The sequence below is a fragment of the Paenibacillus sp. RC67 genome, assembly GCF_030020805.1.
Classification (GTDB): Bacteria; Bacillota; Bacilli; order Paenibacillales; family NBRC-103111; genus Paenibacillus_S.
The window spans coordinates 6,455,461-6,570,803 of the sequence record NZ_CP125098.1 but is presented as its reverse complement, the minus strand read 5'-3'; the positions used below and the strand labels follow the sequence as shown (position 1 = coordinate 6,570,803).

At 46.6% G+C, this 115,343-nt stretch carries 91 protein-coding genes, 3 pseudogenes and 1 riboswitch (1 of these 95 running past the window's edge); of the genes and pseudogenes, 55 read left to right on the top strand and 39 right to left on the bottom strand.

Annotated elements, in window-relative coordinates; translation table 11 throughout:
- Positions 1 to 115: 115 nt before the first annotated feature.
- Together QMA13_RS29750 and QMA13_RS29745 are read right to left on the bottom strand one after the other, a co-directional pair.
- Complete coding sequence (locus QMA13_RS29750; protein ID WP_282937266.1) at positions 116 to 4,723, bottom strand: X2-like carbohydrate binding domain-containing protein; 4,608 nt, start codon at positions 4,721 to 4,723, stop codon at positions 116 to 118.
- Between the two features lie 237 nt (positions 4,724 to 4,960).
- Complete coding sequence (locus QMA13_RS29745) at positions 4,961 to 5,413, bottom strand: hypothetical protein (RefSeq protein WP_282937265.1); 453 nt, start codon at positions 5,411 to 5,413, stop codon at positions 4,961 to 4,963.
- A 246-nt stretch (positions 5,414 to 5,659) separates the two neighbouring features.
- On the opposite strand from QMA13_RS29745, the gene QMA13_RS29740 reads away from it, so the two are divergent.
- The 3 genes from QMA13_RS29740 to QMA13_RS29730 all read left to right on the top strand — a co-directional run bounded on the left by QMA13_RS29740 (position 5,660) and on the right by QMA13_RS29730 (position 8,234).
- Positions 5,660 to 6,538, top strand: a complete 879-nt coding sequence (locus tag QMA13_RS29740; protein WP_282937264.1) for an arylamine N-acetyltransferase family protein — start codon at positions 5,660 to 5,662, stop codon at positions 6,536 to 6,538.
- Between the two features lie 484 nt (positions 6,539 to 7,022).
- Complete coding sequence (locus tag QMA13_RS29735; RefSeq protein WP_282937263.1) at positions 7,023 to 7,289, top strand: CD3324 family protein; 267 nt, start codon at positions 7,023 to 7,025, stop codon at positions 7,287 to 7,289.
- A gap of 150 nt (positions 7,290 to 7,439) precedes the next feature.
- Positions 7,440 to 8,234, top strand: coding sequence for a class I SAM-dependent methyltransferase (locus tag QMA13_RS29730; RefSeq protein WP_282937262.1), 795 nt, complete (start codon positions 7,440 to 7,442; stop codon positions 8,232 to 8,234).
- Positions 8,235 to 8,343: 109 nt separating this feature from the next.
- Here the strand turns inward: QMA13_RS29730 and QMA13_RS29725 are convergent, their stop codons facing one another.
- Positions 8,344 to 8,925, bottom strand: coding sequence for a TetR/AcrR family transcriptional regulator (locus QMA13_RS29725; RefSeq protein WP_282937261.1), 582 nt, complete (start codon positions 8,923 to 8,925; stop codon positions 8,344 to 8,346).
- A 193-nt stretch (positions 8,926 to 9,118) separates the two neighbouring features.
- Here QMA13_RS29725 and QMA13_RS29720 point away from each other — a divergent pair, with 193 nt between their 5' ends.
- Positions 9,119 to 10,402, top strand: a complete 1,284-nt coding sequence (locus QMA13_RS29720) for an MFS transporter (protein WP_282937260.1) — start codon at positions 9,119 to 9,121, stop codon at positions 10,400 to 10,402.
- On the opposite strand, the gene QMA13_RS29715 is transcribed toward QMA13_RS29720, so the two are convergent.
- Positions 10,386 to 10,544, bottom strand: a complete 159-nt coding sequence (locus QMA13_RS29715; RefSeq protein WP_282937259.1) for a hypothetical protein — start codon at positions 10,542 to 10,544, stop codon at positions 10,386 to 10,388. The two genes, QMA13_RS29720 and QMA13_RS29715, sit on opposite strands and share 17 nt — an antisense overlap.
- Positions 10,545 to 10,779: 235 nt before the next feature.
- Here QMA13_RS29715 and QMA13_RS29710 point away from each other — a divergent pair, with 235 nt between their 5' ends.
- Both QMA13_RS29710 and QMA13_RS29705 read left to right on the top strand, forming a co-directional pair.
- Positions 10,780 to 11,508 (top strand): class I SAM-dependent methyltransferase, encoded by a 729-nt coding sequence (locus QMA13_RS29710; RefSeq protein WP_282937258.1) that lies wholly within the window; start codon positions 10,780 to 10,782, stop codon positions 11,506 to 11,508.
- 130 nt (positions 11,509 to 11,638) lie between these two features.
- Entirely contained in the window at positions 11,639 to 12,127 is a 489-nt protein-coding gene (locus QMA13_RS29705) for a hypothetical protein (RefSeq protein WP_282937257.1), read from the top strand.
- A gap of 70 nt (positions 12,128 to 12,197) precedes the next feature.
- Here the strand turns inward: QMA13_RS29705 and cls are convergent, their stop codons facing one another.
- Positions 12,198 to 13,646 carry a cardiolipin synthase gene (gene cls, locus QMA13_RS29700; RefSeq protein WP_282937256.1) on the bottom strand — a complete coding sequence of 483 codons (1,449 nt, stop codon included), beginning with the start codon at positions 13,644 to 13,646 and terminating at the stop codon, positions 12,198 to 12,200.
- 378 nt (positions 13,647 to 14,024) lie between these two features.
- Between cls and QMA13_RS29695 the strand changes: the two genes are divergently transcribed.
- Positions 14,025 to 14,549 (top strand): GrpB family protein, encoded by a 525-nt coding sequence (locus tag QMA13_RS29695; RefSeq protein ID WP_282937255.1) that lies wholly within the window; start codon positions 14,025 to 14,027, stop codon positions 14,547 to 14,549.
- On the opposite strand, the gene QMA13_RS29690 is transcribed toward QMA13_RS29695, so the two are convergent.
- Positions 14,535 to 15,077 carry an NUDIX hydrolase gene (locus QMA13_RS29690; RefSeq protein ID WP_282937254.1) on the bottom strand — a complete coding sequence of 181 codons (543 nt, stop codon included), beginning with the start codon at positions 15,075 to 15,077 and terminating at the stop codon, positions 14,535 to 14,537. The two genes, QMA13_RS29695 and QMA13_RS29690, sit on opposite strands and share 15 nt — an antisense overlap.
- A 625-nt stretch (positions 15,078 to 15,702) precedes the next feature.
- On the opposite strand from QMA13_RS29690, the gene QMA13_RS29685 reads away from it, so the two are divergent.
- The 4 genes from QMA13_RS29685 to QMA13_RS29670 all read left to right on the top strand — a co-directional run bounded on the left by QMA13_RS29685 (position 15,703) and on the right by QMA13_RS29670 (position 20,402).
- Positions 15,703 to 16,440, top strand: a complete 738-nt coding sequence (locus QMA13_RS29685; RefSeq protein WP_282937253.1) for a hypothetical protein — start codon at positions 15,703 to 15,705, stop codon at positions 16,438 to 16,440.
- Between the two features lie 12 nt (positions 16,441 to 16,452).
- On the top strand, positions 16,453 to 18,141 hold the full coding sequence (locus QMA13_RS29680; RefSeq protein WP_282937252.1) for a vWA domain-containing protein: 1,689 nt from the start codon (positions 16,453 to 16,455) through the stop codon (positions 18,139 to 18,141).
- A 21-nt stretch (positions 18,142 to 18,162) separates the two neighbouring features.
- Positions 18,163 to 19,302 carry a toxic anion resistance protein gene (locus QMA13_RS29675; protein ID WP_282937251.1) on the top strand — a complete coding sequence of 380 codons (1,140 nt, stop codon included), beginning with the start codon at positions 18,163 to 18,165 and terminating at the stop codon, positions 19,300 to 19,302.
- Between the two features lie 239 nt (positions 19,303 to 19,541).
- Positions 19,542 to 20,402: a putative RNA methyltransferase gene (locus QMA13_RS29670; RefSeq protein ID WP_282937250.1), complete on the top strand. Its 861-nt coding sequence runs from the start codon at positions 19,542 to 19,544 to the stop codon at positions 20,400 to 20,402.
- Positions 20,403 to 20,951: 549 nt separating this feature from the next.
- Here QMA13_RS29670 and QMA13_RS29665 read toward each other — a convergent pair.
- Together QMA13_RS29665 and QMA13_RS29660 are read right to left on the bottom strand one after the other, a co-directional pair.
- Positions 20,952 to 21,467: an SRPBCC domain-containing protein gene (locus QMA13_RS29665; protein ID WP_282937249.1), complete on the bottom strand. Its 516-nt coding sequence runs from the start codon at positions 21,465 to 21,467 to the stop codon at positions 20,952 to 20,954.
- 30 nt (positions 21,468 to 21,497) lie between these two features.
- Entirely contained in the window at positions 21,498 to 21,842 is a 345-nt protein-coding gene (locus QMA13_RS29660; protein WP_282937248.1) for an ArsR/SmtB family transcription factor, read from the bottom strand.
- Positions 21,843 to 22,082: 240 nt separating this feature from the next.
- Between QMA13_RS29660 and QMA13_RS29655 the strand changes: the two genes are divergently transcribed.
- Entirely contained in the window at positions 22,083 to 22,391 is a 309-nt protein-coding gene (locus tag QMA13_RS29655; RefSeq protein WP_282937247.1) for a hypothetical protein, read from the top strand.
- Between the two features lie 347 nt (positions 22,392 to 22,738).
- Here QMA13_RS29655 and pepT read toward each other — a convergent pair whose 3' ends face one another.
- A complete protein-coding gene (pepT, locus tag QMA13_RS29650) occupies positions 22,739 to 23,971 on the bottom strand; it encodes a peptidase T (protein ID WP_282937246.1) in 1,233 nt (410 codons plus the stop codon).
- Between the two features lie 340 nt (positions 23,972 to 24,311).
- Between pepT and QMA13_RS29645 the strand changes: the two genes are divergently transcribed.
- Positions 24,312 to 30,494, top strand: a complete 6,183-nt coding sequence (locus tag QMA13_RS29645; RefSeq protein WP_282937245.1) for an S-layer homology domain-containing protein — start codon at positions 24,312 to 24,314, stop codon at positions 30,492 to 30,494.
- Between the two features lie 109 nt (positions 30,495 to 30,603).
- On the opposite strand, the gene QMA13_RS29640 is transcribed toward QMA13_RS29645, so the two are convergent.
- Together QMA13_RS29640 and QMA13_RS29635 are read right to left on the bottom strand one after the other, a co-directional pair.
- A complete protein-coding gene (locus QMA13_RS29640; protein ID WP_282937244.1) occupies positions 30,604 to 31,185 on the bottom strand; it encodes a type 1 glutamine amidotransferase family protein in 582 nt (193 codons plus the stop codon).
- Positions 31,186 to 31,299: 114 nt separating this feature from the next.
- On the bottom strand, positions 31,300 to 32,196 hold the full coding sequence (locus QMA13_RS29635; protein WP_282937243.1) for a LysR family transcriptional regulator: 897 nt from the start codon (positions 32,194 to 32,196) through the stop codon (positions 31,300 to 31,302).
- A gap of 137 nt (positions 32,197 to 32,333) precedes the next feature.
- Between QMA13_RS29635 and QMA13_RS29630 the strand changes: the two genes are divergently transcribed.
- Together QMA13_RS29630 and QMA13_RS29625 are read left to right on the top strand one after the other, a co-directional pair.
- Positions 32,334 to 32,774 carry a GNAT family N-acetyltransferase gene (locus QMA13_RS29630; RefSeq protein ID WP_282937242.1) on the top strand — a complete coding sequence of 147 codons (441 nt, stop codon included), beginning with the start codon at positions 32,334 to 32,336 and terminating at the stop codon, positions 32,772 to 32,774.
- Between the two features lie 201 nt (positions 32,775 to 32,975).
- Complete coding sequence (locus QMA13_RS29625; RefSeq protein ID WP_282937241.1) at positions 32,976 to 34,403, top strand: MATE family efflux transporter; 1,428 nt, start codon at positions 32,976 to 32,978, stop codon at positions 34,401 to 34,403.
- 85 nt (positions 34,404 to 34,488) lie between these two features.
- Here the strand turns inward: QMA13_RS29625 and QMA13_RS29620 are convergent, their stop codons facing one another.
- Positions 34,489 to 34,803, bottom strand: coding sequence for a DMT family transporter (locus QMA13_RS29620; protein WP_282937240.1), 315 nt, complete (start codon positions 34,801 to 34,803; stop codon positions 34,489 to 34,491).
- Between the two features lie 2 nt (positions 34,804 to 34,805).
- Positions 34,806 to 35,144, bottom strand: a complete 339-nt coding sequence (locus QMA13_RS29615; protein ID WP_282937239.1) for a DMT family transporter — start codon at positions 35,142 to 35,144, stop codon at positions 34,806 to 34,808.
- Positions 35,145 to 35,237: 93 nt separating this feature from the next.
- Positions 35,238 to 35,344, bottom strand: a riboswitch (guanidine-I (ykkC/yxkD leader).
- 140 nt (positions 35,345 to 35,484) lie between these two features.
- Here QMA13_RS29615 and QMA13_RS29610 point away from each other — a divergent pair.
- On the top strand, positions 35,485 to 36,264 hold the full coding sequence (locus QMA13_RS29610) for a Cof-type HAD-IIB family hydrolase (RefSeq protein WP_282937238.1): 780 nt from the start codon (positions 35,485 to 35,487) through the stop codon (positions 36,262 to 36,264).
- Between the two features lie 337 nt (positions 36,265 to 36,601).
- Positions 36,602 to 37,906, top strand: coding sequence for an RNA polymerase factor sigma-54 (gene rpoN, locus QMA13_RS29605; RefSeq protein ID WP_282937237.1), 1,305 nt, complete (start codon positions 36,602 to 36,604; stop codon positions 37,904 to 37,906).
- A 239-nt stretch (positions 37,907 to 38,145) separates the two neighbouring features.
- On the opposite strand, the gene QMA13_RS29600 is transcribed toward rpoN, so the two are convergent.
- Positions 38,146 to 38,325: a small acid-soluble spore protein H gene (locus QMA13_RS29600; protein ID WP_282937236.1), complete on the bottom strand. Its 180-nt coding sequence runs from the start codon at positions 38,323 to 38,325 to the stop codon at positions 38,146 to 38,148.
- Between the two features lie 323 nt (positions 38,326 to 38,648).
- On the opposite strand from QMA13_RS29600, the gene QMA13_RS29595 reads away from it, so the two are divergent.
- Positions 38,649 to 39,890, top strand: coding sequence for an MFS transporter (locus QMA13_RS29595; protein WP_282937235.1), 1,242 nt, complete (start codon positions 38,649 to 38,651; stop codon positions 39,888 to 39,890).
- A 137-nt stretch (positions 39,891 to 40,027) separates the two neighbouring features.
- On the opposite strand, the gene QMA13_RS29590 is transcribed toward QMA13_RS29595, so the two are convergent.
- Both QMA13_RS29590 and QMA13_RS29585 read right to left on the bottom strand, forming a co-directional pair.
- Positions 40,028 to 40,258: a hypothetical protein gene (locus QMA13_RS29590; protein WP_282937234.1), complete on the bottom strand. Its 231-nt coding sequence runs from the start codon at positions 40,256 to 40,258 to the stop codon at positions 40,028 to 40,030.
- A gap of 141 nt (positions 40,259 to 40,399) precedes the next feature.
- Complete coding sequence (locus QMA13_RS29585; RefSeq protein WP_282937233.1) at positions 40,400 to 41,491, bottom strand: ParM/StbA family protein; 1,092 nt, start codon at positions 41,489 to 41,491, stop codon at positions 40,400 to 40,402.
- A 196-nt stretch (positions 41,492 to 41,687) separates the two neighbouring features.
- Here QMA13_RS29585 and QMA13_RS29580 point away from each other — a divergent pair, with 196 nt between their 5' ends.
- Positions 41,688 to 42,650 carry a M23 family metallopeptidase gene (locus QMA13_RS29580; protein WP_282937232.1) on the top strand — a complete coding sequence of 321 codons (963 nt, stop codon included), beginning with the start codon at positions 41,688 to 41,690 and terminating at the stop codon, positions 42,648 to 42,650.
- 34 nt (positions 42,651 to 42,684) lie between these two features.
- Entirely contained in the window at positions 42,685 to 43,143 is a 459-nt protein-coding gene (locus tag QMA13_RS29575; protein ID WP_282937231.1) for a bactofilin family protein, read from the top strand.
- A gap of 130 nt (positions 43,144 to 43,273) precedes the next feature.
- On the opposite strand, the gene QMA13_RS29570 is transcribed toward QMA13_RS29575, so the two are convergent.
- Entirely contained in the window at positions 43,274 to 43,429 is a 156-nt protein-coding gene (locus tag QMA13_RS29570) for a DUF1540 domain-containing protein (protein WP_081824420.1), read from the bottom strand.
- Between the two features lie 176 nt (positions 43,430 to 43,605).
- On the opposite strand from QMA13_RS29570, the pseudogene QMA13_RS29565 reads away from it, so the two are divergent.
- Positions 43,606 to 43,902: pseudogene (locus QMA13_RS29565) on the top strand (putative quinol monooxygenase).
- Positions 43,903 to 43,962: 60 nt separating this feature from the next.
- On the opposite strand, the gene QMA13_RS29560 reads toward QMA13_RS29565, so the two are convergent.
- The 3 genes from QMA13_RS29560 to QMA13_RS29550 form a co-directional block, all read right to left on the bottom strand.
- Positions 43,963 to 44,847, bottom strand: a complete 885-nt coding sequence (locus QMA13_RS29560; protein WP_282937230.1) for a class I SAM-dependent methyltransferase — start codon at positions 44,845 to 44,847, stop codon at positions 43,963 to 43,965.
- A gap of 329 nt (positions 44,848 to 45,176) precedes the next feature.
- Positions 45,177 to 45,359 (bottom strand): hypothetical protein, encoded by a 183-nt coding sequence (locus QMA13_RS29555; protein ID WP_282937229.1) that lies wholly within the window; start codon positions 45,357 to 45,359, stop codon positions 45,177 to 45,179.
- A 23-nt stretch (positions 45,360 to 45,382) separates the two neighbouring features.
- Positions 45,383 to 45,559 (bottom strand): hypothetical protein, encoded by a 177-nt coding sequence (locus QMA13_RS29550; RefSeq protein ID WP_282937228.1) that lies wholly within the window; start codon positions 45,557 to 45,559, stop codon positions 45,383 to 45,385.
- Between the two features lie 381 nt (positions 45,560 to 45,940).
- Between QMA13_RS29550 and QMA13_RS29545 the strand changes: the two genes are divergently transcribed.
- The 11 genes from QMA13_RS29545 (at position 45,941) to QMA13_RS29495 (ending at position 59,607) form a co-directional block, all read left to right on the top strand.
- Positions 45,941 to 47,632: an alkaline phosphatase gene (locus QMA13_RS29545; protein ID WP_481858256.1), complete on the top strand. Its 1,692-nt coding sequence runs from the start codon at positions 45,941 to 45,943 to the stop codon at positions 47,630 to 47,632.
- Positions 47,633 to 47,779: 147 nt separating this feature from the next.
- Positions 47,780 to 48,514, top strand: a complete 735-nt coding sequence (locus tag QMA13_RS29540) for an ABC transporter ATP-binding protein (protein ID WP_282937227.1) — start codon at positions 47,780 to 47,782, stop codon at positions 48,512 to 48,514.
- Positions 48,486 to 49,706 (top strand): ABC transporter permease, encoded by a 1,221-nt coding sequence (locus QMA13_RS29535; protein WP_282937226.1) that lies wholly within the window; start codon positions 48,486 to 48,488, stop codon positions 49,704 to 49,706. The genes QMA13_RS29540 and QMA13_RS29535 overlap by 29 nt, the downstream gene beginning before the upstream one ends.
- A gap of 495 nt (positions 49,707 to 50,201) precedes the next feature.
- Positions 50,202 to 50,774: a hypothetical protein gene (locus QMA13_RS29530; RefSeq protein ID WP_282937225.1), complete on the top strand. Its 573-nt coding sequence runs from the start codon at positions 50,202 to 50,204 to the stop codon at positions 50,772 to 50,774.
- A 192-nt stretch (positions 50,775 to 50,966) separates the two neighbouring features.
- Positions 50,967 to 52,073: a putative 2-aminoethylphosphonate ABC transporter substrate-binding protein gene (locus QMA13_RS29525; RefSeq protein WP_282937224.1), complete on the top strand. Its 1,107-nt coding sequence runs from the start codon at positions 50,967 to 50,969 to the stop codon at positions 52,071 to 52,073.
- A 96-nt stretch (positions 52,074 to 52,169) separates the two neighbouring features.
- A complete protein-coding gene (locus QMA13_RS29520; protein ID WP_282937223.1) occupies positions 52,170 to 53,876 on the top strand; it encodes a methyl-accepting chemotaxis protein in 1,707 nt (568 codons plus the stop codon).
- Positions 53,877 to 54,023: 147 nt separating this feature from the next.
- Positions 54,024 to 55,064 carry a putative 2-aminoethylphosphonate ABC transporter ATP-binding protein gene (locus QMA13_RS29515; protein WP_282937222.1) on the top strand — a complete coding sequence of 347 codons (1,041 nt, stop codon included), beginning with the start codon at positions 54,024 to 54,026 and terminating at the stop codon, positions 55,062 to 55,064.
- A gap of 13 nt (positions 55,065 to 55,077) precedes the next feature.
- Positions 55,078 to 56,787: a putative 2-aminoethylphosphonate ABC transporter permease subunit gene (locus QMA13_RS29510; RefSeq protein WP_282937221.1), complete on the top strand. Its 1,710-nt coding sequence runs from the start codon at positions 55,078 to 55,080 to the stop codon at positions 56,785 to 56,787.
- Positions 56,788 to 56,808: 21 nt separating this feature from the next.
- Positions 56,809 to 57,609, top strand: coding sequence for a phosphonoacetaldehyde hydrolase (gene phnX / locus QMA13_RS29505; protein ID WP_282937220.1), 801 nt, complete (start codon positions 56,809 to 56,811; stop codon positions 57,607 to 57,609).
- Positions 57,609 to 58,718, top strand: a complete 1,110-nt coding sequence (gene phnW, locus QMA13_RS29500; RefSeq protein WP_282937219.1) for a 2-aminoethylphosphonate--pyruvate transaminase — start codon at positions 57,609 to 57,611, stop codon at positions 58,716 to 58,718. The genes phnX and phnW overlap by 1 nt, the downstream gene beginning before the upstream one ends.
- Positions 58,719 to 58,821: 103 nt before the next feature.
- Entirely contained in the window at positions 58,822 to 59,607 is a 786-nt protein-coding gene (locus QMA13_RS29495; protein ID WP_282937218.1) for a DeoR/GlpR family DNA-binding transcription regulator, read from the top strand.
- A 249-nt stretch (positions 59,608 to 59,856) separates the two neighbouring features.
- Here the strand turns inward: QMA13_RS29495 and QMA13_RS29490 are convergent, their stop codons facing one another.
- Entirely contained in the window at positions 59,857 to 60,849 is a 993-nt protein-coding gene (locus QMA13_RS29490; RefSeq protein ID WP_282937217.1) for a helveticin J family class III bacteriocin, read from the bottom strand.
- Positions 60,850 to 61,308: 459 nt separating this feature from the next.
- Between QMA13_RS29490 and QMA13_RS29485 the strand changes: the two genes are divergently transcribed.
- The gene (locus tag QMA13_RS29485) at positions 61,309 to 62,664 is read left to right on the top strand and encodes a TrkH family potassium uptake protein (RefSeq protein ID WP_282937216.1); all 1,356 of its coding nucleotides are present in this window, start codon (positions 61,309 to 61,311) and stop codon (positions 62,662 to 62,664) included.
- 55 nt (positions 62,665 to 62,719) lie between these two features.
- Here QMA13_RS29485 and QMA13_RS29480 read toward each other — a convergent pair whose 3' ends face one another.
- Positions 62,720 to 62,884, bottom strand: coding sequence for an aspartyl-phosphate phosphatase Spo0E family protein (locus QMA13_RS29480; RefSeq protein ID WP_282937215.1), 165 nt, complete (start codon positions 62,882 to 62,884; stop codon positions 62,720 to 62,722).
- A 271-nt stretch (positions 62,885 to 63,155) separates the two neighbouring features.
- Here QMA13_RS29480 and QMA13_RS29475 point away from each other — a divergent pair, with 271 nt between their 5' ends.
- Positions 63,156 to 64,532, top strand: a complete 1,377-nt coding sequence (locus tag QMA13_RS29475; RefSeq protein WP_282937214.1) for an ABC transporter substrate-binding protein — start codon at positions 63,156 to 63,158, stop codon at positions 64,530 to 64,532.
- Between the two features lie 75 nt (positions 64,533 to 64,607).
- Here QMA13_RS29475 and QMA13_RS29470 read toward each other — a convergent pair whose 3' ends face one another.
- From QMA13_RS29470 to QMA13_RS29460, 3 genes are all read right to left on the bottom strand, one after another.
- Positions 64,608 to 65,597 carry an ABC transporter permease gene (locus QMA13_RS29470; RefSeq protein ID WP_282937213.1) on the bottom strand — a complete coding sequence of 330 codons (990 nt, stop codon included), beginning with the start codon at positions 65,595 to 65,597 and terminating at the stop codon, positions 64,608 to 64,610.
- On the bottom strand, positions 65,594 to 67,111 hold the full coding sequence (locus QMA13_RS29465; RefSeq protein ID WP_282937212.1) for a sugar ABC transporter ATP-binding protein: 1,518 nt from the start codon (positions 67,109 to 67,111) through the stop codon (positions 65,594 to 65,596). Before QMA13_RS29465 ends, QMA13_RS29470 begins: the two co-directional genes overlap by 4 nt.
- An 80-nt stretch (positions 67,112 to 67,191) precedes the next feature.
- Complete coding sequence (locus QMA13_RS29460; RefSeq protein WP_282937211.1) at positions 67,192 to 68,283, bottom strand: sugar ABC transporter substrate-binding protein; 1,092 nt, start codon at positions 68,281 to 68,283, stop codon at positions 67,192 to 67,194.
- A 553-nt stretch (positions 68,284 to 68,836) separates the two neighbouring features.
- On the opposite strand from QMA13_RS29460, the gene QMA13_RS29455 reads away from it, so the two are divergent.
- The 6 genes from QMA13_RS29455 to QMA13_RS29430 all read left to right on the top strand — a co-directional run bounded on the left by QMA13_RS29455 (position 68,837) and on the right by QMA13_RS29430 (position 77,257).
- A complete protein-coding gene (locus tag QMA13_RS29455) occupies positions 68,837 to 71,215 on the top strand; it encodes a helix-turn-helix domain-containing protein (RefSeq protein ID WP_282937210.1) in 2,379 nt (792 codons plus the stop codon).
- A 213-nt stretch (positions 71,216 to 71,428) separates the two neighbouring features.
- A complete protein-coding gene (locus QMA13_RS29450; protein ID WP_282937209.1) occupies positions 71,429 to 73,075 on the top strand; it encodes a type 2 periplasmic-binding domain-containing protein in 1,647 nt (548 codons plus the stop codon).
- A gap of 125 nt (positions 73,076 to 73,200) precedes the next feature.
- The gene (locus tag QMA13_RS29445) at positions 73,201 to 74,163 is read left to right on the top strand and encodes an ABC transporter permease (RefSeq protein ID WP_481858049.1); all 963 of its coding nucleotides are present in this window, start codon (positions 73,201 to 73,203) and stop codon (positions 74,161 to 74,163) included.
- Positions 74,164 to 74,175: 12 nt separating this feature from the next.
- Complete coding sequence (locus QMA13_RS29440; protein WP_282937208.1) at positions 74,176 to 75,057, top strand: carbohydrate ABC transporter permease; 882 nt, start codon at positions 74,176 to 74,178, stop codon at positions 75,055 to 75,057.
- Between the two features lie 264 nt (positions 75,058 to 75,321).
- Positions 75,322 to 76,302 carry an S-layer homology domain-containing protein gene (locus QMA13_RS29435; RefSeq protein WP_282937207.1) on the top strand — a complete coding sequence of 327 codons (981 nt, stop codon included), beginning with the start codon at positions 75,322 to 75,324 and terminating at the stop codon, positions 76,300 to 76,302.
- A 160-nt stretch (positions 76,303 to 76,462) separates the two neighbouring features.
- Positions 76,463 to 77,257: an alpha/beta fold hydrolase gene (locus tag QMA13_RS29430; RefSeq protein WP_282937206.1), complete on the top strand. Its 795-nt coding sequence runs from the start codon at positions 76,463 to 76,465 to the stop codon at positions 77,255 to 77,257.
- Positions 77,258 to 77,700: 443 nt separating this feature from the next.
- Here QMA13_RS29430 and QMA13_RS29425 read toward each other — a convergent pair whose 3' ends face one another.
- Complete coding sequence (locus QMA13_RS29425) at positions 77,701 to 78,375, bottom strand: hypothetical protein (RefSeq protein WP_282937205.1); 675 nt, start codon at positions 78,373 to 78,375, stop codon at positions 77,701 to 77,703.
- 342 nt (positions 78,376 to 78,717) lie between these two features.
- Here QMA13_RS29425 and QMA13_RS29420 point away from each other — a divergent pair, with 342 nt between their 5' ends.
- The 7 genes and pseudogenes from QMA13_RS29420 to QMA13_RS29390 all read left to right on the top strand — a co-directional run bounded on the left by QMA13_RS29420 (position 78,718) and on the right by QMA13_RS29390 (position 89,347).
- The gene (locus QMA13_RS29420; protein WP_282937204.1) at positions 78,718 to 80,217 is read left to right on the top strand and encodes an oligosaccharide flippase family protein; all 1,500 of its coding nucleotides are present in this window, start codon (positions 78,718 to 78,720) and stop codon (positions 80,215 to 80,217) included.
- Positions 80,218 to 80,573: 356 nt separating this feature from the next.
- Positions 80,574 to 81,167: pseudogene (locus QMA13_RS29415) on the top strand (3-keto-alpha-glucoside-1,2-lyase-like domain-containing protein); the annotation flags it as partial.
- 93 nt (positions 81,168 to 81,260) lie between these two features.
- Positions 81,261 to 82,430: pseudogene (locus QMA13_RS29410) on the top strand (right-handed parallel beta-helix repeat-containing protein); the annotation flags it as partial.
- A gap of 154 nt (positions 82,431 to 82,584) precedes the next feature.
- Positions 82,585 to 85,761 (top strand): glycosyltransferase family 39 protein, encoded by a 3,177-nt coding sequence (locus QMA13_RS29405; RefSeq protein WP_282937203.1) that lies wholly within the window; start codon positions 82,585 to 82,587, stop codon positions 85,759 to 85,761.
- 50 nt (positions 85,762 to 85,811) lie between these two features.
- Complete coding sequence (locus QMA13_RS29400; RefSeq protein WP_282937202.1) at positions 85,812 to 86,813, top strand: glycosyltransferase family 2 protein; 1,002 nt, start codon at positions 85,812 to 85,814, stop codon at positions 86,811 to 86,813.
- Positions 86,797 to 87,219: a GtrA family protein gene (locus tag QMA13_RS29395; protein WP_282937201.1), complete on the top strand. Its 423-nt coding sequence runs from the start codon at positions 86,797 to 86,799 to the stop codon at positions 87,217 to 87,219. The genes QMA13_RS29400 and QMA13_RS29395 overlap by 17 nt, the downstream gene beginning before the upstream one ends.
- Before the next feature lie 88 nt (positions 87,220 to 87,307).
- Positions 87,308 to 89,347, top strand: coding sequence for a pectate lyase family protein (locus tag QMA13_RS29390; protein ID WP_481858048.1), 2,040 nt, complete (start codon positions 87,308 to 87,310; stop codon positions 89,345 to 89,347).
- Between the two features lie 76 nt (positions 89,348 to 89,423).
- Here QMA13_RS29390 and QMA13_RS29385 read toward each other — a convergent pair whose 3' ends face one another.
- The 7 genes from QMA13_RS29385 to QMA13_RS29355 all read right to left on the bottom strand — a co-directional run bounded on the left by QMA13_RS29385 (position 89,424) and on the right by QMA13_RS29355 (position 98,444).
- The gene (locus QMA13_RS29385; RefSeq protein ID WP_282937200.1) at positions 89,424 to 90,266 is read right to left on the bottom strand and encodes a hypothetical protein; all 843 of its coding nucleotides are present in this window, start codon (positions 90,264 to 90,266) and stop codon (positions 89,424 to 89,426) included.
- A gap of 97 nt (positions 90,267 to 90,363) precedes the next feature.
- Complete coding sequence (locus tag QMA13_RS29380) at positions 90,364 to 90,978, bottom strand: nitrite/sulfite reductase domain-containing protein (RefSeq protein ID WP_282937199.1); 615 nt, start codon at positions 90,976 to 90,978, stop codon at positions 90,364 to 90,366.
- A 102-nt stretch (positions 90,979 to 91,080) separates the two neighbouring features.
- Positions 91,081 to 93,501, bottom strand: coding sequence for a heavy metal translocating P-type ATPase (locus QMA13_RS29375; protein ID WP_282937198.1), 2,421 nt, complete (start codon positions 93,499 to 93,501; stop codon positions 91,081 to 91,083).
- A 75-nt stretch (positions 93,502 to 93,576) separates the two neighbouring features.
- Positions 93,577 to 93,780 carry a cation transporter gene (locus QMA13_RS29370; RefSeq protein WP_481858047.1) on the bottom strand — a complete coding sequence of 68 codons (204 nt, stop codon included), beginning with the start codon at positions 93,778 to 93,780 and terminating at the stop codon, positions 93,577 to 93,579.
- A gap of 168 nt (positions 93,781 to 93,948) precedes the next feature.
- Positions 93,949 to 95,187, bottom strand: coding sequence for a lysophospholipid transporter LplT (lplT, locus tag QMA13_RS29365; protein ID WP_282937197.1), 1,239 nt, complete (start codon positions 95,185 to 95,187; stop codon positions 93,949 to 93,951).
- Positions 95,132 to 97,315 (bottom strand): AMP-binding protein, encoded by a 2,184-nt coding sequence (locus tag QMA13_RS29360; protein WP_282937196.1) that lies wholly within the window; start codon positions 97,313 to 97,315, stop codon positions 95,132 to 95,134. The genes lplT and QMA13_RS29360 overlap by 56 nt, the downstream gene beginning before the upstream one ends.
- Before the next feature lie 202 nt (positions 97,316 to 97,517).
- Entirely contained in the window at positions 97,518 to 98,444 is a 927-nt protein-coding gene (locus QMA13_RS29355; protein ID WP_282937195.1) for a S66 peptidase family protein, read from the bottom strand.
- 200 nt (positions 98,445 to 98,644) lie between these two features.
- Between QMA13_RS29355 and QMA13_RS29350 the strand changes: the two genes are divergently transcribed.
- Entirely contained in the window at positions 98,645 to 99,931 is a 1,287-nt protein-coding gene (locus QMA13_RS29350; RefSeq protein WP_282937194.1) for a LysM peptidoglycan-binding domain-containing protein, read from the top strand.
- 173 nt (positions 99,932 to 100,104) lie between these two features.
- Here the strand turns inward: QMA13_RS29350 and QMA13_RS29345 are convergent, their stop codons facing one another.
- Both QMA13_RS29345 and QMA13_RS29340 read right to left on the bottom strand, forming a co-directional pair.
- Positions 100,105 to 100,587: a hypothetical protein gene (locus tag QMA13_RS29345; RefSeq protein ID WP_282937193.1), complete on the bottom strand. Its 483-nt coding sequence runs from the start codon at positions 100,585 to 100,587 to the stop codon at positions 100,105 to 100,107.
- A 106-nt stretch (positions 100,588 to 100,693) separates the two neighbouring features.
- Positions 100,694 to 101,524 carry a helix-turn-helix domain-containing protein gene (locus QMA13_RS29340; protein ID WP_282937192.1) on the bottom strand — a complete coding sequence of 277 codons (831 nt, stop codon included), beginning with the start codon at positions 101,522 to 101,524 and terminating at the stop codon, positions 100,694 to 100,696.
- 149 nt (positions 101,525 to 101,673) lie between these two features.
- On the opposite strand from QMA13_RS29340, the gene QMA13_RS29335 reads away from it, so the two are divergent.
- From QMA13_RS29335 to QMA13_RS29315, 5 genes are all read left to right on the top strand, one after another.
- On the top strand, positions 101,674 to 102,690 hold the full coding sequence (locus QMA13_RS29335) for a Gfo/Idh/MocA family protein (RefSeq protein WP_282937191.1): 1,017 nt from the start codon (positions 101,674 to 101,676) through the stop codon (positions 102,688 to 102,690).
- A gap of 218 nt (positions 102,691 to 102,908) precedes the next feature.
- Complete coding sequence (locus tag QMA13_RS29330; RefSeq protein ID WP_282937190.1) at positions 102,909 to 103,826, top strand: PP2C family protein-serine/threonine phosphatase; 918 nt, start codon at positions 102,909 to 102,911, stop codon at positions 103,824 to 103,826.
- Positions 103,807 to 104,304 carry an ATP-binding protein gene (locus tag QMA13_RS29325; protein WP_282937189.1) on the top strand — a complete coding sequence of 166 codons (498 nt, stop codon included), beginning with the start codon at positions 103,807 to 103,809 and terminating at the stop codon, positions 104,302 to 104,304. Before QMA13_RS29330 ends, QMA13_RS29325 begins: the two co-directional genes overlap by 20 nt.
- The gene (locus QMA13_RS29320; RefSeq protein WP_282937188.1) at positions 104,267 to 104,674 is read left to right on the top strand and encodes an STAS domain-containing protein; all 408 of its coding nucleotides are present in this window, start codon (positions 104,267 to 104,269) and stop codon (positions 104,672 to 104,674) included. Before QMA13_RS29325 ends, QMA13_RS29320 begins: the two co-directional genes overlap by 38 nt.
- 1 nt (position 104,675) lies before the next feature.
- Positions 104,676 to 105,317, top strand: a complete 642-nt coding sequence (locus QMA13_RS29315) for a hypothetical protein (protein WP_282937187.1) — start codon at positions 104,676 to 104,678, stop codon at positions 105,315 to 105,317.
- Between the two features lie 28 nt (positions 105,318 to 105,345).
- Here QMA13_RS29315 and QMA13_RS29310 read toward each other — a convergent pair whose 3' ends face one another.
- The 4 genes from QMA13_RS29310 to QMA13_RS29295 are packed head-to-tail and all read right to left on the bottom strand — an operon-like array spanning position 105,346 to position 108,557.
- A complete protein-coding gene (locus tag QMA13_RS29310) occupies positions 105,346 to 105,531 on the bottom strand; it encodes a hypothetical protein (protein ID WP_282937186.1) in 186 nt (61 codons plus the stop codon).
- Positions 105,503 to 106,585: an alpha/beta hydrolase gene (locus QMA13_RS29305; RefSeq protein ID WP_282937185.1), complete on the bottom strand. Its 1,083-nt coding sequence runs from the start codon at positions 106,583 to 106,585 to the stop codon at positions 105,503 to 105,505. Before QMA13_RS29305 ends, QMA13_RS29310 begins: the two co-directional genes overlap by 29 nt.
- Positions 106,586 to 106,629: 44 nt before the next feature.
- Positions 106,630 to 107,811 (bottom strand): ABC transporter permease, encoded by a 1,182-nt coding sequence (locus QMA13_RS29300; protein ID WP_282937184.1) that lies wholly within the window; start codon positions 107,809 to 107,811, stop codon positions 106,630 to 106,632.
- Positions 107,811 to 108,557, bottom strand: a complete 747-nt coding sequence (locus QMA13_RS29295; protein ID WP_282937183.1) for an ABC transporter ATP-binding protein — start codon at positions 108,555 to 108,557, stop codon at positions 107,811 to 107,813. Before QMA13_RS29295 ends, QMA13_RS29300 begins: the two co-directional genes overlap by 1 nt.
- 199 nt (positions 108,558 to 108,756) lie before the next feature.
- On the opposite strand from QMA13_RS29295, the gene QMA13_RS29290 reads away from it, so the two are divergent.
- The gene (locus tag QMA13_RS29290) at positions 108,757 to 114,909 is read left to right on the top strand and encodes a fibronectin type III domain-containing protein (protein ID WP_282937182.1); all 6,153 of its coding nucleotides are present in this window, start codon (positions 108,757 to 108,759) and stop codon (positions 114,907 to 114,909) included.
- 44 nt (positions 114,910 to 114,953) lie between these two features.
- Positions 114,954 to 115,343 carry the 5' portion of a DNA-binding protein gene (locus QMA13_RS29285; RefSeq protein ID WP_481858045.1) on the top strand. Its footprint extends 1,200 nt past the window's final position, so the window shows 390 of its 1,590 coding nt (coding positions 1-390); the start codon lies at positions 114,954 to 114,956; its stop codon lies beyond the right edge, outside the window.

Genomic DNA, 115,343 nt, shown 5'->3' with positions numbered 1-115,343 from the left:
GGATTTCAAAGGCGGACGTAAACTCCTCCGAGGCATACCCCACTTACCTATATAGCATATTTCTCGGAAATACAGGTTTCTCCACAGATCAAAGGAGCCCAGAGGCTCCTTTTTATTATTTATCCTTATCTTTGTCAGCTTGATTCTTGTCTTTAATCTTTTCCTCTTTATCTTTCACTTTATCTTTATCTTTATTTTTGTCTTTGTCTTTGTCTTTCTTATCCTTATCCTTTGCGTCCTTATTACCCTGTGATTTCGTGACGTTAATCGTCAATACCGGAGCTGTGCCCGTATCGAAATGGAAGGTTAATTGGGTTTGTCCTAACGGAAGTTTGTTCAAAAATCTTTTTTTGATCTTTACGGTATTGCCTATTAATTTATAATCGGACTTTTGCTTCAGCACCGAAGAGCCGTTCGTAATAGAGAGCAAATGACCAGCATTCGCTGGAATCGATACTTCTAATTTGGTTCCTTTTTTGTTCCCTTTATCGTAATCCACCTTTATGGGTGAGATCACAGGAGAAGTATCCACAATCGTTAAAGTCAGCTGCGGGTCGGTCCCATAATCAAAATCAAAGGAAAATGAGCTTACACCCGTATTCAAACTGGATAGAAATTGTTTTTTGATGACAACCTGATCCTCCGAAACGGTATAATCTCTATCCCGAACTAAAGGAGTGGAATCTTTAAACACGTTGAGCAGGGTATTTCCATTAGTTATCATCTGGATAGCGATATCCGTCTGCTTGCTGCTATTTTTATCAAAAGTGGCAAGCTCAGTTGTAATAATTGAGTCTGCAGGAGTGATCGTAACCGTGAACGATTTCTCAGCATGATCTCTTACATTGTCAGCTTTCAAAGTAAATGTGTAGCTTCCCGCTTTGCCTGGAACGCCATATACCTGACCATACACGTTGCCGCTGACGTTATCCGTAAAAGATCGTAGTGAAAGGCCAGGAGGCAGCATTCCGCTGCTGATCGACCATGTCACGATAGGAGATAGATTAGATGCAATGGTTGAGTCAGGATAGGGCTGTGATACTTTACCTGATGGCAGGCTGGTGGTCGTAATCTGCAGCGAATCGATCATATACACGTTGACATTAGCTGTGGTCCCATCGCTGAAATGAAAAATAATAGGATAAGGCTCTGGTCTAACGTCCAAGCCCTTTAAATAATTATCTGAAATGGTGTACATATAGTTGAACAATGGGTCGACAGCATAATCTTGATCCAGTACCAACGGAGTCGTTCCATTGGTGATTGCTGTAACGCTTGGTCCGCTTGGAGAGACGGTTACATCCAAAGCGCTTTGTCTGCCCTCGTGCGCATCAAATAAGGCTTCCGTTGTTATTAATGGTTTATACACAGGAACCGTAAATGATTTGATGGCGGATACGGTACCATTCGTTGCTTGAAGGGTGAAGCTGTAAATGCCAGGTATCGTCGGGCTACCGGATAAACTTCCGTAAACATTGCCGGTTACGCTATCCGCCTGATTCGAAAGGGTAAGGCCTGGCGGCAATGCTCCCCTATAGACCGACCAGGTTACGGAAGGTGACAGATTGGACGTAAGAAGCTTATTTCCATAGTTGTTGTTAACCGTGCCCGATGGCAAACCTCCTTTAATGGCGGGAGGAACCAATGTCACTACCAGCTTAGGCCGATTGGTTGCGGTTGTATTTTCTTTGGTCCCGTATTCTACATTCGCTGTAGCATTGTCCGTATTGGATAATATTTTAAACGATATTTTTCCGTTGCCGAGAACTTTATTCAAGACCTGCGGCGTGATATCAATCTCTATGGCTTGACCTCCGGATAATGGACCCGCGAAAGTTTTAATTGGGGAATACGTGAAGCCGGTAACGGTATTATTCCATGTGATTTGGTTCTCGTCCCAAGTATCATTGTTAAGTAATCCAAGGGTTTGAATGCTTGGTGTAGCGCCAACCTTAACGGTTGTTAACAGCAGCTTCGCACTCTGAATTTGCGCCCCTTGATCCAAATAATTTTTAATATTATTATTACCGGGATTGTTTAGAGGGAAGCGCACGAAAGCCATTCTCGTGTTGCCCCCGGCATTATTGGTATCATTCTTCACGATCATTGTTGTAGCTGTTCCAAAGTTTTTACTTCCATTGGTTGATCCCGGCTGAACGTAAGTGTCCGCCTCAGCATCTAGCGTTAGGGTTGTATAGCTTTCCTGCTGCGGAGGCTGCGGCACAGGGTTCGACGACAAATCGTAAAGAATCAGATTATCAAATTCCGCATCCGTATAAGAAGTCCCGAGTGCGATCTTCCCTGAAGCTAGCCCGGTGTCCGTCCCGGTAAGCTGAAGCTTACCATTGATATACACAGAAATCGTATGTCCTAGAACGATCATCCTTACCGTGTAGGTTGTACCTGCTGTAATGGGATACTCTGTCGAAGCCAATAGATCGCTTGCGCCCAATACTTTTCTTCTCAGCTCTAATTTATTGCTGTTTTTTAGCTGGACAAAATACATATTATTGGCGTCTGTATACCTCGCCGCGATCGTTACGGCACGGTCGTTACCGTTGAAGGACAGCGGCTTCACTTTCACTTCCAGATCAACATCCGTAAGCAGAGGCGAACCTGACGAAGAGAGTGCATTAGAAGCGGACGCATTAGATTGTCTATAGGTATAAGTACCGTCAACAGCTGGAGCCCAAGATCCTGAGACCGGTGTCCATGACTCCACATTTCCGCTTTCAAAATCATCAATGTACCAAGGTGTACCGGATGGCTTAGGAAGCGGTGCGGGATTTTTAGGAGCGGCACTAGGAATTACGATCGGCATGTTCACAGGCTGCGGTTCCGGCAGAGCCGTACCTGTTTCCGTCACAGTCCAGTCTGCAAAATTATACGTTAAGCCATAGCCATTGTACTGAAGATTCAACACAGGACTGCCGACATCCTGATGCGCCCATGGCATATCGATCATCGGGTACGCCGAATAATTAACAGGTACACCATTCAGTTTATTTTGACCGACATAGGTCGCAGCATGTGGACGATAAGTCAGATCAAGCGTATAGCCGTAGATGGACTTATAGGTAAGTCTAGGGTTGACTGCATCGATAGCACTGGCATCAATTGAAGCTTTTGACAGGATATCGTTCTTGAAAGCCTCCAGCTCGGAGTCTACATTGCCCGTAGCATAAGGCGTCAGTTCTGTTGTTTCCAGTATCCATCCGTTCTTTAGCTGGTCGCTCCAGACGATATCGTAATCGATAGGCTGGGTATCCCATGTAAAAGATTTGATCGGTTTAAATGCAAACATCATGCTCCCCGTATGGCGAAAAATCCAACCGTCGGATTCAATTCTTTTTACAATGGAGCCGGATTTGGAAAAAGGAACATACATCGTAGAAAAACCATAATTCGGGTCGGAAACGTTATAGACACCGATGAGGGTCCGCTCATGCTGCATCACCTGTTGAAAGGGGTTTTCCCCATATCCTAACACGTTCGGATATTTATCCGACGGCCGGAAGCGGTTGTCCTGCATAGGCACGAAAGTACTAAACGGTTTATCCGAAACCCATTTGAGCGTTGTGCGCCGTCCTTCTTTATAAATATAATCGTATGGGTTCGCTGTAAAATCGTACTGGCTGGCCAATCCGTAATTGGATGAATGATAAGTGTATCGTCTAACATCCCGTCCGTCTTCCAGCATGCTTTCTTTTTTCACTATAGGTGTACTGCGGTCGTTGGCCATATAGTATAGAATGTTCGGCATGGTGTATTTGCCCTTATAAGCGATAAAGAAAGTATGGTAGGCCATCGTTTCTGCAGCATTAATTCCTCTTCTACCGCCAAAATAAAGCCAACCCGCAGCGGCAGTTGCTTCCGGTGCATCTGGGCTCGTGACGGTACCCGATAAGTTCTTGGCACGATCCGACGTTCCTGTCAGGTAGCCTTGATTCCAGTCTCCTGCAAGGCTTGTCATCATCCAGTCGACAACCATAGAAGCCTTACGTCTGAGCTCTGTATTCTGGGCAAAATCGGCAATCATTTTGACGGCATGAATATCGATTTCGTAGTACACAGGACCGTGTTCGGCAATATTCTTGGCCGGAATCGAATTTAAATATTTCTCAATGTAGGGGAGGGTCACTTCTTTGATTTTTTGCGCGTTATTGCCACCTGCATCCACAAAATCAGGCCATTCCTCTGCAGCCAGATAACCTGCCCCATAGGTCATTAATTCATAGTTCGCGGCAGTGTATGCAAGCGGCTTGGAGTAGTCCCATTTGGCGAGATAGGCTTTAGTCTTATTCGTTAGAACAGGAGTATACTTCTCTTTACCGATCAAATATCCGTTCATGACAGCATGGATACTGAAAGCATATTCGTCATTGATATCATGTTTATCGAGAATGGACTCTATCTGTGCCTTAGCGTAATCCGTATCCACTCCCATAAGCAGTCTCGAGACGTGGTAGGCCATAGCATATTTAGGCTTGGTTGGCTGGCTTGGCAGCGACTTGGATAAATACTGGATTAACGCATCAGATCTTTCGTCAAACGTTCCTCCTTTAATGTACGCGTATGGGGTGCTGCCCTGTTCCGGTTCATCATCTGTAGGACCATCTGCGGCATAAACGGAAGAGGGGCCAGGGAGAATAAACAAATTTAATAGCAGTGATACAATTAAGACGATGCCGGTCAAGTTCTTTCTTTTCATAAATAAACCCATTAACCAATACCTCCTTTTTGTGTTTGTAAGCGTTTTCTTAATTACGAACAAAATTATATCACACCACTGGGCTGCCCTTTTTTCCATGGTTGCTGACTATTATCAGATTATTGCTTTTTTTGGGTTGGATGATGTACAGCAGTGATTTGGAGTTTTTGAATGAGGAGAGTGCCATGTTTGCAATATAAAAATACAGAGCATCCCTGGACTAGCTTGGGGACGCTCTGTCTATTTGATTCAATTATTGAGAATTCGCCAAATATTATCGATATTATCATTGTCCCAAATAATAACCCAATATTTATGAATACCAGCACGCTGTAAGGCAGCAGTACGTCTATTTCCGTCGCGAACACTTAAAGTTTCTCCTCGAACCTCAACAATGGGGGGAGGTGCATCCCACCCTTCAGAAAACATATCCGCAAACTGATTAACTCGATGTTCCCAGAGCTCCACTGGAGATTTATACTCCATGTCCGTCTCTGTTTCTGGACCGTGACAGCGTCGCAACCGCTGCACATCTACAAGGATGGGGCCGACCCAATATCTTTGCTTCTGTTTAAGTCCTTGAGACATAACTGGATTTCTTCCAGCGGAGTTTAGGTATAAGTGGATCCATTCCTCTAATTGTCCGCACTCGGCATATTGTTGTGCTTCTGTGGTTGTGAATTGAAGTTCTTTTGGCTCCAAGATAATCCCCACCTTTTAAGGAAAGATTGATTCTTTTCTATTATTTCATGATGAGTTTTTTTATGTAAGTTCAAAAATGATTATAGTCAACATTCAGGAAGGCACTCATTGGATAGAATTTATCTGTACCGGTACAGTTGCACTTGATATGCATTGCGAATGAACTCTATCCCTTTTACAATGGGACTACGCAGTCGTGGGATTATCACGGCGATGTGCGACTAAGAATATCAGAGGTGATTCCCATTGTATCTCATGACACAAGAAGCAATAAAAGCATACCTGCACAGGATTGGTATCGCGGAACAACAGCTACCTTCTAAGGAATATTTATTTGCCCTGCATCAAGCACACGTGAAGACACTTACTTGGCAAACCGTAGATATATATGCAGGAAAACCGGCAGCTATCGGATTTGAAGAATCCGTTCAGCTTGTACTTAGCGGCAGAAGCGGTTACTGCTTTCACCTAAATGGAGCATTCAGTACCCTCCTCCATTCCTTAGGCTATGAGGTATTTTTGCATCGTGCGGGTGTTCAGCCCTTGGGAGCCGAGCCTCGCGTGAATTCTTTCCACTTGGGGCTCAGCGTGAACTTAGTGAATGCTCATAATGAGAAGGAACGCTGGATTGTCGATGTAGGAATGGGGGATATACCTTATGAGCCGCTTCCTCTCCGATATGGCGAGTATCAGCAAGGTCCATTGAGCTACAAGGTAATGGAGACCAGCGTGGTACCTGAGGGATGGAGATTAGAGCATGATCCTCAGGCTTCCTTTGTGGGGGTTGATATCGACGCTTCCGTACTGGACAACTTGGAAGAGTTTAAACCGAAGCATGAATTTTATAGCCGCTCACCGGAATCCCCTTGGATGAATATTTTCCTGATTAGACAAAGAACTGCAGATGAAAGCAATGAGCTTCGAGGATGTAGATGGAGCAAGCGGGACAAGAATGGTCTGACGCAGATCGAAATGAAGAGCAAATCGCAATGGCTCGACGTTTTGGGAGACGTCTTCGGGGAACATCTCGTGAATTACAGCAGCTTAGAACGCGATGATCTATGGAGAAGAGTAGAAGCCTCGCATATTGAATGGAAAGCTTCCAAGCTTGGAGCGGGAAAGTAAGTATTTAGCTAGAGTCTGCAGGATAAAGTAGTTTAGTGTAGTGGATATAATTTCTATATAAGTAAGTATTATCTTGACAGTTCGCGAACGAGAGTTATAAACTAATTGCACATGTGTGAAACGATGGGGTCATGATGAAAATGCATTCTACATCGGTCATGAACATTCATCATATGTGCTAAGCAGCATACATGGACTGCATGAAAGATTGCAGTGAGCATGTTTGTATTAGCTGTAGATGGACATTTGTTTATCTACAGTTTTTTTAGCTTGCACCCATTAATCTGTTCACATGGAAAGGAGAAGAAAGCATGTCTGCCGGCGTTGGATCGGTTAGCGTACAACGGTTTAGCCAAGAATCTCAAAAAGACTGGAAGAGGGTAGTGTGGTAATGATTCTATATATAAATAAGACAAGAGCATTTTTGAAATTTAAGTCATTTTTCAACTCTTCTTAGCAAGATGTAAGAGGAGGGAGCATTCTTATGAAATATGTAAACGCTGAAGCTATTTTTCCAAAAGAATTATTGAACGAAATCCAGAAATATGTGCATGGTGGGATCATCTATATTCCAAACCCCGAAGGAACGCATAAGAAATGGGGCGAGAAATCAGGGAGCAGAACCTATTTGAATGCTCGAAACGAGGAGATCCGTGAGAAATTCTCAAATGGTGCTTCTATTCATCAGCTTTCGGATCTATTCTGCCTTTCCTGTGATAGTATAAAAAAGATTATTTACTCAAAAAAATAAGGTTATTGATGACAAGTCACATCAGATTATTCTGAAGTGGCTTTTTGTGTAAAGTATAGTTTCTAGTTGATTATTAACCTTATTTGATTGAGTGACCTTGTTATAATGATTTTATTAATGGCTGACTTCATTTTGAAGGGGGAAATTTTAATGGATAACCATCAGATAAAAAAGATTTGGAATGAATGGTCCGAAACTTGGTATCGAAGATATCGAACAGATGAGGCGATTTCAACCATAATAAACAATCCTGCAACCGCCTTTCATCATAGCACCTTTTCGATGATTAAAAAGGCATTGCCCGATTTGCATGGCAAAAAAATATGTGTTCCATCCAGCGGCGATAATCATGCTGTATTCGCCTTTTGTTTGATGGGAGCCAAAGTAACCTCATGCGACATCTCGGAAAGACAGCTAGAAAACAGCTCAGACCTAGCGCGCAAGCATGGTTGGGATATTGAATTTATATGCGATGATACAATGACTTTAAGTAAAATTAATAGCGGCGAATATGATTTGGTCTATACATCCAATGGTGTTCATATATGGATTCATGATTTAAACGCCATGTATAACAGTATTCATAGAATTCTGAAAAACGATGGCGCTTATATTCTGTATGAAGTACATCCGTTTAACCGTCCGTTCGGAAAAGCTACCGATAAAATCAATGTAATAAAGCCATATGATGCCATAGGCCCTTTTGTCAGTGAAGAAGTTCCACGGTATACTTGGCGTATACAGGATATTATGAATGCTGTTATCTCATCTGGTCTTAGTGTTAAGCATATGGAAGAAATGTATGCTGAGAATGGTTCATTTTGGATTGATGAATCTATCGAAGGAAATATGCTCTCAAAACAAGAGCTGGATAATCTCTGTGACTGGAAATTAAACCCCATGGCGGCTCTACCTCAATGGCTATCGATATATGCTCATAAATGAACACCAAGTCTAGTGCATTATATCGAAAGCTTAACGCCTTGTTAGCTATGCTCCTCATCTCTTCAGATAAGGGGCTATTTTTTTAGAATGTCCCAGCTTACCTGATTAGTCATTGGATCAATGTAAGTATCGTTGCTACAGAGTTTTCTACAAAGGATCGTTCAGGACGAGATTTCATTAATACAGTAAGTCCGATCGTTGCAATGAGTAGTGTCTGAGCTAGATTTTTGGCGTTCAAATCGTTTGCGAGCTCTCCAGATCGTATCCCACGTTCAAGGGTTTCTTGAAACAGTACAGAAAGATACATCTGATGCTCTCTTGTAAGTACTTCAAATTTTGCATCATGTGGTGCAAGTTCTACCATCACGTTGAGGCAAAAACATCCCCGGTTAGGGCCTTCCTCGTATACTTCCGCCACAATGCCTTCAAAAAAAGAACGGAACGCTTCTTTGACGGATGAAACGTTTTGAAGTCGAGAGCGGACAAGGGAAGAGTGGAATTGGTTGTATTTGCGAAGTGCAGCTTCAAAAAGCTCCTTCTTATCTCCAAATGCGGAGTAAATGCTTGGTCGTTGAATGCCCATTCTGGACGTTAAATCACTTAATGAAGTAGCTTCATATCCTTTTTCCCAAAAAAGTTCCATAGCTGCATTTAATGCCTTTTCTTCATCAAATGCCCGAAGCCGTACCATAAGAAATCCCTCATTTCATATCGATCAGTACAATATGATAATAATCATTGCAAGAGATCTTGTCAAATATCAGCCATTTTCATATTGACATCATGGAGACAATCGAGCTATATTTACCTAAACTCATTTTGTACCGATCGGTATGTTATGATACTTTTGAGAAATATAACTCAAACCTGAGGAGTGTGTTAGTATGGAGAAGCTTGAGGAAAAAGTTAAGACGGTTATCGTCCAAGATACTAGCGTCGGACTTGAAGTCACAGTGAGGGAGGCTAAGGAACGTGATGAGTCAGTTCCCTCATCATTGCTTTCGCGATCTGTGGCGTTTCTGTTCGCAATCGCCTGTGGACTTGCCGTTGCCAATGTTTATTATTCTCAACCGCTGCTCGACGCGATGGCGAGTGAGTTTGGTATTAACGAGTCCACCATTGGTGTTGTTGTTACCATAACTCAGATTGGTTATGCGCTAGGGCTGCTTCTGCTAGTCCCGTTGGGGGATTTACTGAATCGTCGCCGGTTAATCGTGAGCCAGTCATTGCTGTCCGTGCTGGCACTTGGCTTAGTTGGTATTGCCCCCAACAACACGCTGCTGTTGGTAGGCAGTGCTATAGTTGGTTTGCTTGCCGTTGTGACGCAGGTGCTTGTAGCTTTCTCGGCAGTCTTGGCTGCGCCAGCCGAACGGGGTCGCGTAGTTGGTACCGTGACTAGTGGAATCGTAATCGGTATTCTGTTGGCACGAACTGTTGCAGGCTTCATGGCTGATCTTGCCGGCTGGCGAATGATCTATTTCGTTTCCGCGGCGTTAACGCTGCTCATAACGGGTCTTTTGTTCCGGGTGCTGCCATCTCACGACAAGGTGAGGGTGTCAACATCTTATGCGCAATTATTGCGCTCGGTTTTCACGTTGTTCGTTCAGGAGCCTATATTGAGCATACGTGCTCTGATCGCTTTTCTGATATTTACTTCCACCGCAGTTTTGTGGACTCCAATGGTATTTCCCCTCAGTCAGCCGCCGCTTTCGCTTTCGCATACCGAGATCGGGTTATTTGGATTGGCAGGTGCTGCTGGAGCTTTAGGAGCAGCAAGGGCAGGGCAATTGGCAGATCGTGGTTTAAGTCAATGGATCACAGGCGTCGGGCTGAGCATTATGCTGATCTCCTGGTTACCGATTGGTTTCACCATGCATTCCTTATGGGCATTAACCGTCGGTATTATCGCCTTCGATCTCGGGTTACAGGCGGTGCATGTCACGAACCAAAGTATGATCTACAGCGTTCGCCCGGAAGCTCATAGCCGACTCACAGCGGGTTATATGATCTTCTATTCCATCGGCAGCGCACTCGGATCAATTGTCTCGACAATCGTGTATGCATGGTCTGGTTGGGCTGGAGTATGTCTGCTGGGTGCGGCTATCAGCGCTCTCGCACTATTGTTCTGGGTGTTTACCCGCCATCTGACTCCTATAACGAAGGCATGAGGGGGCTCTCTTGTTCCTCGCCGTTGAACTTCACAACAAACTGGGCAATCGTTGCTTGGATGGTTTCATTTGTACTTGCAGCTACTGTCGCCGTTGAGCCAATCATCATTCCTATGGAAAGAGCCAAAGCCCATTTTTTCAACCTTACCATCTCCTATTGTATAATGATGAAAGATACCTTCATCGGATTCATGCCTAATAATGATTGAGGGAACAGAGATTTCGTACAAGGGTTTCGATGTCCAATGCTATTTTACCAGAATAACCCACATCTATGAATGGTTTATGAAGATTGCATAAGATGAAAAGCAGGTGCCACGGCAGCAGGCTCATTTTATTAAACTAACGCTAACGATAGAATCGAGGGTGAGAAGACAATGAAGAAGCAGGTTATGGAAGCGTACGATAAATTGGCTAAAGACTACGAAAAACATGTGGATACTCAGAGCGGGCATAACGCTTATTACGAACGGCCAGCAATGATTAAGCTTATGCCAACGGATTTGAATCAACTTGACCTTCTGGATGCCGGTTGTGCCGCGGGTTGGTATACGGAGCAATTTCTAAAACAAGGTGCTAACGTTACTGCTGTTGATCTAAGTCCTGAAATGGTAGAAGCCTGTAAAAGACGTGTAGGCAATAAAGCAAATGTGCTAACTTGTGATTTAACGGAAAATCTTCCGTTTGACAATGAATCTTTCAATCTGATTGTAAGTTCGTTAACCCTTCACTATATTGACAATTGGGTGCCAACCTTCCGTGAATTCCATCGAGTAATGAAGCCAGGAGGAAGCTTAATCTTTTCTGTACATCATCCTTTTATGGACTTTAAACAGTTTGATAGACCAGACTACTTCGCCCATGAGTTATTGTCGGAGGTATGGAACAAGAAGGAGGCCGGTCCAGTTGAGGTCACGTTCTATAGGAGATCTCTGCAAGAAATTATTAACGTAACATCAGGTCAATTTATTGTGGATCAGATCGTAGAGCCGCAACCAGTTATCAACAGCATGAACACACCCGAGGCCCAAGCTTGGTATAAGAAATGGTTCGATCATCTTTCAACTCATCCGCATTTTCTAATTGTCAAAGCCCGGAAGCCATAATTAGGGGTGGAAGAGGGGGGCAGCCCTCAGATTTGGCCCAAAAGATGGATGACATGGTATTGTCGCATTGGTCTTAGTGCAATCCTGTGCTATAATCAACAAAACACCTATGGACCGCGGAGGAAATGAAATGCTCACATTTGAACAAAAATTGGCTGTTATCGAATCATTCCCGGAGCTGGAGCGCAAGGATGTCTCCTTAGGTCGGGTTAACTTTCAATATGAGGACAGCGGCTTCGACCGCAAAAATGTCGTCTACCATCTGCACAAAAACGGCAACGGTTTCGTCTATGCCGGACATTTGAAGGGATATTCGACTGACGAGAAAGGGCTCGTCAATATCCGTGATCTTAGTGAAGAGGAGCTTCGCAGCTTGCTTGCTGCTTCTATCCGCTCCCTTGCACCGGACGCCGCTCAAGCCTCGCAGAAATCTTCAGCTCCATCCGCATCAAGCAGCGAGGAGCTATGGATCGGTCCGGACAACCATACATTGCGGCTCTTTTATGAAGATGAGCTGTGGTACGTGTACGATAGACAGAACCTGGAATCGGCCTTTGAAACCTACGAGGAAGCTGAAAAGTACCTCCAAGAAGAAGGATTTAGTCGCAGCGGCGCTTAAGCGTCAGCTGCTTTTTTTTACCCTAATAAAAGAAACCGAGTGGCGGCCCGGTGCCGCCAGCCTGCATCAGTTAAAGCAGAGGTGACAGCAGTCGGGCGACCGATTCTTTGATCTGGCTTATATAAGATCTTCGTTTGTATGAATCCATGGTCAGCTCAAGGGAATGATGCAGATCAGCCATAAACAGCTCCTCAAGCTTGCTCGCCGTCTTCGTGTCATAAATAAAGGCGTTGATTTCGAAATTTAGCTTGAAGCTGCGGATATCAATATTAGCCGTACCTACCGAGGCGACCTTGCCGTCGATAACAAGCGTTTTGGCATGGAGAAAGCCTTCTTCGTACAAATAACAACGAACTCCGTTTTCCAATAGTTCTCCCAAGTAAGAGCGTGACGCCCAGAAGACGAAGAAATGATCCGGGCGGTCCGGAATCATAACTTTGACGTCGATACCGGATAAAGCGGCCATTTTCAAAGCATTTAGCAGACTCTCATCCGGAACAAAATAAGGGGATTGAATGCAGATGCTTTGCTTAGCGGAATGAATCATTTTGATGTAGGCATTTTTGATCTGCTGACGACTGGAGTGGGGGCCGCTGGACACAATCTGCATACCAACGCCCTGCGGATACACATTCTCTGAGAAATACTTAGCCTCATAGCTGATTGGCGGCGCGGTAGTTCGATTCCAATCCATCATAAAATGGGCCTGCAGCACTTTGACGATACTGCCCTCCAGCTTTAAATGGGTATCCCTCCAGGGGCCGAGCTTAGGGTCGAGTCCCAGATACTCATCACCCACATTGAAGCCTCCAATATAGCCCCATTTGCCATCGATGACGCCTACTTTGCGATGGTTGCGAAAGTTCAATCTCAGGTTCAAATAAGGGATCCTTGACGGAAAAAAAGCAGCTGCCTTCCCGCCTGCATCAAGCAATGGTTGGAGAAGGCGTTTGTGCAATCCATAGCTTCCGACATCGTCATACAATAGTCTGACCTCGACGCCCTCCTGAGCTTTTTGCGTCAGAAGACGGATTAGCTCCTGACCGAGCGCATCCGCCCGCACAATGTAGTACTGCAGATGAATGTAAAGCTCCGCCTCACGAATCGCCGCAAATAACGAGGTAAACTTACTACGGCCATCTGTGAAAATCTCAACTTGATTATCCTGGGTCAGTACGGAATAACGGCTGCTCATCAGGTTCATATGCATCATATCCCGGTAGGCTTCCATGGACGGGTCGACATAGTGCATGACTCCGAGCTCAATTTGCTCTGTCTGCTGACGCGATACCGCGTTGAATTCGTTCCTCGTTTCATCCCTCATTGCTCTCATCCGGCGGCCGTTTAACGTTTTGCCAACCAGTAAATAAATGATAAAGCCCACGCCGGGAAGGAAGAGAAGAACCATCAGCCATGCCCATGTGGCCACCACATTGCGACGTTCAAAAAAGATGATGGCTATGGCAAAAAGATAATTAAGGAGAGTCAGTAAATTATAAATATCTTGAAATCCGAACAAGCGGGGTCACCTCCTGCATACTTTCCTAGGCGTCTGTTCTTTAAGAATAACCCCTTCTGGAATCATTATCCACCTTGGTGTTAGAATCTCCTTACCCAGATTCCCGTATACATGAAGCCGGAGGAGTCTCTGACTCATATTTTCTTTATGTAAGATTGCATAATACATTTCAAAGTTATTACCCGAAATCCAGACTGGGCACGCTGGACTAGACTAATGGGACAACCCTATAAACAAAAGGGGAGGCTAACGAATTTAAAATATTTTTGTTTTAAAAAGGAGTGGGTAATCCAAAATATGGTAATATAAACTATGCTGAAAAGATAATATTCTAAACCAACAAACGGACAACTTCAATGTTTAAATGGAGGTATGAATATGCTTGGTGTGCCTGGTGGTAAAGTATTCTTAGTCCCTTGGACGGAGGACTGGGAAAAAGAGTTTTTAACAGAAAAGAAAGAAATTGAGAGTAGGATAGGTCACCTCATTTATGGAATTCACCATATTGGAAGTACCGCTATTAAGAATATTAGCGCAAAACCCATTATTGATATCGCTATTGAAATGGAGTATGAAAACAACACGACTGCAACAATTCAGGCTTTTGAAGCATTAGGGTATGTACATAAAAGCAATACGGCCCTCCCAGGACGTTATTATTTGACCAAAGGCTCACCAAGAACACATCAAATTCATTTGTATTACAGCAAAGGAAGTCGTTTCCTTCAAGAGCATCTGGCTTTTAGAGATTATTTAAGAACTCATGATAGGGATCGTAACAGATATGAGCAATTAAAAGTTGAACTAGCAGGTATTTATAGCAATGACAGGATAGCTTATGCAGAGGCAAAATCCGATTTTGTCAAGGAAATACTGCGTAAATCCGGATTACTTCGTTCTTAACAAGTCTGCTATTTCATACAATTCGGCTAAATCTGGTCTGCCTGTATGGATAAAATTTTGCTTTGCTTCCTGTATTGTCATTGCCTCAACGGCTACAACATTTTCGCCACCCTCCGGTATCAAGGGGACAGATGCTAATTCAACGTCACCATACCCAACGACTCGATAATAAATAGGATGCGGCAAATGGGGCCTATAAGGTTTTTCTGCTGAAGAAATAAATTTCCATGCTCCAAAAATCGTAAACGATGAAACAAGCCTTGCTCCTGCCTCTTCTACCAGCTCACGATCCAATGCGGATTGATAACTCTCATTTGCCTCTAATGTACCGCCGGGTATTTCCCAATTGCCATTGTCCAGTTGGATTAAAATACATTTCCTATTAATGAAAGGTACAATATTTATATTGCTTATTAATCGTTCTGGGACGTTGTTAAATACCTCGAAGTTTGAAATAATCCTCCCCCAATTGTGCTCCCGGAATAGGTTCGGATAAAGTTCTTTATCAACGTTTAATCCATTCGTCAATCTCCTCCATTTGTTGAGATGTTAGCAAAACTCTACTCGTTGTGGACAAAGGTAGAGCTGTATAGTTTAGTCTTTAGTCACGCTTATTCAAGACCTCGACCCACGTGTGGAGTAGTGCGTATCTATTACATTATAGATTGAAACATCGGCGAGAAGGGTATTTACTTCAGAGATTATTTAATGAACGATGAGGAGGAGCTAGCTTAACGGCAGCTTCTTTGTTTTGTTGAAGCTGCACAAATTATTGTACAATCTTACTCCATCCATATTGTGGTAGAATGGATACAAACGGAAATAAGTCCCCCTCCCAAACTTGCCTTGATTAAACTCCCCTTTTAATCCTGATTGACATGTATGCCGCAAAAGTTGAAAACAGACGCCCATCGATCTATGGTGATATTTTGTTCACAGAATTATTTAATAATTTGAATACAATCCTTATTTTGGAGCGTATTACATGGTAGCAGCACGTTTAATGCTGCCTCAACCTTACAAAAAACAACAAAATAATAACTATTTTTGATAAAATATATATTGATGGTTCATTTTAACAGGTTCCGACTCTCGATTTCGAGAAGACCCTAGGGAAATGTTAGTTACGTGGTATCCATAGGAGGTGTAATCATTGGATCTTACAAAGTACATAAAACTACTGGGACTAATTATAAGTGTGATCGTTCTGAATATTATAGTCCTCTCCCCTGGATTTCTAGGGATAGAGATAGGCGGTAGCCCTCTTGATACTGCTATCGGAGTAACTGTAGTATTCGCCAGTGTGCTTGTGCTGCTCTATGGCAGTTTTGCATTGCTGTTTAAGCCACCCGTCACGCTGCCTGTAAAACAGATCAAAACCCATGAGGACTATGTGGAGGCTTTGACTCACTACAGAAGAGTAAAAGTGTTGGAGAAAGACATTGCTCTTGCTTTAAATCAGATGGAACGAATTGTAAAGAAGAAAGAGACCTTACTAGAAATTCTAAATCAGAGATTTGATTCCACTGAGCTAAGCTACATAAAGTTTTTTTCTGTAACCCAGGAGGTAGAAAAGCTATTTTATCTTAATGTAAAAAGTATTCTGAACAGGCTTTATGTTTTTGATGAGACAGAGTATCAAAGTGTCATCAGTCAAAAATCGGCCCAATTATCGCCGAAGATTCTCCAGGAAAGAACTGTGGTGTACAACGATTATATGACTTTTATCAAAAATTCCCTTTCTACGAACGAAGAAATCTTGTTAAAGCTAGACAAGTTGATATTGGAAATATCACGATTAGATAGCTTGGAGCTTGGGGACATTGAAGCGATGCCTTGTATGCAGGAGATTGACTCCTTAATTAAACAAACCAAATATTACAAACAGTAAGGGGTGCTGTGAATGCCAAGAAAAAGCAAGTTCTTTCTCATTTCAGGTATTATCGTTGTATTCGTATTCATCATGGTCTATGCAGGGGTAAGTCTAACTTCGAATTTTGGAAAATCAAATGCGCAGATTACTACCGAAGAGGCCGCCAAGAAATTAAAAAAGCTATACTCGGATGTCTCCATTGCTACAGAAACACCAGTAAAGGGGCAAATAGACCTTAACCCAGTTGATGTTGCTGCCTCCTTGCCGGATATCTCCAAGTTTCCTATAACCGTAAACAACACAACGGATAATTTTGTGGAAATCTTCTCCTCTACAGAAAAGTCGGGGACCGGCGTTGACGGTTGGTTGACTGAGGTAGCTACAGAGTTTAACAAAGCCAATATCGTTGTAAACGGTAAGCCTGCTTCCGTTAAAATTCGCAATATTGCCTCAGGAACAGCTGCTGATTATATTAAATCCGCAAAATATGTTCCAGATGCTTTTACCCCTTCAAATGAATTGTGGGGAGAAATGGTTAAGGCCAGCGGTGTCAAAACGCAGCTCGTTGCCAAGCGACTCACTGGTAATGTACCTGGAATTGTTATAACGAAGTCGAAATATGATGCTATTGTAGGCAAATATGGTTCGGTGAATGTGAAAACCGTCACGGATGCTATTGCGAATAACGAATTTGCCATGGGTTATACCGATCCATTTGCCAGTTCTACGGGGTTAAACTTTCTCGTAACTGCGCTCAGCACGTTCGACAGTTCAAATCTCTTGAGTGATAAAGCGGTTCAAGGTTTTGAGAAATTTCAATCCAACGTTCCGTTTATTGCATCTACAACCATTCAGATGCGAGACGCGGCTAAGTCTGGTGCTCTTGACGGTTTCGTTCTTGAGTACCAAACATATGTTAATACGGCTGACTTGAAAACAGGCTTCGTCTTTACTCCTTTTGGTGTGAGACATGACAGTCCATTATATGCATTAGGCGATCTTCCACAAAATAAATCAGAACTTCTTACGAAGTTCTCGGAATTTGTGACGCAGGATAAGTATCAGAAGACTGCACAGCAAAAAGGCTTTAACAGTCTCGAGGAGTACAAATCGGAAGTCGCAGCAGTGGATGGAAATCTTCTGTCTTCTGCGCAGAAGGTTTGGAAAGAAAAGAAGGACGGCAGTAAGCCCATTGCAGCCGTTTTTGTAACCGATGTTTCGGGCAGCATGGCAGGAGTTCCTATCAACCGCTTGAAGGAATCTTTGATAAAAGGCCAAAAGTATTTAGGCAAAAACAATAGCATCGGTCTTGTCTCTTATTCAAGTGGGGTAACCATTAAGCTACCTATCGGCAAATACGATACTACTCAGCAGTCCATGTTTGTAGGTGCTGTGAATAGTCTCCAAGCTAGCGGAGGCACGGCCACCTTTGATGCCATTATTGTAGCGATGAAGATGCTTCAAGATGAAGTAGCTGCCAACCCCGGCATTAAGCCTATCATTTTCGTTCTGAGTGATGGGGAAACAAATGAGGGCCATTCATTAAATGATATTAAAGGGTTAATTGAGACATTTAAAATCCCTATCTATACTGTCGGCTATAACGCCAACATCAAGGCACTTCAAAGTATTTCAAGTATCAATGAAGCGGCAAGTATTAATGCAGATACAGATGATGTGGTCTACAAGCTAGGTAATTTATTTAATGTTCAGATGTAACGCAGCCAAAGGAGGATTGACATGTCATTTTCAATGGAAGTCGTAAGTCAGGAAGTCATCAAGGAAGCGATAGAGCAAGAGGTGAAACCTGTACCAGAGGAGATAGCAAAGCTGAAAGAGGCAGCGGATGCAAATGTTGCTATTATTATGGAATTGGATCTTGAATCGCTTGATAAGAAGAAAGAAATACTGCAATCCATCGATACTTACGGCTTAAATACAATGAGAATGTCCTCGAAAAAAAATACGATGCTGCAGGTTACAGTAGGAAACCTTTCAAAGCTTGGTGATGAGGGGGGGCCAGTAGCCAAGGGTCTCGCCGAATTGCATATTCAGTTAAAAGATTTGGACCCGAGCGTAGTCGACTTTGCAAAGAGAGGTCTCCTTGGAAAACTGTTCAATCCTTTACGTGCGTACTTCCTTAAATATGAAAAAGCGGATGTTGTGATTGCAGATATTGTGGTTTCTCTGGAAAAAGGGAAATCGACGCTCAAAAATGATAACACTACGCTTGAAATCGAACAACAGGAAGTTCGGGAATTGACTAAAAAACTTAGAAAAGAAATTCAACTCGGAATGCTAATGGATGAGTCCATTGAAACGCAAATTGAAGCAGCCAAAATGCGTAATGAGGACCCTGACAAAATCCGTTTCATCACGGAAGAAGTGCTATTTCCTTTGCGTCAGCGCTTGATGGATATGCAGCAAATGTTGGCCGTGAATCAACAAGGCATCATGGCATTCGAGGTTATCATTCGTAACAATAAAGAGCTCATTCGTGGAGTCGACAGGGCTAATACCGTTACTATTTCTGCCTTGAGAATTGCTGTAACCGTGGCAAGTGCGCTCTACAATCAAGGAATCGTTCTGAAAAAGATCGACCTTTTGAACCAAACGACGAACGATATTATCGCAGGTACATCAAGGATGTTGAAGGAGCAGGGGGTTGCGATACAAAAACAAGCTATGCAAACTAGCGTTTCGGTTGATACATTGAAACAAGCATTCACTGACGTATTGTCGGCTTTCGATTCCATAAGCATATATAAACAAGAAGCCCTTCCTAAGATGCGTGAAACGATCGATCAATTCCGTACACTAGCTGATGCTGGTGAGAAGCAGATCCTGCGTTTAGAGAAAGGGAATATGTTGGGCCTTTAATCATAAGAATGAGAGGGCAGATTATGTTATAATAAGATCTGGTTTTAAAAGCTTTATTTAACTTTGTAGGAGAGTTACATTATGATCATCAAATTCATTCGTTTAAGGTAATGTAAGGTGCAGATCACTTAAACCATCCATTTTTTTGAAAATGGGGTAGGTTTATTTGACTGTGCCTTTTTTCATTCACCGATTACGAATGAATGGGGTGCTTTTTTGTGTCCAAACATAGTAAAAAGATGATGAGTGCAGATGTTATTGCTCAATATATGGAAGTATTTAGATGCCCTATCTGTTTCGGTCAGATGCGAATGGTTCATTTACAAAGTTTAATTTGTACTAATCAGCATTGTTTTGATGTATCGAAGCAGGGATATGTAAACTTATTGTCACGAGCCTTTAAAACCAAATATGATAAACGAATGTTTGAATCCAGGAGAACGATTTGCAGAAGTGGCTTTTTCGAGCCATTGAATGCCTTAATAAGCGATACAATAATCCATCGACTCCGTACAAATGAACGAACTAAGGTATTAGATACAGGGTGCGGAGAAGGTTCTTTATTAACCAATATTCAGGAAAAAATAAACCAAAACAAAACAAATCCACTTTTGGCTGTCGGAATCGATATTTCTAAGGAAGGGATTAGCAGTGCTGCGGCCGAATACTCTAACGCTATTTGGTGTGTTGCAGATATGGCGAACTGCCCATTTGCAGATCATCAATTCAATATCATTCTTAATATTTTATCGCCGGCTAATTATTCGGAGTTCCAAAGAATGATTGCTCATGATGGTTTGGTCATCAAGGTCATACCAGAACGAGATTATCTAAAAGAATTAAGAGACATTTATTACGAAGGATCTCCGAAACAGTTTTATTCGAACGATAATACGCTGGATCATTTTAAAGAAAATTTTGAGCTAACAGACGTTGAAAGTGTTCGATATCAGGTAACCTTGGACGATACGTTAATCGAACCTTTGCTTCGGATGACGCCATTATCATGGGGGACAACAGAGGAACGTTTGCACAAAGTTCAAGAGATGAATTTGCAGCAGATAACTATAGACTTAACGATTTTGTATGGAAAGAAATAACCACGTTTTTATTATTTTTGATACAGGCTGCTAAGCTAGCGGTCATCATGAGTTCAAGTAATATCATTCTAACTGAACTATCTCTTTCCTTTCAGGTAAAGGGATAGTTTATTTAGCTATGGCAGCTGTCCACTATCTGGTTATGGTATAATTTGTTATATGATAAAAATGTGATTAGTAATAGCTAGTTATATAAAAGAATGTTAAAACAATTCTTTCATCATGAAAACAAAAGGTGGTATAACATACAATGGTTAAATGCAAAAAGTGTTTAAAACTTACGGAACTCCAAAAGCAAAAATGTTCTCATTGTGGAGCGAGCCTTGACTATACGGTTGCAGAAAAATTTAATATGCTTGCTGAATCCGTTGAAAATGCACTGAAGAAAGAATTAGAAGTAAGAAGAGCGCATAAGTAGATCGGTTCGATCTAAAAAGATGGTCGACATAGGATTTATACAAGCCCTAGACCGCCCAAGTGTTCGAGAAAGCACCGCTAAATCAAAACAGCCGCCGGCTCTCAAAGCCAGGCGGCTGTCCCCATATTTCCTTACTTGACCTCGTTCAGACGCTCTTCCAGTCGGTCCCAAGTTTCGGTGATACCCTGCAGCATGCCCATGTCCATGACAGTCTTAAGGGCCTCCGCGGATACATATTCACCACGGTTGACAAGCTTCGTCTTGCCGCCCATATCTATGAATTCCAGCGTGACTTCGGTCGACGGCATGGTATCGTTCGTATTGCCTTCAGCATCTGAGAAGTAATCGGTATAGATGATCCTCTCAGGCTCAACTATCTCCTTATAAACGCCTTTGCCCCAAGATTCCATACCGTAAAATTGACCTTGATTCTCATCGACGCACTTCATGCAGTAGTGCCAAACGCCACCAGGACGGAAATCAACGTTGCAAACAGGAAGCTCCCAGCCTCTTGGTCCCCACCAACGTTTGAGATGCTCAGGCTCTTTAAACATCTTGAATACGAGATCACGTGGCGCTTCAAAAACGCGCTCCAGAACCAGCACCCGATCGTTTTCTACCCTCGAAACCATTGCGTTGTTTGACATTGTAATTCCTCCTCATCAATTTGAATGATCTTATGATTTTTCCTTGTTTTGCAGTTCCCGCAAGTACTCTTCCAGATTGTCGAATCTGTCTTCCATGACGCGCTGGAAGGACTTCACCCAAGAATCCAGCTCTTGGAAAGGCTCTGGCCGAAGCTTGTAGATCCGGCGATTGGCTTCGGCCTTCACTTCCAAAATTCCATTGTCGCTAAGCACTTTCAAATGCTTCGAGGCTTGGGGTTGGCGAAGCCCCAGCCGGTTGGCGATTTCCCCCACAGTCAGGGGGCCGTCGCGCAAGAGTTCGACGATATCCATACGATTCGGTTCGGCTAAAGCACTCAGCGTCGTCATGTCCATGCGTGGATTCTTCCCTGACATGTCGCTCACCTCGTTAAATGATGGTTTCTCGGTATGATCTCATCTCCTTCATCACTATAGTTATCCTCCTGCTGATCTGAATATACACTAAGGGGAATATTCCTGTCAAGGAATATTGATGAAATATAGTGACACAAGTACGTCTTATTATGAGAAGAATGCGTCCCATTGAATATGTTATTATAAGGAAAATAAATGGTAAGACAGGGAATGTGTGACAGTTGAAAAAAGGAGGAGAAAATGTATACACAAATATTTTTAGGTCTCGCAATGATTATTAATGGGATTTGCAACTTATTAAAATTAAAGATTGTAATTAGTAAAAATGCAAAAAAAATGATAGATGAGAATGACCTTAGCTCATTTCAAAAAGGATTGGCTTTACCCTATTTTTTATTAGGAATAATTTTCATAACAATGGGGCTTATTGAAAGAGAGAATATCATTCAAAGGCCTATGTATATAGGAATCTATATTATATTGGCTGCCATTCCTTTGGCTATGGTGTTAGCAAATAATAAGAAGCATTCGGGTTACTATTTTTTATGATGGAGACACTGCACTCAGCGGCACCCGATTTATATGAAGGGAGACTCAAAATATTGTTTATTCATTGGAATAATATCATTTTAGTTCTAGGGATTTTGGCTATATTGCTCGTAGGTTTAATACTGTATATCAAAAAAAGATAAGATAGAGGAAGGCTCGAACAATCCGATTCGGATAAGACGCAATAGATAATAACGGGAATCGAGCATACCCATTGGTTCATTGTGAAAGCTCCAGACGGCAAAAATTTGAACACAGAGAAGCAGGCTCCGCGGAGGCAGCCTGCTTATACTTTGTACTTGTAATCCAACTGAGCTGTAACAACTGATACAGCTTAATAGATAAGCCTAGGCACGCTGCTCGAACTTCTTAATAATTTCAATCACCACGTTGGTTGCTTTCTCCATATTATCTACGGAAACAAATTCATACCGACCATGATAGTTCTCTCCACCTGTGAAAATATTCGGTGTAGGCAGTCCCATATACGACAATTGCGAACCGTCTGTCCCGCCCCGAATCGGTTCTACAACGGGCTCGATTCCCAGACTTATCATGGCTTCATGAGCAATGTCCACGATGTGACGAACCGGCTCAATTTTCTCCCGCATGTTAAAATATTGATCGTTGATCTCCACAACGACACGTCCTTCTCCATATTGAGCCTCGAGTTCCGCGGCAATCTGAGTCATAAGGGTTTTTCTGTTATTGAATGACGTCTTGTCGAAGTCTCGAATCAGATAATGCAGCTTCGTCTCTTCCACATCTCCCTGCATGGAAATGAGATGGAAAAAGCCTTCATATCCTTCGGTATGCTCCGGTGCCTCTTGAGCAGGTAATTTTCCGTTGAACTCCATTGCGATCTTACCCGAGTTGATCATCTTGCCCTTGGCAGTGCCGGGGTGAACGGTCTTCCCTTTGCATGTAACCAGCGCTCTTGCCGCATTGAAGCTCTCGTATTGAAGTTCTCCCAGAGGCCCTCCATCTACAGTATAAGCATAAGAGGCGTCGAAGGCTGCTACATCGAAGCGATGCGGCCCTCTGCCAATCTCCTCATCGGGGGTAAAAGCTACGCGTATTCGGCCATGTTTGATCTCCGGGTGCTGTAGGAGTGTGTCCATTGCCGTCATAATCTCAGCTATCCCTGCTTTATTGTCTGCGCCGAGCAGTGTCGTCCCATCGGTAGTAATTAAAGTGTGGCCTACATAATTGGACAATGCTGGGAAGTCCTTGGTAGAAAGCACAATCTGCTGCGCTTTGTTTAAGACGATATCCTTCCCGTCGTAGTGTTCAACGATTTGAGGCTTGACGTTCGCTCCTGTGAAATCCGTTGCCGTATCTATATGTGCCATAAAACCTATTGTCGGCACTTCTTTGTCACTGTTGGAAGGAAGCGTGGCCATCACATAGCCGTTGGCATCCATCGTCACTTCGGCCATTCCTATGCTTTTCAGCTCTTCTACCAGTTTGTTTGCCAGTGTCAGCTGGCCTGGTGTCGTAGGACAAGTAGTGCTGTTAGCATCAGATTGCGTATCGACTTGAACATAGGTGGTTAATCGTTGAATGAGTTGTTGTTTCAATGATTGTTCAGCTCCTTTGCTTTAATTATAATGCAAGTTTCTTTAATTATAATCCAAGTTAAGCCTTAAACAAATTAGTGTAAGATACGACCAGGCCAAACGCGTGCAGCTGTTCCTCAGGCATCAATATAAGGTATTTTTCAACGCTGATTATCGGAAATGATGATTTCATTTATAAATTAAAGATATAAAGTTAATAAATTTATGATGGTTTCATTTTTTGGCGATTCCTTCTCTCTCCTTCTTCATTTATAAAGAGGCTATAGGGTTCAACTCTAGAATTGTAAACGCTTTATTCGAAGAGCTGAAGCAAAAAAATGAAAGGGAGAGGTGCCTGATTTTGAAATGGAAAACAAGAAAGAAGAGCTTATCTAAAGCGGTCTACATTGGTCTTACACTATCACTGCTGCTTGGAGGCTTGCCTGCTGCTCCTCCAGTAGCTCATGCTGCGACAGCGACTCCGGGGGGAGTAGATGCTTCTGGATTGCGGCTATGGCTAAAAGCGGATGCGGGTAACGTGACATTAGATGGAGATTCCGTTACCAAATGGAAGGACAGCAGTCCGAAAGGGAATGATTATGTCAATGATGGTACGGTTGCTGCAATCGCATCCAGACCTAAACCGAAATATGTGACGGCTAACGAGAGTTTGAATTTTCAGCCTACAGTGAAGTTTACACGCGGCAGCAACGGAAGTATTTTACAAGATGTTGATGGTTTATTTGCTGAAGGAGAAGTAGTGAATAATGCCAGCCTGTATACGATTACCGGCGGTTCGCCAGCGATGGCAAACTCGTCTGTTTTCAATCAGCCTTTGGCTTCCGGCAGTTTAGGGGCTTTTATTCCTCATATAACCGGGGCCGAAGCCGGGAAGGGAAATGTTCTGTGGGATGTAGGGGCGACCTCTACCCGACTTACCGCATCGAATATTGTGACTCCGAACGATTACAACTTATGGGGTATGCATTTTGACGCTAATCCTACGGTTGGGTCCAACGTCTACCAGTCTATTACACGCGACGGAAAGCAGGAGGCGAAAGGTACGCAACCCCGTTCGCCAATGACGGGCAAAGGAAATACCGCTGCGTCACTCGGCTCTGCAGTGGGCGGGGGCTCAGGCTATGAAGGGAATATGGGGGAGCTGATCTTATTTACCAATCCGCTTACAGCCATACAGAAGCGGCAAGTGGAGACATATCTGGCCATCAAGTTCGGTATGACGCTTAAAGAAGGCGACTACCTATCCGCAGGTCCTTCCCCACAAGTAGTTTGGAACGCGAGTGCGAATAACGGCTTCAATAATAACATTGCCGGAATCGGTGTGGATCAAGTCGGGGCTTTGAACCAGACGGAAAGCAGAAGCAGTCAGAAGGATACGGCACAGCAAGTGATTATTACTGCCAAGCAAGCTCTCTCCGATAAGCAATATATGATCTGGGGCGATAATGGCAGCATATCGGAGGGAATCCCGTATGGATCAAGCTACAAGCGGCTGGCGCGTACCTGGAAAGTACAGAATACAGGAAGTGTCAGCACAGTTCAGGTGGCTGTACCGGCCAGCATGATTCCGCTGGGCGGAGTGCTTCTGACAAGCGATAACAGCAATTTCGGAAATGCAGCAGTTGCACCCATGGTCGAAGCTACGCTTCATGGTGCCTCTTATTATGTTGCAGAAGCAGCGTTAGCTAACGGCTCCTATTTTACCTTTGCCGAAAAACAGCCTGATGTTCAATTGTCAAAGCTGGAGATATGGAATGGTGCTCAGAATGTGCTCAGTGGCTTTCTACCTAGTAAAACAATCGGATATGAAAGCGCAGTTCCGCAAGAAGTGGATAAAGTCAAAATCGTTGCGGAAGCGAACAACGGGGTTAATGTTAAACTCACTTTATCTAATTATTTGCAGGTCGATACAACTATAACAGATCCCACTCAAGTGCCGATTGTTCCTGGTTTGAACACATTGAAGTTCGAACTATCGAACGGAAGCTCTAACAATGTATATAAGGTAGATATTTTCCGGCAGCTGGCAGTCGGAACGGACGGACGAATCCAGCTTAATGCAGGTTCAGTTACAGCAAGCTCCTTCCAGCCGAACACGAACTATGTGCCTGCCAATGTTATAGATGGCAATTGGGAGGATCCGGAGAGCCGTTGGTCAGCATCGGGTCAGGGGCAATGGCTGCAGTTCGATATGGGACAGCTCCGAGCCATTACCTATTTGCAAATCGCCTTTCTGAATGCACTAGAACGTCAGTCAACCTTTGAAATTTTGGAGTCGAATGATCCTAATTTTGCTACAAGCACTGTGCTGCTAGCCAAAAGAAAAAGCCGCTCGCTCCAATCCACGGATAGCGTGTTCCAACCCTATGTGCTGGACAAGCCTTCAACTGCTCGTTATTTGCGGTTCGTTGGATACGGCAATACGGCTGCGGGAAGCTCAGGCAATTGGAACAGCTTGACGGAATTAGCTATGTATACAGGAACACCTCCTGTTATCGTAGAACCTGAGGAGCCTAAAGGTCCTCCACAAGCCGGTGATGTTGCAGAAGGACCTCCGCCTGCACTGGAAGTGATCAACGTCAGTACAGCAGAGCAGCTGCAAGCAGCCTTGGATCAAGCCAAGCCGGGCATCGAGATTAGGCTGAAGACCGGGACCTATGAGCAGAATGGTCCGTTCGTGATCAAGGACAAGCAAGGTACGGTTGCGCTTCCGATTCGTATTACGGCTGCAGAGCAGGGCGGAGCCATTATTAAGGGAAACAGCTACCTGCATGTTGAAAATTCGAATTACGTTGAAGTATCGGGTCTTGTGTTCAACAGCGGAATTGGTACGATCGGCCTGGATTACCGGGGGATTGATGCCAGCCTTGCTGCCGAATTTAGAGGGGAGGACTCCAAATCCACTACCGTACCCAAAGGGCAAATACCGTATGGGCAGGTTCATCCTGGGTTGGAGCTTTACAATTCCAGCAATATTTCTGTATTACGGAACAAGTTTGCACTGGATGAAACAGGGCAGCCTTACCGTTTCAGCGCTCCTAATGGGGTGGGTGCAGTTTGGTGTTTGACCAATATTGAAGGGAGCTGCCGAATTGGGGACGGGGATCGATATATCGCCGACAGGCCTGTATATATGGGGGATACGCCGTTTACCAATGCTTCACTATTAACGGATAACGGAACCACGCGTCATTTCATTCGTGTAGAAGGGATCAGCAGCCATAACCGTATTGCATACAATGATATCGGGGCGAAGAAAGGGTTCGGAGCCACGATTACGTATAACGGGAAAGCTGGTTATAATATTTCGGAATATGACGTCATTGAGTACAACTACTTCCATGATATCGGTCCTCGCGTGACAAACGGTCTTGAAGCGATTCGTCTCGGATTATCTGGTTTGTCACTTGCCTCAGGTCACGTGACTATTCAGCATAATTTGTTTGATGGGCTTAATGGAGAAGATGAAATTATATCGGTGAAGAGCAGCGATAATATAGTTCGCTACAATACGATCCGTAATTCGTACGGAGGCATAGTTGCCCGTCATGGACACCGTAACAGCTTCTATGGCAATTTTATACTTGGAGACGGGAAAACGCCGGGCTTTAGCGGCTTCCGTATCTATGGTAATGGTCATAAGATTTACAACAATTATATGGAGGGTCTTACGACCAATGTGATTCGTCTCGACGGGGGGACTCATGATGGCGGTCCGGACGGGGGAACGAACCCGACGGTAAAGTGGTTGGAGGGAACGACGGAGAAAACCGCTGTTCTGAACACCCTCCCGGTAGATCAACAGACGGAAATCCTCCGCGGACATTGGCGTCAGTATAATGTAGAGATTTTTAATAATACGATGGTCAACGTTGGCAACAATACATCCAGCTACAGTTTCGGAGGAAGGAACTATCAGCCCGTCGGAACGAAGGTCTACAATAATGTTGTCTTCAGTAATGCAGGCGTTATGTTCAATGAAACGTCTGCCGCCCAGAATGCTCCAGAGAATGAACGCCAGGTATATGTTGGCAATCTGGTGGAGGGAACGGCGAATCCGACTAACATTACTAATGCAGCCCGAGTACCGGCAAGCGCAATAGAGAAAAAGCCGCTGTATCTCGTACGCAGCGCGGATGGCTTAGTCCGCTTATCCGCGAACAGCCCCGCAATTGATGCTTCCAAGGCTCCGTATCTGCCTCAGGACGATATGGACGGGCAAACCCGTTATAATATGCCGGATGCTGGTGCAGACGAATATGACCGTCAAACGGCTCCTACGAACAAGCCGCTAACGGCAGCTGATGTAGGGCCGAATGCAGGCCATACCGTTGTTGAGGAAGGCGAAGCGGGATTAAGTGCGCTGACACTGGATTCAGGCAAGGAGCTTGTTCCTAGCTTCCATTCGAATGTTGCTTATTACCAAGTGACGGTACCGGCTAAGCTAAGCAGCTTGAAGGTGATACCGACCGCAATATCTAGCGGGTCCCAGATCACGATAAGTGTGGACGGTGGAGCAAAGCTTCCTGTGACTAGCGGCCAACCGAGCGAAGCTATAGCCATTGCAAAGGCGGGTACGGTTATTATGGTCGAGGTGTCTCTTCCTTCGGGTAAGAGCAAGTCATACACGATCGCCGTACAGCGCGAGGAGGATGGAACACCTGTTACAGGAACCCCTATAGATAGCATCCGATTAGGCCAGGATACGTATAATCTGAAGGTTAGCAGCGCTCAAACAGCTGCCGTTTATGCTATTTATCAAGAGAGTACGAGGCTATTGTCGGGGGCGTCCTTTTATACGGCAAACCCGGAAATCGCAGCTGTAAATTCTCAAGGCATGCTGACGGGTGTCTCGAAGGGAACTACTGTATTGGTTGCAACCTACAACCAATACAATGCCAAGGCAACTGTGGTTGTCACAGAAGACCAGGTTGAAGGAGAAGCAGGATTGAGCGGTTTGACGATCAATCCGATAGTAGCACTAAGTCCTGCTTTCAATCCTAATACGACGATGTATCAAGCTGTCATTCCATACAATGCAAGCCGTCTTACGCTCCTGCCTACTGCCATAGAGAGCAGATCATATATTACCGTTAGCGTAGATGGAGCAAACCAGCAAACGATACCGAGCGGACAGTCTACAACGGTGGATTTAACCCAAGGAGGTGGCACTATTACGATTGAAGTGTCGCTGCCAACAGGCAAGAGCAAGGTGTATACTCTTACTATTCAAAGAGGGAATACTCCTCCTGTTACAGGAACCCCGATAGATAGCATCCGATTAGGCCAGGATACGTATAACCTGAAGGTTAGCAACGCTCAAATAGCTGTCGTTTATGCTGTTTATCAGGAGAGTGCGAGACTATTGCCGGGGGCGTCCTTTTATACGGCAAACCCGGAAATCGCAACCGTAAATTCTCAAGGCATGCTGACGGGTGTCTTGAAGGGAACTACCGTATTGGTTGCAACCTACAACCAATTCAATGCCAAGGCGACTGTGGTTGTCACAGATGACAAGGTTGAAGGAGAAGCGGGATTGAGCGGCTTGACGATCAATCCGATAGTAGCACTAAGTCCTGCTTTCAATCCTAATACGATGATTTATCAAGCTGTCATTCCATATAATGTGAACCTGATTACGCTCCTGCCTACCGCTTTGGAGACCGGTTCCATTATTGCTGTTAGCGTAAACGGAGCAAACCGGCAAACGGTACTGAGCGGACAAGCCTGCACCCTGGAACTAGTTCCAGGAGGCAGTACGATTACGATCGACGTGTCACTGCCGTCAGGAAAGAACAAAACGTACACCGTTACCATGCAAAGAACGGGCTCATCGGGGAATAGAGGTTCGGGAGGCAGCAGCAGTGGAAGTTATGATGACGGTGGGTCCTCGACAGCTTCTCCTGCACCAGGAGGGGGAACAACGACTGTTCCTACTGATACGGGGGCGGCCCACCCGGGCATACCGACTCCAATAACTGGACTCACCCTGAATGACATTGCCAGTCATTGGGCAGGCAGCACGATCGTTAAAGCAGCTCAATTGGGTATTATCAACGGCTATCCGGATGGCAGCTTCAAGCCGGACGAACCTATGACGAGATTGCAATTCGCTGCGCTGTTGGTCCGTGCACTGAAGGTACCAACGGGTACTGAGAAGATCAGCTTTACGGATCAAGCCGACATACCGGATTGGGCATTGTCTGAGCTGGCATCAGCGGTTCAGGCTGGAATCATTCAAGGCTACGAGGATGATACATTGCGTCCTAACAAGGAGATCAGCCGAGCTGAAATGATAACCATGCTGGCAAGAGCGCTAAAGCTTGATAACAAAGCAAATACAGCTTCTCCAGCCTTTGATGACGCCAGCGTGATTCCCGATTGGGCTAAGGCTTCCATTTCTTATGCCATTTCTGCGGGTTTGGTACAGGGAAAGGAAGGCAATCGCTTCGTCCCTAACGACATCGCTACCAGAGCGGAAGCAGTAACCATCATCATACGCATGTTGGAGCGTAACAAATAACCGCATGGGCACTTAGTGCCTGAAACAAGGAAGACTGCCCGCATAGACAGTCTTCTTTTTTATTTATTATTGGAACCCATCCCCCGTTAGATGAGCAGATGGCGTAGCTTTACTCGGCAAAATAGCCCTTTTTAAATATCGTATACCATTCCTCCAACTTCTCGCCTTCATAAACGCCAAGCTTCTCCAGAATGAGCTTGGAAAACTCCACCGCCCCTGTACCGTTGGCCGTTATAATATTCCCGTCGCTGACCGCTTGTGCATCTTTATAATTGCTGTCACCACGGTAATTGGGAGCCCCTTCTTTCAAATAAGCCAACGTGTTGCCAGTATGCTTGTTGCTCTCCAGGAACCCATGATTAGCAAGGAAGGTCGTCGCGTCGCAAATAGCGGCAACGGGGAGGTCACGGTCGACGCAGCGCTGCACCAGTTGTGCAGCCTGCTGATTCTTATCCTCTCTCCATCCCGTTCCCCCTGGAATGATGAGCATCGCCAACTCTTCTAAAGAGGGAGCGTCATTCAGATCATAATCGGGCAAGATGCGGAATCCCCCCATGGAAACTTTAGGGCTCTTGTCAATGGCAATTGTTTTAACTTGAAAGCCTGTCTTCGGTTTGTTCAGTTCAGCAGAGACATAGCTTGCCTCCCAGTCCGCAAATCCATCAGTAACCAATATCCATACTTCCTTCAAGCTCGATCCCTCCAATTAACTTGTTCAACTCGCTTGTCTCCATAATATATCGAATCTGCTGACAAAACCGGTCAGTGAAGCTCAAAAAATATAAAATTTCTTGTTAGAAGTTCATCATGATGCGTCTGATTTCAAATTATTGCGAATTAAATCTAGGAACTCTGTTGCAATGGGAGATAGTGCCGCTGACTTTGCTGTGCAAATGGCGATTGGACGCTTGAGCTCAACCTGGCTGACGTATACTCTGGCTACATCTCCCCGGATCACATATTCCCGTACGGCCATTGCGGAGATTAAAGTGGCTCCGTAGCCTGCATGGACGGCTCTGATCGATTCGTAAAGTCCATTGAATTGCATGCCGATCTTAGGTTGTCGCACATTGTAAGTCCGGCACATGGATAAGAAGCGTTCCCGAGTGGAGCTTCCTTCTTCTCGTATAACGAAAGTTTCCTCCATCATTTGCTGTAACGTGACTTCACGGTTAGCCAAGGGGTGATGGGTCGAGACGATGAACCACAGCTCGTCATCTAACAAGGGCTCCCACCGAATATCAGGCAATTCCCAGCCTCCTCCGATAATCGCGACCTCTGCTTTACTGCTTTGAATTAGCTCGAAGGCTTCCTGACTGTTGACGGTCGTAACTTTAATAGCCACATGCTCATGCTCCGCTTTGAAACGGGCAATCCATTTGGGTAGAAGCAAGGTAGCAGGCAAATAAGTAGCTGCGATAGTTAGCTCACCTCGATTGCCTTCAAGAATTTGTTTCATCCTATGCTCGATTTCTTGCTCGACTGCGAATAGTTTGTTTGCTAATTGATGCAGCTCATAGCCCGCATAAGTTAAAGAAATCCCTCGACCATCCGGTTTGACCAGAGGCATGCCCATTTCCTTTTCTAAATTTCGCAAGTGCTGGGTTACAGCCGGTTGACTAATGAGAAGAATTTCTGCCGCTTTGGTCACCGAACCCTTCTGAGCTATGTAATAAAATACTTTTAGAGCCAGCAGATTCATAATGGCAGGCCTTCTTTCTATACTACTCATTAGAAATACTTATGAATTGAATATCATTATATATTAGTATTTTGCATCAGTTTGTATTATTTTGGAAGTAGTTAGTGTAAACAAATGTTATTTCTGGAGGAGAGCTTATGCTAGCGGACGAGTGCATTAGAGAAGCTCGCGAAGACGATATTCCCGTTCTTTGCGAATTGATGAAGGAGCTGGGAGGAGAACCGATCCAGCAAGAGGACATGAGGAATCGTTTGTCGATGGTGAAGGCAAGCTTAACGGACACGATCTATGTTTATGAGAGAGATGCCCAAGTACTAGGAACGCTCGTATTCCGCATCCGCGAGAACATCCGGGAAGTGAGCAGATACGGGGAGGTGTGCATCCTCGTTGTCAAATCCGACGTCAAGAGGAATGGAATCGGCCGCAAGCTGATGTCGTTTGCAGAAAAGAGAGCGCTGGAGCTCGGCTGCAAATCTACCTATCTTATCAGTGGATTCGGTAGAAAAGAAGAAGCGCACCGATTTTATTTGGAGCTCGGCTATGAAATCACTGGCTATCGGTTTGTAAAAGCATTGTAATCAAATGGGTTGAAATTCAGAGCATGATGCTGTATTAGCGATAATATGCACGGATGATACGGGGTGGCAGCCTATAATCCTTGCTTAGACAGGTTGCAGTCCTTTTTTTAGCCGCTTATGATTAGAACGATACTAGAAAAATGCAGCAAGACTCCCTAGGCTTCAGATCAGAGTGCTTGTGATTTTAGAAAGGGTTTACAGATGAGCTCAGCCACAGAGTCAAAGACGGAAAGTAAGCTTAGTAATGAAGATTCTGAAACAAAACAAGTAAGTGAAGCGGTGCTGATTGACCCTAAGGACGGTAAAGCGATCCGGCGGATGATCTACAATCTGGCAGGGCCATCGCTAGTCGAGATGCTGCTGATTAATTTTGCACAGATGATGAACATGATTATGGTAGGGCGAATAGGAGCGGAAGCGGTAGCCACAGTCGGTTTGACGAGCCAGCCGTATATGCTTCTGCTTGTCCTTTTTGTTGCGCTGAATACAGGAACAACGGTTATCGTCGCACGAGCCGTTGGTTCAGGCAATATGGATGAGGCGAACCGCGCGGCGGGACAAGCTTTTACACTGAATATTTTATTATCCATTATCATTGTTGCCTTGAGCAGTTTGAACGCCAGCTGGCTGCTGCAGGTCATGGGAGCGAATCCAGATGTGATAGCGCATGGCTTATCCTATGCCAAAATCATTTTCTTATCGATCGGATTCACCACGATCTCTTCGGTCTTATCGGCTATACTTCGGGGTGCCGGGGATACACGGACTCCGATGAAAATCAACGTCATCTCGAATGTTGTAGCTGTAGCCCTAGGCCTGCCGCTCATTTACGGCTATTTCGGACTGCCTGCTATGGGAGTGACAGGAGCTGCAGTTGCCTCCATTATTGCTCAACTGATTTCTACAGTCTGGTTCGTTTCCGTTATGATTAGCGGCCGTTATGCCGTACGAATTACGTGGAAATATGCAACCCGAATGGATAAGGCTATCATGATGAGGGTACTGAAAATCGGTCTTCCTACCAGTGGAGAGCAATTGATTATGAGACTCGGCATCGCTACGTTCGTCAAAATATCGGCGGGTCTCGGCACCGTAGCTTTGGCCGCTAACCAGCTAGTCACGAGTGTGATCGGGCTGTCGTTTATGCCGGGCATGGCTTTTGCGGTTGCGGCTTCGACGTTGGTCGGTCAGGCTCTGGGTGCTCAAAAAACAGGGCTGGCCGAAACCTATGTGTGGCAAGTGCGTAAATTCGGTATGGTCGTTGCGGGAGTCATGGGACTTGTGTTTATGATTTTTGCTCCCTATATTCTCATGCTGTATACAAAGGACCAGAGTATCATTGATGCAGGCACATTGGCGCTGCGGATCGTTGGCGTTATTCAGGTGTCTCAAGCATCGCAGTTTATTCTAGGCGGCGCATTAAGAGGCGCAGGGGATACCAAGTACCCTTTATACTCTACGCTTATAGGCGTGTGGGGTATCAGGGTTGTGCTGAGCTTGCTGTTTGTCAAAGGCTTTGAATGGGGAATGGCGGGTCTTTGGAGCGCTGTCGCTTTGGATCAATTTTTACGGTCCAATCTCATTTATTGGAGATTCAAGCGCGGGAATTGGAAGACGATACGTTTGTAAGCAAGGTTGAAATAGTAAGTAAAGAGCCAGGAATCCTGCATTAGGATCCCTGGCTTTTTTGCCACATAGGAAAGTTTATGCTTGCTTACGAAATGATTTTTAAGCCTACGGCTGCGGTAAGGACCATAGCAATGAATAACAGGCGCTTCCATTCCTTCGATTCTTCGTAAAAAAACATCCCGAGCAGCGCGCTGCCCACGGTTCCGATTCCTGTCCAAATGGCATAGGCGGTCCCCATCGAAATGGTTTTCATGGCAAAGGACAGAAATAAGAAGCTTAAAAGAAAACCTCCGATAAGAATAAGATAAGAGGTGATATTTTTGCTTCGGTTCACCCGGTTGATTCCCGAAACCCCAATAATTTCGCAGCCGCCTGCTAAAATAAGAGCAATCCAGTCCATGATCAATGCACCTCCTTAGACTTCTTCGTCGTGGTGACCATTTTTAGTCCAACAACACCTGCAATAAGCAGCAAAATAAGGAGCAGCTTGGATAGTTTGAACGGCTCACCGAACAGAAGCATCTCGGTTATAACGGTTCCCGTCGTCCCGATACCGGTAAACACGGCGTACGTCGTTCCTACCGGTAATTTGGAAGAAGCGCGGATTAATAGGTCCATGCTGATTAGGATGGCAATGATTGTGCCAGCCCAAGTCCACGTATTGTGGGAATGCTTCAAGCCAATAACCCAAACAATTTCAAACAACCCTGCGATAAAGACCATAACCCAATTGCGATTCATAGGATGTTCCCTCCTTAGTATAGTGTGGGATACATTGAGGATAATGTACCCAATTCAACGAAAAAAAGCCCGGGATTGATATCATTAAAGATATCCTCCCGGGCTTTTATCCCTCCGTGTCCACAGGGAAGCCCTGTGTGTTTTCTCTTGGACCAGGCCGGTTTCTTGGAAGAAATCGCGGAACCCTAGAAAACTATGGCTATTCGTTTTTACTCATCTAATTACTGCCTATCATAGCGTATTCCATGCTTCTTTTCAAGATGAAACTAATGCCTCTACTCAGACAAAAAAGAAAGTCTCTGCTATAATGAATAGCAGAATCTAGAATGAGGTGACTACAATGATCAAGTTGGTGGCATTCGATGTGGATGGCACATTGCGTGACCGTGACTATTTGCCGGAGTCTACCCGGACGGCGCTGTTGAAGCTGAAGGAGCAGGGGATCGCTCTCGCATTATGTACGGGTCGCAGCGAATTTGAAATGGAATCGCTGCGCAAGGAGCTTGGCATCGAATGGGCTGTTACGTGTAATGGCAGCCATATCGGCTATAAAGGGGAGACCGTGTTCGGTAATCCGTTTCCTAAAGAAATGGTTCGGGCGTGGCTTCAGGAAGCGGATCGCAGGAATCATACGCTGCTGCTCTACGGATCTGAGCTGATGTTCATGAATCGCGAGGAGGATCCACATTTTCGTCAGGCACAGCAGGAGATCGGCTTCATGGAGCCGGTTCGTATAAATTCGATAGAGGAAGTTCCGGATATATACCAATGTATCGTGTTCTGCAATGAGCAGGAGGAAGAGGTTTATACCGGTGAAGATCGCAATCAGCTCTATATTCACCGTTGGCGGCCTTGGGCAGTCGATATTAACCCTAATGGCATGAACAAAGCCGTTGGTCTTCGTAAGCTGATCGACCATCTTGGGTTTACGTCTGAGGAAGTAGCTGCATTTGGTGACGGCCATAACGATTTTGAGATGATTGAATGGGTAGGAAGTGGTATCGCAATGGGTAATGCAGCGGATGAGTTGAAAGAGAAAGCGCGCTATGTTACCAAGTCGCTTAATGAAGACGGTATTGCCTATGCCGTTGATAAATGGATTCTAGCTGTTGCGAATTAATAAGGCGGTACCCTTTACGGCATCCATTGGGAATGGTTCGCAGAACAACAGGATTAGGCTGTTTATAGCCGATCGTTGGTCATATGGGATATTTACAGGGGCTTGCTTCGGCAAGCTCTTTTTACTGTGACAAGATACAAATAAAGGGATAAAAGTGAAAAATGAAGAATTAATTAGTTTATATATTAATGAGGGTAGAAGTTGAGAAATCGAACTAACATGCTGTTTGGTCTGTCTGAATGAATATAAGAGGTAAAGCTGGCATGAAAATTGCTTGAGTAAGGAACAAAGGATTGCCCTAATATAACTTGCTTCTCAGAAGAAGGGAGAGCTTCAAATGAACATGAGTCTGTCTCCATCCTCTCAGCTTCAACTTAAAACGACGATGACACCTGAATTGCAGCAATCGGTCCACATTTTACAATTGACCGGTGCGGACTTGGTATCGTATCTTCAGGAGCAAGTTATGGAAAATCCCTTACTAGAGCTTGAAAGAGAAGCTTGGGCACGAGGAAATAGTCGTCCGGTAAATTCCTATAGAGAATTATTGGAGGATCCATTATTTAGGTTGCCTGCCCGAACGGAGACATTGGAGCAATCACTTCTAGCCCAATTGCGGTGGAATGGTATAGATGAATCTTGTTATAAGATAGCCGCGTTTATTGTAGGCAGCTTAGATGAATCTGGGTATTTGACCATGACGGTGCCTGAAATAGCGGAATGGATTCGGAAATCGGAGCAGGAGGTATTATCTGCTTTAGATGAGGTGCAGAAGCTAGAGCCCACAGGCATTGGAGCCAGAGATTTAAAAGAATGTCTGCTTCTTCAAATAAGCAAAGATCCCGAAGCTCCTTTCGGAGCTTACGAGCTTGTAGAAAAATGGTTTTCACTCATAGCTCGCGGCAAGTGGGAAGAAATTTCTCGGGTTTCCGGGATGAAATCGGAAGAGCTTAAGTGCAGCGCTGGGTACATCCAATCATTGCAGCCGCGTCCTGGTTACGAATACAAGGATGAGAAGCCACAGTACGCAGTACCGGAAGCGGAAGTGGGCTGGGTTCAAGGAGAGCTAATGATTCTATGGAACCCAGCTACCACCCCGAAACTATCATTGTTGAGCGACATGGATGGTCTGAGTTTCTCCAGCAAGGAAGTAGCTGACTATGTGAAGACCAAGAAAAAAGAAGGCCAATGGCTTATTCGTTCTTTAGAACAAAGGTATAAGACGTTAAAGCGGGTTATCAAAGCTATTTTGGAAGAACAACCCGGCTTCTTGGAATTAGGTATACTTGGCTTGAAATCGCTCAAACTGAGAACCATAGCTGAGAAGCTGCAGCTTCATGAATCAACTATAAGCAGAGCTGTGAGCGGGAAGTATATTCGAACTCCGCATGGCACATTAGAGCTGAAGCTGTTCTTCTCTGCGATCCAGCTTAACGAGGATGACGAATCAGCCTCAAGCTTGTATATTAAATCGCAAATAGGAGAGCTGATTGCCAATGAGAATAAGCTCAAACCTCTCTCTGATCAGAAAATCGTAGACGAGCTCATGAAGCTTGGTGTGAAGGTTGCGCGTAGAACAGTAACCAAATACCGTGAGGAGATGCAGATTGTATCGTCGGCCTTACGTAAAAAAATGGTCTGATATTAATTTATGGCGAAACGGTTAAAGGCAAGGAGTTAATAGCCCAGTTCCATCTATTCAAGCGAAGCTGATTTCGAGTTGAACCATAGTATATTAAATGTACAAAGAAACCGTCTCCTGTTAAATGGTGGGTCGCACTTCCATTTAACCAAGGAACGGTTTCTTTTTTATTGCACTTGCATTGTTAGTCGTATCTAACAATTGGGAAGCAGGTATAGTGCAGTCTGTTGTTTTGTATCTTATTGCTCCTGTAAGCTGCTGAGTGCAACGTTCTGTTCATTCTCAGGCTGTCCGAGAGGATATATTGTCGCGGTTTCATTGTTCTCATCGACATGCTGAATATAGATGGGAACGCCATCGCAGGTTACGTTAGCCATAATAGGTGAATCGGCAATTTCTTGTGCGCGCTGCTTGTTCACTGTTGAAGTCCTCCAATTGTTGGTTTATTCATAGGGTTAGAGATGGGCTATGACGTATTATGTACAGGGAAGCGGTTCTTCATTCCTATTACCGGAAAGAATAACCATAACGGTTTTCTCCGACGATTGTACCCAGATCACGTGGTACAATGTGCAAGTATCGAAGGCTTAAGCTCTTGTCCCTATCAATGAGATTGTATCAAGAGGAGGAAAAACAAGGTTTAAAAAACAATTTTTGTATTAGGGCAACCTTTTGAATTCGAATGACGTATAAGAATATGCGTTAAACGAAATTGTGACGACAAGAAAGGATGAGAACATAGATGTCATCAGCTCCACAAGGAATGGGCGGATTATTCCGTAACCGTTTCGTACAGGCGATTTTATTGTCTGGTTTATTTTTGCAGATTGGTATATGGGTGCGGAATTTTGCTGTGCTGTTATTTGTTATGGACCAAACGAACGGAGACCCGTTTGCCGTGTCGATGATTTCGGTCGCGGAATTCGCCCCGATCTTTATTTTTTCATTTATTGGAGGAACGTTCGCGGATCGTTGGAAGCCTAAGCGGACGATGGTCTGGTGCGATGTTCTGAGCGCCGTATCGGTGTTCGCCGTACTACTGACACTAGTATTTGCAACCTGGAAGGCCGTGTTTTTTGCAACGCTGGTTTCAGCTATCTTATCTCAGTTTTCTCAGCCATCCGGCATGCGTTTGTTCAAAATCCATGTGCCCGCCGAGCTGATCCAAGCGGGGATGTCCATCTATCAAACGATGTTTGCCTTATTCATGGTACTGGGCCCTATTCTTGGGACATTCGTGTATCAGCATTACGGTATTCAAGTCGCTATTGGCATTATGGGAGTAGCGTTCCTGCTTTCGGCCGCTGTCCTGCTGTTCCTGCCGTCTGATCGCGAGATCAACGAGGAAAAGCCAGCGACGAAGCTGACCGAAGAGATGGCTGCAGGCTTCCGGTATGTGCTGTCCCAAAAAGCACTTTCTACTCTTGGAGGCTGCTTCTTGAGCGCAGGTCTTGCTCTTGGATTGATTCAACCGCTTGGTGTATTTTTGGTAACGGAGCGTTTAGGCCTGCCCAAAGAAAATATTCAGTGGCTCATGACCGCCAATGGTGTTGCAATGATCATAGGTGGGGGATTAGCGATGGGGTTGTCCAAGAAGTTTGCTCCGCAAACGATGCTAATTATCGGGATGGTCGTTAGTGCCTTCGGGATGATTGTTACAGGACTCTCTACTTCGCTATGGCTGACCTTGACAGCCCAGTTCATCTCTGGACTGGTACTGCCTGCGATTCAAATCGGCATTAATACGATGATTCTAAGCAATACAGAGGAATCCTATGTAGGCCGTGTCAACGGAATCCTTAACCCTCTATTTATGGGTGGGATGGTTGTAACGATGAGCCTTGCAGGTTGGCTCAAGGATATGTTCCACATTGTAGCTATGTACGAAGCGGCCGCTGTGCTGTTCTTTATCGGCGTCATCGTTATGCTTCCTCTATACCGGACCGGAGTGAAGCGCCAAGCAGGCTCCGCTGGTGAAGCTTAACCAAGATAGGAAAGGCTTCATGTTAAGATAAGGAGCCAGGCTTTCAAAAGGACCGTCCGCAAGGACGGTCCTTTCTTCCGTGCCAGCTCCGTTACGCGGGCATTGCACGGAATTAGGTTTGCGGCCTGCCTGATTAATTAGAGATTGTCTCTGCGGAAATAAGGATTAACGCTGCCTGCAAATTCGTCTCTTTCACAGCAAGTGTACGAATGCTCATAAACCGGGTAACAGTGGTGGCGATTAACAACCTCAATAGGGTGAATCACTTGAACCAATTGTGGGTGATAAAAATTCCTAACTATTCTGCGCGGATCCGTTACAATCGGATCTGCTGGTGGACAACAATGATCACGGTGCGAACGACTCATTACTTATCAGCTCCTTCTCTTGATCTGAGATATTATACGACATTGGCGGATGAGCGGTTTGTGCATTTGCCTAGTTGTCGGTAAACAAAAAAACTGCTGGTACAATGTACCCGCAGTTTTTTTGATAAGGAAGAATAACGATTAAACGAATGCGTTCTGGTTGACCTTGCTTTTGGCGAGCTTCAGATAGCCTTGAACGTTTAGCAGCTCACTTTCATCCATGAATCGCAGCTTCATCGGCCCGGCAGCTTCGACAATATAAGGTCGCAGTGCAGCGGCCCCGCCTCCAACCACATAGAAGCATTGGATGTCGGGATGCTTTTTCCAACGTTTTTTAATCAAGTCGACAATCTTATTAGCAGCACGGGTGAAGTACATATCAACGACCGGCTTCATGCTGGATTGCCCTTCCCCAATACGGCGGATAAGAAAGTCATTGCGCTTAATGCGCTGGACGAGCTTCGCACGGCTTGGGAAGCGGTAGCCGAATTGATCCTCGACATCCCGGATAATACCGTCGAGGTAGGTAGCCATACCGATTTGCTCGCCGGTGCTGAACTGATTGTCGATGCTCATTTTATTAATGACCGGGAAATCCGTTGTAAGAGCGCCCATTTCGCAAATGCCGATGCAGCCGTGATACAGTTCTTCGTCCTTAACTTGCAAATTGTCATGCGTCGCCATCTGGAACAGGGCGGCCGCGCCTTCGATAGACACAATCGCACGACGAATTGAAACTTTGATTTTGCGGTTTTTTAAATGCGGTGTGGACAAGAAGGTGACCTCATGCTCGCCAACGAGACGATCCTCGAACGAAGAATGATAATACGAATAAGTGCGTACCGGCAAACCGGTTCCTATAACATATTCGACTTCCTCCATATTATTGTACCCTGTGTTGGTTACGGACTGGCTGACTACGCCGGCATACGCAAGCGCGGTTACGGCAACGATCAACGATTGATCTGAGACGGCTTTGTTATCGGTCTCCTCAAGCTCGACGCTGTCTTCGTTATCCATGGCGAGCAAGCCGACAAAAAATCTTTGATTATTTCTGGTAAGGCGTGGGCTATGTACGACAACATCCAATGCTTTCAATGGAGAATCTTCCTCTTGCAATATATGCCTTTCGTACCCCGGCGCAACAATATTCGGAATCATTAAAGGATCACGAACACCGTCTAGCACGACCTTGATGCTGTCGTTGCCTATGTCGATTCCCGCCAATTTCATGTATTAAAGTCCCTCCACTCATATTCACCTACTTATTTAGTACTATGATTCGATTTATTTCAACAAAATCCCTTCGTACTTTAGAACTATTTTCCAAGAAAAACGTAAATCTTGGAAGGTTTTTTTGGATATTGCGACGAATAAGATCGTATTCCAACGAATAATGTTAATTTGTGCCAAGCTAAAAGGAGAAGACATGAAGCTCAAATGGGGCAATAAACGGTTTACTTTCGTCATTATTCCCGATGCTAACAGCGCCGTTCGCCGTTTCGAGGTACCAAAGCCACTCCCCTATATTGCAGGTGCGGGACTTATTACCTTAATGTCGGTTACCTTGGTCCTGTATGCTGTTCATGTGAGAACGGCTTTAGTGGCAACGGAACTGCAGACGCGCGTAGCCTATCAGGATCAGCAATTTAACAGCGCGGTTCAAGAAAAGAATGAAACGATTGAACAACTGCAAAGCGAAATTATTCAGCTTTCACAGCAAACCATGGAAATGAAGAACAAAATCGAAGATATACGAAAGCTGGAGGACGAGGTACGAACCATTACAGGCTCATCCAAATCCGCCGCGTCGTCATCGGGGACAGCCGCAGTGTCATCTGCGATGGGAGGAAGCGATCATCCTGTCACGGACGAGGAGGTCAAGCAGCTTCTCGAACAGACCAAATCTCAGCTGAGCTCGATGAGCAAAGAGGTTGTAGAACTCAAGGACAACATTGCGGATACGAAGGAAAAAGCTCTGGTCGCACAGGAGGAGCTTCGCATAACCCCGAACATTTGGCCTGTTGATAGCAGGAGGATTACCTCCGGATTTGGTCTGAGGCAAGACCCGTTTACAACAAAACCAAGTTTTCATAGCGGATACGATATAGCTTCGCCTGCCAACACACCTGTTCATGTAACAGCAGACGGCGTCGTAGCCTCGACAGGCAGTGATTCCTCTCATGGCAACAACATTATCATTACGCACTCTAAAGGACTGCAAACCTGGTACATGCACTTGAATAAAATCAATGTACAAAAGGGTGACCATGTGCAAAAGGGCGATGTTATAGGGTTAGTTGGATCGACAGGCAGAAGCACCGGATATCATCTACACTATGAAGTGCTGAAGAACGGGCAGCCAACCGATCCTAAGCCTTATTTGAAATAATACATAAACTAACCTAATGGAAGAGGGCGAATTAATGTTTAAGAATAAAAAAGTCGGACGTGATCTGCAAACGACCGATACGTTGATAGGGGAAGGAACCTTGTTCGAGGGACGTATGAAGTCGGAAGCGAGCATCCGGATTGAGGGGCAAATCACAGGCGACGTAGACTGCGCAGGTGACGTAACAATAGGTGAACATGGGGTTGTCAAATCTAATGTCATTGCGAGAAATGTTATTTTAGCCGGTACGGTTAACGGGAATGTACTGTGTAAAGGGAAGCTGACGATCCGTGCCACGGGCAAGCTGTATGGAAATACGACCGCACAATCTCTTATTATTGATGAAGGCGGGATTTTTCAAGGCACCAGTAAAATGGATAACGGGAACAGCCCTCAACCGGAAAGAAACGATAAGGATCAGCAGCCAAGCAATCCGTTTCAATCGGGTTTCAACAGCAACAGCAGCGGCAGCGGCAATATGGCTATGATGTGAAAGGGTCCAGAATAGAAAATTTCAGTAAAAGGACCTCATTGATAATAATTATCATTATTATTGTCTATACTAAATCTTGAAGCTGATGACAAAAGAAAGGCACCCCTCGGAAGGATGCCTTCAGCTTACATTAGATTTTGGATTCAAACGTTTTGCAATCTGTCTCATGGAATTCGCGAGCTTTGCTAGCGTGATTGCTTACTACATAAATAGAAGAAGCATTGCATTCATTGCCTGCAGCCCAGTACTTACAGGAGTTCACTTCGCATTTTACATCTCTAGCCATCGTTTTCACCCCCTCTTCTATAGGATGGTCAAGGGGGATACTCTTTTATACCCAAGTTCGGCTTATCGGGCCGGACTATTTTGTTTTTTTATAGACAAGGGATGAATGGATAATTGCTGATTCGTTCAGGAACAATAACCTATCATAATGAAGTAACCGAAATGGAGGTTTCCTGTATGATTATTGTTCACGCCAGTATGAATGTGGACCCGGCAAAGCAAGAGCTTTTCTTAAAAGAAATCCAATCTTTAGTAGCCTCATCAAGAAATGAAAGTTGAAATGTATCGTATAACCTATATAAAGATACAGAAAAAGAAGGTGCTTATACTATGGTTGAAATATGGCAGGATGAAGCGGCAGTGGCAGCACACAATGCGAGTGAGCATTTTACCGGATTTGTAGGGGTGGCCAAGCAGTTTCTAACGTCGCCGCTGGCAATCAAAGCTTTTTCGGGACAACCTATTAATAAATAATTAATGAAAAAAGGCGAAGCCCTCTGGATGATTCCAAGGATTTCGCCTTTCTGTTAGATGTTAAGCCACTGTATACGAGACATACCAGAAGCTGCTGCCGACGTATAGCTTCAGATCGGACGAGAAAGGCTTGAATATTTCACGCAGCTCGTCATAGTCATAATAGTTTTTGAGAATCTCATGTCTGGAACCGTCCGCCAGCTCCCTCAGCTTGTAAGTATCCTCGCTGTCCTCCTTGACGATCCATTCACCGCCTCGTCCCGGCACATATACATTATCCGCAATGAAGACATTAGCTCCAGGCAGTAACTTCCGATGAAACCCGGATAAGAAGTGTTCGATTTTATTTTTGGGAATGTGCGAGAACCAGAAGTTGGCTAGCCCGAAATCAAAGCTTCCTTCAATGCTTTCCAGGTTATAAGCATCCCCCTCGACAAATGTAACTTTGTCTGGAGGCAAGTTTTTGGCTTTTGCCATTTGGATGACCTCTGGTCGAATATCGACCCCTACGAATCTTGCAGCGGTTTCAGCTACAGCTTGAGACCAATAGCCGGTTCCACAGGCGATTTCCAACACACTTTTATTTTTAGTTAAGGACTGTAATGTATTGCGCAGCAAGGACAGCTCTTGTTGATAATTCGGATCGTCACGATGGTAGATAGCCTCATATTCTTCGGCTCTTGCGCCGTAATAGTCCCGCATCTTGGAATCCTCTGAATGAGCAGCTGCAATCTTATCAGTGAAGCTTTCACTGCGTTTGGTCGTTGTGACTAAATCAGCAAAGATTTGCCCACCATTCAACTTGTAGTTGGAAAGCAGGCCGTGAGTAGCCATAACGATAAGCTGCGTCATCGACAGTCCTGTATCGTTAGCCATAGCTTCCAAATCGATTTTCACCTTTTCAGGCAAGTATACGGAAAGCCTTTTTGTTTTATCATCTACCATTTTGGCACCTCCCTAATGAATCTCAAAATAAAATAACACAAAATATATGTCATTACAACATAAATTTTGTGTTATTGATGAATGATTTTTAAGATAACAGCTTTTTCCAATATTCCAAGCAGTTAAATATTCCTATAGGTCATGTGGATGGACTTTAATGATTGAGAAGTTCTTTTACGAGAATGGGAAGCCAGTTGCTTTTGGGGTCCACGATGATAATGGGTTGTCCCGTTTATATACGAATACAAAATGTACCCACCCGCAGGGTCGCTATACAGCAGCTTTGGCAATATAGAGCTGTGAGCATAAGTCTCATGAAAATCCACTACTTAAGAAAGATGTCTAGGTTCATCCAGCTTCAATATATACTTCGGCTCGTCGTTGACTCCAATCGTGAATACTTTGCAGTCTGTAGTTCCAATCATTTGATTCATCACTTTGGAAGAGGCAGGCAGAATGCCCCGATTAAGAAGATGGTTCATAAGTACGTTGATATCTGTATGCAGGTTCATATATCAATGCCTCCCAGTTCACTCTAGCGCTGCTTATCCATTTTCTCTAGTATTTTGCGCAAAGTCGTATTAATGTTCAATAAAGCCATGAAAACAAACCCCAACATAATAAACGTTACGATTTCCCCTGTAAAAATAGATACCCCCGCCAATAATACGGCATAAAGCCCGTTTAAATAATTGTTATTGAAAAAATTCAATCTAAACACTCCTTTCTATAAAAGCCTATTTGGGTTATTTTACCACATAGAAAAATTTATGCTCACTAAAGCATTATCGTAGTGAAGAATTTTCTTATTGGTGATACAACCTTCCACTAAACGCGGTCGCACATCTTTGAAAGGCATCGATAGAGGTTGTCTAACCATACTGAGAGGGGGTCTGTTCTCTTATTTCTAGAGATAGTATTTTTACGCTCCATTAACATTTTTCGCTAAAATTGATATGCGGAAAACATTTTGTTTCATTTTAGCAAATCATTCCTCTCTATAATGAAGCTTGTATGTACAGTGCATCCTTATTTATATAAACGGAGGGGAATTTTTTTGAAAAAAGTGTTCAAGCAATTGGTAGTATCCGGTATGGCGCTTTCCTTGCTGCCGGCATTAACCGTAGGTTCAGCTTTTGCTGCCGATTCGGCTGCTCCTGCTGCTGCGGCTAAATCGAAAAATGTCATCGTATTGATCGGTGATGGAATGGGCCCTGCCCAAGTATCTGCGGCTAGAGATTATTCCCGTCATTTTCTGAACAAAAATCATCTGGAGCTGGATTCCTACTATGTGGGTCAAGCCACTACATATGCAGACCGTGGAGAAGACGGCGGCGTAATGGTATCTGGAGAAGTAACGGATTCGGCATCAGCCGGTACTGCATTTGCTACAGGACACAAAACCTATAACGCCGGTATTAGCGTTTCGAATGAAGACGCATCCAAGCCTTTTGCTTCCGTTATCGAAGCTTCCGAGAAGGTTGGCAAATCGACCGGTCTTGTTACAACAGCGAGAATTACGCATGCAACACCTGCTGTATACGCCTCTCATGTGCGTAACAGAGATAACGAGAGCGCCATTGCCTCGCAATATTTGAACGATCAAAGCGTAGATGTGCTATTCGGTGGAGGTAAGCAGTTTTTCTTAAGTAAGGAAGAGAAGGGCAAACGTACGGACAAGACGATCATTCCGGATTTTGAGGCTAAAGGCTACAAAGTCGTTTACGATAAAAAAGGCTTGCAAAGCTTGAACGCGAAGGATGGCAAAGCGCTCGGTCTGTTCGGCAATTCCCATGTGGATTATGTGCTGGACCGTGATGAAACCATTCCTAGCTTGGCAGATATGACACAAAAAGCGATCGATATTTTGTCTCAAAATCAAAAAGGCTTCACGATGATGATCGAAGGCGGACGTATCGACCATGCAGGCCATGCGAATGACCTTCCATCCCTCGTACAAGAGGCGTTGGATTTTGACGCCGCTGTCAAAGTAGCGATGGATTTCGCGAAAAAAGACGGCAATACCTCGGTTGTTGTTACAGCTGATCATGAAACCGGCGGATTGTCGTTGTCCCGCGATGGTGTATATGAAATTAACGTAGATGCTTGGAATAAAGAAAAACAATCTTCCGAAGTGTTCGCTACTAAGCTGAAAGCGGCAAAAAGCATCGAAGAAATTAAACAATTGGTGTTCGAGAACACTAGCTACAACGATTTGACGGACGAAGAAGCAGCTTACATTATGGCTGGTGACGGTACTTCTTATACTCAAGAGGGCGCTTATAACGCTGTTATGGCAAAAAGATTCATGGTGGGCTTTACCGGCCACGGCCACTCGGCGGTAGACGTTGGTGTATGGGCGTACGGACCGATTGCGGATCTGGTTAAAGGTCAAATCGACAACACAGACATTGCCAAAGCGATCGCCAAGGTTGCAAATGTAGACTTGGAAGGTACGACGGCTGCAATGCAAGCTCAATACGTTTATCCGAAATTCAAAGTAACTCGCGATAACAAAGTACTGTATCCGGCAAGAGCATTGTCCGATGCGTTGGGCGTGACTGTAGCTTGGGATGAAGCTTCCAAATCCGTTGTGCTGTCGAAAGAAGCTAACAAGGTTTCCGTTAATGTAGAAACTTTGGAAGTGAGCCAAAATGGCGCTGCAAGCAGCTTCAAAGCCGATATGGATAACGGATTGTTGTGGTTGTCCTTGGATACTTTCCAGCAATTGACTGGTAAAAAGCTGACTTGGGACGCGCTGTCCGAACGTATCAGCTTGAAATAACGTAAGGCGGACGTAAACGCCTCTGAGGCATACCCCACCTACCATATAGCAAATTGCCGAAATAACAGGTTTCTCGACAGACTCAGGCAGGGGATACTACTTCCCCTGCCTGTTTTATTAAGACGGAGAAGGGGCTGAGGCATAAAGATGATCACACTGATGAATGTGCGTAAATCGTTCGTCATGGATGGGGCGGAATCTCCCATATTGCATATCCCCCATTGGTTCGTGGAAAAGGGACAGCGATTAGCCTTAATCGGTCCGAGCGGCAGCGGGAAGAGCACCTTGCTGCATTTGTTAGGGGGAGTGCTTACACCGGATAGCGGAGAAATTACGATAGACAACAACCCGCTGCATCGTTATTCCGAGGCGCAGCGAGATCAATATAGGGCGCGTCAGGTTGGCTATATATTTCAAGATTTTCATTTGATTTCATCGTTGACTGCAAAGCAAAATGTGGAATTGGTGATGCCGAAGCAGTGGAGCAAACAGGAGCGGGAAGCTCAGATGAACGATTGGTTTGAGAGGGTTGGCTTGGAGCACAGGAAGCATCATCTGCCTGCACAGCTGTCCAGAGGGCAGCAGCAGCGGGTAGCGATCATTCGGGCATTGATACATCGCCCGCCGTTTATTTTGGCGGATGAGCCGACTGGAAGTCTGGATTGGGAAGCCGCTGGCTCAATTATGCAGCTACTCCTGTCTTTGTGCGAACAGGAGGGAGCGACGCTCGTAACGGTAACGCATGACTTGCATTTGGCGGAACTGTACCCAACTCGGGTCTACATGAGCGACATCAATGAGCTGCTTCGGGCTGAGCCGGGACGGCAGTCTGGAGGAGAAGGAGGGGAGCCGCTTGAATCTGCCTCATTTGTTATGGCGTAATATGCTGCACCGCAAAACGCTGTCGCTATTGACAATTTTTTCAGTTGCGATGACCGTAGCGCTCCTGGTGTTCCTTATTCTTTGCAGTCAAGGCGTAGAGCAGGGAGCTGAGAAAGGCTATGGTCCATTCGAACTTACAGTTGGAGCCAAAGGCAGCCAGACGCAGCTTGCATTGAACACGTACTACCATGTGGGCACTCCGACGGGAAACATTCCTTACGAGGTATTTGCTCAGATTCAGAAGGAAGAGCAGACGGAAGCGGCATTTGCGATGACGACCGGAGACAACCTGAACGGCTATCCGATTGTCGGTATTGATGCCCGTTATTTCTTAGCCCGATACGGTGATAAAAAGTTGGAAGCGGGTACGGTTTATGTGCAAACAGGGGAAGCCATTATCGGATCTCATGTCGCCAAAACACTTGGCGTTCATGTGGGAGATACGTTTCATGGAGGTCATGGGCTCGTGCAGGAAGGGGAGCACGAGGATGAAGAGGAGAACGGCGAGTCTCACGAGGAGCATGAAGCGCATCATAGCTTTGCCTATAAGGTAGTTGGTATTTTGCCGCCGCTTCATACATCTGACGATCGGGCTGTATTCACTACGGTAGATTATGCTTGGGCGGTTCATCAGAGCCAGCAAGGTTCGCATAAGGACATCACCTCGGTCCTTATTAAACCGAAAACGCTGCTCGGAGCACAGACACTCAAGAATAAGTACGATCGAATCGATAATGTGCAGGCGATTTATACAAGTAAAGCCATTGCAGATGTCGTTAACATGGTGGATAAAGGCTCGCAGGTTATCAGTATCGTGACCGTACTTTGCATCGTGCTTGCCGCCATTTCAATATTATTGTCATTGACTGCAGCAGTCAATGAACGCAAAAAGGATGTCGGCTTACTCCGGCTGATTGGCAAATCCAAATCATTCGTATGGATGTCGTTGATTGGGGAAGGGCTGCTGTTGACGGCGATAGGCTTGGTGATTGGGCTGGTGGCCGGTCATGCGGGGAGTTATGCAGGTCGGGATGTGTTGTTTGATTTCTCGGGAATTGCTCTGGATGTGTGGCAGTTTACTTACGGAGAAGGGCTGTTAATGCTGGGGACATTAGCGGTTGGAGTGTTAGCTTCGTTGTGGCCGGCCATGAATTTGTACCGAGTTGATCCGCTGCAGCTGTTCCGGTCATAAGGGCGCCATTTAGGTGAGTCATGAATCAATCATGCTCGATCAAGAGGGGGAAGACTTGGATGGAGAGATCATTGCTAGATAGGAACAGAGGAAGCAAGAGCAAGGAAGGGCTTGCGAATAGAAGGGACAGCATGGGAGTCGAAGCAGATAGCGGGTATCTTGATGGGATGCATCGACGCTTGGAAAAGGTTGGGGGAGCGCGCGGCTTGAGGCGCGCTCAGGCCAAGGTCGCGACCGCGGTGCTGTTCGCGGCTGCGCTTCTGGCCGGCTGCGGCTCCAAGCCGGCCGCAGAGCCTCCGGCGGCGTCCTTCTCCGCCGCCGTGGCTGCCCCTTCTGCGGTGCCCGCCGCAGAAGGCAAACCCGTGGACTCGGGCGCTGCCCCGAGTCCGGTAGCTCCGGCCGCCTCGCCTGCGGCGGCCTCGCCTGCGGCGGCCTCCGCGTCCCCCCTGCACTACAGGCAGGGGGGACAGCAGCCCATCCCCAGCGCCGCAGGGGATGGCGGCTAACGCAGCGGCAGAGGCAACGCCTGCCGCAAGCGTATCCCCGGCTCCAGCGCAGCAGGAGCCGAAGGCCGTCACCGCCGCGCAGCAGCCAGCGGCGGAGCCCGCCCCCACGGCAGCGCCAGCCTCAGCCGTGGAGCCAGCACCGGCGGCGGAAGAGACGCCGCCTGCCGCCAAACCGACGCCATCCGCTAAGCCGGCGTCGAACGAGCTGAAGTGGTCGGAGTTTTTCGACGATGATAAGCAATCGACGCCGTCCAACAAGTTCTGGGATTTGAACGGCAAGACCGTGCAGATCAAGGGCTTTATGGGCGAGGTGCTATCCTTCGATAAGCACTGGTTTCTGCTCATTCCCCAGCCTGGAGCAGAATGTCCATTCGATAATGGGGACGAAACGTACTGGAACAAAATCATGATCGTATTCGTTCCGAAGGATACGAAGCTGCGCTATACGACGGGGCCGCTGCAAATTACCGGCAGACTCGACGTAGGGATCAAAATTGACGAATCCGGCTACAAAACGATGTTCCGGCTGTACGACGCCAAATTTGAAAAGATCAAAGAATAACTACCAAGGAAACACAACCTTAGAGGCTTTACGCCTCAAGAAGTTGTGTTTCTTTTCGTTTATCAAGCTACAAACGCAACCAAAAACAATGAAAAATATAAAAAAACAATTTCTTTACATGTATTTTATAGTCATTTTACAATTCCCCTTTATAGTTAACTTATCCACCAAACAAAAGGAGAGGGAATTTGAATGAGAAAGCCTTTAGCACTGGTTGCAGCACTCGTAATGTCCGTATCCCTATTATCCGCATGCGGAAGCACATCGAAAGGGAATGCGTCTGCAGATGCATCGAAAGCGAGCGGAGCCAATGCAAGCACAGAATCGAATATCGATACGAAAAGCAAGGATTTAACGGTTTATACCGCTTTGGAGGATGACCAAATCAAAGCATACCTTCAAACCTACAAGCAAAAGTATCCGGATATTAAGTTGAACATCGTACGCGATTCCACAGGTATCGTGACGGCCAAGCTGCTTGCAGAAAAAGACAATCCTCAGGCCGACGTTGTATGGGGAGTGGCGGCTACAAGCTTGCTCGTACTGGATCAGAACAGCATGCTTGAAGGCTATTCTCCAAAAGGAGTTGAGCGTATTCAAGCCGATTTCAAGGACAAAAACAGCCCGACTCACTGGGTCGGCATCGACGCTTGGGAAACAGCATTTGTAGTGAATAAGAAAGAGATGGAGAAAAGAAATTTACCTGTACCTCAATCCTACGCTGATTTGACCAAGCCAGAGTATAAAGGATTAATTACAATGCCGAATCCGGCTTCCTCCGGTACAGGCTTCCTGACAGTGTCCGGTCTTGTTTCCTTAATGGGTAAGGACAAAGCTTGGGATTACATGAACAAGCTGCATGACAATGTTGCGATGTATGTGCATTCAGGTTCCAAGCCGGCCAAAATGGCGGGAACAGGCGAATATCCGATCGGGATTGCTTTTGGCTATAGAGGTATTCAAGAGAAGAAGGGCGGCTCTCCGGTTGAGGTCGTTTTCCCTAAGGAAGGCTCCGGCTGGGATGTAGAAGCTAATGCTCTAATGAAGAAAAAGGTAGTGAAGCAAGCGGCTAAAGATTTCCTTGACTGGGCTATTACGGACGACGCTATGAAGGAATATGGCAAGAACTATGCGATCATGGCTGTAAAAAGTGATTCGAACGCCATTCCTGAAGGCTACGATAAAGATCCTTTGAAGCAATTGATCAAGCTGGATTTGAACGAATCCGCGAAAAACCGCGACTCCGTATTAGCGGAATGGAGCAAACGTTACGACGCGAAGAGCGAGCCTAAAAAATAATTCGGATTCAAGGACATGCGCGGGACAATTGTTTCGCGTATGTTTCTTTTCCTACATATGCAGAGATCTATGCTGTCTTAACCGGGGGAATGAATAATGCGATGGATCGGACATTGGAACATAGCAAGGAAAATCATGCTGCTTAACGGCATTACCGTCTTGTTTCTTACTATGATGACAGCTTCGAGCTATATCTTCCTAAAGGATATCAACCAGAAGGCGGATACCATGTACAATACGGACTACTTGCCAACGATATGGATTAATAAAGCGGAGAGCAATATTCACCGAATGAACGATAAGATGCTGGAGCATGTCCCCCACTACCAAGATGTATTGGACAACGAGATGAGCAAGGTATCGACTTCGACGCAGCAGTTGATTCAACAATTCGATACATCCGCCCGAGGGGATTCGGTCAGCGAGATGTGGAGCGCGAAGCTCCAAAAAGCTTTTGTCGATTATGAAGAAGAACGCAGCAGCGTAATGAAGCTGTCCAAGCAGGGAAAGCAGCAGGAAGCTTACCAATATTACAGGACCCATATGAAAAGCATTATGGAAACGCTAGATGAATTTACCGGCAGCCTGGAGCAGAACCGACTGGAGACGGCGGAGCGTTTGAATCAAGATCGGAACTCACTTTATGCGGAGTTGATCCGTGTGCTCATTGCGACTTCGGTCGCAGCCCTTGTCCTGAACAGTCTATGCGGAGCGTGGATCGCACACTTGATCGTGAAGCCGGTTCGGCAGATGCAGTCGTTAATGGAGCGGGCTGAACGAGGAGACTTAACGGTTCAAGGGTTGTATGAGTCCAAGGATGAAATCGGCATGCTGAATCGATCGTTTCATTCGATGATGAAGGGGCTGCGGCAGCTTGTTTATACGATCAGCCATAATGCCGAGCAGTTGGTGGACAGTGCCGGCCGATTCGCCTCTCATGTAGAACAAAGCAAGGAGGCTGCGGAAGTCATCGCCGTTACAACAGAAAGGCTGAACGAAGGTATTCATCAGCAGGTAAGCTGTTTAACGCAATCTCTGGCCGCGGTGCATCGAATGAAAACGGACATGGATTTGATGAGCATAAGCAGCAGCCGTATGACTCAATTAACAGAAGCAGCGCTAGGCTCCTCACGTGAAGGAGTTGCCGCGGCTCAGCAGATGCAGCGGCAAATGAGCGACATTTATGGGATGGTAACCGAAACCGAACTTGTAGTAAACAGGTTGGGTGAGGAGTGCAGCCAGATTGGCTCCATAACAGGAATTATTTCCGAAATTGCAGGACAAACGAACCTGCTCGCAATGAACGCCGCTATCGAAGCGGCAAGAGCTGGAGAAGCAGGGCGAGGGTTTACAGCAGTTGCTGATGAAGTGAGAAAGTTATCCGGACAGACGGATGAGGCTGCCAAGAAGATCACTCGGCTGCTGCAGGCCATTCATATGAAGACAGATGACGTAATCGCTTTTATGAACAAAGGCATGGGCATGACCAGCGATGGGGTGGCACGCTCTTCACATATGAACGAGGTGTTCCGTTCTATTGATGGGTTCATGGGCAAAGTGACGGAGCAGGCCGAAGAGGTTACCGTCTCCATTCATCGGATGGCACTGGACAGCAGCGAGTTGGCTGATGCCATGGAACAAGTAACTGAGAGTTCCCGGCAAGGCGCGGCATCGAGTCATGAAACAGCCGCCGCTAATGAAGAGCAGCTGGCTGCTATGGAGGAAATTAAACGTTCTTCAGAATCGTTATTTGCTATGGCTGGGGAGCTTCAGAACACAACAAGCCATTTTAAGCTTAGGTAATAACAACTAAAAACAATTAAAAACAACAAATAACATAAAATTAACTTGCGTTTAACAGTGCGATAACAATTGACCTCTATACTGAAGGTGTAACGACGAAAAGGCATTCGTTCAAATCCAAACTTCGATCACTAATAGGAGGCGCTTATGTCACAGGCTTACCTGTCCATACATGGAATCCACAAGACGTTCGGTTCGTTCACGGCGCTCAGAGACGTGAATATCGACATTCGCAAAAATGAATTTATATGCCTGCTAGGTCCGAGCGGCTGCGGCAAAACAACGCTGCTGCGCATCGTAGCAGGTTTGGAAACTCCTACACAAGGCCAAATAACCGTAGGAGGCAAAGATATAACCCAGCTTCCTCCTGCCAAGCGTAACTTTGGCATGGTGTTTCAATCGTACGCATTGTTTCCTAATCTGACTGCTTATCAGAACATCGCTTACGGGTTGCAAGGCAGAAAGCTGAGCAAGGCGGAGATAGATGGAAAGGTAAGGGAAGGGTTGGCGTTGGTCGATTTGGAGCATGTGAGCAGCCGATATCCTGCACAGCTTTCAGGAGGACAACAGCAGCGTATTGCTCTGGCAAGAGCCGTTGTCCTGTCACCGGATTTTCTCCTGCTGGATGAACCGCTATCTGCGTTAGATGCCAAGGTGCGCTTGAAGCTGCGTACGGAAATCAGAGATTTGCAGGAGAAGCTCGGCATTACGACCATCATGGTCACACATGACCAAGAGGAAGCTTTATCCATGGCTGATCGGATCGTTGTCATGAAAAATGCCGAAGTCATGCAGATCGGCTCTCCACAGGAAGTATACGATCGTCCGAATTCGCCGTTTGTCGCTGATTTTATAGGAGCCATCAACTTTTTCGGGGATGCTTCCAATTCCCAGCAGCATGGAGATCGGCAGCCTTTGGCCGTCCGTCCCGAACATATAGGGATAGCTCCCGCAAGTTCCAAAGGTGGAGTGCAGGCAGTGGTGAAGCACATTGAATTCAGAGGCGCCTTTTACCGGCTTACCTTACAGACCGATTCGAATCCGGAGTTTCCTTCGCAGACGGTTACCGTAGACGTATCTGCACACTTGACACACCAATTGAAGCTTGCCAAGCATTCGGTTGTAACCTTGGAGCTTCCGAAGGAAAGGTTCATTACGTTTCAATCTGCGGCGCTCGTAAGCGTATAAAGGAGCACTTGTTATGACAGCTATTCGAGCATTACGACAAAAATGGAGCTCAGCCCAATCACTTCAAAGCTTGCTTATCGCCTTGCTGGTCGTCTCACTGCTGCTTGGCATCTTGATTCCGTTATGCTTATTGTTTGCCAAAGCGTTTGTAGATCGGGAAGACGCCTTTGTTGGCTTGGCGAACTTCATCAAATATTTCTCGACACCTTCACTATTCCGATCGTTGACGAACACACTGTACATTTCGGTCTTCTCAACAGTCATCGCCTCTGTGCTCGCCTTTCTTTATGCGTACGGCATTGTGAGGACTTCGATTCGGGGCAAAGCTTTCTTTAAATATGCAGCGCTGCTGCCGTTGTTTGCTCCGACGATGATGCATGGGATTGCACTCACCTACTTATTCGGCAATCAGGGTCTTATTACAACAGGATTTTTCGGATTTTTTCCGCACGGAATCAAGATTCCTTTATACGGACCGGTCGGAATTATCATATCGGAAGTCATCTACTTATTCCCGCAGGCGTTTATGATTTTTGCAGCTGCGTTATCGATGACGGATTACCGGTTGTACGAAGCGGCTAGAACGCTTGGAGCAGGCAAAACCCGTACCTTTTTGACGGTCACGCTGCCGTCGGTCAAATTCGGTCTGATCAGTGCGCTGTTCGTATGCTTCACGGCGAGCTTTACCGACTTCGGAGCGCCCCAGGCGGTAGGTGGGCAGTTTAACGTGCTGGCTACCGACATTTACAAGCAGGTCATCGGACAGCAAAATTTTTCGATGGGTGCAGCCGTCGGTATCCTGCTGACAATCCCGGCTTTCATAGCATTTGCCGTAGACCGGATTGTCGAGCGTAAGCAAAAAGCGCTGTTGTCGGCTAAATCGACGCCTTACCGGATTAACGATGGTAAAGCACGGGACCTTTTTTATACGGTGATTTGCTGGTTATGTGTCATCGGAATCTTCATCCCATTGATCACGACAGGCTATGCATCTTTAGTTAAAGTATGGCCCTATGACTTGGCTCTATCGACCAAGCACTTTGATTTCTCGAAAGTGGCGGCTTCTGGCCTGGAGCCTTTTTATAACAGCCTGGAGGTATCGCTTCTTACAGCGGTTATCGGAACGATTGTCGCTTTCAGCTTTGCCTACTTGATTGAGAAAACAAGAAACTTTCATGGGCTCCGCCAAGTCGGGTATTTCTTATCAATATTACCGCTCGCTCTGCCGGGCATGGTTATCGGGCTTGCTTATATATTTTTCTTTAACAATCCAGACAATCCTCTGAACTTTATGTACGGCACCATGGCGATCATCGTCTTAGCTAATATGATTCACTTTTACTCGGTTCCTTTTATAACTGCTACAACAACGCTTAAGAAGCTGGATAAAGAGTTCGAGCTCGTATCAGAGTCGATGAGCGTACCGTTCTACCGGACTTTCTTGAGGGTGACAGTACCGATGTCGCTGCCGGCGATTTTGGAAATCGCAATGTATTTCTTCGTGAACTCGATGGTTACGGTATCAGCTGTAGTGTTTTTAAGATCTGCCGATTTTAATCTGGCTGCCGTATCTATCGTGAATATGGATGATGCGGGAGATGTCGCAGCCGCAGCCGCGATGTCGAGCTTGATTGTTGTCACCAATATTATCGTCCGGTTCCTGTATGAGCTGGTCGTGCACAAAGTACGCAAAAAAACCGATTCATGGCAAGTACTGAAATAATAAATTAAAGGAGAGATTGAAATGAAAATTCAAGGCGTTATTTTAGATTGGGCAGGTACGACGATCGATTACGGATGTTTTGCTCCACTGGCGGCATTTATCGAAGCTTATGCGAACAAAGGCATTACCGTTACGGCGGAAGAAGCGAGAAAGCCTATGGGGATGCTGAAGCGGGATCACATTCAGGCTATCGGGGAGATGGACGGCGTATCCAGCCAGTGGATTGCAAAATACGGCAAGTCAATTACTGACGCTGATTTCGATGAGATGTATGCGGATTTTGAGCGATCGCTTTTTTCGGTGCTCAGAACCTATGCGGTACCGATTCCAGGTGCGGTTGAGCTGGTAGAGCGTTTGCGCAGTCAAGGCATCAAGATCGGATCGACGACAGGCTATACAACGGAAATGATGATGGTTGTAGCGGACGAAGCGAAGAAAAACGGCTATTCGCCGGATTGCCTCGTTACTCCAGACGAAATGCCTGCAGGACGTCCCTACCCATGGATGTGCTATGAGAATGCCATCCGTTTGAATCTGTATCCGATGAAGAGCATCATCAAAGTAGGAGATACGATAAGCGATGTTCTTGAGGGTGTGAATGCAGGAGCATGGAGCATCGGCATATTGAAGGGCAGCAATGAGCTTGGTATGACCGAAGACGAGGTTCAATCCGCTGACAGCGCAGTCCTTGAAGCTAAGCTTGCTGATATTAAGGATCGCTACATGCAGGCAGGAGCCCATTATGTTATAGATTCGATCGGAGAATTGGATTCCGTCATAGAACTCATTAATGACCGACTTGCCAAAGGAGACAGACCATAATGACAACAGCGACGAAAAATCCATACTTGCTTTTAACACCTGGGCCCCTAACGACGACAGACAGTGTCAAAGCGGCCATGCTGATCGACTGGTGCACCTGGGATAAAGAATATAACGGACTCGTGCAGGAGATTCGTTCCGAGCTGGTTCAGTTATCTACTCCGCAAACGGAAAAGTACACCTCCGTGCTGATGCAGGGAAGCGGAAGCTTCTGCGTTGAGTCGGTTATCGGGTCCGTCATTCCATCGAACGGCAAGCTGGCTGTATTGGTGAATGGAGCATACGGGGCGCGCATTGCTCAAATGGTGGATGTGCTGAACATCGATACGGCAGTGCTTGATTTCGGTGAAACCGAACGGGCGGATGCAGCTCGTCTAGAGACGCTGCTGCAGCAAGACGCCGCGATTACTCATGTTGCCGTTGTTCATGGAGAGACGACGACGGGAATGTTGAACCCGATTCGCGAAATCGGTGTTATTGCTAAGCAATACAGCAAGACGTTCATCGTCGACGCGATGAGTACTTTCGGAGGTATAGAGCTTGACGTAGCGGAGCTGCAAATCGACTTTCTCATCAGCAGCAGCAACAAGTGCATCCAAGGTGTGCCTGGTTTCGGATTTGTTATAGCTAAGCGGGAAGAGTTGGAGCTGTGCCGCGGCCGCGCAAGATCGCTCGCTTTGGATTTGTTCGACCAATGGGATACGATGGAGCGCCAGAACGGCAAATGGCGGTTCACATCCCCGACGCATGTTGTGCATGCTTTTTATCAAGCGATGAAGGAGCTTGCTGAAGAGGGCGGTATCGTCAAGCGGCAGCAGCGCTACGAGAACAATCACAGACTGCTGGTAAAGGGGATGGAGCGTCTTGGTTTCAGTGCGCTGCTTCCGGCCGAATATCAATCACCTATTATTACCAGCTTCTATTACCCAAAGAGCGAGCATTTTTCATTTGAAACCTTCTACAAGCGAATGAAAGAGGAAGGATTCGTCCTCTATCCCGGTAAGATCACGTCCGCGCAAACGTTCCGTATAGGAAATATCGGTGATGTTCATGCCAATGATATTGAGCGGTTGGTTGAAGCGGTGGAGAGAAACCGGTTCTGGTCTTAAAAATATCTTTGGAATAAAAACATATTTAATGGCTCTTAAATAGGACAGCCAAATGGTATAATGGCTCTTAAGCTGATTACTTTATAGTTGGAGGTTTTCTCAAGTGTCATTAGTCGGAGAGGAACGGAAAGACTTTATTCTTAATTTGTTAAATCTCGAAGGAAAGGTCAAAACCGGAGAGCTGGTAGATAAGCTGAAGGTTTCTTCAGAGACGATCCGCAGATACTTGGAAGAGCTTGAGGAAGAGAATAAGCTGAAGCGGGTTTATGGCGGAGCGGTTAAATATAATTTGCATCGGGAGGAAGCCTCCCACATCAAACGGGAAGTGACTCGTGCCGAGGAAAAAAGGCTGATCGGACGTGCGGCAGCTATGCTGATCGAGGATAACGACGTTATTTTCATTGATGACGGCTCGACGACGCTGCAAATGATCCCTTACCTGCAAAATAAAAAGAATATCACCGTATTGACGAATTCCATTGCAGCTCTTACGCTGCTCATTGAATATAAGAACAAGGATTTATATGCTGGAAGCATTTATTTCATCGGTGGAAAGGTAGATTCCATGCAGTTCAGAACTACAGGGACGACAGCCGAAAAGATCGTAGAATCCTTCTATGCGGATAAAGCGTTCATTACAATCGATGGAATCATGATGGGCAAGGGGATTACGAGCTTTGACGAGGAACGGGGACGGCTTGCGAAGAAGCTAATCGAGCACTCCAAGCAGAGCATTGTGCTGACGGATCACTCGAAGTTCGGCAACGTGAGGTTCTATAAGCTGGCCGATATGAAGGAAATCGATATTATTATTAGCGATGTAAAGGCCCCCAACGAGTGGGAGACGTATTTGTCGGAAAAAGATGTTGCCTGGATCCATGCGCAATAATCGGTCACTGCTTAAACTTGGTTCATTCAACTGACCAAACACTTTAGTTTAAAATCATCGTCAAATTTCACTTTGAATAGAATAGCAACTAGACGAGGCTGCGGGTATGAACCCGCAGCCTCGTTACGCAAACGCCGGGCTCTATATCTTGCTTAATAACTTTCTATGGAATATACAATTCTTTAGGTTGTTTTTCATAATGCATCGAATGGTTTTTGGTACGGTTTTCGGGGCTGACCCGTTTGGTGGTTATTGAAATATGCTATCAGGCACGTAATAAATTTTCTGTGTATTTTTTTTGTTAACTGGGTCTGTAACTATAGTAAAATAAACGTTACTGTTTTTTGTCTGAACTCCTTCGATTTCATGGGTACCCACATTGGTAATATTCACAAGAGTTTTGTATGCTCCTGTATTTGACATCATAGCAATCTGCGGAGTATCACCTTCCGCACCGCCTGACGTATATATTTCCGTTTTATCGAGCATATCAGTACCCTGGAAAGATCCGTTCGGTCTGACTATAGCACTGCCAGACTGCGTAAAGCTGGCAACGGAGGCGCTTATCGCTGCCGCACTATCCATTCGAACCTGTTCATTGCTGTCAAGAAGCTGATTCAATGCTACCGTGTCATAAATGGACCAGGTTACGGTTCCTTCTACCGTTTGTACACGGAAAATAGTATAGGTACTGTTGCCGCCGGCATCAACACGGTAGGTCTCGCCTAATCTTGCACCCGTCTTATTAGCGTAATTCATATAGGTGAACCGATGAAGATCTGTATAATCGTATGTCACGCCGGGTGAGTATTGAAGTCTTGCTACCTGAAGCGACCAGTTATACGATGTTGATGGATCTGCTTTTGAACTAAAATAAAAGTAATTTATACCATTATAAGTGTACATGTCTAGGGTTTGGCAATGACCGGCGTTTGTGATGGTCATTTCATCAACGTACGTAGCGTCACTTCCGTTTATGAGCAATCTTGAAAGATAACATGTTCCACCAGACCGCTGTGTAACGTAAAGATATGTTGAAGCGATATAAGCTTTCTGAACAGCCAAGTTGTGATTAAGTTCTTTGAGATTGTATGCGAGTGTTGCCGAAGCGTTTACAGTTTTCTGAGGAGATTCCGCAAATACGGGGAAAACAGACATTCCCGAAATAAGAATGGAGAGAACAACAGTTGTGAGTAGTTTTAATTGCCTTTGAATAAGGCTCAATGTTTGAACTTGAAACATATTAATACCTCCTTTGTTGTACAATCCATTTCCTCTTGATCCAATGCTCCATGCTACTTGGCCGTAAGCCGCGAGCGACACCACCTCCTTATCGACACGGACCATAAAAATAAAACCCGAACAATAAGACAGGCTCGCAGGCGAGCGAATCAAATTGTTCGGGTTTTCTCATGGACTCCAACCGTCACATTGGTATTCATATCATGGTTAAGCGTTCTCAAAGTTACTACATATTCATGCTAGCAGTTTGTTTCCAGAAGGTCAAGAGATACTTGGTAGCACCGCCGTATCGGCAACGTTATCCTAAAAAGCAAATTTTCATCACCTAATGGTCAATATGAAGTATAAAGCTTCTTAAATAGATTCTCGGTCGTCCCGCAAAAATCGTCTGAAAAACTTGATTCATGCCGAACTTTTCCTTATGATTATGTAAAATCATTGAATATTGAGTGAGGGAATATGCTGCAAAAGAAATCGCAAAGACCGAGATCGGCGGTGCATTCCATCGTCGTCGCTTATTTCATCGTTATTTTTATCGTAACCATCCTGCTTATTTTACCTGTTAGTCTGAAGCCTGGAGTCACTATTACCTTTATGGACTCCTTATTCATCGCGGCGAGTGCGGTAAGCGTGACAGGGCTAACAACAGTCAGTACAGCAGATACATTCAGCCATTTTGGAACGGTTGTGCTGATGATCGCCTTTCAATTAGGCGGTATCGGAGTTATGGCGATGGGCAGCTTTTATTGGATTTTGTTTGGTAAACCGATAGGGCTATCTCAGCGTAAGCTGATGATGATTGATCAGAACCGGTATCATTTATCCGGCATGGTCCAGCTTATGAAGCTGATTATCGGAATGACGTTATTATTTGAAGGCGTAGGAACCGTCCTGTTCGGGTGCTACTTTTATTTTATGGGCTATTATAATTCGATATCTACGGCTATGTATCACGGGTTATTTCATTCTGTTTCATCCTATACGAACGCGGGATTTGACTTGTTCGGCAATTCACTGCTTGATTATTCTAGTGATGTGTTCGTTCAGACGCTCACCATGATGCTCATTGTGCTGGGGGCCATTGGTTTTCCAGTGCTTGCAGAGGTCAAGGAGTATTTGTTCGGAGGACATAAGAAGTTCCGTTTTACTTTGTACACCAAGGTTACGACAACAACCTATGCTATCTTGCTGCTGTTAGGTGCAGCGGGTGTATGTGTGACGGAGGGCTCGAATTATTTTGCAGGGATGCCTTGGTATGAGATGGTGCTGCATTCGTTATTCACTTCGGTAACGGCTCGCAGTGCAGGGCTTGCCACCATGAATCCGGCGGATATGACCGATGCCAGTCAACTGCTCGTGTCGATTATGATGTTTATCGGCGCCAGCCCATCGAGTATGGGTGGAGGTGTGCGAACGACGACGGTGGCTATTATCGTACTGATGATTATTACCTTCATGCGGGGAGAAGAGGAAATACGGGTATTTGGGCGTTCCGTACGTCGTGACGATATTACTAGAAGCTTCGTTTACTTTATGACAGGTGTACTGCTTGTTATAACGGGGACCTTCGTCATCCTTATATCGGAATCGCATAAAGTCAATCTGGTTTCCGTCATCTTCGAGATTTGCTCTGCCTTTGGAACCTGCGGTCTTTCGACAGGCATTACAAGCGATCTTTCCGCGGTGAGCAAGCTGACACTGATTATTTTGATGTATATAGGAAGAATTGGGATGACATTGTTCCTGACGACATTCACTCCGACCAAAGCCAAAGCGGATGTGCATTATCCGGAAGAGAGGCTTATTATCGGATAAAGATGTGAATTTAATAGGGTATGATGAACGGGAAGGGCCTAGTCCTTCCTTTTTCTCATGTCCCGCAATCTACTTGCTTAGATTTGAACTGCAGCAGGAGCAATAGAACGTCCAGTTCCTGACTAAGGGCAATCACTTCTTGATCGCAAAAATTGTTTTTTACGTTTACGAGCTCTACAAGCCTCGCCCTAAGTATCTCCACTTGTTCTGCTAAGTCCATGATCAATAAATCCCCTAACCTTCAAAAATCTTACATCCATTTTATCATGTTAACTATGCAATGGGAAATCAGGTATCCAAGGAGATAACCTAATTGGAATTATTACCATAAGTAGGATATCGGCATTTTTACGATTACATTTTACTTAAAAATTCACATTTGGTGAATATCCGATAAAAATAGATTAGTTTCCGTTATGTTCGACCCAGCCATTCCTTAATATAATGGAGCTTATATTCCTGAAAATGGATAAGATAAAGGGGGATTTGGTGTGGCAAAAGGTAAGTCCGCATTCAAAAAGTCAGGCTCTGTTCTGCTGGTAGCAGCGATTTTGACGACAGTACTTTCCGGCTGCGGAGGCAGCAAAGCCGAAGATGTTAAGTCGGATGCCAAAGTAAAAGTTGATCTTAATGAGCCGGTTACGTTAATTTTTAAATCGGATTTTGGTGATGACCAAGATGCGTTTGACAAAAAATATGGAAATAAAATTCGTGAGAAATTCACTAATGTAACGGTGAAATTTCTTCCTCGGGAGCAAGGAGTCGGCATCAATGAATTGATCACCTCCGGCGTATATCCGGATATTATGATTGGGAACACATCCAACATCGATTCATTCCTGATTAACCCGGGTTTAGCTTACGATATGCGAGAGCTAATCAAGAGCAATAACTATGATCTTAACCGTTTTGAAACTACGCTGATTGATCAAATGCGCAATACGAATCCTAACGGAGACATCTATGGGCTTCCCATGCCCTACGGCGGGATGCAGCTGATGTTCTATAACAAGGGATTATTCGATAAGTTCGGAGTTCCTTATCCGACGGACGGCATGACGTGGGACGAAGTATACGAAGTGGCCAAGAAAATGACTCGTGTTGACGGAGGCGTCGTATATAGAGGCTTTAGTTCGTTTATTGGCGCCGTACTTCGCGATAACCAATTATCCGTTCCTTACTTGGATCCAAAGGCAGATAAGTTGGGTGACACGGAAAAATGGAGGCGATTGCTTGAAAATCTGGGACGCTTTTATGAAATTCCGAACAACAACCGGGATCCTAAGAAAAGAAGCCAAACCGAGGAAGCGGGAGCGTTCAACAAAAATATGAACGTGGCTATGATGGTCAACCAATTCGGACAATATGCGGGTATTCCGCCTGAAGTGAATTGGGATATGGTATCGATTCCAACGTTTAAGGAAGCACCAGGGGTAGGTACGCAAATTAACTCTGCTTACTGGTTTATTACGAAGACGAATAAGCATAAGGAAATTTCGTTTGCTGTGATCTCGTACTTATTATCGGATGAAGTACAGGCGCTCGATGCGAAGCAGCTGGCGACCGTACCGTCGCTCAAGAACACGAACGACGCGTTCAAGACTCTTGGTCAGGACGTTCCAGAACTGAAAGGGAAGAATGTCAAGGCTTTGTTCTATCACAAGCCTGCTCCTACACCTCCTAAGCGTGCCGACGGGCTTATCGGGGCAGATCCGAACAAGCTGAAGGTGGCACTGGAAACGGCCTTTAACTCCTATACCTTAGACAGTGTCGATATCAATACGGTCCTTCGTCAGACGGAAGAAGCCGTACAGAAGCTGGTCGAGGAGAAGAAGAACAATCCTCCTGCAGGAAGTGAAAAGAAATAACGAAAAGAGCGCTACAACCCCTTAGGGAAGCAGCGCTCTTTTTTGACTTATACGTGATGCTGATAATCCAAGCTTTTAAGATGTACGTCTGCGGGTCAAATGAATGAACGTAATGGCAAGCGCCAGTACGAGCACCGTGCCTTTGATAATATCAAAAGCATAGTAGGGCAGGTTGAGCATGGTAAGACCATTCAACAGTACCCCGATCAGCACGGCACCGAAGAAGGTACCTATGACGTTAGGCTTGCCGGCTCCGAACACGGAGAAGCCGACAAAGACAGCCGCTACCGATTCCATCAGAAGCGGAGCTCCAGCATCAATCTGTCCTGAGCCGACGCGTGCGGCGAACAAGATACCGCCGATAGCTGCGAAGATGCCTGAGAGCACGTAGGCCAACGTCCGGACACGGCTAACCGATATACCAGAGAGGCGTGCAGCCTCTTTATTGCCTCCTGTTACATACAACTGACGACCCCAGCGGGTGTAAGTCAAGAAGACATGAACGACAATAACAGCGATGATCATTAGCAGCACTGGTACCGGAAGTCCGAACAGCTTGCCTTGTCCGATCCAAAGGAAGGATTCCGTGAACTTGCCGGGGGCTTTCGTACCATCCTGCATCTGCATGTTGTTATAGATGGAGAAGCCTTTCGTGTATGTCTTATGCACGCCGCCAATGATGTACATGACAGCTAGCGTAGCGAGCAAATCCGGTATTCGCACCTTGACGATCAGCAAAGCGTTCAATAACCCGATGACGGCGCCGATCAACAGAGGTACCGTTAATACGACGATAAGCGGAAGCTGATACCATACCATCATCGATGCGACAACAACGGTCGTTAGAGAAACGGTTGAGCCGACGGACAGATCGAAACCATCGACGATCTGTGAGAACGTCACTCCAATAGCGACGAAAGTAACGATAGAGATCGATCTGAGAATATCGGCCATATTATCGTAAGATAAGAAGTTTTCGTTAACGATAGAGAACACGACGATAACCGCCGCAATAATGATTAAAGCCCCATATTTGTATGAATAATCGAGCAGCTTGTCTTTCACTGTACCACAGCCTCCCCTGCACTGGCATAATACAAAATTTGCTCCTGTGTAGCTTCATCGCGCCGCAATTCCTTGACAATCTGCCCGTAGCTCATGACAAGAATCCGGTCGGCGATGCCTAATATTTCGGAGATTTCACACGACAAGTAAAGAATGCCCTTGCCTTCCTGAGCAAGGCGTCCGATAAGACGGAATATATCGCTCTTGGCGCCGACATCGACCCCTTTGGTCGGTTCGTCGAACAGATAAACCTGAGCATTGGTCGGAAGCCATTTGCCGACAGCGACCTTCTGCTGGTTGCCGCCGCTTAAATATTGAACCGTTTGCTCCATATTCGGCGGCTGAATGCCTAACTGCTTTATCATTTCTGCAGCATTGGATGCTTCTTTGGAACGTTGGACGAAGCCGAAGCTGCTGAACAGCTTCAGCAGCGGCAGAGACAAGTTATGCTTCACGGTCTGCTCCACCAGAATGCCCTGCTTACGCCGTTCCTCAGGAATGAGGGCAATGCCTTCCCGCACAGCGGCGGTAGGGCTAGCTAGCCTTACCTGCTTGCCTTGTATACGTATTTCGCCACGATCCATTGGATCGGCACCGAATAATACGCGGGACAGCTCGGTCTTGCCGGCTCCGACCAAGCCTACGACTCCGACGATCTCACCACGGTGCACCGTTAAGCTCACATCGCGAACCTTGGTCGAGAACGTAATGTTCTTGGCTTCAAGCAGCGGCTCCCCGATCGTCACCTGCACTTTGGGGAACTCTTCCTCAAAAGTTCTTCCGAGCATCTGCTCGATGACAGCCTGTGCATTCGTATCTGCCGCAGGTTGAGTGCTAATCCGTTTACCGTCTCGCATAACCGTCACTCGGTCACTAATACGAAACACTTCATTGAGTCGATGTGAGATGAAGATGCAGCCAACGTCTTCAGCTTTTAACCGTTCCATAATACGGAACAATTGATCGGCCTCTTCATTGCTCAGAGGAGCCGTGGGCTCATCGAAAATAATAAATTTAGCTTGCTGCGCCAATGCGCGAGCAATCAACACAAGCTGCTTCTGTGCGATACTGAGCTCTGCGACTTGACGCCGAACATCGATGGAAAGACCGATTTCGCGAAGGATACGGTCAGCTTCCTTATTCAGGCTGTTCCAGTTCACCCAGCCGCTGCCGCTGCGCCGTGTAATACGGTCCAGCATAATGTTCTCCGCTATCGTCAATCTCGACACCAATGCAGTGTCTACCTCTTGATACACGCATTGAATCCCGCTGCTCATAGCATCAATTGGACCATGGATCACAAGCGTCTTCCCGTCAATAGAGATTTCTCCTTCATCAGGGATGTAAGCACCGGCAAGCACTTTAATCAGTGTGCTTTTGCCAGCTCCGTTGGCTCCAAGCAGCGCGTGAATCTCACCGCCGCGCACTTCAAAGTCTACCTGCTGCAGCGCCTTAACACCAGGAAACGATTTGGATATCCGATTCATTTGCAGTAAGGCGTTAGCTTGGGACATTGTTCATCACACTCCTTATTTCAATGGAAAATCCCATCGGGACATTCCGATGGGATAAAGGACTATGGTTCATTGCCGGATTATTTCTTCGCAGGCTGTTTCTCAGCTTGCTTCAGCCAGTCAGTATAGCCTTGTTGGCTGTTGCCCCAGCCTTTGACATGCTCGCTCAGCTGAGCTGTGGAAATTTGTGTGCTTGGCAGTTGATCACGGGATACGAATACGGGATCCAGTACGATTTTATCCGGTGTTTGATCACCATGCAGCTTTTGATACAGGTAACGGACTTGAATACGTCCGATATCTTTAGGATCAACTGCTGCGGAAGCGATCCATGGGCTCTTTGTATCTTGAATCATTTGCAAATCTTCATCGCTCATATCGATACCGTACACTTTAATTTCAGTACGTCCTGCTTGTTGAATTGCGCGAGAAGCACCTTTAGCGAATTCATCCCATGCTGCCCAGACAGCGGTAATGTCGCCTTTGTTCGGGTACTTTTTCAAGATCGCTTCCATTTGAGATTGTGTATCCAAAGCTGTGTTTTGAGAAGCGGCACCAAACGCAGCGATTTCTTTAATATCTTTGTTTTTATCCATGAAATCTTTGTATGCGACTTGTCTGCGTTCCATTGGAGCGAAGCCTGCTACCCAAATTTTAACGATGTTACCTTTGCCACCGATGTCTTTGTTCATTTTGTCTAATGTCACTTCGGCCATTTTTTGGTCGCCTTGCTCAAGTACGGTTACGCCAGGTTTTTTAATATCGGCATCAAATGCGATAACTGGAATTTTTTTATCCAGTGCCTTTTGTACGCCTTGATCCAAAGCTTCAGCTGTTCCGTGGTCGATCAAAATACCGTCGAATTTTTGGTTGATTGCAGCATCCAGATGCGAGGACATTTTAGCCAAGTCACCGTCGGCTGTAAATACAGTAACTTTGCCGCCGAGCTTTTCAGCTTGTTCCTTCACGCCTTCTATGTACTGCGCGGAGAATGTACCCAGATTGATCTGCATAATCAATGCGATTTTTTTGTTCTCTAACGAGCTTCCGCCTGCATTGGCTGCTGAACCATTATCTGCCGGCTTTGCTTCTGGTTTGGCCCCGCACGCCGCCAAGCTGATTGCAAGAATCAGGACGAGTACGAGAGCTATGCTTTGTTTCAAGTGCTTCACGATAAAGTGCCTCCCCCGAAAAATTAAATATTTATAATTCCAATAAGATTACTTGGTGAATTTATTCTATCACTACACTATGAAAATAGCAATGATTTTTGCAGTGATTCGACAAAAAACGACTCAGCTAGTCCATATGTTAACACAGCTGTTAGGGAATGAGAATAACCAATTTTTGAGGGCATTGGTTCATTCGTATTCCTCATGCCATTTTTAGCCATATAGGAAAGTTTAAGCTGACTAAAGCATGATCGAAGTGAAGAACTTTCCTATTGTCGATAAAAACTTCCGCTAAACGCGGTCGTACATCTATGAAAGGACGTCGATAACGTTTTTCTCATAAAAAATGCTTTCCAATATAGTGACAACCGTGTGACAAAACAACTAGAATAGAGTTAATAGATAGGCTCTATTATCTACCGTTTCATATGCATGAGAAGCTGCAAAGCAGTCTAATTATCGTAACAAGTGTTTAATGTTTTTAATTTCCCAAGTGAATCCATTATAAGGCTGAAATGTCTTAGTGCTTATCTCTCAGGGGAGGGATCCGTTGATGTTTTGGAGAACGATTCGGTTCAGACGCCGTAGTGTTGTGCTGACGTGGCTGCTGTCTTACATGGCGGTGCTGTTGCTGCCTGTTCTTATTAGCATTATTGTGTATCAATCATCGAGCAAGACATTAGAGAGCGAGATCCACCAAGCGAACGATGCCTTGTTGAAGCAGGTTCGAGAGATAATGGATAACCAATTTCAGTCGATGGAGCGGCTCAGCTTTGAAATGACCTGGAATGTGAAGGTGCAGGATCTGCTGTACTCCAACAAATATCGTTTTCCGAACGATCAGCGGTACGACATGTTTCAGGTGACGCAGGATTTGAAGCTGTATAAATCATCGTATCCCTCTATAGATTATTTCTATATTTATTATGCGGCCGACGATATCCTACTGCTGCCTACGTTTACGAGAGCTTTGGGGCTAGGCTATGAGCTGCTGCATAAGGGCGGACCCTTAACGTATGATCAGTGGACCCGGATTTTACAGCAAAAAAATTATAAGGGCTTTATTCCTATGCCTTGGCTTGGGGAAGACGGAAGAATGAGGAAAACGGTTGCCTACGTAAGCACTTATGCGACAGACCCCGGAGAACAGCCGATTGGAGCCAACGTCATTTTGTTGGACCAGGCTCGCATTTTGGGAGCCATTGCTAACATGCAGTTTTACCGAGAAGGCCAGGTTCTGATTCTCAACAAGGATAATCAGGTGCTAGTGTCTAGCACGAACGATACACTGCCTGATGCATTTCCATACTCACAGCTGGAAGCCAATTCGGGACTTTTTTATTTCAATAATAAGGACGGGGAGAAGATGGAGGGATTTTATATCCACTCAGCCCGGTCGGAGTTGAAATACATCTCGATAGTTCCAAGCAAGCTGTATTGGAAAAAGGCGGAGCAGGTCCGCAACCTGACTTATATGAGCATCCTGATCAGTTTGTTGGGCGGTATTATGCTGACTTATTTCTTCTTGCGCAAAAATTATGTTCCTGTTCGTCAGCTCATGCAAGCCTTCGCGGGGAAAAGCGGAGTTTCCATGAGCGAAGGGGGCAATGAGTTCCATTATATCGAGCAATCGATTCAAAGCACTTTAAAAGAGATGGATAAGTTCACCGCACAAATGAGGCAGCAGCGGCAAGTGCTGAAATCGAATTTTATTGTGAAGCTGCTCAAGGGCAAGCTGGACAGTCAAGTTCCAATAGACGAAGCTTTAACTACTTATCACATGCAGCCGCTGTCGGGCAGCTTCGCCGTAATGCTGCTCTATGTAAAAGAAAGAGGACCGTTCTTCGAAAGGATCCAAGGGATGGAGACAGGAGATAAGCATATGCTCCTGCAGTTCATTATTTCGAATGTCGTGGAAGAGCTGGCTAACCGAGAGCATCGCGGCTATGTAGTGGAAATTGATGAGACGTTCGCTTGCTTGATCAATTTTAATTCTAAGAATGAGGAAGACCGATTAGATCAACTTCTCCAGATGGCAAGTGAAGCACAGGCTTTTTTACTGGATCGCTATCAGATTCATCTGACTTTATCGATCAGTGGCGTTCATGCTTCGTTGGAAGGGATATCTCAAGCCTATTCCGAGGCGCTTGATGCAATGGAATATAAGCTGGTAATGGGCAGCAGCGACATTCTGGCTTACCCTATGATTAGCAAAGAGACGGAGCAGGATGATAATATGGGCTATTATTATCCGTTATCGGTAGAGCAGCAATGGATGAATGCGATGAAAATCGGCGACCTGGATCGGGCTAAGCAGACATTAAGCGACATTATCGATCGGAATTTCAATCGTAATCCTGCCCTCTCGATACCTCTGGCCAAATGCCTGATGTTCAATTTGGCCAGCACGATGATCAAAACGACGCAAGAGATCGGGGACGGCCAAGGTCCGTTTCTTAGAAACAATCCTTTGTCGATCGAACGGCTGCTGCACTGTGAAACGGTGAAGGAAATGCAGGTCGAGCTTATCGGCATGCTGGAGAAGGTTTGTAAGTATACCTCGGACAAACGTCAGCAAAATATTCAGCAGGTTCGCCAGGATGCCCTGAAGGGGCTGGTCGATAACGTGGCCACTTTTATTGAGGAGCATTACCACGACGTGAACCTGAACATCACGATGATTGGCGAGCATATGGATATGAAGCCGGCATATGTTTCCAAACTGTTCAAGGATCAGACGGGTGGAGGTCTGCTGGATTGCATTAATAAGGTTCGTATTGAAAAAGCCAAAGCCATGATCCTGGAGCAAAAGAAAAGCATAACCGACGTCGCGGCTCTCGTCGGCTTTAACGATCCGAACGCTTTTATCCGCACTTTTAAAAAATACGAGGGTATCACTCCGGGTAAATTTAAGGAAACTTGGAGCGCATGAAGCCTGATTTGGAGCGACCCTTGCGGCAAAATGGTTCGCAAGAGGTCGCTATTTGGATAAATTGATGATTGATTTGGCTTTTTTGAGGATCGCCGAGTCACTATTGCTGATGAAAAATGCAAAATTGCATATATCTATTTGTAAGCGTTACCATTATGATCGGGTTAGGAGTTGCAACATATACCCTAATCGAAAAATGGGAGGTCACTAGCGATGAAAAAAAGAAGTAAACTCATCCCTATTGTAACGATCGCCACCATGATGAGCAGCTTGGCCGTAGCTTGTTCCAACCAATCTGCAGCACCCGCAGATAACAGCAAGGCACCACAAGGCAGTACCAGCACCACCGCTCCGGCAGCAACAGCAACCACTTATCCAATTAAGACGGATAAAACATTAACCTATTGGGCCGAAATTAACGGCAATACCGTAGGGATCAAGTCTGCTTTAGGGGATATGCCATTTTTCCAGGAATGGCAGAAAAAGACCGGCGTTCCACTCAAATTTTCATCTCCTGTTGTCAATCAGGCGAAGGAGGGCTTGAACGTTCTCCTGGCGTCAGGCGAGCTGCCGGATATGATTGAATACAACTGGCTGGATTTCCCGGGAGGTCCGGAGAAGGCCATTAAAGACGGATATATATTGAAACTGAATGATTTGATCGATAAAAATGCTCCGAACTTGAAGAAATATTTGAAGGAGCATCCGGATGTCGACAAAATGGTCAAAACGGATAACGGCAACTATTTTGCTTTTCCGTTCATCCGCGGCGATGAGTACTTGAAAGTGTTCCAAGGACCTATCGTGCGTAAAGACTGGCTCGATGAGCTTGGACTGCCTGTACCGACGACGATCGACGAATGGTATACCGTGTTGAAAGCGTTTAAGGAGAAAAAGGGAGCAGCGGCTCCACTATCCTTCTTCAGCGTTCCGCGTCCGCTTGAGCAAATTTATAACGGCGCCTTCATCGGTGCTTTCGGCATCAACCGTCTGTTCTACTCGGATAACGGTCAAATCAAGTTTGGTCCTGCACAGCCAGAGTACAAGGAGTTCCTGGCCACGTTCCGCAAATGGTACGCAGAAGGTCTAATCGATAAAAATATCGCGACGGTTGATAGCAAAACGTTAGATGCTAACCTGGCATCCAATGCAACCGGAGCAACGATCGGCAACACTGGCGGTGGTATTGGTAAATGGATGCCTATCCTAACAGCCAAAGACCCTAAAGCGAATCTGGTTGCTGCTCCTTATCCTGTATTGAAAAAAGGAGATACGGCGCGTTTCGGTCAAAAAGACCCTGCCTTCGCTCCAGGCGGAATGGTTGCTATCACAGCCAATTCCAAAAACGCGGATCTCGCCGCCAAGCTGCTTGACTATGGCTACAGTGACGAAGGACATATGTTCTTTAACTTCGGTACCGAAGGCGTCAGCTACAAGATGGAGAACGGCTATCCGAAATATACGGATCTGCTGATGAAAAACCCGGATAAACTGGCACCTTCCCAAGCCATGTCGCTTTACATCCGCGGTAACTATAACGGACCTTTTGTTCAAGATAAACGCTACATTGAGCAGTACTTAACCATGCAGCAGCAAAAAGATGCTATCCCTATTTGGCAAAAAACGGATGTAGACAAATACGCGCTGCCTCCGATTACGGCTACCCCTCAGGAAAGTACCGAGCTGGCTAAAATCATGACGGACGTCAACACATTGGTTGACGAAATGACACTCAAAATTATTCTTGGCTCTGAGCCGCTTGAAAACTTCGATAAATACATGGCGAAGCTCAAAACATTGAATTTGGATCGCGCTATTGAAATCGAGAAAGCCGCCTTGGATCGCTACAACAAACGCTAAATGGGATATAGCAGTGGGGCGGGGCTATTGTAGTCCCTCCCTTCTCGCGAACCATATAGCGGGTGTGCGCTCCGTCATGAGAGAGAGTTTGAGGGTAACGGACTTTGAGGAAGGAGGGGATTGCTATGGCCAAGACGATGGCTGTACAAACGACTGAACCTGCTGCTGCGCGCCGCCCGAGCTTTTCTTCCCGGGTTGTCAGAGATTTTTTACTTAATAAATATTTATATTTAATGATGGTGCCCGTTATCGTTTACTACGTTATTTTTCATTATACGCCGATGTACGGGGCCATCATTGCCTTTAAAGACTATACCCCAATGAAAGGCATTACGGGCAGCCCATGGGTCGGCCTGGACAATTTCAAAGATTTTTTCAGCAGCTATTATTTTTGGCGTATCCTGAAAAATACTCTTGTTATCAGCTTATATTCCTTATGCTTTGAGTTTCCGGCTCCTATCATTTTAGCTATTCTAATCAATGAAGTCCGTAATGCAGCATTCAAACGGGTCGTTCAATCCATTACGTACATGCCATACTTCATTTCGATGATTGTCATCTGCGGAATGATCAAGGATTTCACGAACAGCGGGGGCATCATCAATTCGATGTTTGCGTTATTCGGCGGAGACGGTCAGGCGATGCTGCAGAAACCGGAGATGTTCCGGGGCATCTACATCGTGTCGGAAATTTGGCAAAAAATCGGCTGGGAGTCGATCATTTATATTGCCGCATTAATGAGTATCGATCAGGAGCAGTATGAGGCTGCACGGATGGACGGAGCAGGGCGCTGGAAGCAGATCTTGCATATTACGCTACCAGGCATTATGCCAACCATTACGATCTTGTTCATTCTTCGTATGGGGAATTTGTTGAACGTCGGGTTCGAGAAAATTATTTTGCTGTACAACCCAGTTACTTACGATACGGCGGATGTTATCAATACGTTCGTATACCGGAAAGGCTTGCTCGAATTCGGCTGGAGCTACAGCGCAGCGGTCGGATTGTTCAATTCCGTCTTTAATTTGATTCTATTGATCTCAGCGAACTGGATCAGCCGCAAGGTCAATGAAAACAGCTTATGGTAAGGAGGAACCGCAATGAAACGAGATAACGACATATCGGAACGTATCTTTGATTGGTGCATCCACATTATACTGCTGCTGCTAGTTATCATCGCGCTGTATCCTCTGCTGCATGTGGCGTTTTCGTCCTTGAGTGACGCTAACCAGATCATTGCTCACCGAGGCATTCTGTGGAAACCTCTAGGCTTCAGCGTGGAAGCATATAAAAGCGTGTTCGAGAATCCGGATATTTTGAAAGGGTACGGCAATACATTGTTTATCGTTGTGGTAGGGGTCATCATCAATTTATTGGTTACATCCCTCGGTGCCTATGTACTCTCACGTAAAAATGTAATGTGGAATAAAGTATTCATCTTCGTCATCGTACTCACGATGTTTTTTAACGGCGGTATGATCCCATTGTATCTGGTCGTCAAAAATGTTGGTCTGATGAATTCCTTATGGGCGACAATCATTCCATTTGCGGTTAACACCTTCAATCTGATCATTATGCGTACGGCCTTCATGTCTGTTCCGGATAGTCTGGAGGAGTCCGCCAAGATCGATGGAGCCAATCACTTTACCATCCTGTTCAAAATTATTATCCCGCTCTCCATGCCGGTCATTGCCGTTATGATTCTGTATTATGCGGTAGAAAAATGGAACGGCTGGTTCTGGGCATCGTTATTTTTGAAGGATCGTGAGCTGTATCCGCTGCAACTTATTCTCCGGGAAATATTGCTTGCCAACTCGACGGACAGCATGGCATCTGGAGCTGCAGCAGCCGATAGGTTCCAAATTGGGGAGACAATCAAGTATGCGACCATCATGGTAGCCACGGTGCCGATCTTGTGCGTTTATCCATTCGTGCAAAAATACTTTGTCAAAGGCGTCATGGTGGGTGCTTTGAAGGGTTAACGCCAAAGTCTGCTGGCTGGCTTAACGCTAGTCGCGGCCTGTTTAACCGCACAATCATGTCTGAATTAAAAGATCGATAGTCTGTATCGGAATTATTCCGAGATGGGCGATACGGTCTTTTTTTTCGTTTTTAAGGGTTATGAGCAACCTTTTACCAGTACCCTTCGTCTGAAGGGTAACTCCGGAGTTGATGTAGAAGTAGTGTGAAGTAGGAAATAATAGGTATGACCCCATAAGCTTATTGAAGGAAAGGTGGATTTCATAATGAAAAAGTTTGTTACTCTCGTTTCTGCGGTTGCATTGCTGTGCAGCGTATCTGCCGGATCTGTGTATGCCTTTACCGACCTTGATTCGACGGAACAAGAGCCGATTACGGCACTTAAGGATAGAGGGATTGTAAGCGGTGTGGACAATCAGCATTTTGTTCCGCGCGGACAAATTAGCTACGCTCAAACCGTTAGTATGCTGGTCAAAGGTCTGAAGTTGAACCTCGATACGATCAAATTCGTTAAGAAGCCGGAAGCCTCTGACTATTTCACGAAAATCCCGAATGATGCTTGGTATGCAGAGGCTTTTGTTATTGCCAAGGTGAACGGGTTGGATATTCCGCAAGATGTAGATCCTAATGGTCCTATTACAAGGGAAAAGTATGCGAATCTGCTGAATGATGCGATGGATAAGAAAGCTCAGCTCCCGATGATTAAAATGGCGGTTATCCTTGCGGATGAGGATCAGGTTGCTCTTGAGTACAGGGTGGACATGCAGCGGATTTATCTGCTTAAAATCGCCAAGCTTGGCGAGGATCGCAAGGCATATCCGAAGCAGGAAATGACCCGTGGAGAAGCTGCAACTTGGCTGTACAACGGCATCAAGCTGGTGGAGGCTCACACAGCAAAACCTAACCCTCCTCAGCAAGCTGATATAACAGTCAATGTCGAGAAAGTGAGTGACGATGTGAACAAGGTGATCCTGTCTCGTGAAATGCCGAATCCAGGGTATGGATTGCGAATAACCGGAATTCGTTTTGAGACGGATGATACTGCGGTGATTCAATATGAAGTTGTGAATCCGAAACCAGATATGATGTATCCGCAGGTTATTACGAATGTGAAGGTAGAGACTTACGTCGCTTCCAAATACAAAGCGGTTGCGGAGCTTGTAGGAGCATCCATTCCAGGCTCTGACGGAACCACTGCCTCCTCAGAGACTGTGACGCCGGAAGCTGCGGCTGTTCAAGTTCAGTAATTTCTGATTATCACCCTATGTTCTGTATTGGCAAGTAGGCTTTGCGCCCACGAATGCTGATGCGGGCATAGGGTGTTTTGTTTGGGATATGCTAAGGTGTGGTAAAATAACCCTATAGAGGTTAGACACACTATGCGGTGAACGAGAGGAGCTGCTTTGAATGAACAAACAATATGTCGAGCTGGATGGATTTCGAATGGCTTATCAGGAGAAGGGACACGGTCAGACGGTTATACTGCTGCATGGCTTCTGCGGAAGCTCGTCCTACTGGGACAAGCTGCTTCCTCTGCTGCCTGACAACAGCAGATTTATTGTGCCTGATCAGCGCGGTCACGGAGATTCCGGTGCTCCTGAGGGAATCTACTCAATGGAGACTATCGCGGATGATATCGCTCAGTTGATTCAAAAGCTTGACTTGGGTAAAACAATCGTCCTTGGACATTCTTACGGAGGATACTCTACATTGGCCTTTGCTGAGCATTACCAGGAGCTGCTGGCCGGCTTCGGCTTGATCCATTCAACCGCATTTCCGGACAGCGAGGAAGGGAAGCAGGGACGTTTGAAGGGCCAAGGGACGATCAGGGACAAAGGGCTGCCAGTATTCATTGACGGCTTGATTCCGAAGCTGTTTGCGCCCGCGCATCTGCAATCGATGCCTGAAGCGGTTCAGGAAGCGATCCGCATTGGGAACGGGACAAGCCCAGAAGGGGCAATAAGCACCCTTGAGGGCATGAGGCTGCGGCCGGACCGTAATAAGGTGCTGGAGACTGCCCGGGTCCCGGTGCTGCTCGTCGCAGGCAAGCATGATCAGATTATTCCGGTGGAGCGTACGTTCACCGTGACTGGTGAGCGATTCACGCAGTGTCTGATCGAGGACGCCGGTCATATGAGTATGGTGGAGGCGCCGCAGAAGCTGGCCGATGCTATCGCCAGCTTTGTGGCTGAGGCGCAGTAAGACTAGAGAGACGGTCACTGGACTTCGCGTTAAACGCGAGTCCAGTGACCGTTTTTTTTGTCTGCTTTGCTCGTCAGTAGACGAGCAGGCAGATAGAGGAGTTGGAAGCGCTGGACATCTCAGCGTTAAATTTTGCGAGAGCAAGGATAGAGGGGAGTGCAGCCGCTTAACGCTGAAGAACCGCGTAAAAGTAGGTGAAACTCGCCTACCGCAGGCTGAGCCCAGGAGCAGTGTGCAAAAAAGCAGGGGTTCCTGGGCGCAACGCTAGCACCTGACGCCATCAGATCACGCTAGGCTTTAGAAGTCAACTTGCCGTGAGTCTGTCGATAAACCCATTTATTAAGAAGATGACGGATGACGTGAGGTGGGGTACCCCACCGGAGCACCATGTACACATCTAAAGCTTCATGGGTTTCTCGACAATCTGCGCCGTAACGATATCATTACGGCTGTTCCAGCGGCTCCACCCCGATAGTGAGCCCCGTATCGCCGGGGTCCTTCATGCCGATTCGGGTGATGAACCATCCCTTCCCACGGTCCGTGGAAAGCTGCTGGACCGTCACGACAGCCGAGCCCTGCTCATCGTACTCTACCGCCACGAGCCGATAGTCAAACGTGAATTGAACAGTATCCTCGTCCAACTCCAACGACTCTAAATTCTCAATGGCGCCCATATGAGGGCTGGAGCCTCCGGTCGTCCAAAAATACGACTCGAACTCGCTCTTCGTGTGCTCCTTTAAATCTGGAGAGAACACGGCGTACTGAAGAGCGCCATTTCTTGTTTGAATGCCTTTGATCCAAGTGTCCAGCGCCTCTCTGGGTGTAGTGGCACGAAGTCCATCCTGCAGACGATTAAGCTGGGTAGTAAGACTCGCCGAGTCTGGTAGTGTTACCCGAACTTCATTCGTTTCGGAGTCATAGGTCGCCGATCCTTTGAACTCTTTTGCTATAAGGTCGATAGGGGCGAGCACCGTGCCGTCTTCTACCTTTAACCCTAGATAACTGGAGAAAAATGGTACATCATTAATAAACAAGCGCATTTTCGATTCGGCATAAACAGAACTTGCAGCAGTTGACACTAAAACTACACAAAGCATTATTTTTGAAATCATATTCATGATAAGTTCTCCCTTCAATGAGCTATGTGTAGATTAAGACGCAGCAAGTGGAGTCCATGTCGCAATTGATTCGATTTTTTAAGAAAAAAGTTTCTTGCAGCGCCTTTCTATATTTTTTTCTTGCCATATTCGGTTTTATTATTATAATCAACTAAAGAGTGCTGTTGTCCGATAAAGCAGTGACGGATAAAAATGCCTCAGGTATTAATGCATTAACGCTAATACACTTGCAGTTATTGCCATAACGAGGCTAATAATCAGTTTTCAACATGGCACGTATGCAGGATCTTGTTAGTGGAACCAAGCATGACCCTACAACCAGAACATAAGAAGGTGCTTGTAATGCGTAAGCTCAGCCTTACTTTTAATTCGAATCAGCGGTTTTTACTTCGAAACGTATCGATTATCGTACTTGGCCTGTTTATTAACCAGCTGTTGCAGACCGTGGGAAGCATTGTTTTGGCGCGCGTATTGAACGACCCCAGTCAATTCGGTGAAATCAATTTGCTCCTGCAAATATTCGGGATGGTTACTTTATTTCTCAATGTAGGCTTTAACGCAGCCTTGGTGTACGGCTTTTCTACCGACAGGCAGGGAGCGGTGCAAAACAAGTTTCGGTTGGCGATGGTTGGAAGTGTATTTTTCGGTATCATCATCAGTATTATTCTATGCGCCTTATCGCCGCTACTTGCGCATACCTACCAGCTGCCTTCTCTTAAGGGAGCGTTGATTATAAGCTCGCTGATGCTGGTATTCAATTCGATCGTCAACGTCGGGGTATCATCATTTTCCGGAAATCGTGACTTTGGTACACAGGCTTTCTTTATGGTCATTACGACCATTTTCTCCACTTTGGGTATGGTGCTTGGTGTTTTGCTGCCGATAGGCCATAATCTGCTATGGGGAGTAGCTTTCTGGATGGGCGTCGGCTCTGTGCTGACGGCTCTTTGTATTTGCTGGAAAGCGGAAAAGGTGCATAAGCCCAAATGGCTGGGTGCCCTTTCTTTACCACAAATGCAGGAAATGTTGAAATACGGTGTTCCATTATGGGCAGGCAACATCGCCAAAGCGTTTCAGCAGCCTTTTCTCGTCATGGTCGTCGGGGCAAGCTCCGTTATAGCGGTAGGGCATTTGGCAAATGCATTTCGCATAACGGGATTTATCGGGATTGTTACATGGGCGTTCATGATCGTGACATTTCCTTTTGTAGCGGAGAGCTCCCGGGACTTGGCGGAAAGCAGACGCAGAGGCACATTATGTGTACGCTACAATAACATCATTTTATATCCGCTCACCTTGGCTATTTGTTTATATCCCGATCAAATCAACGGCTTCTTGTTCGGGTCAAGCTATACGACCGGGGATTCGGGCATGTATATCCGACTGCTTGCGCTGGGCGTTTTCTTTTCGTCCGTCGGCCGCTTGGGTGGCAATATTTTGGCGGGTATGGGAAAAACACGGGCTAACTTCTGGGTCATGATTGTGGCTGGAATTTTCGTCATTGCCATCGTTCCATTTGTAGCTGCCGGTAACCCGGTGCTGGCCGTATGGATCTATACAGGGGGTTGGGCCGTATCAGCGATTTCTATGATCTGGTTCTTCTTTCTTGAAGGATTCCGGCTGCACTGGTGGAAAGCTTATGGAGAGCCGTTGATACCAACGCTGGCGATGGGGGCTTTGATGGAAATCGGACGGTTTACAGGCCCTTTGTATACTTGGTTTATTATTGCTGGAGTGGTTGTTCTGCTCCTCCTGACTTATATGATAGAAAACGGCTGGTTGTCACTTCGCAAACTGCCATCGGCACGATTGGCCTCTGCTGCTCAGGATGAGCATAGATAGCCCCAATTATGAAGCGGATAAACGAAAAAGCTTCAATCAAGTCAAGGAGTGCCAAGTCGTAAAAACAAAAAGACAACGTTCCGATAATCGGGCGTTGTCTTTTTGTTTTGGGAAAATCTTCTAAGCTCATGATTATTGCAAGACCTATATGGATTATAATTTTTCGCTAAATAGTTAAATCATGTTTATTGATGTAATGCTCCGGCAGCGATACGTTAAAGGAAGTAGTTGGAATAGCAGGTGATACCTTACAGCATGATTCCATCTTGAAATCCGATAACGGGAGGTGATAGCGAGAATAGGTATTCATCCTGCTCGCCAGCAGCAATTCATACCCAAAGGAGGAATGGTTAAGAATGAGAATCATGAAAAGTAAATATGGCGCCTTACTGCTGAGCTTATCTTTACTCGTTGCTATGATGATGTTCAGTACGGCCTCGGCTGCAGCTTTGTTCAGCGATAATTTTGAGGACGGGAATGCCGACGGCTGGACGACGCAGAATGGAACCTGGTCCGTGGTGAAGGACGGAGGATCCTATGTGTATTACCAATCCAGTACAGATGAGGGACGCGCCTCGACAGGCAGTCAATCCTGGACAGATTACAGCGTGAGTACCGACGTGAAAGTAGACAACTGGAACGGCTCCAATCGGACTTATGTTGCAGGCCGGTATAAGGATGGCAACAATTTTTATGCGGCATCCTTGTATAACAGCAGCGGAGGAACACTTGAAATCCGTAAAAAAGTAAGCGGCTCTACCACAACTCTGGCTACAAAAACGAATTTCGGACTGGCGGCAGGTACATGGTATACGGTAAAACTTGAAATCATTGGAACTTCTATTAAAATGTATATTAACGGTACTTTGCAGCTTACTGCTACCGATTCCAGTTTAACTTCAGGCGGGATAGGGCTCGTTGCTTATAAAACGGTCGCCAAATTTGATAACGTTTCCGTTACGGACAGCGCGACAGCGACACCAACGCCAACGCCGACATCGACGGCAACACCAACGCCAACACCGACGCCACCTACATCAAGCACGCTTTATGTGGCTCCGAACGGAACAGACAGCAGCTCGGGTGCCATCGGCAGCCCGACTACATTGACTTCCGCTCTTACGCGCATAGCTCCGGGCGGTACGATTTATATGCGAGGGGGCACTTACGCTTACTCTACGCAAATTACGATTGATCGCAATAACAGCGGTACATCCAGCGCCAAGAAACAAATTTTCGCTTACGGCTCCGAAGTGCCTGTGCTTGATTTCTCCTCACAACCGTACAATGCTTCGGATGTTTCCCAGAACGCGAGAGGATTGCAAATCAACGGCAGCTACTGGTATGTCAAAGGACTGGAGATTAAAGGCTCGGCAGACAACGGTGTCTATGTTGCTGGCAACTATAATCGAATCGAAAACCTCGACATCCACCATAACAGAGATACCGGACTGCAGCTCGGCAGATACTCGTCTTCGGCTTCCAACAGTGAATGGCCTGCTTACAACGAGATCATTAACACGTATTCCCACGACAATTTTGACCACGATAACGGGGAGGATGCCGATGGATTTGCAGCGAAGCTGACGGTTGGGCCGGGCAATGTATTCGATGGTTGTATCTCGGCGTACAATACGGATGACGGCTGGGACCTGTACACCAAATCGGACACTGGCGCCATCAGTCCTGTAACCATCAAGAACAGTGTGGCGCATCATAACGGGCAAACTTCGAGCGGAAGCAGCACAAGCAACAGTGATGGAAACGGCTTTAAATTGGGCGGGGAAAAAATCGCCGTGAATCACATCGTCATCAACTCGGTTGCTTATTTGAATAAAAAGCATGGCTTCACGTACAATAGCAATCCCGGCTCGATTACGATGAAGAACAATACGTCCTACAGCAATGGTCAAAGCAATTTTGCGTTTGATTCCGGTACGCATCAGTTTACGAACAACTTATCCTATAAAGGCTCCTCCAGCGACAAAACGAGCGGTACGGATGTAAGCAGCTCCAACGTATGGTGGAAAAATAACAAAAGCACCAATGCCAAAGGCTTGATAGCAGCCGATGACGATTTTGTCAGCTTGACGCCGACATTAACCCGCAACGCAGACGGCTCGCCGAACCTAGGCAATTTCTTGAAGCTTGTTTCCGGCAGCGATATGAAGGGAGCCGGAACACCTAGCGGCACAGATATCGGCCGGAATTAATGTCTTACAGGCTGGGTAAATAAGAAGTATCAAAGCGTTCGGATGCGGTTGCAGCCTCGTCCGAACGTCTCCTTTTGCAACGAATAAGCGGCAATCAGGGAATACACTCGATAAATGGGGGGCGACGGCAATCAATTCTACATGGATCTACTGCATGCTCTTCATGCTGCTGTTTGGCTTGGTTTACCGTTATGGGATGCGAGGGAGAGCGATGCATTTGGAATCGGCTCTTTCAGGTCGCATTCTCACGGCGGTTCTTGGAATAGGCTTGGTTATTCGCATCGTTACAGCTTTTAGCGTGTATGGGTATGATGTCGATGTGAACACATTCAAGGCTTGGGCGGATCATGCCGCAGCCGCAGGACCCATGCGGTTTTATACGGGGGACATGTTCGTCGACTACCCGCCGGGATACATCTATGTCTTATATGCAATCGGCTTCCTTCGCAGCATGCTGCATTTATCCTGGGACTCGCCATGGGCTCTACTGCTGTTGAAAAGTCCTGCTATAGCGGCAGATCTGTTGACGTCCTATCTGATTGTTCGATGGGGAGCCCGCTATGCCGGCAGTATGATCGCTCTCGGAGCCTCCGTGCTGTATTTACTGAACCCAGCCATTATTGTCAACTCGGCAGGCTGGGGACAGGTCGATTCGGTATTTATGCTGTGGATGCTGATGTTCATGGAGGCGATTAGCAGGAACAGGCTGCGCCAGGCATCTGTCTTCTATGCTGTTGCTTTACTAATTAAGCCGCAAGCACTGTTGTTTGCTCCGCTATTACTGCTAGTGTTCATTCGCCGCGGCAGCTGGAAAGCTCTTCTTAACAGTTTTATGAGCGGCTTGGCCGTATTCAGCTTGCTGGCAGCGCCGTTTCTCGTTTTGAAGGGACCGCTGTGGATTTTTAGTCTATACTTTGGCACCCTTGCGTCATACCCCTATGCAAGCTTAAATGCTTATAATTTGATGACCTTGTTCGGGGGCAACTTTGCTCCGATGACGGATCAAGCGATGTTCCTTACCTATCAGACATGGAGTATTGTGCTGATGGCTTGCGTACTTCTGTATGCTGCATACTTATATCTCAAGAGCAGCAAGGACGAAACGCATTTTGCCGTTATAGCCGGTATTCTCATGACAGGGGCGTTCGTCGTTCTGACCAAAATGCATGAAAGGTACTTGTTTTATGCATTGCTGCTGTTGCTCATAGGCTTCGTTCAACTTCGTGACAAACGGCTGCTCTACGGCTTCGTTGGTTTGAGCTTGACCCATTTCATCAATGTGGATCAGGTGCTGCTCAACAGCCTTCATCAGTCGTACCATATCCCGGCGGACGATGTTGTTTTAACTGTGACCTCGCTGGCGAATGTCGGATTGGTCCTGTATCTGTGCAGATGGGGATGGCAAGCGATCGTGAAGCGTCAAGGCGGAATGGCTTTGGGCCAAGAGGAAGATGAGGCACGCAGAAGCTGCAGCGAAGCAAGAGCCCAGATCAGCGCGGCGTCGGAAGCAGAGGCCCGAGGCAAGGCTCGATGGCAGCTGCCGGAGCATAGACCGTTGAACTGGAAGAGAAAGGATACTCTGCTGCTGGGTGGTCTCATGCTGATTTATTCGGTATTGGCACTATACCATCTCGGTTCATTGAAAGCGCCGGAGACAGGGTGGCTGGCTTCCAAAGCGGGAGAGCAGGTGGTCCTCGATTTGGGAGAGAGCATGCCGATAGACCGGATCAACAGCTTCTCGGGAGTCGGGGACGGAAGCTTTACCTATGAGATCAGTGAAGACGGCCAAGCATGGTCCAGTCCTGTCCAGGTATCTAACGATATTGTCAAAGTATTTATGTGGCAGGTTGTTCCCATCGATCAAACGGGACGTTATATCAAGCTCACCGTTGAGCGCCCGTCCTTTACGCTTAACGAGCTTGCCGTTTACATATCAGGCAGTGAGACACCGACTCCCATCCTCTCCATTAAGGGGGAGAATATGGACCCGTCCAAGGCGAATACGGTTGGCCTGTTAGTGGATGAGCCAGCACAAGCTGCTTACCGGTCCACATTCATGAATGGAACCTACTTTGATGAAATTTATCACGCTCGCACCGCTTACGAGCATTTGCATCACTTGGAGCCGTATGAATGGACTCACCCGCCGCTCGGCAAATTGTTCATTTCTATCGGGATCATGATCTTCGGAATGAATCCGTTTGGCTGGCGTATCGTAGGTATGTTGTTCGGCATAGCGATGATTCCGCTTATGTACCTGCTTGGTAAGCGAATGTTCGGCAGGAGCGAGTATGCTTTTGTATCCGGCTTTTTGCTGACGGTGGACGGGCTCCATTTTGTACAAACGCGAATTGCTACTATTGATGTATATGGAGTCTTTTTTATCTTGCTGATGTTTTATTTCATGTATCGCTACGTTTCCACGAGAATGTTCTCGGAGGACTGGAGAAAGTCCCTGGTATTGCTTGCCCTTTGCGGTTTGTTCTTCGGCATTGGCGACGCCTCCAAGTGGATTGTTCTTTACGCGGGAAGCGGGCTGGCGCTCATCTTTTTCCTATGGCTGTTCTGGCATTATCGCGAGTATGCGATAGCAGGAAAAGGCTTGGCAGGCGGACTTCATTCGAACGAGAGGGAGCGGGACCAGTGGCTGCATATTCGAAATGTATTTAAGAGGCGGACTCTGATTACTTTGATCGTGTGCGTCGTGTTCTATATTGTAATCCCTGCTGGCATCTACATAATGTCCTATATCCCGTTCATGCTAGTACCCGGTCCGGGTCATGGCTTGGCTGAAGTATGGTCGTATCAGAAGCAAATGTTCGAATACCACAGTCAACTTAAAGGGACGCATCCGTTCAGCTCCTCTTGGTGGCAGTGGCCGGTTATGAGCAGGCCGGTATGGTATTACGGGGCTTCGGAGCTGCCGGCAGGGCAAATATCGAGCATTGTCGCTATTGGCAATCCTTTGGTTTGGTGGGTGGGATTTTTGGCCATCCTGATGTTTCTTTTCAACATGGTAAAGACCAGGAATGCGACGGTTATTTTTATCGTCATAGCCTTTTTCTCGCAATACATCCCTTGGATGTTCGTACCGCGTATGACGTTTATTTATCATTATTTCGGGATGGTGCCTTTCTCGATTTTGGCCATCACGTACTATTACAAGCAAATAAAAGAGAGCGATAAGGGAAAAATAGGCTGGCTATATACGTATTTGGCAGCGGCTGCCATTTGCTTCGTGTTGTTTTATCCGGTATTGTCGGGACTTGTAGTGGATCGGTCGTATGCCGAGCATATGCTGAAATGGTTTCCGCAATGGCAGTTTTTCTAGAAGCACGCCGAATCCCTGTCTACACTCCATAACTGAAATGAGGGACCTCTATGCAGGAGAACATACGGTATTCCATTATCGTTCCTATGTTTAACGAGCAGGAAGTGATTGCGGAAACGTATCGAAGGCTTAAGCAGATCATGGATACGCTTCATGAGAGCTATGAGCTGCTGTTTGTCAATGACGGGAGCAAAGATCGGACAGCCGATATTGTGAGGGAGTTGTGCCGTGAGGATGCAAATGTGCGTCTTTTGAATTTTGCCCGCAATTTCGGCCATCAGGTTGCTATCACAGCAGGAATGGATCATGCGCAAGGCCAGGCCATCGTCGTCATTGATGCAGATCTGCAAGACCCTCCTGAGGTTATTTTGGAAATGATCGGCAAGTGGAAGCAGGGATACGACGTTGTGTACGGCAAACGGCTGGAGCGCAAGGGGGAAACCGCGTTTAAGAAATGGAGCGCTCATCTGTTCTACCGGCTGCTGAAATCAATGACAAGCGTTGATATCCCGGTGGATGCAGGCGATTTTCGCTTAATTGACCGCAAGGTCTGCGATGTCATGAAGTCTATGACGGAAAGAAACCGCTATGTGCGTGGCCTCGTCAGCTGGACCGGCTTTAAGCAGACCTTTGTGGAATATACGAGAGAGGAACGCTGGGCAGGGGTTACCAAATATCCGCTTCGCAAAATGCTCCGTTTCGCTATTGATGCCATCGCTTCTTTTTCCTATAAGCCGCTGAAGGCTGCGGCCTACTTGGGGTTTACTCTGTCTGCTGTAAGCTTTATTTATATCCTGATCGTGGTCTATCAAAAGCTGTTCACGGATACAACCATTACCGGCTGGGCTTCGACCGTGGCGATTAATTTGTTTTTTAACGGGATTATGCTGATCATCCTTGGGATTATGGGGGAATACATCGGGCGTATTTACGATGAAACGAAAGGGAGACCGCTGTATATTATTTGGGAACGGGCGGGGTACGAAGAGGAGCGTGAGCAAGAACGGAAGACCCGCTCGGAGCAAGAGGATCATCATGAAGCTATCCGATAAGTCCGTCCGAATGATCGGCCAACTGATGAAGTTTAATTTGATAGGAATCGTGAATACGGCCGTAGACCTCTCCGTCTTCCTGGTCCTGTATTCCGTATGCGGAATTTCGAGTTACGCAGCCCATAGTATCGCTTATTTGGCCGGTACACTGAACAGTTTTTATTGGAATCGGCGTTGGACCTTTCGACAGCAGGCAAGGAGCGGAACAGGCGGCAAAACATTTTTGCGATTCATCATACTAAACGGAATGACCCTGGCACTATCTACCCTGGGATTGGTACTGCTTACCCGATACGGGCATATGGACGCGGTGTGGGCCAAGCTTACTGTGACGGTTGGCACGATGGTGGTTAATTTCTGCGTGAGCCGGATGTGGGTCTTCACCCAAGTAACTGAGAGGAGGTGAGACAGAAGAAGGAAGGAACAGGTCTGTTCTTTCATTGGCTTCAAACGTAAGAAAGAGGCAGGAGATATTATTCATTGGGAGGTAAGTTATGAGTTTATTGAAAAGCTTCCGCTTTGGCAAAAGAAACGCAGCTCTCATCCTTTGTTTATCCCTCATGTTCTCACTATTCGTTATGTATCCTGCCAGCGCGGCTACCTTGTTCAGCGATAATTTCGATGACGGCAATTCAAACGGCTGGACGGCGACGACAGGGACATGGTCCGTCGTCCAAGACAACGGCAACTATGTTTATTATCAATCCAGCACGGATGAAGGGCGGACATCGGCAGGCAGCTCAACATGGACGGATTACAGCGTCGAAGCGAATGTCAAGATCGATAATTTCAACGGGTCCAACCGCACTTATGTGGCTGGCCGATATACCGATGGCAACAACTTTTATGCGGCATCTTTGTACAACAGCAGTGGAGGCACCTTGGAAATCCGTAAAAAAGTAAGCGGTTCCACTACGACTTTGGCGAGCAAAACGAACTTTAGCCTTGCGACAGGAACCTGGTACACCGTGAAGCTGGAGATGATCGGCTCCTCCATCAAAATGTACGTCAACGGCACACTGCAGCTGACTGCGACGGATACTAGCTTGATCAAAGGGGCTGTGGGTCTTGTAGCCTTCAAAACGGTTGCCAAATTTGATAATGTGACGGTTTCTGATAGTTCCTCTTCATCCTCTACACCAACGCCTACACCGACAGCAACTCCGACACCTACACCAAGTCCTACACCGACACCAGGTGCCAACAGCCAGTATAACCTTGCAGGCTTTTCTACAGGCAATACAGGGGGAGGTAACATTCCCGAAACCGATTCCCGATACAAAAAAGTGTATAATGCAACAGATCTTGCAGCTGCCCTCAAAAAAGGCTCCGGGGTCAAGGTTATTGAGATCATGAATGATTTAAATCTCGGGTGGAATGAAATTCCTGCCGCTGCTCAAGTCATGCCTTTTGTAGCCAATAATACGCCTTTGACTCACCCGGTTCTCCTTACAACAGGAGTCAGCAAAATCTATATCGACAGCTTCAACGGCTTGACGATCTTCTCCGCCAATGGAGCCAAAATCAAGCATGCTTCCTTTGACATCAAATACTGCTCCAACATCATCATCCGCAATCTGGAATTTGACGAGCTGTGGGAGTGGGATGAATCCACCAAAGGTAACTATGATAAAAACGACTGGGATTATGTAACGATTGAAGGCGCGACCTCCAAGGTATGGATCGACCACTGCACATTCAATAAAGCCTATGACGGTCTGGTGGATGTGAAAAAAGGCAGCATTGGCGTTACCATTTCCTGGTCTACCTTCAAAGGCGATGACCGCAGCTCCAACAGCTGGGTAACGCAGCAAATTAATGCCTTGGAAGCGAATATGTCAGCTTACCCTATGTACGCCTATCTGCGCGGCAGCTCTATTGGCCTCAGCAAGGCAGACATTATAGCTATAGCCGCTTCCCAAAAGAAAGGGCATCTTGTCGGCGCAACGGAGTTCGCTTCGGATAATGCCGATTTGCAAGTCACGCTGCACCATAATTATTATCAGGATATTCAGGACCGGATGCCTCGACTGAGAGGCGGCAATGCTCACGCGTACAATATTGTTATGGACAATGCAACTGCCTATGCGGCAAAGCAAAAAATTACTTCCGCCATGGAGTCGGCACTGTCTTCTAAAGGCTATCATTTCGGCGTGACGAGCAATGGAGCCATCTCCACCGAGAGTGGGGCCGTGCTGCTTGAGAAATCGCAAATCATCGACGTAGTCTCGCCCGTTCGCAATAATCAGGCAGATGCTTCCGATGCTAGCTATACAGGTAAAATCCGGGTTCTGGATACGATGTATTCTTTGAACGGTTCTTCCTTCAGAGGCAGCAGTGATACCGCCGGAAGTCCTTTAGCTCCCGTGCCCGCAGCGGTCAAAGCATTCTCCTGGAACGGCTTTACTTCGCTTCCTTACAGCTATACAACCGATGATCCTTCTACATTGAAAGCAAGACTCACTGCATCCAACGGGTCTGGAGCAGGTAAGCTGTCCTGGACGAAGACCAATTGGCAGTTAACGAGCTATTAAGCTCTACTTCATCAAAAAAAGAGGCCGTTCGCAGCAATTGGTTGCGGACGGCCTCTTTTTTTGGCAAATGCTAGTCTTAAGGAACTTTAACGACGAATGGAACCGTAAATACTTTCCCCTCATGCTGGAATTGTCCCCACATCTTATAAACACCGCTCTTCGGAAAGGTTGTCATGAATTTGGCATCGGGACCTGTCGCTTTTTCTTCCATAGGATGGACATGCAAATATTGCTCCGCATCCTCGCTTAAAATCACGACATGGCCGACAGCGCCCAAGTACTGCTGCAGATTGGTAATGGGCTTCTTGGATGGCGCATCTTTTATGGTGAAGGTCAAAGTGGTTTCTTTGCCGGCTTTCAGAGGATCGTAGGTCAGTGTAATTTCTTTGCCGTCGATTACCTTGGTCAACGTAGTATCCGGTTGAATTGCTTCGGGCTTGGGAGTCTCGCCTTGTACGGTCATCCACTGGCTCTTGGTCGCAGAGCTCTTGCCTGTCGGCACGAAATCGGCGAACAGCTTGTATTGGCCTCCAGCCGGGAACTGTGTCGTAATATCAAACGATCCTTTACCTTTATAATCCGGATGGATGTGGTTGAAATAAGACAAATCCTTGCTGACGACAATGAGATGCATCTTTTTCTCGTGACTCAGATCGAAGTTTTCAATAGCTTTATTGCCGCTATCTGTGATCTGAATTCCAATCGGAGTATCTTTCTTGGGCTGCGGCTTGTCTGGTGTAAGTGTGAAGGCCGCCTTCACGTCGTCGGATTTGGCTGCTTCGGCTCCATGCCCAACGTGGCTGCCTTGCTCTGATGAGCTCATATTCATTCCTTCATGCCTGTTGGAAGCGGGGGCTGATTTACCGCAAGCGGTTAACAATACCGCCGTTAATACGATGGCTGCAGCTGCTTTTTTCATTTAGGTTCCTCCTGAGAATTTTGCGAAGCAAAACTTGCTTCTTATTTTTCCTCATCGTCCACGATCATATAGTTTAGCTCAACGAAGGGAATCCTCCTTAGATTGCGGTTCGCAACGTATCTATAGTTATGCGTTGGATGAACTTGGAGAATTTTTCTTTTTTCTTGGCATTCTGCTGATAATACTCTATAAGCTTACGAACGACAGGAATCATCTGATCAGATGAGATATTGGACAAGAACAGCTCACCAACGGTTGCTTTAGTCGATTTGGGCTCACCGCCGACGTAGATATCATAAGCATCCCTCATCTTAATGATACCGATATCCTTCAGCAGCGGTTCACTCGTGCCAAGAGCACACCCGGCGTAACCGATTTTGAGCGGGCTTGGAGTAGGCAGGCCGGCAATAGCCTCATTCAGTGCATTGGCTATATCTAAACCCGCTTCCTCTGCTCCGCGGCAAAAATTACAGGCGATAAGGCTTTTCGTATAAAAGCCTGCAGGATAAATGAAGAGCCCCTGCTCCTTCAACTGCTGCTGTACCTCATCAATACGAGCTTCATCCATCTTCAGGTACAGCTGCTTGAAGGTCGTCAGCTCAATCTTGGCGTCATTTCCGACAATCGATCCCAGAACGGCCAGCTGTTCTGGCTTGAAAAGACTTCCTCCTACTTCAAAGCCGGGAGTGACGGCGAAGGTTTGAGTTGTCATAGGAATACCTCCTTTGAGTCTCAATAGAATGGTACCCCACTGGGGTACCAGAGTTGTTTAAAGCTTCGTTGGGGTTATTGCGTATCCGAATACTTCGTTCACTTACAATTTAACCCGCTGCAAGCGAAGTGCATTGAGCACAACCGATACGGAGCTGAGCGCCATTGCAGCGCCAGCTACCCATGGAGCAAGCAACCCTATGGCAGCGATGGGGATACCGAGCGAATTGTAAGCCAGTGCCCAGAACAAGTTCTGCTTTATATTAGCCATTGTTTTATTGCTCATAAGAATCGCATCCGGTATGCTGGTTAGTTCACCGCGCATTAACGTAACGTCAGCGGCTTCCATTGCAATGTCTGTGCCGGTACCGATAGCCAGACCAACATCTGCCGTAGCGAGAGCGGGTGCGTCGTTGATGCCGTCGCCCACCATGGCGACTTTCTTGCCTTCAGCTTGCAGCTTCTTGACTTCGTCCGCTTTGCCCTCGGGCAGGACCTCCGCCAGAACACGATGGATGCCGACCTGATCGGCAATGGCGCGGGCTGTCCGTTCATTATCGCCGGTAATCATGATGACCTCGATGCCCATTTGCTGCAGCCGCATGATGGCTTCACGCGATGTTTCCTTGATCGTGTCAGCTACGGCAACCAAACCAGCGAATTGCCCATTAATGGCGATCAGCATAGCGGTTTTTCCTGCAGATTCAAGCTGCTCCATCTCGACATGCAGTTGGCTATAATCCATGCTTTCACGGTCCATAAGCTTACGGGTACCGACCAGCACCTCTTTGCCAGTTACAACGGCACGGATGCCGTAGCCGGGAATTGCTTCGAACTGCTCCGGCTCGGCCAGCTCGATTCCTTTCTCACGGATCCCTTCAACGATGGCTTCCGCCAGCGGGTGCTCTGACGGTTTCTCCGCAGAACCTAACAGCTGCAGCACTTCACGCTCATCCATATCCAGAAGGCGCACATCGGTCAAAGCTGGCTTGCCTTTAGTTACAGTACCGGTTTTATCTAATACAATGGTTTGAACTTTGTGCATCGATTCCAGATGCTCTCCGCCTTTGAAGAGGATGCCGAATTCAGCGGCGCGGCCAGAGCCGGCCATAATCGAAGTCGGAGTAGCAAGGCCAAGAGCACATGGGCAAGCAATAACTAGGACGGCAATGGCTTTTTCCAATGCACTTGCAAAATCACCGGGTACAACCGCGAAGTACCAAACCAGGAAGACGACTAGAGCGATGCCTACGACGATAGGGACGAAAATGCCGGATATGCGGTCTGCTATCCGCTGGATCGGTGCTTTGGATCCTTGAGCGTCCTCCACGACCTTTATGATTTGTGCCAGCGCCGTTTCTTTGCCGACCTTGGTTGCTTTTACTTTCAGGCTCCCGTTTTTATTCACGGTTGCTCCGATCACGGCATCGCCTGCTTTTTTCTCGACAGGAAGGCTTTCGCCGGTCAGCATTGATTCATCGACAGCGGAAATTCCGTCCAGTACCTCGCCGTCGACAGGTATTTTCTCCCCCGGCTTAACGAGAACCACATCGCCTACGATAACATCCTCAACAGCGATGCTCAGCTCCTGACCGTCCCGAATGACTAACGCAGTTTTGGCTTGCAGGCCCATAAGCTTTTTGATAGCTTCGGAAGTACGGCCTTTAGCCAGCATCTCGAATAACTTGCCTAGCAAAATGAGTGTAATCAGAATTGCGCTTGTTTCGTAGTACATTTCCGGTGCGTGATGGCCGTTCGTTCCAAGAGCCCACTGGATAGTGAGATAAAGACTGTAAAAGTAAGCTGCCGAGGTTCCCAGCGCAACAAGAACGTCCATATTTGCGCTTTTATTGCGCAGTGCTTTGAAGGCACCGACATAGAACTGACTGCCAATAATAAATTGAACCGGAGTCGCTAATACTAGCTGAACCCATGGGTTCATGAGGAAATCAGGCAAGTAGATCCAGGAAGTAAACGAGAAGTGGCTGACCATAGCCCACAGCAATGGAAGTGATAATATCGCCGAAATCCACATCTTTCGCTTCTGGGCGGCAATTTCTTTGTGCTTATGGTCAATATCTGGGGTACCGTCCTGCTTCACACGAGCTTCATAGCCGATCTTTTTAACTCGATTGATCATATCATCAACGGTAACTTCAGCTGCCGAATATTCTACATGAGCGGTTTCGAGAGCAAAGTTAACAGTTGCTGAGCTGACGCCTGGGAGCTTGTTCAGCACCTTTTCGATTTTCGCCGCGCATGCCGCGCAGGTCATTCCGCTTAATTCGAAATCTACTTTTTCTTTTATCGTATCGTAGCCAAGGGCCTGAATCTTTTGTTCAAGACTGTCGAGGCTTACTTTGTTAGGATCAAAAGTAACGGAAGCTCTCTCCAGAGCAAAATTGACATTAGCTTCAGCCACGCCGTCCATTTTCTTCAACCCTTTTTCAATCCGGTTGGCACAGGCGGCACAAGTCATTCCCGATATTTGGAGGGTGGATTGATGCTGCTCTTGTTCTAGCATGGGGTACAACTCCTTTGTATATACCTATATGGGGTATATTTGTGTGAAAAAAAATAGGTGATGCTCCAATACGTATTATTTAATCTCGTAACCTTGATCTTCAATCGCGTTCTTGATGGAATCCAAGGATAGGATGGTTTCATCATATTCAATTGATACCGATTTGGCACCCAGATCTACACTGCCTTGTGCTCCAAGTTTCTTCAATGCTCCTTCAATCGATTGGACACAGTGTCCGCAAGACATCCCCGCTACGTTCAATGTCATATGTTTCATCATTATCTTCTCCTTCGACAGGTTATTTATTAATTTTGAAGTGAACTTGTTGTTTTGATACTTCCACTATAATATACCCCCATGGGGTATGTCAATGGGCGTGACGAAAATATTTCCAAAAGCAAAAAAACCTCCGCTTATAAGCGAAGGTCCAATTATAGGATGATGCATTCAGCTCTGTTGTGCTTTCAGTTTACTGATTTTAAAGCTTAGAAATACAAGGAAGAGAAGAAGGATGCCGCCTTGGAATGCTATTGCCCCGGAAATCGATATTCCTCTATCAACGGCTGCGTAATAAAGCCCTGAGCCTGCGAGCATCAAGCTGTTTTCAATCAGGTTTTGAACGGCGATTGTTTTACCGGCCCCTGTTATACGCAGACCTTCTTCCTGCAGCACTGTGTTCATGGGAACGATGAAGATACCTCCCATGCTGCCGACAGCTAGAAGCAGAATAATAGCGATTGGAGTACTGTGAATCCATGGGAACAAGAAGATCAGCGAAGCCATGATATAGCCGAAATGAACAGACTTGAAAAATTGCTTGAGCTGTACCAGCTTAGGAGCAAAGAAGGCCCCGGCAATAATACCTATCGAAGTTGTGGCCAGGATTAAGGATACTTGAACATCATCGGAACGAAAGCCGAGTGATGCTGGAATCCAGGCCAGGACGGCTGTCCGCAGAACGGCGGAGCTCATCCAGAAGGCGCCTGTACCTACTAGGGAAAATTGCGTCACCGGATTGCGGAACAATTGAGAAGCACTGTTGAAAAATTGTAAAGCTTCTTGAGTATATCGGATCGATCGATCACCATGCATTCTAGGAATCCGAAAGGTCATACAGAGCGATACGGCATATAAGGTAGCGCAGATAAGCGATGACCATAACGGAGAGACTGAAGCAACGATAGAGCCGCCGCCGCCGATACCAGTAAGAATGGCGAGAATGGTATAGGCCTCGATGCGGGAATTGGCTTTAAACAGCTCCTGTTCGTTAGCCGTCAGCTCCGGAAGTATGCCGTATTTGGCAGGGGAATAGACGACAGCGCCGATGCCTACTGTAAAATAACATAGCATGAGCATCACGATGCTGGAGGAATCTACGATAAGGAGCAAGGCAATTCCAAGTAATTTGAGGGCGTTTCCTGCCACCAGCACCAAGGCTTTGGGATACTTATCAGCGAAAGGGCCTACGAAAGGCGCCAGCAAGATGTAGGGAAGAAAGAAGGCCATGCTTACCAGAGCCAACGATTCGGCGGAAAAGCCGTTCCGTGTCAGTAATCCTGAAATGACCAATAGAGACATATTGTCAGCGAAAGCGGATAAGAATTGCGTTACATACAGCGCGTTCAGCGCTTTATGCATGGTTGGTTTGGTTGTGGACGCCTGAATTGTCGGATGGATGGGGTTCATTGTGTTCCGCTCCTTTTGGAATCGCAGAATCCGTATATTTTTTAAGCGCTACATAGTCGGTTTTACCACTGCCAAGCAGCGGAAGCTTATCAATCGTTTCCAAACGGGACGGGAGCAGCAGCGGTGTATAGCCCTTGGCTGCCATGCAGGACTTGAGTTCCTGAAGATGGTAGCCCGGCTTTGTCACATAAAGTACAATCCGTTCACCCTTGCGGACGTCCGCCGCGCTGACTGCAGCCAGAGACAACGTTGGATCTGCAAAGCAGGCTGCAGCTATCTCTTCGACAAGCTGGAGAGAGATCATCTCTCCGCCGATTTTGGCGAACCGCTTCAAACGTGCCTGAATCGTCATAAAGCCTTGTGCATCCAGCTCGACGATATCTCCGCAGTCGTACCACTCAGGGCACGGGACGAAGCCTTTGCCGTGAATCAGATACCCTTTCATCACGTTTGGTCCTTGAATAAGGAGACTCCCTCCGGATTCGATTCCGGCAACGGGCTCGACTTTGTATCGTAAGCCCGGAAGTATTCGGCCAACCGTACCCAGCTTCGAAGCAAGGGGAGAATTGATAGAAATGACCGGAGCGGCTTCCGTCGTCCCGTAGCCTTCCAATATCCGAATGCCGAATTTGCGGCTCCACAGTTCTCTTACCTCATCCTTGAGCTTCTCCGCTCCGGCAACGACGTAACGGACCGAATGAAAATCATAAGGATGCGCAGCCCTGCCATACCCGGCCAAGAAAGTGGATGTCCCGAACAGGATGGTTGCATTCCGGTCATACACGATTTCAGGGATAGCCCGGTAATGCAAGGGGCTTGGATACAAAATCACGGGCACGCCTGTAAGAAGCGGCAGCAGCGTCCCTACGGTGAGTCCGAAGCTGTGAAACATCGGCAGCGCATTGAACAAAATATCGGATGAGTTGAAATCGAATACGGTTTTGGCCTGCTGTATGTTGGCGTACAACTGCTCGTGCCCTAGTACGACACCCTTTGGCTTGCTCTCGCTGCCGGAGGTGAACAAGATCACATCGCGGCTTCCTGGAGCCGCCTTCTTGCCTGTTAATTGATCCAACAGGCCTGCAAGTTTATCGCTCCAGCCCACGGATGCTTTGACATCCTCCAGATAGATGAGGCGGCATTTATCGGCCAAGGCTGCGGTTGTTTGTTCCAGCTTCGCAGCTGCGATAAATTGACGGGAAGTGACAATAGTCTGTAATCCCGCAGTTTCACATGCATCGAGAAGACTTTGCTGCCCGGAGGAGAAATTCATCATAGCCGGAGTGATTCCTAGACGAAATAGAGCGAACAAAGCAATCGCATGACCGATTGAGTTTGGAAGCAGCACCCCGACCGTTTGCTGTTCCTTCAGCAGCGGATGGAGCTTGTGAGCGAAAATGTGGGAAGCTGTTATCAGCTTACCGTAAGTCATACGCTGCGAGAGATCCTCGCAGATAACGCTACGCTTCCCGTGAAGGGAGGCTTGGTGGAGCAGCTCGTCGAACAGGTTGACCTGCGGCTTCAATCTGCTTTGCAGCAGCTGTTCTTGCAGAGCTAACAGGATCGTGTAGGCTGCCTGCTCCTTCTGACGTTTCATAGTCAGGTTCGGCTGAGCCTCGATAACGAAGGCATCGCCGATTTGTATATCGATAACCGGGAACCAGACGGTTTTTATTTTACGTCCAATGTAGGAGAGCTTGGAGCGCTCTGCGCCGTTGATTGCGATGGGAACGAGCTGGGCTCCGGTTTTCAGTGCTATATAGGCGATACCGGTATATATTTTCATCAATCCGCTCGTCGTTGTAATGCGTCCTTCAGGGAATAGGACGAGCGGTACGCCGCTTTGTACGGTTTTAACCATAGTCCTTACGGAGTAGGGGTTTAACGGATCTACGGTAATATGCTTGCGCAGCTTGAGGGCAAGCCGGAATCGTTGAGCGATTTTGGTATTCACGACGAACGCGGCTTCTTCCGGAAGGTAAGCTGCTAGCAGGATGGCGTCCAAGAGCGATACATGGTTCGGCATCAAGATAGTGTGTTGGCTAAAGTCCAGCTTGTGCAGACCGGAAATTTTGAATTTAAAGCATAGGCGGAATATCATTTTCAGGATTGCGATAAGGATAGGCATCGGAATCGACTCCTCTTTTGTTGGACTGGCTCTTAATACCTGGTGCTAAGCTATATTTGTATTGTATACGCAGCTCACACAAAAGAAGAGTACTAACTTTATATAGTACCTTCCTGTTTATGGATAAGAGAACATACAAAATAACCGGCCTCGTCGTCAAAGATGCGGGCAAAGCCGGTTGCCAATGGAAGTGACAATATGCCTAGCGGGCGCTTACTGTAGGCTCCAAAATGGTCAAAGATGCAGTGATCGTGTTGAGATTGACCCTGGCTCCAATCGGTACGGCAGCTTTGTAGATGCCATGAGCCGAGGAAAGGTTGGTGATCAGGGGCTTGCCGAGTGGGACCATGACCTCGTTGATGAGGTCGTCATAAGTTTTGCCGTAGGATGTCACGCAGTTGGTGCATTCCCCCATAACAATGCCGACACAGTCGGCGAATTTGCCAGCCAGCTTCAGATGATTGATCATTCGGTACACCCGATTAATCTGTTCGTGCGTTTCCTCGAGAAACAAGATGCAGCCACGGGTATCGATCTCGTGGGGAGTTCCGAGAGTGTCTACAAGAGAAGTCAGATTTCCGCCTACGATACGTCCTGTTACGTTGCCCGGCACTTTAGGGATCAAGGGAATGCCAGGAGGATTTTGAATCAGCTTGGGATAGGTAGTGGATGAGATCAATCCGAAAAATTGATTGAAATTGTAAGGTGGCGTGTCCATGCGAAAATTGATCAGCATTAAACTGGAGAACGTCATTAGATCGCTGAACTGATACAGTGTGTTCAACAGCACGGTGACGTCGCTGTAGCCGGACACAATTTTCGGATTCAGAGAAATGGTACGATAGTCCAGATAAGGCAATATTCCTGCAATTCCAACCCCGCCTCTTGTAGGTAAAATCAGTCGCACCTGGGGGTTGATGAACATATTCATCAAATCGTATGCCCGCTGTTCGTCTGTTCCCGATAGAAATCCGCTATCTGCATAAACATAGTTGCCGAGAATAACCTGAAACCCCATATTTTTTAATATTGCTACCGCACTGTCAATTTCGGAGGCAGGAAGCGGGCTTCCAAGACTTACAACTCCTATCGTATCCCCAGGCTGCAACAGAGGCGGTTTTATAGCCATTCGAAAAACCTCCTTTAGTAGACATCTTGAATCCGGATCCTTTTCTATTTCTCACTGTTACAATATCTATGCTGCTTTATCGTGAATTAATAGTGTTATGGAGCATCATTAACCATATACGGAAATACAATGGAATTAACAGCAAATAAACGGTTATCCTGCAGCCCGGACACCTCATACGGGTTGAGAATGGAGGCTCTATGCAAATTCATGTCGTGCAGTCCGGGCAATCGCTTTATGTCATCTCCCATTCATATGGCGTTACTGTTGAATCGATTATCGAAGCTAACGAGCTATCGGCTCCAGGGAATTTGGTCGTAGGGCAAGCATTGGTTATTCCTATCGCGGGAATGTATTATTGGGTACAGCCGGGGGATAGTCTTCAGTCGATAGCCGTCAAGGTGGGCTTATCGGAGATGGCGATAGTGCAGGCGAATCATTTGGATTGGAATACACCTCTGCAAGCTGGCAGACGGCTCTATATTCCTCCAAGGCCGCGACGGAATGCGGAGATCAATGCCTATGTGGAGCCAAGAGGAGAGCATGTGTCCCCGGCACTTCATGAGGCTGCTAAGAAAGCTGCACCACATCTTACATATTTGGCACCCTTCAGCTTTCATATATTGAGGGACGGTACGTTAAAAGCGCCTCCTCTCAACGACTTTGCTACCATTGCCGCTCAACAAGGGGTTACGCTAATGATGGCTGTAACGAATCTAGAAAAGGGGCAGTTCAGCGCAGAGCTGGGGGAAGTTGTATTGAATGATGCTGTTGTTCAAGACCACTTGCTTGATAACGTAATCCGTACGGCAAAGGAGCTTCAGTTCCGCGATATTCATTTCGATATCGAGCATCTTCGTCCAACCGATAGGGAAGCTTATAATCGTTTTCTAAGGAAGGCAGCAGCAAGACTGCATGCGCAAGGGTTCTTAATGTCCACAGCGCTGGCGCCCAAAATAAGCGCAGCGCAGACCGGAGCATGGTATACGGCCCATGATTATAAGGTTCACGGGGAAGTGGCTGATTTCGTCATCATTATGACTTACGAATGGGGGTATAGCGGCGGTCCTCCCATGCCGGTCTCACCCTTGCCTTCCGTGCGCAGGGTACTCGAATACGCTATCACAGAAATGCCGGCCTCTAAAGTGATGATGGGGCAAAATCTGTACGGTTATGATTGGACGCTGCCTTATGTACCTGGCGGTCCATTTGCCAGAGCGCTAAGCCCTCAGCAAGCGATCGACCTGGCAAGAGAGCGTAGAGCAGGGATTCAATATGACCACGTCGCACAGGCGCCGCATTTTCAATATACCGGCGATGCAGGCAAGAGGCACATCGTTTGGTTTGAGGATGCGCGGTCGATTCAAGCCAAGTTTAATCTGGTCAAGGAGCTTGGGATCAGAGGTGTCAGCTATTGGAAATTGGGGCTCGCCTTCCCACAAAATTGGCTTCTCCTAGAGGACAATTTCCGGGTGGTCAAGCGCTGAGCGTAACAGCCAGTGAAAGAGCTTGTTATTGAACCGCTTCAGGCGTCTCCCTCAAACGATCTTGACTACATTTCTCAAAATACTCGGCATGTGCTACGGTCAGTAGTGTTCGATTCAACATTAAAAGCCCGGCTAAAGAGAGGATCTCTTTTTACCGGGCTTATCAATTATGCTTATAAATTACTATTATCTATGGAATGGTTTTTCTTCCTCCACCAGCGCAGGTCGGCACGCCATGATGCTTGAACGAGCTCAGCTAGTGACAGGAGCAGCAGCAGGCCGCTAAGCGATACAAGCACGGCAAGTGGAAGCGTCCATACTTGAGCAGGCTCCGCAAAGTAGGGGACAAGTGCAATTGTCAGAACGGGAGGCGCATTCAGCTTCAGCTTGCGAATGATTAGAATGGCGCACAGAGTAGATGCCAGAAAAGAAAACATGCCTGTATGGCTTAAATACAACGCTGAGCTGATCAACGATGCAACGGAGGCGCCGGCGATCATTTTACTGAAATCTTTTATGGAGAAGGTCCGGGTGATGAACAAATAGGAGAAAGCGCCCAGTGTCGGGTAAAAGATCATTTTAATATCCGGCACATGCCGGGAAATCCAGTAAATAAACATCAAGTACAAGCAGATGACCCATGTCTTCATATTCACGTCCGCAACGTCCTTTACCTTTATTCATGTAATAACATACATCGGATTAGCGAAAAGCCATCGTTCATCTTACTATGGGTCTTTGTCTTCGTCAATAGCGGATTCATTATCCCTGCTTTCGGTACTGTCCTGGGGGAACACCGACGATTCGCTTGAACATACGTATAAAATTAGAATAATCGTTAAATCCTGATAACTGGCAGGCAGCGGTAACGTTATGTCCTTCATACAGCAGCTTTTTGGCCTGTGCGATACGTTTAAGCAAAATGTACTCATGGATTGTACTCCCGATACTTCGGCGAAACAGCCGGCTTAAGTAATAGCGATTCATGAAAAATTGCTGCTCAAGTGCCTCCAAGGACAGATCGTGATCAAGATGATTATCAATAAAGTCGAGCACCGGCGCTAGCTTCTCCGGAACGAACGATGAAGGAAGCGGGGACTGATTATGCACAAAGGCACGGTTTAACAGCACCAGCAGCTCAATGGTATATGTAGAGAGCAGAATGTCAGAGCCGTCGGACGGCTGTTGGAATAAGGAATCCATCTTTTGGTATACGGCTAACAGCTCTTCCAATTGAGGAGGAAGCAGCTGAATCTTATTTTGTTCCCCCAGCGGACGGTTCGTAAAACAGTTGAGCAGGTCTAAAGTAAACGACGAAGTGAGCTGCCTTACCACTTCAGGGTCAAAATGAATGACGATATTTTCATAGGGTGCATCTGACTGCAACGTCGCTTTATGCAGCTCCCGATTATTCATAATCAACAGATCGCCATAGGCGAGCGGATAAACCTTTTTCTCAATAAAATAATGGACGTCTCCGCTAATAAAAAAGTAAATTTCGAAGCGGTCATGCAGATGGAAGTCCATTTTCGGAGGGTGCTCCGTACGCCTGTGACCGTATTGAATTCCTTTTATTTCATGAGCAATGCGCATGGTAGTGCACCTCCGGATAAAAAGTCAAAAAAAGCAATAAATACGGCAATTCATGCAATGAATTTGTTTTTATTATACCTCATTATAAAATGTGAATTAAAGCGTGTTTCATTATTTGGCACGCTACCATTAAGAAATCAGGTGAAAACGTGAAATCATTGGGAACAGCAATTATCGGGTGCGGTTCTATTTCAGGCGTCCATTTGAAAGCGATCGCAGGGTTGGAGCTGGCACAATTAAAGGCCGTTGTGGATGTTAACGAAAGCTTGGCTCAAAAAGTGGCTGCGGAGTACGGCTGCGATTATTACACCGACTACAAGGAAATGCTGAAGCGCGATGATATTCAAGTGGTTCATATTTGTACAGGCCACTATTTGCATGCTCCGATGACGGTGGATGCTTTAAAGGCGGGCAAGCATGTATTAACGGAGAAGCCGATGGCGGAGAATAAAGCTTCTGCCCAAACGATGCTGGATGCGGCTAAGGAAAGTAAGGATGTTCAACTGGGCGTTATTTTTCAAAACCGGTACAATCCGTCGTCCAAGCGCATGAAGCAGGCTGTTGAGTCCGGAGAATTCGGCAAGCTGCTGTGCATGAAGGGGATCGTCACCTGGTCTAGGGGACCTGCCTATTACGAAACCGAATGGAAGGGTAAATGGGCTACCGAAGGCGGCGGCGTTCTGATTAATCAGGCGATTCATACACTGGATCTGCTGCAATGGTTAGGTGGAGACATCGCTAGCATCAAGGGAAGTATCTCTAACGATTCCCTCGAAGGTGTTATTGAGGTGGAAGATTCTGCACACGCGTTTGTTCAGTTTAAGAACGATGTGAAGGCGGTATTCTACGCTACGAATGCTTACGGCAAAAGCACCCCTATCGAAGTTGAGCTGATCTTCGAGAATGCGGTATTGTCGCAGCGCGGGGATACGTTGTATCTGGAACAGGACGGTAAGCAGACCGTGTTGGCAGAGCCGGTTAAGAACGACTTGGGAGAGAAAGCTTATTGGGGCGTGAGTCATCAGTTCCAAATTCGTGATTTCTACGAGCATATATTAGAAGGCAAGCAGTTCTGGATCGATGGTCCTGAGGGCTACAAAGCGTTCAGACTTGTCATGGATATTTATGAATCATCCCGCATCGGGGAAAAAATCATATACAGCTAGAATTAGCAGCATTAATCAATCAACGAGCTGGCCGCTCTTGGACATTCCAAGGGCGGCTTTTATTTGTCTATGGCGCTAATTTTCACTGTCTGAAGACTGCTCCAATTTTTGTAACTCTAGCATTAGAAAAAAATGATAGAAGGACCTCTTCATTCATGGAGTCAAACTCTCAACTGACTTCATACCGTAATAGTACAAGCGCGAGAGGAGGGAAGAACATGTTGAACGATTACGTATTGGCTGTTTGCATTCTTCCATCCTACTTTTTTATAACGTTGACCGTCTCCCTGCTAGTCTTCATGAGCCTTTGCCTCTTATTGCATATTCGTGGATGCCGCGAACACTCCGAATACAGCGAAATGGAGCAGCTAAGACGAAGCGACCTGGAGCTGTCCAAGCGAATACAGCAATCGGTGTTGCCTAAGCCGGTACAAAACGCTTTTATCGTTATTAAAGGCCTGCACGTTCCTTCTGGACAAGTGTCGGGAGATACGTATATGTGGACGCTGCTGCAGGAGCACAGCGCGTGGATTATTTTGATGGACGTCATGGGACATGGAGTTTCCTCTTCCTTCGTGAGCATGTATATGCAAGCTTTTATGCAATCACTTCCTCCAAACCTTATGGACCCAAAGAAAATTATGAACCGATTGAATACGCGCCTGTGCGAGCTGATGCGGACCATAGCGGAGGAAGATGCTATGTACTGTACGGCTGTTTGTATAAGAGCGGACGCATTGCGTAAACGAGTGGAATATGTCAATGCGGGCCATCCGTACGGAATCATGCTGGGTGATGATGATAACCTATCCGAATTATCTTCTGGAGGTCTTACGTTAGGGATCGATGCCAAGGCGGTGTTTGTCAAAGCGGTGGTTCCCTATCGTAAAAAAGCACGCATCGTGCTGTTCACGGACGGATTATTTGAAGTATACGGTTCCTTGCCCGTCTCAACCGAGCTGCGAATGAAGCAACTGCTGCAAGCCTGCAGCCGTTCCGACACGGATTGTTTTATGGGCCGATTAGAGGGAGATCTGCAGCAGGCAGCAAACAAGCCCGACGATATTAGTGTTATCGTGTTGGATTTAAAGGATCAGACGATGAGGAGTGACAGCGATGGTGTTCATGGTACTTGAAAGTTATCCTTGCCAGCAATTCATAGATATGTCGGATGTGTTGATGGAGCAATTTCTGAAGGGTACGGGAGTGGCTCAATATCGCAAGCTATGCTTTGCCGTGCACGAGTTGGTTATCAATGCGGTCGAAGGTGCGCTTCGGTATCAAGCGGCGAAGAACAAAATCAGTGGCTGCAGGGGTCAGAAACGGTTGGATTGCACGCTATGGCTGAGAATGGAACTGGAGGAAGGGGAAATCGTTGTTACCATTTCAAATTACGCGGAGCTTGGAGTGTGCCAAGAGATACGAGGCAAGAGCAGCCTTAGCATGGAAGAGCTGCTCCTTGAAGAAAGAGGACGGGGGTTATTAATTGCCAAGCAATGGTCTGACCAAATCACATACGAACAGGATGAAGATGGTAAATTCACGATTCAATTAAGGAAAAAAGGAGATGTTGAGCATGAGCAAACAAGTATACGATCCGAACGGAAGCGGTGAGGGCTCATTCATCCATTTTAGCAGCAGACGGGTAGGGTCTTATCTCTATATTATAGCTACAGGTAAACTGACCTATGGATATGAGGGTAAAGCCAAGGAATGGCTGACCCGTGTAGTGAAGCCTGCTGAGGGCTATATTGTGGATCTGTCCGGATTGACTTTAATTGATAGTACGGGCTTAGGGGTACTGATTCATTTTTTGAAAACCTACTGTATCGGTAGCAGGCACATGGCCATCATTGTGAAGGATGAATTGATGAAGGAGTTGATTACGATAGCCAAGCTGCATATGCTGATGCCCATTTGCGATAGTATGCAGGAGGCTGTTCAGCGGTTGGAAGCACAATCCTTAAGGAAGGAGGACTCATAGGATGAACCATTTGCAATCGTTATCGGACAAAATGAGCAAGAAGGATCTCATTTATGGATTTATCATTGTCGATCTAACGATACTGCTCCTTGCTGTGGCGGTTTGGAAGTTCCATACCTCCCGTGAAGTCATCGATCAAATTTCTTTGGGGTCGGCTTTAACGACGATCCTGTTAGCTGTGGTGGCGATGGTGTATTCGTACATTCAAACTTTGGAGGCCTCCGCTCAAAATCGGATGGTTCAGCAAGCACTCGGCAAAATTAGCGAGAAGGTGGATGAATTTGGCAAGATGAAGGAGGAGCTGATTACATTGCGGCAGGATACGAGGACCTATAACGAGCACATATTGGAATCTCTGAATCGATTTGTGGAGGAGGGCGCGGATCATATCGATTCCATCTTCAAGGTGCTTCGTGAACGCGGCTTGGAGGTACCAGAGGAGGTGGAGAAAGATATTGCAGCGGCATACCGGGACAAGTTCAATAGTGAGCTTGCTGTCATCCGCTCCCGTTTCATCGAAAGCCAGGAGAAGCAATTGACAAGAGAACTGATTGCGTTAGTTCAAAACAATCTTCAAAGCGGTTACGAGGTAACACTGCTGGAGCTGGTCGATTTATTAGTATACAAGGGGGGTCGAATTTGAAGGCAAAGAGCTGATTGAAGCGTTGACTTCATTGGAGCAGCTGGGATTGTTGTCCATCATCCAGACGCAGAGAGGACGGTCTGTCAAAATTGTGTAAACAAGCGGATTGCCACACCTTCATCGTAAAAGATAAAAGCTCCGGCTCGTCCATTTGAATGGTAAAAGCGGGAGCTTTCACAGCTTTACTACTGTTGTTGAGGTTGGTGTTGTTCAAGCCGGCTGTAGAACTGAAGTACTTTTTCTTCATATTCCTTCGGATGAACCGCGTGACTTTTCACATGGTCCGCCCCGGATGGTTTCCACAACTCAAAACGGTCAGGATGCTTGGCCCACATCGTTTCACTGTTCGAATATGGAACCGAATGATCATCGGTGCTATGAATAAACAGAATAGGCCGAGGATAGACTCGATCAACCGCACTCAGACCGTCCACCTGATCCGGGTCAATCCCGGTCAACTGCGGTAAAATGCCAAGGATTAGCGGCGTGAACGGAAAATTCGGCAGGTGGGACCAGACAGGCAGGTTCTCCTTTAAATACCGGGTCAAATGATTAAAAGGGCTATCCGCTACAATACCCACTATGCTGGGCTCCTCCGCGGCTGCTATCAACGCAGTGGTCGCTCCCATAGAAAAACCATGCAGCGCAATGGTTCCAGGGTGGTTCGCGTTCATCCAATCGACAGCTCCGAGCAGATCGTACTTCTCCAAATAGCCTACGGACGTCACATCACCGCCGGACTCCCCGGAATTGCGGAAGTCGAACATGAGAACGTTGTAGCCCTGATCCACAAGCGTTTTGGACAGCTTCAATGCCTCAGCATCCGCTTGCAAGCGGTTTTTGCGATAGCCGTGGGCCATTATGATGTTCAGCTTAGCCGGCGACGACTCGCTCTCTAGAAACCAACCTTTTAGGGTTACGTCGTTCGTTCTGCTTTGGAACTCTACCTGCTCGAAGTGGATGCCGTGCGCCTCCGGAGTATCCTTCAGTGTATCACGCACAGGATGTGTCAGCTTCCAGCCGACATAGACAGAAACGCCGACACAGGCTATCAGAAGCAGGATGAGGATAGAGGCGCCCCATAATCCCTTGCGTTTGAAGCTGCTGCGAGGGCGCGGAGCTCTCGTTATAGCAGGAGTAGGTCGCATATGTACATTCCTTTCCAACCCCTTGGAACTTGCTTTAAATGAAGCTTTGCTTTCCTCCGGGCAATAAAATAGTGTTGCTTTCGCTAAGTAACTGCTCTCAAGCGCTATTGCAGGTACCATTATACGACAAGCTGCACGTAAACAACATCCATTTTATTAAAAGTTTACTTAAACCTATGGAACAGCCAGGACGCCGCGCAGCTCATAAGGAATAGAACAGCAGCCCACATAGGGGATGAGAGAGTCCACCAGAGTGGGATGGACATAAGCACAAGCATGACAAGATGAATGGTTAGACGCACGCTGCTGATGGACCGCTTCAAGAGTCCCTCCGGCAAAGGATAGATCCGGTGCCAAATATGAACCCGGTAATATCGCTTCAAATCCGACAGCTGCAGCGCTCCGAACAGCGCGAAGGCGATATAGGCAATAACGGATGCCCAATCACTGTGTAACGAAGCGAGAATAACGATTCCGAGTACTGTTAGTCTGAATGTAATCCCGAGCAGCTCCGAGCGAAGCCAAATAAGAGTGTACATATACAAATACGATGAGGATTGCCGGAACGGAATGAGCTGCAGCCATGCTTTGGGAATGCGAGTATTTCTCGCTTTGCCTTGCACCTGCGGCACATCAATAAACCAGTTCAGAAACCGGTACACACCGGAGCGGTGGCGTTTTTCCCAATCGATCAGCAGCATCCAATGGACAATATATTTGTTAGGCAATCGAAGCAGCCCAAGATAAAGGATAGACCCTACAGCCAGGAGAAGAATGCCATATGGCAGTTTCCATGTAAATATGGCGTAAGCGGATAGAGCTGCAAGTATCCAACGTAGAAGCACGAACCCTCTTCTTGCGCCAGGCTCCTGGAGCTGCAGCTCGGTCCATTTGCCGAACAGAAGTGCCCACTTGAATAGGAGCCAAACTACGAGGATGATGAAAAATTGAAGTCCGCCGGAAGCTGTCATTTTAGCGTAAAGAGGCCAGATTAGAAGCCACACTGCAATGACAACGGCCGTTTGAATGATCAGGGCCTTGCGCATAGCTGCTTGAAGATACTGGTTCATTCCACGTTCATGAGGCAGCAAAAATAGGATGTCAGCATCCTGCAGATAGGTACGTATTTTTCCCCCTGCAAGCGGAAAAAGCATAACGGCCGCACAAAGCAGTTCCCAAGGGAACGCTGGTGTCACCCATCCGAGAAACAAGCGATACGCAATCGAGAATAACAGGAAAACGGCAACTGAAGACATGATAACGCTTTGCAGAGCGTAATGGAGATAAGGCCGAATTTCTTTGAGAAACTCGGCAGCTCGGCGTTGATACAACACTTTCATATCCATCAGCGCGAACCGTCCCTTGTTACCAGGCTGCAGAATACATCGTCGAGCGGAGCGGAGGGCATTCCGGCTGCTGCTTGCAGCGTCTCTACCGTACCCGATACGATAAGCTTTCCTTGATGCATAACGAGAAATTGCTCGCAATACCGTTCAATCGTGGCTAAAATATGCGAGCTGATCAAGATGGCTGCGCCGCTCTGTTTGACGGACACCATTAATTCGAGCAAAGATCTCATGCTGAGTGGATCGAGGCCGAGGAACGGCTCGTCGATGATGTACAGCTCAGGCTGTACAAGGAAAGCGCACATGATCATCACCTTTTGACGCATTCCTTTGGATAAATGCGAAGCCATGCGGCCCGTCAGCGCATCCATCTGGAATTGTTCCAGCAGAGGCTGAATCCGCTGTTGATAAGAGTTTTTATCCAATCCGTAGGCTCGGGCAGTGAGCTCCAAATGCTCCTGAACCGTTAATTCCTCATATAATAACGGGCTCTCCGGAACATAAGCAAAGGTTTGTCGGTACTGTTCCTGCGATTCGGAGAGCTTTTTCCCCTTGAGACGAATTTCCCCATGATGAGGCTGCATAAGGCCAAGTATATGCTTGATGGTAGTGCTCTTGCCTGCGCCATTCAAGCCGATAAGTCCAACCATCTCTCCCGGTTGTACTTGGAATGTCAAATCATGCAGCACAGGCTGTTGTCGGCTGTAGCCGCCTGTTACGTGATCCACTTCTAGGATCGGTTTCATGCGATATCCTCCTTTAATAGGACTGTATCTTATTAGACTAGCTGAAATGGAGAAGCATTTCCAGTCGGAACTAATAACATGAGGATATTTATTGGTAATGGGTTAATAAAAACTAAATATAATCTTTACATTTCATGTCAGTTACCTGTGCTATTATGTTGGAGTACTTGATATTTATTATCTCGGGGGAGGATCTTTCATGAAAGGCAGCAAGACGAGCTTGACTGCGCTTCGTCTCTTTTTGGCAGCCAGTATGGTGATACCGAATGTAACACTGGCATCATCATCAGCCGCTTCCGCAGCACCTGCGGATACACAGGGACATTGGGCGCAAATGCAGTGGGATAATTGGAAGGATATGGATTTTATTCAAGGCTACGAGGATGGTTCCTTGCACCCTGATGCAACCATTTCCAGAGCAGAGTTTATTGCAATTATGAACCGGGTTTATGGATTTGAACGTAAAGCCGACATTTCGTTCACGGACGTTAAGTCCGGCGACTGGTTCTACGATGATATTGCCAAAGCCAAAGCGGCAGGATACATAACCGGCTATGAAGACGGTACTATCAAACCTAATGCTCCAATCACCCGTCAGGAAGTAGCGTTCATCATGGAAGCTCTAATGAAGTCTGGGAAGGATAAAATAGACCCGTCCCTTGCTTTTGACGATGAAAACACGATCTCCGCCTGGAGCAAGAAGGCTGTTCAAGCTGTCATTGCAGCAGGCTTAATGAACGGGTACCCGGATCATACGTTCCGTCCGGCCAACCCGATTACGCGCTCGGAGGCTGTTGTTACGGTAGACCGTTCCAAACAGATTTCGGCTGCTACCGTTCGATACGACAAAGCAGGGCAATTCACGCAAAATACAAGCGGAACCGTGATTATAGGGGCTGCGGATGTAGTGCTGCACGATATGGTTATTGATGGAAATCTGATTATTGCTGATGGTGTAGAGGAAGGCCAAGTCACTTTGCGAAATGTGACCGTGAAAGGTTCTACATTGATCAAAGGCGGCGGTCCGAACAGCGTTGTGCTTGAGAATTCTACTTTGGGCAAGGTAGATGTGCGGAAGAAGAGCGGAAATGTAAGAGTATTGGCTACAGGAACAACATCCGTTCAAAAGCTGCAAATGCTATCAGGCGGTAAGTTGGAGGATAAGAGCAAGGACGGCAAAGCATTCGGTCAAGTTTTGGTCGATAAAGCTGTACCTGCCCGTTCTACGATTTCTTTATCCGGTACGTTTGATCAAATTTCGGTACAAGCCTCTGATGTAACGGTGCAAATGGACGGCAAATACAACCGTTTGGCAACCGATGTGGCAGGGAAGCAAACGGTTGTCGTCATTAATGAAGGAAACGTAGATCAGTTGATGATCGGCGCCAACACGCGTGTGGAAATTCGCAAAGGTACAATAGAGAATTTGACAGTTCCCAAAGGAGCTGGACAAGTCACCATCGTTGCAGGTGAAGGTGTAGTCATCAGGAATCTGACCCTAGACGGACCGGCAACGGTTAACGGCAACGGGACGATCGTCAACGCGGTGGTGAACGCAAACAACGCTCAACTGGAAATGAAGCCGCAGAACGTAACGCTTGGCGATGGAGTAACGGTATCGATCGCAGGATCACCTACTTCAACAGGCTCCACCAGCGGCTCTGGAGGCGGCGGCGGAAGACACAACTCCGGCAGCGGTGTAGATCGTTTTGCTCCAGGGGCTCCTGCAGAACTGCAAGCCCAAGCTGGGGACGGCCAAGTTACATTGAATTGGAAAGCAAACACCGAGTCGGACTTGAAAGGCTACAACGTATACGTTAACGATGCGTTGAAAGCAACAGTAACGGCAGCAACCTATACGGTGGTTGGCCTGACTAATGGAACAGAGTATAAGTTCAGCGTCAGTGCTATAGATTTTAGCGGCAATGAGTCTGCGAAGACGGAGCTGACGGCTACGCCGAAAGCAGCGCAAGAGCCAGGAGACAAAACTCCACCGGCAGTACCGACAGGCTTGCAAGCGCAAGCGGGAGACGCTCAAGTCGGCTTAAGCTGGAAAGCGAACAGCGAAGCAGATTTGAAAGGCTACAACGTATACGTTAACGATGCGTTGAAAGCAACAGTAACAGCAACGACGTATGCAGTTATTGGCTTGACCAACGGAACCGAGTATAAGTTCAGCGTAAGCGCCGTGGATACAAACGGCAATGAGTCTGCGAAGACGGAGCTGACGGCTACGCCGAAGGCAGCACAGGAGCCAGGAGACACAACTCCACCGGCAGTACCGACAGGCCTGCAAGCGCAAGCGGGAGACGCACAAGTCAGCTTGAGCTGGAAAGCGAACAGTGATGCAGACTTCAAAGAATACAAAGTGTATGTGAACGATGTGCTGAAAACAACCCTGACGGCAACGACGTATGTGGTTGTTGGCTTGACGAACGGAACGGAGTATAAGTTCAGCGTAAGTGCTGTCGATATAAGCGGCAATGAGTCTGCGAAGACAGAGCTGACGGCTACGCCGAAGGCAGCGCAGGTGCCAGGAGATACTACGCCACCGGCAATACCAGCAGGCTTGCAAGCGCAAGCGGGAGATGCTCAAGTCAGCTTGAGCTGGACAGCAAACAGCGATGCAGACTTCAAAGAGTACAAAGTGTATGTGAACGACGTTCTGAAAACGACCTTGACGGGAACGACGTATGCGGTTGTTGGGTTGACGAACGGAACAGAGTACAAGTTCAGCGTTAGCGCCGTAGATACAAGCGGCAATGAATCTGCGAAGACGGAGCTGAAGGCTACACCGAAGGCAGCGCAAGCTACACCGGCTGTACCAACAGGCTTGCAAGCGCAAGTAGGAGACGGTCAAATCAGCTTGAACTGGAAAGCGAACAGCGAAGCCGATTTCAAAGAATACAAAGTGTATGTGAACGATGTGCTGAAAACAACCCTGACGGCAACGACGTATGCGGTTGTTGGTTTGACCAACGGAACCGAGTACAAGTTAAGCGTAAGCGCCGTGAATTTGAACGGCATCGAATCTGCGAAGACCGAGCTGACGGCTGTACCGGTGCAAGGCTCCAAGACCGTTGCGGAAGTTCGCCAGCTGCCTGACAATACGCTTAATGTCAAAACAACCGGTATCGTGACGACAGCTCCTTTGAGCACTAATAAAAGCTTTTATATGCAGGATTCGACTGGTGGAATTCTCGTGTTCACACCTACGACTACCGATACGATCTCGATAGGGGATCAAGTAGAGGTTGTCGGTAAGAAGACGACATTCTCTGGCGAGATTGAATTCGATAAAGGCGCAGTAGTGAAGAAGCTTGCTGCAAGCAAGGTGCCTGCGCCGGTTGAAACAAGCTTGGATCGCAATGAATTGCTATCCAAACAAGGCCAGCTGGTTATCGTGAAAGATATTACGGTTTCCGATATGGCAGCTGATGCGAAATTTACAATGAACAAAGACGGCCAAGCCTTTGAAGCATTCTTGACCAAGTACAGCGTGAAGTCCGGAAACTTGGCTAACGGAAATGTTATCAATGTAGTCGGAATTGTGGGTATTTACTCTGGCAATCCGCAGATCTATCCTCGTTCTGAGCAAGATTTGGGCCTTGCGGATGATGTAGTCGTAGCCCGCGACAAGCAGGCTCTTGATTTGGGAGATACAAGTGCAGTAGTCGCCGATTTGACCCTTCCAACCGAAGGAGACAACGGCTCTGTTATCACTTGGACATCCAGTAATCCGGCAATCGTAGATGCAGCGGGGAAAGTGGTTCGTCCTGCTAAAGATCAACCAGCTGGACAAGCAATTTTGACGGCTACACTGACTAAAGGCGCAGTGACCGACACCAAAACCTTTACGCTTACAGTTCCGGCAATGGCATGGACCGATGCGGAAGCTGTAGCTGCGGTTAAAAATGCGCTAACCGTCTCCTATGACGGACAGCAGGATTCAGTCATGCTGCCTGTGATCGGAGACGAGCAGGTAACAATTTCCTGGGCTCTGGAGAATCAGGCACAAAGCACAATCGTGGACACTAGTACCGGTACGGTAAACCGTCAAGGCCTATTGGCGGATACGACCGTTAGATTGATCGCAACAATAAGCAGAAGCACTGCTTCCGATACGAAGATCGTAACCCTGACCGTACAAAAGGATGATATTGCTCCTACCATTACGGTGTTAACACAAGGAAATGTTATTGTTGGAAGCAAGGTTACTGCAAAAAGCAATGAGACAGGTACGTTGTATCTGGTTGCAGGAAGTGCTGCTCCGACCAGCAAGGCGGATCTCGACCAACTGGTTAACGGACATTCAGCTCAATCTTCTGTGGTATTAGCAGCAAATACGAATGTAGATATCGCAACAGATCTATTGGCTGAAGGCCTTTATAAAGTATACGCTGTGGATGCAGCAGGAAATGTGGGAGTTTCTTCGGTCTCAATTGCACTGCTTAACGCATCCAGCGTATTGTTTATTCCAACCGTCAATGCAGTGGATGACAGCATGACGACAGTTACGGGTATGACCAAAGCAGCGGCAAAAGTGACGGTGAAAATCGGCACTCAAGTGTTGGGCACTACGACTGCGGACAACAATGGCAGCTACAGCGTAGCGATTGCACCGCAATCTGCAGGGAAAGTACTTGAAGTGAGTGCGCAAAGCGGCATCGTGGTAAGCGATCCTGCGTACGCGCTTGTCTTCTCAGCTGCAACGGCTTCGGCACCTCAGCTGACACCGGATACGGTTACCAACTTAGTAGGCTCTCAGGTTCAAATGACGTTCCCGGACAATACAGCCTGGAGAGGCAAAATTACAAGTGTGAAAGTAGCAGGCAAAGCATTGAACAGCAGTCAGTACACAGTAAGCCAAGGCAAGCTGACTATTAACGCAACAGCTTTCCCTGTTGAAGGAAGCTACAGCGTTGTTGTCAATGCAACAGGCTATAAGTATGCCACGGCATTGCAGGTTGTACGGCCGAATGTGGTGCTGCCTCCGCTTGCAGCTCCAACCGGTATTGTTGTTAATGGAACTTCGGTACAGTGGAACATGGTACCTCTTGCCAGCAAATATACAGTAACCATTTACTCTGCAGGGAATGCAGTTAAGTCGGTAGATACCATTGTTCCAATGATTGATCTGTCTGTACAAAACTTGCTGACTGGCAGCTATACGGTTAAGGTGAAGGCGTCTGCGAACAATGTCGGCTTCTCGGATTCAGTGGATTCTGTAGAATCGGGCAGCGTTACGATCACGAACAACCAGCCTCCTGTATTTGCAGCATCCTATCCGGTTGCAGGCCAGGTAGGTCAGACGACAGCGGATGTCAAAGTGAAGGCTAATAAGACCGGAATCGTTTATTATGCAGTAGTTGCAGATGGAGCTCCAGCATTAACTGGTTCAGACGTTAAAACTAAGGCAACGAATTCAGATCCTTTGACAGGCAAAAGTAACATCACAGCAGACACAGAGATGACATTGCCGATTACAGGCTTAGCACCGCAAACAAGCTATGACGTTTACGTGGCGTTGGAAGATGCAGGAAATTTGATCCAACCGGTGGCGGCTAAATTGGATATTACGACGGCGGCTCCGGATGTAACAGCACCTGTCTTGACCATTTCCAATACGTCGGTAACTTCTTCGACGTACGGCTTTAATGCTCGCGCTAATGAAACGGGCAAAGTGTATTATGTTGTACTTTCCAGCGGAGCTGCTGCTCCATCGTCGGCACAAGTCAAAGCAGGCAAAGACGCAAGCGACGCGGCGGCTTTCAAAAATGGTTCTATCGATTTGACTGCTGCGAACACAGACGTACCTGTGACGATTTCTGGTTTGACAGCTGGAACCAACTATGATGTCTATGTGATTGCAGTGGACGCGGCTGGTAATCAGTCGGCGCCTACGAAGTTGATAGCAAAACCAGTGGTTTCGCAGGATAGAACTAATGTTATCCCGGTTCGGACGGGGGTATCTGGTTTTTCTGAATGGACGGATGCAAATATCCTTGGAACAACGTACCTGCAAATGACCAAAAATACAGCGACAACAGTCACACCTTCCATGGACTTCAGTCAGTATAGCTCTATCCAACTTGATTTCAAAGCTAGAACATATGGTGGGGTAGATGCAACTAAAAACATCGTAAAAGTTTATATTTCCCAAGACAATGGAGCTACATGGAACTTAATCGATTCAAAAACACCTACTGGCACTACGCTGACTGCAGTAGCTACCATTGATCTAAGCACATACGGCTCTGCCAATACGAAGATTAAGTTTGCAACACCTGATTCAGATGGTACTAAAGGTGTAGGAATCGTTGATATTACCATTTCGGGAATCCATAAATAATCCTTTTATTAACCATCGCTCTCATACTTACGGAGGTGTAAATTTTGAAGCTCGCTAATAAATTGCTCAAGCTGGCTCTAGCTACAGCACTGCTTCTCCCGCCCTCATCCTTATGGATGGGCGGGAACCAGGCAGTACATGCGGAAAGCGCGCTCGATCCGGCGCCGGTCATTGCGGCGAAAGGAACGCCGAATGGCAAAAAGGTTTTGTTTGATAATACACATGCTCAGACCGCTGGAGCAGCGGATTGGGTCATTGACGGAGCATTTTCCGATTACGGTAACGCGCTTGCCAACATCGGATACTACGTTAAGGAATTGCGCAAAACGACACCTATTAATTATGATGACTTGAAAGATTACGATGTGTTCATCACAGCGGAAGCTAACGTTCCTTTTAAAACATACGAACAGGATGCCATGCTGGAATATGTG

Coding starts and splice junctions, on each gene's coding strand:
- QMA13_RS29485 (WP_282937216.1), top strand. CDS start 61,309: ATGCTGCAAAAGAAATCGCAAAGACCGAGATCGGCGGTGCATTCCATC.
- QMA13_RS29390 (WP_481858048.1), top strand. CDS start 87,308: ATGAGTTTATTGAAAAGCTTCCGCTTTGGCAAAAGAAACGCAGCTCTC.
- QMA13_RS29630 (WP_282937242.1), top strand. CDS start 32,334: ATGCTAGCGGACGAGTGCATTAGAGAAGCTCGCGAAGACGATATTCCC.
- QMA13_RS29560 (WP_282937230.1), bottom strand. CDS start 44,847: ATGGTAGATGATAAAACAAAAAGGCTTTCCGTATACTTGCCTGAAAAG.
- QMA13_RS29665 (WP_282937249.1), bottom strand. CDS start 21,467: ATGTCAAACAACGCAATGGTTTCGAGGGTAGAAAACGATCGGGTGCTG.
- QMA13_RS29330 (WP_282937190.1), top strand. CDS start 102,909: ATGTTGAACGATTACGTATTGGCTGTTTGCATTCTTCCATCCTACTTT.
- QMA13_RS29675 (WP_282937251.1), top strand. CDS start 18,163: ATGTCATTTTCAATGGAAGTCGTAAGTCAGGAAGTCATCAAGGAAGCG.
- phnX (WP_282937220.1), top strand. CDS start 56,809: ATGAAAATTCAAGGCGTTATTTTAGATTGGGCAGGTACGACGATCGAT.
- QMA13_RS29575 (WP_282937231.1), top strand. CDS start 42,685: ATGTTTAAGAATAAAAAAGTCGGACGTGATCTGCAAACGACCGATACG.
- QMA13_RS29635 (WP_282937243.1), bottom strand. CDS start 32,196: ATGAATCTGCTGGCTCTAAAAGTATTTTATTACATAGCTCAGAAGGGT.
- QMA13_RS29680 (WP_282937252.1), top strand. CDS start 16,453: ATGCCAAGAAAAAGCAAGTTCTTTCTCATTTCAGGTATTATCGTTGTA.
- QMA13_RS29540 (WP_282937227.1), top strand. CDS start 47,780: ATGATCACACTGATGAATGTGCGTAAATCGTTCGTCATGGATGGGGCG.
- QMA13_RS29435 (WP_282937207.1), top strand. CDS start 75,322: ATGAAAAAGTTTGTTACTCTCGTTTCTGCGGTTGCATTGCTGTGCAGC.
- QMA13_RS29510 (WP_282937221.1), top strand. CDS start 55,078: ATGACAGCTATTCGAGCATTACGACAAAAATGGAGCTCAGCCCAATCA.
- QMA13_RS29585 (WP_282937233.1), bottom strand. CDS start 41,491: ATGAAATTGGCGGGAATCGACATAGGCAACGACAGCATCAAGGTCGTG.
- QMA13_RS29595 (WP_282937235.1), top strand. CDS start 38,649: ATGTCATCAGCTCCACAAGGAATGGGCGGATTATTCCGTAACCGTTTC.
- QMA13_RS29450 (WP_282937209.1), top strand. CDS start 71,429: ATGAAAAAAAGAAGTAAACTCATCCCTATTGTAACGATCGCCACCATG.
- QMA13_RS29290 (WP_282937182.1), top strand. CDS start 108,757: ATGAAAGGCAGCAAGACGAGCTTGACTGCGCTTCGTCTCTTTTTGGCA.
- QMA13_RS29325 (WP_282937189.1), top strand. CDS start 103,807: ATGGTGTTCATGGTACTTGAAAGTTATCCTTGCCAGCAATTCATAGAT.
- QMA13_RS29300 (WP_282937184.1), bottom strand. CDS start 107,811: ATGGATATGAAAGTGTTGTATCAACGCCGAGCTGCCGAGTTTCTCAAA.
- QMA13_RS29710 (WP_282937258.1), top strand. CDS start 10,780: ATGAAGAAGCAGGTTATGGAAGCGTACGATAAATTGGCTAAAGACTAC.
- QMA13_RS29305 (WP_282937185.1), bottom strand. CDS start 106,585: ATGGTACCTGCAATAGCGCTTGAGAGCAGTTACTTAGCGAAAGCAACA.
- QMA13_RS29730 (WP_282937262.1), top strand. CDS start 7,440: ATGGATAACCATCAGATAAAAAAGATTTGGAATGAATGGTCCGAAACT.
- rpoN (WP_282937237.1), top strand. CDS start 36,602: ATGAACATGAGTCTGTCTCCATCCTCTCAGCTTCAACTTAAAACGACG.
- QMA13_RS29530 (WP_282937225.1), top strand. CDS start 50,202: ATGGCGGCTAACGCAGCGGCAGAGGCAACGCCTGCCGCAAGCGTATCC.
- QMA13_RS29360 (WP_282937196.1), bottom strand. CDS start 97,315: ATGCCTATCCTTATCGCAATCCTGAAAATGATATTCCGCCTATGCTTT.
- QMA13_RS29400 (WP_282937202.1), top strand. CDS start 85,812: ATGCAGGAGAACATACGGTATTCCATTATCGTTCCTATGTTTAACGAG.
- QMA13_RS29720 (WP_282937260.1), top strand. CDS start 9,119: ATGGAGAAGCTTGAGGAAAAAGTTAAGACGGTTATCGTCCAAGATACT.
- QMA13_RS29445 (WP_481858049.1), top strand. CDS start 73,201: ATGGCCAAGACGATGGCTGTACAAACGACTGAACCTGCTGCTGCGCGC.
- QMA13_RS29295 (WP_282937183.1), bottom strand. CDS start 108,557: ATGAAACCGATCCTAGAAGTGGATCACGTAACAGGCGGCTACAGCCGA.
- QMA13_RS29580 (WP_282937232.1), top strand. CDS start 41,688: ATGAAGCTCAAATGGGGCAATAAACGGTTTACTTTCGTCATTATTCCC.
- QMA13_RS29315 (WP_282937187.1), top strand. CDS start 104,676: ATGAACCATTTGCAATCGTTATCGGACAAAATGAGCAAGAAGGATCTC.
- QMA13_RS29670 (WP_282937250.1), top strand. CDS start 19,542: ATGATGAGTGCAGATGTTATTGCTCAATATATGGAAGTATTTAGATGC.
- QMA13_RS29375 (WP_282937198.1), bottom strand. CDS start 93,501: ATGCTAGAACAAGAGCAGCATCAATCCACCCTCCAAATATCGGGAATG.
- QMA13_RS29465 (WP_282937212.1), bottom strand. CDS start 67,111: ATGTCCCAAGCTAACGCCTTACTGCAAATGAATCGGATATCCAAATCG.
- QMA13_RS29620 (WP_282937240.1), bottom strand. CDS start 34,803: ATGGACTGGATTGCTCTTATTTTAGCAGGCGGCTGCGAAATTATTGGG.
- phnW (WP_282937219.1), top strand. CDS start 57,609: ATGACAACAGCGACGAAAAATCCATACTTGCTTTTAACACCTGGGCCC.
- QMA13_RS29490 (WP_282937217.1), bottom strand. CDS start 60,849: ATGTTTCAAGTTCAAACATTGAGCCTTATTCAAAGGCAATTAAAACTA.
- QMA13_RS29705 (WP_282937257.1), top strand. CDS start 11,639: ATGCTCACATTTGAACAAAAATTGGCTGTTATCGAATCATTCCCGGAG.
- QMA13_RS29735 (WP_282937263.1), top strand. CDS start 7,023: ATGAAATATGTAAACGCTGAAGCTATTTTTCCAAAAGAATTATTGAAC.
- QMA13_RS29355 (WP_282937195.1), bottom strand. CDS start 98,444: ATGGCTATAAAACCGCCTCTGTTGCAGCCTGGGGATACGATAGGAGTT.
- QMA13_RS29655 (WP_282937247.1), top strand. CDS start 22,083: ATGTATACACAAATATTTTTAGGTCTCGCAATGATTATTAATGGGATT.
- QMA13_RS29440 (WP_282937208.1), top strand. CDS start 74,176: ATGAAACGAGATAACGACATATCGGAACGTATCTTTGATTGGTGCATC.
- QMA13_RS29725 (WP_282937261.1), bottom strand. CDS start 8,925: ATGGTACGGCTTCGGGCATTTGATGAAGAAAAGGCATTAAATGCAGCT.
- QMA13_RS29320 (WP_282937188.1), top strand. CDS start 104,267: ATGAGCAAACAAGTATACGATCCGAACGGAAGCGGTGAGGGCTCATTC.
- QMA13_RS29555 (WP_282937229.1), bottom strand. CDS start 45,359: ATGAACCTGCATACAGATATCAACGTACTTATGAACCATCTTCTTAAT.
- QMA13_RS29615 (WP_282937239.1), bottom strand. CDS start 35,144: ATGAATCGCAATTGGGTTATGGTCTTTATCGCAGGGTTGTTTGAAATT.
- QMA13_RS29370 (WP_481858047.1), bottom strand. CDS start 93,780: ATGATGAAACATATGACATTGAACGTAGCGGGGATGTCTTGCGGACAC.
- QMA13_RS29520 (WP_282937223.1), top strand. CDS start 52,170: ATGCGATGGATCGGACATTGGAACATAGCAAGGAAAATCATGCTGCTT.
- QMA13_RS29350 (WP_282937194.1), top strand. CDS start 98,645: ATGCAAATTCATGTCGTGCAGTCCGGGCAATCGCTTTATGTCATCTCC.
- QMA13_RS29525 (WP_282937224.1), top strand. CDS start 50,967: ATGAGAAAGCCTTTAGCACTGGTTGCAGCACTCGTAATGTCCGTATCC.
- QMA13_RS29545 (WP_481858256.1), top strand. CDS start 45,941: ATGGCGCTTTCCTTGCTGCCGGCATTAACCGTAGGTTCAGCTTTTGCT.
- QMA13_RS29380 (WP_282937199.1), bottom strand. CDS start 90,978: ATGACAACTCAAACCTTCGCCGTCACTCCCGGCTTTGAAGTAGGAGGA.
- QMA13_RS29625 (WP_282937241.1), top strand. CDS start 32,976: ATGAGCTCAGCCACAGAGTCAAAGACGGAAAGTAAGCTTAGTAATGAA.
- QMA13_RS29480 (WP_282937215.1), bottom strand. CDS start 62,884: ATGGACTTAGCAGAACAAGTGGAGATACTTAGGGCGAGGCTTGTAGAG.
- QMA13_RS29610 (WP_282937238.1), top strand. CDS start 35,485: ATGATCAAGTTGGTGGCATTCGATGTGGATGGCACATTGCGTGACCGT.
- QMA13_RS29385 (WP_282937200.1), bottom strand. CDS start 90,266: ATGAAAAAAGCAGCTGCAGCCATCGTATTAACGGCGGTATTGTTAACC.
- QMA13_RS29695 (WP_282937255.1), top strand. CDS start 14,025: ATGCTTGGTGTGCCTGGTGGTAAAGTATTCTTAGTCCCTTGGACGGAG.
- QMA13_RS29340 (WP_282937192.1), bottom strand. CDS start 101,524: ATGCGCATTGCTCATGAAATAAAAGGAATTCAATACGGTCACAGGCGT.
- QMA13_RS29405 (WP_282937203.1), top strand. CDS start 82,585: ATGCTCTTCATGCTGCTGTTTGGCTTGGTTTACCGTTATGGGATGCGA.
- QMA13_RS29515 (WP_282937222.1), top strand. CDS start 54,024: ATGTCACAGGCTTACCTGTCCATACATGGAATCCACAAGACGTTCGGT.
- QMA13_RS29425 (WP_282937205.1), bottom strand. CDS start 78,375: ATGAATATGATTTCAAAAATAATGCTTTGTGTAGTTTTAGTGTCAACT.
- QMA13_RS29420 (WP_282937204.1), top strand. CDS start 78,718: ATGCGTAAGCTCAGCCTTACTTTTAATTCGAATCAGCGGTTTTTACTT.
- QMA13_RS29660 (WP_282937248.1), bottom strand. CDS start 21,842: ATGTCAGGGAAGAATCCACGCATGGACATGACGACGCTGAGTGCTTTA.
- lplT (WP_282937197.1), bottom strand. CDS start 95,187: ATGAACCCCATCCATCCGACAATTCAGGCGTCCACAACCAAACCAACC.
- QMA13_RS29590 (WP_282937234.1), bottom strand. CDS start 40,258: ATGAGTCGTTCGCACCGTGATCATTGTTGTCCACCAGCAGATCCGATT.
- QMA13_RS29430 (WP_282937206.1), top strand. CDS start 76,463: ATGAACAAACAATATGTCGAGCTGGATGGATTTCGAATGGCTTATCAG.
- QMA13_RS29395 (WP_282937201.1), top strand. CDS start 86,797: ATGAAGCTATCCGATAAGTCCGTCCGAATGATCGGCCAACTGATGAAG.
- QMA13_RS29570 (WP_081824420.1), bottom strand. CDS start 43,429: ATGGCTAGAGATGTAAAATGCGAAGTGAACTCCTGTAAGTACTGGGCT.
- QMA13_RS29455 (WP_282937210.1), top strand. CDS start 68,837: ATGTTTTGGAGAACGATTCGGTTCAGACGCCGTAGTGTTGTGCTGACG.
- QMA13_RS29750 (WP_282937266.1), bottom strand. CDS start 4,723: ATGGGTTTATTTATGAAAAGAAAGAACTTGACCGGCATCGTCTTAATT.